This is a genomic window from Ruegeria sp. L12, from assembly GCF_056531745.1.
This window is the reverse complement of sequence record NZ_JBQFMH010000002.1, coordinates 53,821-166,610: the sequence shown is the minus strand read 5'-3', so window position 1 is coordinate 166,610 and position 112,790 is coordinate 53,821. Positions and strand designations below refer to the sequence as shown.

Annotated in this window: 113 protein-coding genes, 1 tRNA gene and 1 riboswitch (2 of these 115 only partly in view); of the genes, 51 read left to right on the top strand and 63 right to left on the bottom strand. The window is 60.3% G+C overall.

Annotation, left to right across the window (positions count from 1 at the left end):
- The 4 genes in view from ACR0K9_RS03785 to ACR0K9_RS03770 are tightly spaced (at most 13 nt apart) and all read left to right on the top strand, a layout consistent with a single transcriptional unit that may run on beyond the window.
- On the top strand, positions 1–474 hold the end of the coding sequence (locus ACR0K9_RS03785; RefSeq protein ID WP_480820890.1) for a formate dehydrogenase subunit gamma. Its footprint begins 729 nt before the window's first position; 474 of the gene's 1,203 nt are visible here — the last part of the coding sequence; its start codon lies off the left edge, out of view; the stop codon is at positions 472–474.
- Positions 475–1,737 (top strand): c-type cytochrome, encoded by a 1,263-nt coding sequence (locus ACR0K9_RS03780; RefSeq protein WP_480820888.1) that lies wholly within the window; start codon positions 475–477, stop codon positions 1,735–1,737.
- A 13-nt stretch (positions 1,738–1,750) separates the two neighbouring features.
- Positions 1,751–1,876 (top strand): hypothetical protein, encoded by a 126-nt coding sequence (locus tag ACR0K9_RS03775; RefSeq protein WP_480532897.1) that lies wholly within the window; start codon positions 1,751–1,753, stop codon positions 1,874–1,876.
- Positions 1,877–2,749 carry a substrate-binding domain-containing protein gene (locus ACR0K9_RS03770; protein WP_480820886.1) on the top strand — a complete coding sequence of 291 codons (873 nt, stop codon included), beginning with the start codon at positions 1,877–1,879 and terminating at the stop codon, positions 2,747–2,749.
- Between the two features lie 39 nt (positions 2,750–2,788).
- On the opposite strand, the gene ACR0K9_RS03765 is transcribed toward ACR0K9_RS03770, so the two are convergent.
- The 10 genes from ACR0K9_RS03765 to ACR0K9_RS03720 all read right to left on the bottom strand — a co-directional run bounded on the left by ACR0K9_RS03765 (position 2,789) and on the right by ACR0K9_RS03720 (position 12,121).
- Complete coding sequence (locus ACR0K9_RS03765; RefSeq protein ID WP_480820884.1) at positions 2,789–3,601, bottom strand: ABC transporter substrate-binding protein; 813 nt, start codon at positions 3,599–3,601, stop codon at positions 2,789–2,791.
- Positions 3,602–3,623: 22 nt separating this feature from the next.
- Positions 3,624–4,358 carry an ATP-binding cassette domain-containing protein gene (locus tag ACR0K9_RS03760; protein WP_480820882.1) on the bottom strand — a complete coding sequence of 245 codons (735 nt, stop codon included), beginning with the start codon at positions 4,356–4,358 and terminating at the stop codon, positions 3,624–3,626.
- Entirely contained in the window at positions 4,351–5,064 is a 714-nt protein-coding gene (locus ACR0K9_RS03755; protein ID WP_480820880.1) for an ABC transporter permease, read from the bottom strand. The genes ACR0K9_RS03760 and ACR0K9_RS03755 overlap by 8 nt, the downstream gene beginning before the upstream one ends.
- Before the next feature lie 158 nt (positions 5,065–5,222).
- Complete coding sequence (locus tag ACR0K9_RS03750) at positions 5,223–6,212, bottom strand: ABC transporter substrate-binding protein (RefSeq protein WP_480532907.1); 990 nt, start codon at positions 6,210–6,212, stop codon at positions 5,223–5,225.
- A 45-nt stretch (positions 6,213–6,257) separates the two neighbouring features.
- On the bottom strand, positions 6,258–7,112 hold the full coding sequence (locus tag ACR0K9_RS03745; protein ID WP_480820878.1) for an ABC transporter permease: 855 nt from the start codon (positions 7,110–7,112) through the stop codon (positions 6,258–6,260).
- On the bottom strand, positions 7,109–8,041 hold the full coding sequence (locus tag ACR0K9_RS03740; protein ID WP_480820876.1) for an ABC transporter permease: 933 nt from the start codon (positions 8,039–8,041) through the stop codon (positions 7,109–7,111). Before ACR0K9_RS03740 ends, ACR0K9_RS03745 begins: the two co-directional genes overlap by 4 nt.
- Positions 8,038–8,481, bottom strand: coding sequence for a GNAT family N-acetyltransferase (locus ACR0K9_RS03735; protein WP_480820874.1), 444 nt, complete (start codon positions 8,479–8,481; stop codon positions 8,038–8,040). Before ACR0K9_RS03735 ends, ACR0K9_RS03740 begins: the two co-directional genes overlap by 4 nt.
- Positions 8,471–9,268, bottom strand: coding sequence for an ABC transporter ATP-binding protein (locus tag ACR0K9_RS03730; RefSeq protein WP_480820872.1), 798 nt, complete (start codon positions 9,266–9,268; stop codon positions 8,471–8,473). The genes ACR0K9_RS03735 and ACR0K9_RS03730 overlap by 11 nt, the downstream gene beginning before the upstream one ends.
- Before the next feature lie 55 nt (positions 9,269–9,323).
- Complete coding sequence (gene hydA / locus ACR0K9_RS03725; RefSeq protein WP_480820871.1) at positions 9,324–10,778, bottom strand: dihydropyrimidinase; 1,455 nt, start codon at positions 10,776–10,778, stop codon at positions 9,324–9,326.
- A 92-nt stretch (positions 10,779–10,870) separates the two neighbouring features.
- Positions 10,871–12,121, bottom strand: coding sequence for a Zn-dependent hydrolase (locus ACR0K9_RS03720; RefSeq protein ID WP_480532919.1), 1,251 nt, complete (start codon positions 12,119–12,121; stop codon positions 10,871–10,873).
- Between the two features lie 172 nt (positions 12,122–12,293).
- On the opposite strand from ACR0K9_RS03720, the gene ACR0K9_RS03715 reads away from it, so the two are divergent.
- Positions 12,294–12,902: a TetR family transcriptional regulator C-terminal domain-containing protein gene (locus ACR0K9_RS03715; protein WP_480820869.1), complete on the top strand. Its 609-nt coding sequence runs from the start codon at positions 12,294–12,296 to the stop codon at positions 12,900–12,902.
- A gap of 47 nt (positions 12,903–12,949) precedes the next feature.
- On the opposite strand, the gene preA is transcribed toward ACR0K9_RS03715, so the two are convergent.
- From preA to ACR0K9_RS03700, 3 genes are all read right to left on the bottom strand, one after another.
- Positions 12,950–14,254, bottom strand: a complete 1,305-nt coding sequence (preA, locus tag ACR0K9_RS03710; protein ID WP_480820867.1) for an NAD-dependent dihydropyrimidine dehydrogenase subunit PreA — start codon at positions 14,252–14,254, stop codon at positions 12,950–12,952.
- A 69-nt stretch (positions 14,255–14,323) separates the two neighbouring features.
- On the bottom strand, positions 14,324–15,658 hold the full coding sequence (locus ACR0K9_RS03705; protein WP_480820865.1) for an NAD(P)-dependent oxidoreductase: 1,335 nt from the start codon (positions 15,656–15,658) through the stop codon (positions 14,324–14,326).
- A 158-nt stretch (positions 15,659–15,816) separates the two neighbouring features.
- On the bottom strand, positions 15,817–16,449 hold the full coding sequence (locus ACR0K9_RS03700) for a cupin domain-containing protein (protein ID WP_480532927.1): 633 nt from the start codon (positions 16,447–16,449) through the stop codon (positions 15,817–15,819).
- A 153-nt stretch (positions 16,450–16,602) separates the two neighbouring features.
- On the opposite strand from ACR0K9_RS03700, the gene ACR0K9_RS03695 reads away from it, so the two are divergent.
- From ACR0K9_RS03695 to ACR0K9_RS03685, 3 genes are all read left to right on the top strand, one after another.
- Complete coding sequence (locus ACR0K9_RS03695; RefSeq protein WP_480820863.1) at positions 16,603–17,598, top strand: hypothetical protein; 996 nt, start codon at positions 16,603–16,605, stop codon at positions 17,596–17,598.
- Between the two features lie 72 nt (positions 17,599–17,670).
- Positions 17,671–18,963 carry an O-acetylhomoserine aminocarboxypropyltransferase/cysteine synthase family protein gene (locus ACR0K9_RS03690; RefSeq protein ID WP_480820861.1) on the top strand — a complete coding sequence of 431 codons (1,293 nt, stop codon included), beginning with the start codon at positions 17,671–17,673 and terminating at the stop codon, positions 18,961–18,963.
- A gap of 3 nt (positions 18,964–18,966) precedes the next feature.
- The gene (locus tag ACR0K9_RS03685) at positions 18,967–19,674 is read left to right on the top strand and encodes a GNAT family N-acetyltransferase (protein ID WP_480820859.1); all 708 of its coding nucleotides are present in this window, start codon (positions 18,967–18,969) and stop codon (positions 19,672–19,674) included.
- 2 nt (positions 19,675–19,676) lie between these two features.
- On the opposite strand, the gene ACR0K9_RS03680 is transcribed toward ACR0K9_RS03685, so the two are convergent.
- A complete protein-coding gene (locus ACR0K9_RS03680) occupies positions 19,677–20,372 on the bottom strand; it encodes an SIMPL domain-containing protein (RefSeq protein ID WP_480532935.1) in 696 nt (231 codons plus the stop codon).
- 164 nt (positions 20,373–20,536) lie between these two features.
- Here ACR0K9_RS03680 and ACR0K9_RS03675 point away from each other — a divergent pair, with 164 nt between their 5' ends.
- The gene (locus tag ACR0K9_RS03675) at positions 20,537–22,537 is read left to right on the top strand and encodes a hypothetical protein (protein ID WP_480820857.1); all 2,001 of its coding nucleotides are present in this window, start codon (positions 20,537–20,539) and stop codon (positions 22,535–22,537) included.
- A 54-nt stretch (positions 22,538–22,591) separates the two neighbouring features.
- Here ACR0K9_RS03675 and hppD read toward each other — a convergent pair whose 3' ends face one another.
- Positions 22,592–23,689: a 4-hydroxyphenylpyruvate dioxygenase gene (gene hppD / locus ACR0K9_RS03670; protein WP_480820855.1), complete on the bottom strand. Its 1,098-nt coding sequence runs from the start codon at positions 23,687–23,689 to the stop codon at positions 22,592–22,594.
- 147 nt (positions 23,690–23,836) lie between these two features.
- Here hppD and ACR0K9_RS03665 point away from each other — a divergent pair, with 147 nt between their 5' ends.
- Both ACR0K9_RS03665 and ACR0K9_RS03660 read left to right on the top strand, forming a co-directional pair.
- On the top strand, positions 23,837–24,292 hold the full coding sequence (locus tag ACR0K9_RS03665) for an Lrp/AsnC family transcriptional regulator (RefSeq protein WP_480533142.1): 456 nt from the start codon (positions 23,837–23,839) through the stop codon (positions 24,290–24,292).
- 20 nt (positions 24,293–24,312) lie between these two features.
- Positions 24,313–26,196, top strand: a complete 1,884-nt coding sequence (locus tag ACR0K9_RS03660) for a monovalent cation:proton antiporter-2 (CPA2) family protein (RefSeq protein WP_480820853.1) — start codon at positions 24,313–24,315, stop codon at positions 26,194–26,196.
- Positions 26,197–26,227: 31 nt separating this feature from the next.
- Here the strand turns inward: ACR0K9_RS03660 and cobT are convergent, their stop codons facing one another.
- On the bottom strand, positions 26,228–27,238 hold the full coding sequence (gene cobT / locus ACR0K9_RS03655) for a nicotinate-nucleotide--dimethylbenzimidazole phosphoribosyltransferase (RefSeq protein WP_480820851.1): 1,011 nt from the start codon (positions 27,236–27,238) through the stop codon (positions 26,228–26,230).
- Between the two features lie 79 nt (positions 27,239–27,317).
- Here cobT and cobS point away from each other — a divergent pair, with 79 nt between their 5' ends.
- Positions 27,318–28,082 (top strand): adenosylcobinamide-GDP ribazoletransferase, encoded by a 765-nt coding sequence (gene cobS, locus ACR0K9_RS03650; RefSeq protein WP_480820849.1) that lies wholly within the window; start codon positions 27,318–27,320, stop codon positions 28,080–28,082.
- On the opposite strand, the gene ACR0K9_RS03645 is transcribed toward cobS, so the two are convergent.
- From ACR0K9_RS03645 to ACR0K9_RS03620, 6 genes are all read right to left on the bottom strand, one after another.
- On the bottom strand, positions 28,079–28,840 hold the full coding sequence (locus ACR0K9_RS03645) for an ion channel (protein ID WP_480821377.1): 762 nt from the start codon (positions 28,838–28,840) through the stop codon (positions 28,079–28,081). The two genes, cobS and ACR0K9_RS03645, sit on opposite strands and share 4 nt — an antisense overlap.
- 121 nt (positions 28,841–28,961) lie before the next feature.
- Positions 28,962–29,471, bottom strand: a complete 510-nt coding sequence (locus ACR0K9_RS03640) for a CarD family transcriptional regulator (RefSeq protein WP_170792284.1) — start codon at positions 29,469–29,471, stop codon at positions 28,962–28,964.
- Positions 29,472–29,756: 285 nt separating this feature from the next.
- The gene (gene fdxA / locus ACR0K9_RS03635) at positions 29,757–30,095 is read right to left on the bottom strand and encodes a ferredoxin FdxA (protein ID WP_010439399.1); all 339 of its coding nucleotides are present in this window, start codon (positions 30,093–30,095) and stop codon (positions 29,757–29,759) included.
- Between the two features lie 65 nt (positions 30,096–30,160).
- Positions 30,161–30,526 carry an RNA-binding S4 domain-containing protein gene (locus tag ACR0K9_RS03630; RefSeq protein ID WP_480820847.1) on the bottom strand — a complete coding sequence of 122 codons (366 nt, stop codon included), beginning with the start codon at positions 30,524–30,526 and terminating at the stop codon, positions 30,161–30,163.
- A 6-nt stretch (positions 30,527–30,532) separates the two neighbouring features.
- A complete protein-coding gene (locus tag ACR0K9_RS03625; protein ID WP_480820845.1) occupies positions 30,533–33,340 on the bottom strand; it encodes a helicase-related protein in 2,808 nt (935 codons plus the stop codon).
- A gap of 23 nt (positions 33,341–33,363) precedes the next feature.
- The gene (locus tag ACR0K9_RS03620; RefSeq protein ID WP_480820843.1) at positions 33,364–33,972 is read right to left on the bottom strand and encodes a tetratricopeptide repeat protein; all 609 of its coding nucleotides are present in this window, start codon (positions 33,970–33,972) and stop codon (positions 33,364–33,366) included.
- 30 nt (positions 33,973–34,002) lie between these two features.
- On the opposite strand from ACR0K9_RS03620, the gene ACR0K9_RS03615 reads away from it, so the two are divergent.
- The 3 genes from ACR0K9_RS03615 to ACR0K9_RS03605 all read left to right on the top strand — a co-directional run bounded on the left by ACR0K9_RS03615 (position 34,003) and on the right by ACR0K9_RS03605 (position 37,164).
- A complete protein-coding gene (locus tag ACR0K9_RS03615) occupies positions 34,003–34,293 on the top strand; it encodes an SCP2 sterol-binding domain-containing protein (RefSeq protein ID WP_480820841.1) in 291 nt (96 codons plus the stop codon).
- Positions 34,293–35,264, top strand: coding sequence for an alpha/beta fold hydrolase (locus ACR0K9_RS03610; protein ID WP_480820839.1), 972 nt, complete (start codon positions 34,293–34,295; stop codon positions 35,262–35,264). Before ACR0K9_RS03615 ends, ACR0K9_RS03610 begins: the two co-directional genes overlap by 1 nt.
- Before the next feature lie 79 nt (positions 35,265–35,343).
- Positions 35,344–37,164, top strand: a complete 1,821-nt coding sequence (locus ACR0K9_RS03605) for a M3 family oligoendopeptidase (protein WP_480820837.1) — start codon at positions 35,344–35,346, stop codon at positions 37,162–37,164.
- Positions 37,165–37,192: 28 nt separating this feature from the next.
- Here the strand turns inward: ACR0K9_RS03605 and ACR0K9_RS03600 are convergent, their stop codons facing one another.
- The 5 genes from ACR0K9_RS03600 to ACR0K9_RS03580 form a co-directional block, all read right to left on the bottom strand.
- Complete coding sequence (locus tag ACR0K9_RS03600) at positions 37,193–38,089, bottom strand: DMT family transporter (RefSeq protein WP_480820835.1); 897 nt, start codon at positions 38,087–38,089, stop codon at positions 37,193–37,195.
- Between the two features lie 15 nt (positions 38,090–38,104).
- Entirely contained in the window at positions 38,105–38,374 is a 270-nt protein-coding gene (locus ACR0K9_RS03595) for a DksA/TraR family C4-type zinc finger protein (RefSeq protein ID WP_480532961.1), read from the bottom strand.
- A gap of 56 nt (positions 38,375–38,430) precedes the next feature.
- Complete coding sequence (locus ACR0K9_RS03590; RefSeq protein ID WP_480820833.1) at positions 38,431–39,405, bottom strand: Gfo/Idh/MocA family protein; 975 nt, start codon at positions 39,403–39,405, stop codon at positions 38,431–38,433.
- Positions 39,406–39,554: 149 nt separating this feature from the next.
- Positions 39,555–40,451 carry an RNA polymerase sigma factor RpoH gene (gene rpoH, locus ACR0K9_RS03585; RefSeq protein WP_480532965.1) on the bottom strand — a complete coding sequence of 299 codons (897 nt, stop codon included), beginning with the start codon at positions 40,449–40,451 and terminating at the stop codon, positions 39,555–39,557.
- 147 nt (positions 40,452–40,598) lie between these two features.
- Complete coding sequence (locus tag ACR0K9_RS03580) at positions 40,599–41,633, bottom strand: RluA family pseudouridine synthase (RefSeq protein ID WP_480820831.1); 1,035 nt, start codon at positions 41,631–41,633, stop codon at positions 40,599–40,601.
- Here ACR0K9_RS03580 and ACR0K9_RS03575 point away from each other — a divergent pair.
- Entirely contained in the window at positions 41,632–41,934 is a 303-nt protein-coding gene (locus tag ACR0K9_RS03575; RefSeq protein ID WP_480820829.1) for a DUF6476 family protein, read from the top strand. The two genes, ACR0K9_RS03580 and ACR0K9_RS03575, sit on opposite strands and share 2 nt — an antisense overlap.
- Here ACR0K9_RS03575 and nagA read toward each other — a convergent pair.
- The 4 genes from nagA to ACR0K9_RS03555 are packed head-to-tail and all read right to left on the bottom strand — an operon-like array spanning position 41,931 to position 45,720.
- Positions 41,931–43,052 carry an N-acetylglucosamine-6-phosphate deacetylase gene (gene nagA / locus ACR0K9_RS03570; protein ID WP_480820828.1) on the bottom strand — a complete coding sequence of 374 codons (1,122 nt, stop codon included), beginning with the start codon at positions 43,050–43,052 and terminating at the stop codon, positions 41,931–41,933. The two genes, ACR0K9_RS03575 and nagA, sit on opposite strands and share 4 nt — an antisense overlap.
- On the bottom strand, positions 43,049–44,077 hold the full coding sequence (locus tag ACR0K9_RS03565) for an SIS domain-containing protein (protein WP_480820826.1): 1,029 nt from the start codon (positions 44,075–44,077) through the stop codon (positions 43,049–43,051). The genes nagA and ACR0K9_RS03565 overlap by 4 nt, the downstream gene beginning before the upstream one ends.
- Before the next feature lie 13 nt (positions 44,078–44,090).
- The gene (locus ACR0K9_RS03560) at positions 44,091–44,846 is read right to left on the bottom strand and encodes a GntR family transcriptional regulator (RefSeq protein ID WP_480532978.1); all 756 of its coding nucleotides are present in this window, start codon (positions 44,844–44,846) and stop codon (positions 44,091–44,093) included.
- Positions 44,833–45,720: a glucosamine kinase nucleotide-binding domain-containing protein gene (locus tag ACR0K9_RS03555; RefSeq protein WP_480820824.1), complete on the bottom strand. Its 888-nt coding sequence runs from the start codon at positions 45,718–45,720 to the stop codon at positions 44,833–44,835. The genes ACR0K9_RS03560 and ACR0K9_RS03555 overlap by 14 nt, the downstream gene beginning before the upstream one ends.
- 147 nt (positions 45,721–45,867) lie before the next feature.
- On the opposite strand from ACR0K9_RS03555, the gene ACR0K9_RS03550 reads away from it, so the two are divergent.
- From ACR0K9_RS03550 to ACR0K9_RS03525, 6 genes are all read left to right on the top strand, one after another.
- Positions 45,868–46,791 carry an N-acetylmuramic acid 6-phosphate etherase gene (locus ACR0K9_RS03550; protein WP_480820822.1) on the top strand — a complete coding sequence of 308 codons (924 nt, stop codon included), beginning with the start codon at positions 45,868–45,870 and terminating at the stop codon, positions 46,789–46,791.
- Complete coding sequence (locus ACR0K9_RS03545) at positions 46,788–48,038, top strand: ABC transporter substrate-binding protein (protein WP_480820820.1); 1,251 nt, start codon at positions 46,788–46,790, stop codon at positions 48,036–48,038. Before ACR0K9_RS03550 ends, ACR0K9_RS03545 begins: the two co-directional genes overlap by 4 nt.
- A 67-nt stretch (positions 48,039–48,105) precedes the next feature.
- A complete protein-coding gene (locus tag ACR0K9_RS03540) occupies positions 48,106–49,020 on the top strand; it encodes a carbohydrate ABC transporter permease (RefSeq protein WP_480820818.1) in 915 nt (304 codons plus the stop codon).
- Positions 49,021–49,030: 10 nt separating this feature from the next.
- Positions 49,031–49,870 carry a carbohydrate ABC transporter permease gene (locus ACR0K9_RS03535; RefSeq protein WP_480532986.1) on the top strand — a complete coding sequence of 280 codons (840 nt, stop codon included), beginning with the start codon at positions 49,031–49,033 and terminating at the stop codon, positions 49,868–49,870.
- Complete coding sequence (locus ACR0K9_RS03530; RefSeq protein WP_480820816.1) at positions 49,867–50,901, top strand: Gfo/Idh/MocA family protein; 1,035 nt, start codon at positions 49,867–49,869, stop codon at positions 50,899–50,901. Before ACR0K9_RS03535 ends, ACR0K9_RS03530 begins: the two co-directional genes overlap by 4 nt.
- Positions 50,898–51,893: an ABC transporter ATP-binding protein gene (locus tag ACR0K9_RS03525; RefSeq protein WP_480820814.1), complete on the top strand. Its 996-nt coding sequence runs from the start codon at positions 50,898–50,900 to the stop codon at positions 51,891–51,893. The genes ACR0K9_RS03530 and ACR0K9_RS03525 overlap by 4 nt, the downstream gene beginning before the upstream one ends.
- Positions 51,894–51,969: 76 nt before the next feature.
- Here the strand turns inward: ACR0K9_RS03525 and ACR0K9_RS03520 are convergent, their stop codons facing one another.
- From ACR0K9_RS03520 to ACR0K9_RS03510, 3 genes are all read right to left on the bottom strand, one after another.
- Positions 51,970–53,034, bottom strand: a complete 1,065-nt coding sequence (locus ACR0K9_RS03520) for a DegT/DnrJ/EryC1/StrS family aminotransferase (RefSeq protein ID WP_480820812.1) — start codon at positions 53,032–53,034, stop codon at positions 51,970–51,972.
- A 163-nt stretch (positions 53,035–53,197) separates the two neighbouring features.
- The gene (locus ACR0K9_RS03515; protein WP_480820810.1) at positions 53,198–54,259 is read right to left on the bottom strand and encodes a hypothetical protein; all 1,062 of its coding nucleotides are present in this window, start codon (positions 54,257–54,259) and stop codon (positions 53,198–53,200) included.
- A 220-nt stretch (positions 54,260–54,479) separates the two neighbouring features.
- Positions 54,480–54,566 (bottom strand) — tRNA-Leu (locus tag ACR0K9_RS03510).
- 129 nt (positions 54,567–54,695) lie between these two features.
- Here ACR0K9_RS03510 and ACR0K9_RS03505 point away from each other — a divergent pair.
- Positions 54,696–55,355: a DsbA family oxidoreductase gene (locus tag ACR0K9_RS03505; protein WP_480820808.1), complete on the top strand. Its 660-nt coding sequence runs from the start codon at positions 54,696–54,698 to the stop codon at positions 55,353–55,355.
- A 39-nt stretch (positions 55,356–55,394) separates the two neighbouring features.
- Entirely contained in the window at positions 55,395–56,051 is a 657-nt protein-coding gene (lipB, locus tag ACR0K9_RS03500; RefSeq protein WP_480820806.1) for a lipoyl(octanoyl) transferase LipB, read from the top strand.
- 396 nt (positions 56,052–56,447) lie between these two features.
- Here the strand turns inward: lipB and ACR0K9_RS03495 are convergent, their stop codons facing one another.
- Entirely contained in the window at positions 56,448–56,873 is a 426-nt protein-coding gene (locus ACR0K9_RS03495) for an HIT family protein (RefSeq protein ID WP_480820804.1), read from the bottom strand.
- A 280-nt stretch (positions 56,874–57,153) separates the two neighbouring features.
- Here ACR0K9_RS03495 and ctaD point away from each other — a divergent pair, with 280 nt between their 5' ends.
- From ctaD to ACR0K9_RS03480, 3 genes are all read left to right on the top strand, one after another.
- On the top strand, positions 57,154–58,812 hold the full coding sequence (gene ctaD, locus ACR0K9_RS03490) for a cytochrome c oxidase subunit I (protein ID WP_480533004.1): 1,659 nt from the start codon (positions 57,154–57,156) through the stop codon (positions 58,810–58,812).
- A gap of 147 nt (positions 58,813–58,959) precedes the next feature.
- Complete coding sequence (locus tag ACR0K9_RS03485) at positions 58,960–59,559, top strand: DsbA family protein (RefSeq protein WP_480820802.1); 600 nt, start codon at positions 58,960–58,962, stop codon at positions 59,557–59,559.
- A gap of 46 nt (positions 59,560–59,605) precedes the next feature.
- Entirely contained in the window at positions 59,606–60,091 is a 486-nt protein-coding gene (locus ACR0K9_RS03480) for a DUF2244 domain-containing protein (protein ID WP_480820800.1), read from the top strand.
- Here the strand turns inward: ACR0K9_RS03480 and ACR0K9_RS03475 are convergent, their stop codons facing one another.
- On the bottom strand, positions 60,092–60,574 hold the full coding sequence (locus ACR0K9_RS03475; protein WP_480470127.1) for a GatB/YqeY domain-containing protein: 483 nt from the start codon (positions 60,572–60,574) through the stop codon (positions 60,092–60,094).
- Positions 60,575–60,757: 183 nt separating this feature from the next.
- Between ACR0K9_RS03475 and carA the strand changes: the two genes are divergently transcribed.
- Positions 60,758–61,924, top strand: coding sequence for a glutamine-hydrolyzing carbamoyl-phosphate synthase small subunit (gene carA / locus ACR0K9_RS03470; RefSeq protein WP_480820798.1), 1,167 nt, complete (start codon positions 60,758–60,760; stop codon positions 61,922–61,924).
- An 80-nt stretch (positions 61,925–62,004) separates the two neighbouring features.
- Positions 62,005–63,915: a glycosyltransferase family 2 protein gene (locus ACR0K9_RS03465; protein ID WP_480820796.1), complete on the top strand. Its 1,911-nt coding sequence runs from the start codon at positions 62,005–62,007 to the stop codon at positions 63,913–63,915.
- Here ACR0K9_RS03465 and ACR0K9_RS03460 read toward each other — a convergent pair.
- Complete coding sequence (locus ACR0K9_RS03460; protein ID WP_480533014.1) at positions 63,872–64,519, bottom strand: GntR family transcriptional regulator; 648 nt, start codon at positions 64,517–64,519, stop codon at positions 63,872–63,874. The two genes, ACR0K9_RS03465 and ACR0K9_RS03460, sit on opposite strands and share 44 nt — an antisense overlap.
- 100 nt (positions 64,520–64,619) lie before the next feature.
- On the opposite strand from ACR0K9_RS03460, the gene ACR0K9_RS03455 reads away from it, so the two are divergent.
- The 3 genes from ACR0K9_RS03455 to ACR0K9_RS03445 all read left to right on the top strand — a co-directional run bounded on the left by ACR0K9_RS03455 (position 64,620) and on the right by ACR0K9_RS03445 (position 66,869).
- Positions 64,620–65,264: a pyrimidine 5'-nucleotidase gene (locus ACR0K9_RS03455; protein WP_480820794.1), complete on the top strand. Its 645-nt coding sequence runs from the start codon at positions 64,620–64,622 to the stop codon at positions 65,262–65,264.
- An 87-nt stretch (positions 65,265–65,351) separates the two neighbouring features.
- Entirely contained in the window at positions 65,352–65,600 is a 249-nt protein-coding gene (locus ACR0K9_RS03450; protein ID WP_480533018.1) for a hypothetical protein, read from the top strand.
- A gap of 72 nt (positions 65,601–65,672) precedes the next feature.
- Positions 65,673–66,869, top strand: coding sequence for a UbiH/UbiF family hydroxylase (locus ACR0K9_RS03445; protein ID WP_480820792.1), 1,197 nt, complete (start codon positions 65,673–65,675; stop codon positions 66,867–66,869).
- Between the two features lie 11 nt (positions 66,870–66,880).
- Here ACR0K9_RS03445 and ACR0K9_RS03440 read toward each other — a convergent pair whose 3' ends face one another.
- On the bottom strand, positions 66,881–68,008 hold the full coding sequence (locus tag ACR0K9_RS03440; RefSeq protein WP_480820790.1) for an aminotransferase class V-fold PLP-dependent enzyme: 1,128 nt from the start codon (positions 68,006–68,008) through the stop codon (positions 66,881–66,883).
- A 232-nt stretch (positions 68,009–68,240) separates the two neighbouring features.
- Here ACR0K9_RS03440 and ACR0K9_RS03435 point away from each other — a divergent pair, with 232 nt between their 5' ends.
- Positions 68,241–68,942, top strand: coding sequence for a GntR family transcriptional regulator (locus tag ACR0K9_RS03435; RefSeq protein ID WP_480820788.1), 702 nt, complete (start codon positions 68,241–68,243; stop codon positions 68,940–68,942).
- 6 nt (positions 68,943–68,948) lie between these two features.
- Here ACR0K9_RS03435 and ACR0K9_RS03430 read toward each other — a convergent pair whose 3' ends face one another.
- On the bottom strand, positions 68,949–69,407 hold the full coding sequence (locus tag ACR0K9_RS03430; RefSeq protein WP_170689676.1) for an Lrp/AsnC family transcriptional regulator: 459 nt from the start codon (positions 69,405–69,407) through the stop codon (positions 68,949–68,951).
- Positions 69,404–69,859: an Lrp/AsnC family transcriptional regulator gene (locus ACR0K9_RS03425; protein WP_480820786.1), complete on the bottom strand. Its 456-nt coding sequence runs from the start codon at positions 69,857–69,859 to the stop codon at positions 69,404–69,406. The genes ACR0K9_RS03430 and ACR0K9_RS03425 overlap by 4 nt, the downstream gene beginning before the upstream one ends.
- A gap of 131 nt (positions 69,860–69,990) precedes the next feature.
- Here ACR0K9_RS03425 and ilvC point away from each other — a divergent pair, with 131 nt between their 5' ends.
- Positions 69,991–71,013, top strand: a complete 1,023-nt coding sequence (gene ilvC, locus ACR0K9_RS03420) for a ketol-acid reductoisomerase (RefSeq protein ID WP_480533030.1) — start codon at positions 69,991–69,993, stop codon at positions 71,011–71,013.
- A gap of 46 nt (positions 71,014–71,059) precedes the next feature.
- On the opposite strand, the gene ACR0K9_RS03415 is transcribed toward ilvC, so the two are convergent.
- Both ACR0K9_RS03415 and ACR0K9_RS03410 read right to left on the bottom strand, forming a co-directional pair.
- Positions 71,060–71,512 (bottom strand): SRPBCC domain-containing protein, encoded by a 453-nt coding sequence (locus tag ACR0K9_RS03415; RefSeq protein ID WP_480820784.1) that lies wholly within the window; start codon positions 71,510–71,512, stop codon positions 71,060–71,062.
- Positions 71,509–71,820, bottom strand: coding sequence for an ArsR/SmtB family transcription factor (locus tag ACR0K9_RS03410; protein WP_480820782.1), 312 nt, complete (start codon positions 71,818–71,820; stop codon positions 71,509–71,511). Before ACR0K9_RS03410 ends, ACR0K9_RS03415 begins: the two co-directional genes overlap by 4 nt.
- 78 nt (positions 71,821–71,898) lie before the next feature.
- On the opposite strand from ACR0K9_RS03410, the gene ACR0K9_RS03405 reads away from it, so the two are divergent.
- A complete protein-coding gene (locus tag ACR0K9_RS03405; protein WP_480533036.1) occupies positions 71,899–72,801 on the top strand; it encodes a DMT family transporter in 903 nt (300 codons plus the stop codon).
- Here the strand turns inward: ACR0K9_RS03405 and glmM are convergent.
- The 8 genes from glmM to ACR0K9_RS03365 all read right to left on the bottom strand — a co-directional run bounded on the left by glmM (position 72,798) and on the right by ACR0K9_RS03365 (position 83,660).
- Positions 72,798–74,141, bottom strand: a complete 1,344-nt coding sequence (glmM, locus tag ACR0K9_RS03400; RefSeq protein ID WP_480533038.1) for a phosphoglucosamine mutase — start codon at positions 74,139–74,141, stop codon at positions 72,798–72,800. The genes ACR0K9_RS03405 and glmM overlap by 4 nt on opposite strands.
- A 34-nt stretch (positions 74,142–74,175) precedes the next feature.
- Positions 74,176–75,174: a dihydropteroate synthase gene (folP, locus tag ACR0K9_RS03395; protein ID WP_480820780.1), complete on the bottom strand. Its 999-nt coding sequence runs from the start codon at positions 75,172–75,174 to the stop codon at positions 74,176–74,178.
- Positions 75,171–76,091, bottom strand: a complete 921-nt coding sequence (locus ACR0K9_RS03390; protein WP_480820778.1) for a dihydroneopterin aldolase — start codon at positions 76,089–76,091, stop codon at positions 75,171–75,173. Before ACR0K9_RS03390 ends, folP begins: the two co-directional genes overlap by 4 nt.
- 139 nt (positions 76,092–76,230) lie before the next feature.
- Positions 76,231–76,869: a cell wall hydrolase gene (locus tag ACR0K9_RS03385; protein ID WP_480820776.1), complete on the bottom strand. Its 639-nt coding sequence runs from the start codon at positions 76,867–76,869 to the stop codon at positions 76,231–76,233.
- Between the two features lie 186 nt (positions 76,870–77,055).
- A complete protein-coding gene (locus ACR0K9_RS03380; protein WP_480820774.1) occupies positions 77,056–79,641 on the bottom strand; it encodes a putative PEP-binding protein in 2,586 nt (861 codons plus the stop codon).
- Between the two features lie 12 nt (positions 79,642–79,653).
- Complete coding sequence (glyS, locus tag ACR0K9_RS03375) at positions 79,654–81,915, bottom strand: glycine--tRNA ligase subunit beta (RefSeq protein WP_480820772.1); 2,262 nt, start codon at positions 81,913–81,915, stop codon at positions 79,654–79,656.
- A 9-nt stretch (positions 81,916–81,924) separates the two neighbouring features.
- A complete protein-coding gene (gltS, locus tag ACR0K9_RS03370) occupies positions 81,925–83,133 on the bottom strand; it encodes a sodium/glutamate symporter (RefSeq protein ID WP_480820770.1) in 1,209 nt (402 codons plus the stop codon).
- A gap of 5 nt (positions 83,134–83,138) precedes the next feature.
- Positions 83,139–83,660 carry a DUF6446 family protein gene (locus ACR0K9_RS03365; protein WP_480820768.1) on the bottom strand — a complete coding sequence of 174 codons (522 nt, stop codon included), beginning with the start codon at positions 83,658–83,660 and terminating at the stop codon, positions 83,139–83,141.
- 78 nt (positions 83,661–83,738) lie between these two features.
- Between ACR0K9_RS03365 and ACR0K9_RS03360 the strand changes: the two genes are divergently transcribed.
- Positions 83,739–84,371 carry a MarC family protein gene (locus tag ACR0K9_RS03360; RefSeq protein WP_480820766.1) on the top strand — a complete coding sequence of 211 codons (633 nt, stop codon included), beginning with the start codon at positions 83,739–83,741 and terminating at the stop codon, positions 84,369–84,371.
- Between the two features lie 14 nt (positions 84,372–84,385).
- Here the strand turns inward: ACR0K9_RS03360 and ACR0K9_RS03355 are convergent, their stop codons facing one another.
- Positions 84,386–85,309: a glycine--tRNA ligase subunit alpha gene (locus ACR0K9_RS03355; protein WP_480820764.1), complete on the bottom strand. Its 924-nt coding sequence runs from the start codon at positions 85,307–85,309 to the stop codon at positions 84,386–84,388.
- A 195-nt stretch (positions 85,310–85,504) separates the two neighbouring features.
- On the opposite strand from ACR0K9_RS03355, the gene ACR0K9_RS03350 reads away from it, so the two are divergent.
- Positions 85,505–87,244 (top strand): serine protease, encoded by a 1,740-nt coding sequence (locus ACR0K9_RS03350; RefSeq protein WP_480820762.1) that lies wholly within the window; start codon positions 85,505–85,507, stop codon positions 87,242–87,244.
- A gap of 79 nt (positions 87,245–87,323) precedes the next feature.
- Here ACR0K9_RS03350 and ACR0K9_RS03345 read toward each other — a convergent pair whose 3' ends face one another.
- From ACR0K9_RS03345 to metZ, 4 genes are all read right to left on the bottom strand, one after another.
- Complete coding sequence (locus ACR0K9_RS03345) at positions 87,324–88,772, bottom strand: TrkH family potassium uptake protein (protein WP_480820760.1); 1,449 nt, start codon at positions 88,770–88,772, stop codon at positions 87,324–87,326.
- Between the two features lie 51 nt (positions 88,773–88,823).
- A complete protein-coding gene (locus tag ACR0K9_RS03340) occupies positions 88,824–89,522 on the bottom strand; it encodes a hypothetical protein (protein ID WP_480820758.1) in 699 nt (232 codons plus the stop codon).
- A 282-nt stretch (positions 89,523–89,804) separates the two neighbouring features.
- Positions 89,805–90,908, bottom strand: coding sequence for a GTP cyclohydrolase FolE2 (folE2, locus tag ACR0K9_RS03335; protein WP_480820756.1), 1,104 nt, complete (start codon positions 90,906–90,908; stop codon positions 89,805–89,807).
- A gap of 181 nt (positions 90,909–91,089) precedes the next feature.
- Entirely contained in the window at positions 91,090–92,280 is a 1,191-nt protein-coding gene (metZ, locus tag ACR0K9_RS03330) for an O-succinylhomoserine sulfhydrylase (RefSeq protein WP_480820754.1), read from the bottom strand.
- A gap of 63 nt (positions 92,281–92,343) precedes the next feature.
- Positions 92,344–92,421, bottom strand: a riboswitch (SAM riboswitch).
- 129 nt (positions 92,422–92,550) lie between these two features.
- Between metZ and ACR0K9_RS03325 the strand changes: the two genes are divergently transcribed.
- The 4 genes from ACR0K9_RS03325 to ACR0K9_RS03310 all read left to right on the top strand — a co-directional run bounded on the left by ACR0K9_RS03325 (position 92,551) and on the right by ACR0K9_RS03310 (position 95,506).
- Positions 92,551–93,240: a glutathione S-transferase N-terminal domain-containing protein gene (locus ACR0K9_RS03325; RefSeq protein WP_480820752.1), complete on the top strand. Its 690-nt coding sequence runs from the start codon at positions 92,551–92,553 to the stop codon at positions 93,238–93,240.
- A gap of 113 nt (positions 93,241–93,353) precedes the next feature.
- The gene (locus tag ACR0K9_RS03320; RefSeq protein ID WP_480820750.1) at positions 93,354–94,187 is read left to right on the top strand and encodes a TPM domain-containing protein; all 834 of its coding nucleotides are present in this window, start codon (positions 93,354–93,356) and stop codon (positions 94,185–94,187) included.
- Between the two features lie 183 nt (positions 94,188–94,370).
- Positions 94,371–94,694, top strand: coding sequence for a 2Fe-2S iron-sulfur cluster-binding protein (locus ACR0K9_RS03315; protein WP_480533068.1), 324 nt, complete (start codon positions 94,371–94,373; stop codon positions 94,692–94,694).
- Positions 94,694–95,506, top strand: coding sequence for an FG-GAP repeat domain-containing protein (locus ACR0K9_RS03310; RefSeq protein WP_480820748.1), 813 nt, complete (start codon positions 94,694–94,696; stop codon positions 95,504–95,506). Before ACR0K9_RS03315 ends, ACR0K9_RS03310 begins: the two co-directional genes overlap by 1 nt.
- A gap of 96 nt (positions 95,507–95,602) precedes the next feature.
- On the opposite strand, the gene purD is transcribed toward ACR0K9_RS03310, so the two are convergent.
- A complete protein-coding gene (purD, locus tag ACR0K9_RS03305; RefSeq protein WP_480820746.1) occupies positions 95,603–96,865 on the bottom strand; it encodes a phosphoribosylamine--glycine ligase in 1,263 nt (420 codons plus the stop codon).
- Positions 96,866–96,940: 75 nt separating this feature from the next.
- Between purD and xseA the strand changes: the two genes are divergently transcribed.
- Positions 96,941–98,431 carry an exodeoxyribonuclease VII large subunit gene (xseA, locus tag ACR0K9_RS03300; protein WP_480820744.1) on the top strand — a complete coding sequence of 497 codons (1,491 nt, stop codon included), beginning with the start codon at positions 96,941–96,943 and terminating at the stop codon, positions 98,429–98,431.
- 3 nt (positions 98,432–98,434) lie between these two features.
- Positions 98,435–99,082 (top strand): glutathione S-transferase family protein, encoded by a 648-nt coding sequence (locus tag ACR0K9_RS03295; protein ID WP_480820742.1) that lies wholly within the window; start codon positions 98,435–98,437, stop codon positions 99,080–99,082.
- Positions 99,083–99,084: 2 nt separating this feature from the next.
- On the opposite strand, the gene ACR0K9_RS03290 is transcribed toward ACR0K9_RS03295, so the two are convergent.
- Entirely contained in the window at positions 99,085–99,480 is a 396-nt protein-coding gene (locus ACR0K9_RS03290; protein WP_480533078.1) for a hypothetical protein, read from the bottom strand.
- Between the two features lie 124 nt (positions 99,481–99,604).
- Between ACR0K9_RS03290 and ACR0K9_RS03285 the strand changes: the two genes are divergently transcribed.
- From ACR0K9_RS03285 to ACR0K9_RS03265, 5 genes are all read left to right on the top strand, one after another.
- Positions 99,605–100,273: a lysoplasmalogenase gene (locus ACR0K9_RS03285; RefSeq protein ID WP_480820740.1), complete on the top strand. Its 669-nt coding sequence runs from the start codon at positions 99,605–99,607 to the stop codon at positions 100,271–100,273.
- Positions 100,274–100,302: 29 nt separating this feature from the next.
- Entirely contained in the window at positions 100,303–101,439 is a 1,137-nt protein-coding gene (gene ftsY, locus ACR0K9_RS03280; protein WP_480820738.1) for a signal recognition particle-docking protein FtsY, read from the top strand.
- Between the two features lie 87 nt (positions 101,440–101,526).
- Positions 101,527–102,429: an EamA family transporter gene (locus ACR0K9_RS03275; RefSeq protein ID WP_480820736.1), complete on the top strand. Its 903-nt coding sequence runs from the start codon at positions 101,527–101,529 to the stop codon at positions 102,427–102,429.
- Positions 102,430–102,445: 16 nt separating this feature from the next.
- Positions 102,446–103,051 (top strand): inner membrane-spanning protein YciB, encoded by a 606-nt coding sequence (locus tag ACR0K9_RS03270; RefSeq protein ID WP_480533086.1) that lies wholly within the window; start codon positions 102,446–102,448, stop codon positions 103,049–103,051.
- 107 nt (positions 103,052–103,158) lie between these two features.
- Positions 103,159–103,827, top strand: coding sequence for a Crp/Fnr family transcriptional regulator (locus ACR0K9_RS03265; RefSeq protein ID WP_480820734.1), 669 nt, complete (start codon positions 103,159–103,161; stop codon positions 103,825–103,827).
- 230 nt (positions 103,828–104,057) lie between these two features.
- Here the strand turns inward: ACR0K9_RS03265 and ACR0K9_RS03260 are convergent, their stop codons facing one another.
- From ACR0K9_RS03260 to rpiA, 6 genes are all read right to left on the bottom strand, one after another.
- On the bottom strand, positions 104,058–105,524 hold the full coding sequence (locus tag ACR0K9_RS03260) for a DegQ family serine endoprotease (protein ID WP_480821375.1): 1,467 nt from the start codon (positions 105,522–105,524) through the stop codon (positions 104,058–104,060).
- Positions 105,525–105,678: 154 nt separating this feature from the next.
- The gene (locus ACR0K9_RS03255; protein WP_480533090.1) at positions 105,679–105,873 is read right to left on the bottom strand and encodes a DUF2065 domain-containing protein; all 195 of its coding nucleotides are present in this window, start codon (positions 105,871–105,873) and stop codon (positions 105,679–105,681) included.
- Entirely contained in the window at positions 105,873–106,769 is an 897-nt protein-coding gene (gene hflC / locus ACR0K9_RS03250; RefSeq protein WP_480820732.1) for a protease modulator HflC, read from the bottom strand. Before hflC ends, ACR0K9_RS03255 begins: the two co-directional genes overlap by 1 nt.
- Positions 106,769–107,911 carry an FtsH protease activity modulator HflK gene (gene hflK, locus ACR0K9_RS03245; RefSeq protein ID WP_480820730.1) on the bottom strand — a complete coding sequence of 381 codons (1,143 nt, stop codon included), beginning with the start codon at positions 107,909–107,911 and terminating at the stop codon, positions 106,769–106,771. Before hflK ends, hflC begins: the two co-directional genes overlap by 1 nt.
- Positions 107,912–107,982: 71 nt before the next feature.
- Entirely contained in the window at positions 107,983–109,341 is a 1,359-nt protein-coding gene (gor, locus tag ACR0K9_RS03240) for a glutathione-disulfide reductase (RefSeq protein WP_480820728.1), read from the bottom strand.
- 129 nt (positions 109,342–109,470) lie between these two features.
- On the bottom strand, positions 109,471–110,256 hold the full coding sequence (rpiA, locus tag ACR0K9_RS03235) for a ribose-5-phosphate isomerase RpiA (protein WP_480820726.1): 786 nt from the start codon (positions 110,254–110,256) through the stop codon (positions 109,471–109,473).
- 164 nt (positions 110,257–110,420) lie between these two features.
- Between rpiA and ACR0K9_RS03230 the strand changes: the two genes are divergently transcribed.
- The 3 genes in view from ACR0K9_RS03230 to ACR0K9_RS03220 are tightly spaced (at most 21 nt apart) and all read left to right on the top strand, a layout consistent with a single transcriptional unit that may run on beyond the window.
- Positions 110,421–111,122 carry a glutathione S-transferase family protein gene (locus tag ACR0K9_RS03230; RefSeq protein WP_480820724.1) on the top strand — a complete coding sequence of 234 codons (702 nt, stop codon included), beginning with the start codon at positions 110,421–110,423 and terminating at the stop codon, positions 111,120–111,122.
- A gap of 1 nt (position 111,123) precedes the next feature.
- Positions 111,124–112,497 (top strand): L-serine ammonia-lyase, encoded by a 1,374-nt coding sequence (locus tag ACR0K9_RS03225; protein WP_480820722.1) that lies wholly within the window; start codon positions 111,124–111,126, stop codon positions 112,495–112,497.
- A 21-nt stretch (positions 112,498–112,518) separates the two neighbouring features.
- Positions 112,519–112,790, top strand: partial view of a GFA family protein gene (locus ACR0K9_RS03220; protein WP_480820720.1) — the 5' portion only. 145 nt of this gene lie beyond the right edge of the window; only the first 272 of its 417 coding nucleotides appear in the window; its start codon is at positions 112,519–112,521; its stop codon lies beyond the right edge, outside the window.

Below are 112,790 nucleotides of genomic sequence, written 5' to 3'. Positions count from 1 at the left end.
CTGAAATGGCTGGCCGCTGGCGGCGGTCTGTTCACCAAGAACAGCCACCCGCCCGCCAAGAAGTTCAACGCCGGTCAAAAAGTGATCTTCTGGGCCTGCATCCTGCTGGGCGTCTCGATCAGCCTGTCGGGCCTGTCGCTGCTCTTCCCGTTTGAACTGCCGATGTTTGCCAAGACCTTCCAGATCGCCAACGCCACCGGCATTCCGCAGATGCTGGGCCTGAACCTGCCGGTACAGATGTCCCCGCAGGAAGAAATGCAGTATGCCCAAGTCTGGCACGTCATGATCGCCTATGTCTTCATCGCCATCATCATCGCCCATATCTATCTGGGCTCGGTCGGCATGGAGGGCGCGTTCGACGCCATGGGTACCGGTGAGGTCGAAGAGCAATGGGCGCGCGAGCATCATTCGCTGTGGCTGGAAGAGGTCCAGGAAAAAGAGGCCAGCAAGGCAGCGGCCTCGCCTGCTGAATAGATGCGCTGGCTGGTTCTGGCGCTTACCCTGATCCCCCTGCCCGCCTGGTCCGAGTTCTTTACGCTCAAGGGGCATGGCGGACCGATCATGGGGATCGCGACCGCCCCGGACGGGCGCATCGCGACGGCCAGTTTCGACAATTCGGTTGGTCTGTGGACCGGGCAAAACCCCGAATGGCTGGAGGGGCACGAGGCGGCGGTGAACTCGGTCGCTTTCAACGGCACCGCGATCTATTCCGCCGGGGATGATTTCACCCTGCGCCGCTGGCCCGGAGGTGACGTGGTCGGGCGCCACAAGGGCAAGATCGTCGGCATCGCAGCCTCGAAAACCCATGTGGCGACCGCCAGTTGGGACGGCACCATCGGGCTGTGGCCAGTGGACGGGTCAGAGCCGACTATGCTTGGCCCTACCGGCAGCGGTGTAAACGCTGTGGTCTTTACCCCTGATGGCGAACAGCTTTATTCGGCGGGTGTTGATGGCACGCTGCGCCTATGGGATGTCGCCAGCGGTCAGGAAATAGATCGCCTGATTGAGCATGGCTTTGGCATCAACGAGCTGATCCTGAACGCACAGGACGGTTGGATCGCCTATGGTGCCGTTGATGGTGTGACCCGCATTCTGAACCTGACCACCGGAGAAGAACGTGACTTTACCCTCGACCGGCGTCCCATCCTCGCCCTGACGCTCAGCCCTGATCGCAAGCTTCTGGCCGTGGGCGATGGCGAGGGCTATATCATGGTCATCGACACGGACGAATGGCGCATCGCACAGGATTTCCGCGCCACCCTGCGCGGCCCGGTCTGGGCACTGGCTTTTTCGTCGGACGGGCAGAACATCCACGCGGGCGGCATTGACGAGGCGATGTACAGTTGGCCGATCTCTTCGCTGGGCGATCAGGAGCAGATGGCCGCTGCCGAGCCGAGCTTTCTGAAAAACCCCGACGAGATGAGCAATGGAGAGCGGCAATTCGCGCGGAAATGTTCGATCTGTCACAGCCTGACCCCGGATGGCGAACGACGCGCGGGTCCCACCCTCTACGATATCTTCGGGCGACCGGCGGGCACACTGCCCGGCTATTTATATTCGGACACGCTGCAAGACTCTGATATCATTTGGAATGAAGAGACCATAAATGCTCTTTTCGACGAGGGTCCGGATCACTACATTCCGGGGTCAAAGATGCCGATGCAACGGATCACGCAGCCCCAGGACCGGATCGACCTGATCGCGTTCCTGCGCCGCGCCACCGCTGCGCAGGACTGAACCGGAGGAGACCATGAAAGCCTTTCTGACCGCCATCGCCGCGATGGTCGTGATCACCGTCGCCGCCCCCTATACTCTGGAACAGATCGGATTCAGCGCGGCCGAAACGACGTCCGGTTCGGCTGTGCGCCTCGACTGAATGTCACAATACCTGACCACCCGCGAACTGGCGGACCTGCTGCGCATTGGCGAGCGGAAGGCCTATGATCTGGCCTCCTCGGGCGAGATTCCCTGCGTGCGCGCCATGGGAAAGCTGTTGTTCCCCAAGGCCGAAATCATTGCCTGGCTGAACGCCTCACGTTCTGGTCCGCATGTGGCTGAACCGCCCCTGCCCCCGATCGTTGCCGGCAGCCATGATCCGCTGCTGGATTGGGCTCTGCGCGAAAGCGGCTCCCAGCTTGCGACTTACTATGACGGCTCCTTCGACGGGCTCAGCCGTCTAGCCGACCGCAGTGCACAGGCCGCAGCCCTGCATATTCACGAACCGGACGGTTTCAACACGCAGGCCTTGCGCGACTCGGTCGGCGACGCACCTGTGATCCTTTATCAGATCGCACACCGCCAACGCGGCTTGCTGCTGGCCCCTGGCACCTCAGGCATCGCGGGATTTAGCGATCTGAAAGGCCGACGCATCATCCTGCGTCAGAACAGCGCCGCCAGCCAACATCTGTTCGATGCACAACTGCGCGCACACGAGTTGAGCCGCGACGACCTGAACCCCCTACCCATCTGCGCCCGTACCGAGGAAGAGCTGGCCACCGCCCTGCGCGACGGCAAGGCCGAGGCCGGTTTCGGACTCGGGGCACTCGCGCGGCCTTATGGCCTGAGCTTTGTACCCACCCATTCCGAACGTCTGGACCTCGCCATCTGGCGTCGCGCATTCTTTGAACCGCCGATGCAGACCCTGATCCAGTTCCTGCAATCCGGGCGCTTCGCCGAACGCGCCGCCGAATTGGGAGGCTACGACCTCACAGATCTGGGGCAGATCCACCACAACGGTGCCAGCGGCTGAACCTTCATCTTTTCCCAAATACTCTCGCCGAAGGCGAAACTACTGCGCGTTGGGAAAGAACAACTGCTCGCCCTCCAGCGCATAGGACGCAATCGCGGCTTGTCCGTCGGGGCCGGTCAGCCAGTCGATAAACCTCTGGCCGGCGGCGGCGCGAACGCCGGGGTGCTTTTCGGGGTTCACAAGGATCACCCCATATTGGTTGAACAGACGCGGATCACCTTCGACCAACACATCAAGATTGCCCCGGTTCCCAAAGGACATCCACGTCGCCCGGTCGGTCAGCACATAAGCATCCATGCCGCTGGCCACGTTCAGCGTTGCCCCCATGCCCGAGCCCGTCTCGCGATACCAATCGCCCGAGGCTTCGGTCGGGTCGATCCCCGTCGCCCCCCAATGACGCATCTCGGCCTTGTGGGTACCGCTGTCATCCCCGCGCGAGGCAAAGGGCATCTCGGCCTCGGCCACCGCGGTCAGCGCGGCAACGATGTCGTCCCCCCCGGCAACCCCGGCCGGATCAGATGTCGGGCCGACCAGTACAAAGTCGTTATACATGACATCCAACCGCTCAACGCCCCAGCCATCAGCCACAAACTGCTCTTCCGCAGGTTTGGAATGCACCAGCAGCACGTCGCCATCCCCGTTCACCGCATTCCGGATCGCCTGCCCGGTGCCTACGGCAACAACACGCACATCGATGCCGGTTTCAGCCTCAAACCCCGGCAGGATATAATCCAGCAGACCCGAGTTCTGCGTCGAGGTGGTGGATTGCACCACAATGAATGGCTCCTCAGCCGCAGCTGAAACGGTCAGCCCAAGCGTAACCACCGATGCCAGAACAAATTTCCGGATCATTCCAAACTCCATCTTTCTCAAATCAGGTTACCAGCCCGCCAGCCAGATAGCGGCGCGAGTCGGCGCTGAGCGGCGCCTCAAGCACCTGCTGTGCGGGCCCGTGTTCAACCACCTGCCCGCCCTGCATCATCACGATATCCGCAGCCAGCCGACGGGCCTGTCCGATATCGTGCGTCACCATCACAATGCGCACCCCACGCGTCGAGGCGCGCAGCACCATCCGTTCGATCTTCTGCGTTGCACTCGGGTCCAGCGCGCTGGTGGGTTCGTCCAGAAACAGCGTCTCGGGTTTCAGCGCAAGGGCACGCAGGATCGCCAGACGCTGCGCCTCACCCCCCGAAAGCGAACGGGCAGACTGGCGCGCCTTGCCTTCAAGGCCGCCTTCGCCCAGCAATTCTGCGATACGCTGCTTGCGTAGCGCACGGGGCATGGCCTGGCGTTTCAGCACGAAATCGAGATTGGCCGCAACCGAACGCCGCAACAGAACCGGGCTTTGAAACACCATGGCCTGACGGGCCTTTTGTGCAGCACCCAGAGGCTGCCCATCCTGACAGGCGCGCCCGCGGTCCGGCGTGATCAACCCGTGCAGGCAGCGCAACAGAAGGCTCTTCCCAGCACCATTCGGCCCCAGAATGACGGTCGGTCCCGGCCCATCAAGACAAAGCTGCGGCACATCGAGAAGTACCTTGCCCTTGCGACTGATATGTAGATCACGCACTTCGATCATACCCGGTATCTCGGCCACCACATCACGCATGGCGCAACCCCTCCTGCTCGGCCCGCAGGGTCAGGGCGCTGACCATTGCGTTTACCGCAACGGCAATCCCGATCAGGATCGCACCCAACGCCAAGGCCAGCGCCAGATTGCCCTTCGAGGTCTCAAGCGCAATCGTCGTGGTCATCACCCGGGTCACATGGTTGATGTTGCCCCCCACGATGATCACCGCGCCAACTTCGGCAATGGCACGTCCGAATCCGGCCAACAAAGCCGTGACAAGCGCCAGACGCGCATCCCACAGCAGCACCGGAACCGACGCCAGACGGGAGACGCCCAAAGATCGCAATTGTTCGGAATATTCCTCGGCCAGCAACTCAACCACCTGCCGGGTCAGTGCGGCCACGATGGGCGTGACCAGAACAACCTGCGCGATGATCATGGCGGTTGGGGTGTAGAGCAGTTCCAGCACCCCGAATGGGCCCGAGCGCGACAGCATCAGATAAACCAGCAATCCGACAACAACCGGCGGAAACCCCATCAAGGCGTTCATGAGGATGATCAGAACCCGCCGCCCAGGAAACCGCGCGACGGCCAGCGCTGCACCAATTGGCATACCGATCGCTGCTGAAATCAACACCGCGAAGACCGAAACCCGCAGGGACAACAGCACAATCGCCCAGAGTTCCGCATCCCCTTTCAGGATCAGGCCCAAAGCATTGCTGAATTCTGACGCAAAACCCTGCATTTCATTCCTATATGACTGCATTTCCTCATGAAATGCACTAAATTACAGGGAAATACTAAGCGATCAATGAGCCAAGTACAGACACAAATCCGACATCCGCCATAAAAAACGCGACCCTAAAAAGGGCCGCGCTTGATGCTACGGAAATGTAGTCCGTCTTAGTTCAGAGCACCGTCCGTGATCTGGTGCGTCCATGCGCCCTCAGGCTGGGCGGTGATAACCGGATCGGACCCACCTGCCAGCAGCGTCGACACCGTACGTTCAAAATCTGCCGGATCCAGCGCGCCGTTCGATCCCGCCGTCAGCTTGGCAATCTCGCCCATCATGCGTTTTTGGTGTTCCTCGGTCTGCGCACCGGTTGCATCATTGTCGAGAACGATCAGAGCGGCCTCTTCCGGGTTCTCTTCGGCATATTTCCAGCCTTTCATCGAGGCGCGCACGAAACGCTGCATCTTGTCGACAAAAGCCGCATCGCTCAGCTTGTCTTCCAGCACATACAGGCCGTCCTCAAGCGTTGCGACACCCTGATCTTCGTATTTGAACGTCACCAGCTCATCCGGGCTGACGCCCGCATCGATGACCTGCCAGTATTCATTGTAGGTCATGGTGCTGATGCAATCAGCCTGTCGCTGCAGCAGAGGGTCGACGTTGAAGCCTTGCTTCAACACCTCGACGCCATTCTCGCTCTTGCCGCCGGTGTCGATGCCCAGGCTGCTCATCCAGCTCATGAACGGGAACTCGTTGCCGAAGAACCAGACGCCCAGAGTGCGGTTCTTCAGGTCTTCGGGAGCGGATATCCCGGCATCCTTCCAGCAGGTCAGCATCATGCCCGAGCTTTTGAAAGGCTGCGCGATATTGACCAGCGGCAATCCCTTTTCGCGTGCGGCCAGCGCAGCGGGCATCCATTCGACCGTCACATCTGCCCCGCCCCCTGCAATCACCTGTGTTGGCGCGATATCGGGTCCACCCGGCAGGATGGTCACATCCAGATCTTCTTCCTCGTAGAACCCTTTGTCCTGCGCCACGTAATAACCCGCAAACTGCGCCTGAGTGACCCATTTGAGCTGCAAGGTCACCTCATCCGCAGCCAGAGCGGCTGTGGCTGTCAGGCTGAAGGCGGCGACCGCCCCGCTGATTAGCTTCTTCATCTTCAAGTCTCCTAGTTGCTGTTGATGCCCCGTTTTCGAGGTCTGTTAATTCCTTTGTCGGCGCTGCGAGGGGTGCCAGAAGGTCACCAGTTTTTCGAGCCCCGCCACCAATGCATAGAACACTGTTCCGGCCAAAGCCGCCACGGCGATTTCAGCCCAGACAAGGTCAATGGACAGGCTGCCCACCCCGGTCGAGATACGGAACCCCATACCGCGCGTGGGGGAACCGAAATATTCGGCCACAATCGCGCCGATCAGCGCCAGCGTCGTGGCGATCTTGAGCCCGTTGAATATGAACGGCATCGCCGCAGGCAGGCGCAGCTTGATCAGCGTCTGCGTGTAGCTGGCGGCATATGTGCGCATAAGGTCGCGCTGCATGGCATCCGCCTCGCGCAGGCCCTGCACCGTATTCACGAGGATCGGGAAGAACACCATCACCACCACGACGGCCGCTTTGGATTGCCAGTCGAAGCCGAACCAACTGACCAGAATAGGCGCGATACCGACAATCGGAAGGGCCGCCACGAAATTGCCGATAGGCAACAGCCCCCTTGTCAGGAAAACGGACCGATCGATCAGTACAGCCGTCAGAAAGGCCGCAACGCTGCCGATGGCAAAGCCGGTGAAGGCCCCCTTGAACACGGTCTGCTTGAAATCCTGCCACAGGATAACCGTCGAGTTCGCGAACGTCTGCGCCACCATCGATGGCGGCGGCAGAATGACCGGCGAGACATTCAGGCCGCGCACCAGCCCCTCCCACAGGATCAACAACGTGACGCCGAACAACACGGGGACAAAAACGCGAATGCCCCTGGAGTCGCGATAGATCGAGCGCGCCAGCCAGGCATTCAACCACCAGGCCCCGGCCCAGAAGATCAGCGAAAAGATCACCCAGCTCATGCGCCCATCCCCATACGTTTCAGGGTGACCCGCTGCAGGATATCCAGCAATGTCACCAGAATGCCCGCCAGAATGGCCGCCGCAAACAAGGCGGCCCAGATAGCCAGCGGTGTGCCGAACTGATCCCCGATCAGGATACGGGCACCCAGACCAGAAATCGCACCCGTCGGAAGCTCACCCACGATGGTCCCGACCAACGCCGCCGCGATGCCGACCTTCAGCGAGGTGAACAGATAAGGCACCGATGACGGCAGGCGCAGCTTCAGAAACGCCTGCAACCCGGTCGCGTTATAGGTTTTCAGCAGATCCAACTGTGACACGGCGGGCGAACGCAGCCCTTTGACCATCCCGACCAGCACCGGGAAATAGCACAAATAGGCCGAGATGATCGCCTTGGGCACCCCGCGCCCTTCGATTCCCAGTTGTGAGCTCAGCACAATGATCATCGGAGCCAGCGCCACGATCGGCACGGTCTGGCTGATGATCGCCCAAGGCATCAGGCTCATGTCCACGACCCGGGAATAGACAATCGCCACGGCCCCCAGGATGCCGACCGCAGTGCCCAGCAAAAACCCCCAGAGGGTCGATTGCAGCGTGATCCAGCCGTGGTAGATCAGCGACCGTTTCGACATCGCCCGACCTCTCATGGCCATCTCACCGGTGGTCTTCCACAACTCCTGCCCCACCTGAACCGGCGTCGGCAAGCGCGGGCGATCCAGCCCATAGCAGCGCGTTATATGTGCGGGGTTCCGGACCATCAGTACCCAGACCGAGACTTGCTGACGGTCACGCGATGCCTCGGGCATCACGGTTTCCCCTGCCCGTTCCGCCTGATCCAGAGAGACACGCATATTCATCGGCGCGACCGCCAGATACCACAAAACGGCGATCGCACACAAAACGGTCATGACAGAGAGGAACTGCTTCATGCCCGCCACTCCATTCGATAGACCGGTACCGTATCCGGCAAGACCGGGGGTTCTTCGGCCGTGACCTCGAACCCTTCGCGGCGATAGAACCGTTGCGCGGGCTTGTTCGGCACATGCGTCGTCAGCCACAGAAAATCCCGGTTTTCCTTGGCCTTGTCGACAAACACCTTGCCAATGCCCTGCCCCGTTCGCCGACAATACAGCGCGCCGATCTTCTGCTCCTCGGGATCAACCGACATGTAGCAATCGACCGGATCACCCGCGACCCAGATCTCCCGGCTGTCAAACGCCTCACCGATCATCGCGGCCAACAGGTCAACCGGCAGTTCTTCGGACATCCATGCGGTTTCGGTGGCCCAGGCGTGGACCACTCCGGCGCAGGCCAACACATCGTCAGGCACAGCGCGGCGAATCCCGAGCGTTTGCGGATCAGTCGTCATAGGAATGCCCCGCTCGCAAGCCATCACGTACCCGATGCGCGACCTCGATGAATTCCGGCGTATCGCGAATGTCCAATGGCCGCTCTTTCGGCAACGGGCTGTCGATCACATCGGTGATCCGTCCGGGCCGGGGACTCATGACCACGATCTTCGTGCTCAGATACACCGCCTCGGGGATCGAATGCGTCACGAATCCGATCGTCTTCTCGGTCCGCGCCCAAAGGGCCAGAAGCTGTTCGTTCAGGTGATCGCGCACGATCTCGTCCAATGCACCGAACGGTTCATCCATCAGCAGGATATCGGCATCAAACGCCAACGCCCGCGCGATACTGGCCCGCTGCTGCATACCACCAGACAACTGCCATGGAAATTTCCCACCAAATCCTTCAAGATCAACAAGTTTCAGAACGTTCTTAACCTGCTCTTCCTGTTCCGCCGCCGAATAGCCCATGATCTCAAGCGGCAGTTTGATATTCTTGGCAATGGTCCGCCACGGATACAGTCCCGCGGCCTGAAAAACATAGCCATAGGCACGCTTGCGCCGCGCCTCGTCCGGGCTCATGCCGTTGACGGTCAGCGTTCCTCCGGTTGGGGTTTCCAGCGCCGCAATACAGCGCAAAAAGGTGGTCTTGCCGCAGCCCGAAGGGCCGATGAAGCTGACGAAATCTCCTTTGTCGATAGTCAGATTCACATCTTTCAGCGCATGAACCGGGCCATCATTGGTCTGAAAGGTCAGGTCAAGCTGCCTTGCCTCGATCACGGGCTGGGTCGTTCTTTCAGTAGTCATTCCATCGCCTTGAAAAGAGTGGATTGGAGCCGCCCAGGAAGGCGGCTCAGGCGCGTCACACGCCGGTCGCCGGAATACCTGTCCGCTCAACCGGGCGCGGTGCGGTCAGTTCTTTCCAGGTGCTCAGCGCCTTGTTCACGGTGGTATTGGCCTCGCGCGCGACAAACTCCCCATGACCTTCCTGCGTGCGGATTTCTCCATCATGCACCGCCACATGACCGCGCGTCAGGGTAAAGCGTGGCAGACCTTTGACTTCCTTGCCCTCAAACACGTTGTAATCGATCGAAGACTGCTGCGTGTCAGCACTGATCGTCTTGGTCTTTTCAGGGTCCCAAACCACAAGATCCGCATCCGCACCCACCAGAACCGCACCCTTTTTCGGGTAACAGTTCAATATCTTGGCGATATTAGTTGATGTCACCGCCACGAACTCATTCGGCGTCAACCGACCGGTGTTCACCCCATGCGTCCACAACATCGGCATCCGGTCTTCCAGCCCGCCGGTGCCGTTCGGGATCTTGGTGAAATCACCCACGCCATATCGCTTCTGCTCGGTCGTAAAGGCGCAATGATCCGTTGCCACGACGCTCAGAGACCCCGATTGCAGGCCATTCCACAAGCTGTCCTGATGCTGCTTGTTCCGGAACGGAGGGCTCATGACCCGCCGTGCCGCGTGATCCCAATCCTGGTTGAAATACTCGCTTTCATCCAAGGTCAGATGCTGGATCAGAGGTTCCCCCCAAACCCGTTTGCCCTGCATCTTGGCCCGTCGAATGGCCTCGTGCGCCTCTTCGCAAGATGTGTGAACCACGTAAAGCGGCACACCCGCCATATCCGCGATCATGATGGCGCGGTTGGTCGCCTCGCCTTCCACCTGCGGTGGACGGGAATAGGCATGCGCCTCGGGGCCCGAATTGCCCTCGGCCAGCAGCTTCGCGCTCAGCTCGGCCACCACGTCGCCATTCTCGGCATGCACCAGCGCGGTGCCGCCCAGCTCGGCCAGACGCTTGAACGAGGCGAACAATTCGTCATCATTCACCATCAACGCACCTTTATAAGCCATGAAATGCTTAAATGTGTTGATCCCGCGCGTCTCGATCACCGTCTTGATGTCATCGAACACCTGCTCGCCCCACCAGGTCACCGCCATGTGGAACGAGTAGTCGCAATTCGCCCGCGTCGATTTGTTGTCCCAGCGCTTCAACGCGTCCAGCAGGCTCTCGCCCGGATTGGGCAGCGCGAAATCCACCACCATCGTGGTTCCGCCGGCCAGTGCCGCGCGCGTGCCGCTTTCAAAATCGTCGCTGGAATAGGTGCCCATGAACGGCATCTCAAGATGGGTATGCGGATCGATCCCGCCCGGCATCACGTAACAGCCGGTCGCGTCCAATTCCTTGTCCCCTTTCAGGCCCATCCCGATTTCTGTGATCACCCCACCTTCGACCAACACATCCGCCTTGTAAGACAAATCGGCGGTCACGACGGTCCCGTTCTTGATAACAGTGCTCATTTTAATCTCCCTCATGCGGTCTGCGCCGCTTGCTTCATCTGGCTATAAATATCCCGGGGGAGTCGCCCTGCGGGCGACGGGGGCAGCGCCCTCTATCCCACGATCTCCGCGGTCTCGAGGACTGCATGAAACAGAACATCCGCCCCGGCAGCTGCCCACTCTTTGCTGATCTCCTCGGCCTCGTTATGGCTCAGCCCGTCGACACAGGGACACATCACCATCGCCGTTGGCGCCACCCGGTTGATCCAGCAGGCATCATGCCCCGCGCCCGAGATGATGTCGGTATGCGTATATCCCAGCCGCTCGGCCGCATTGCGCACGGCACTCACGCAGCCCTCGTCGAATTTGACCGGATCAAAGCCGCCGACCTTTTCGAACTCGATCTGAAGACCCATCTCATTGACGATATCTTCTGCCGCAACCCGCAGGCGATTTTCCATATCCGTGATCACGTCCAATTCAGGCGACCGGAAATCGACCGTGAACACCACTTTACCGGGGATCACATTGCGCGAATTCGGATAGACGTCGATATGCCCCGCCGCCCCAACTGCGTGTGGCGCATGAGACCACGCAATCTCATCGACCTTCTCAAGAATACGCGCCATCGCCAGCCCGGCATTCTTGCGCATCGGCATCGGGGTCGAGCCTGTATGCGCGTCCTTGCCGGTCACCGTTACCTGCGTCCAACTCAGCCCCTGACCATGGGTGACAACACCGATATCCTTGCCCTCGGCCTCCAGGATCGGCCCCTGTTCGATATGCAGTTCGAAAAAAGCGTGCATCTTGCGCGCACCGACCTCTTCATCGCCGCGCCATCCGATGCGCTGCAATTCGTCGCCAAACTTTTTGCCCTCGGCATCTTCACGGTCATAGGCCCAGTCCTGCGTGTGCATCCCGGCAAACACGCCCGAAGACAGCATCGCCGGGGCATAGCGCGTGCCCTCCTCATTGGTCCAGTTGGTCGCAACAATCGGATGTTTGGTCTTGATCCCAAGATCATTCAACGTGCGAATGATCTCCAACCCGCCCAGAACACCCAGAACGCCGTCATACTTCCCGCCTGTGGGCTGCGTATCCAGATGCGAACCCACATAGACCGGCAGCGCCTCGGGGTCAGTGCCTTCGCGGCGGGCAAACATGTTACCCATCTGATCCAGCCCCATTGAACAGCCCGCCTCTTCACACCACCGCTGAAACAGGGCGCGGCCTTCGGCATCTTCGTCGGTCAGGGTCTGGCGGTTGTTACCACCCGCAATTCCGGGGCCGATCTTCGCCATCTCCATCAGGCTGTCCCACAACCTGTCGCCATTTATCCTGAGATTTTGCGCCGGAGCTGCCATTGTACTGTTCCCTGTTGCTTGCGATTGAACTCGCTATTTGGTGTCTTGATTTGACCATATGGTCAAACTCAGGCTATCACGGGGACTACACCAGTCAAGAAATTGCGTGGCGCAGTCCGAATTTTTAGCATAATCATCGCCCGTTTGACGAAGAATGAGACGACCTGAAAACATGCCGAAAGATCGCGCACCGACCCGAATTCAGAAAAAGAACCGCGCTGCCATTCTGGACGCCGCGCTGAACGTGTTTTCATCCCATGGTTTCCGGGGCGCGACGGTTGATCAGATCGCGTCCGAGGCCGGTCTGAGCAAGCCGAACCTGCTCTATTATTTCCCCTCGAAAGAGGCGATTCACACCGCTCTTCTGTCCGGGCTGCTTGAAATCTGGCTGGCACCGCTGCATGCGCTGGATGAAGACGGCGATCCGATGGAAGAAATCCTGGCCTATATCCATCGCAAACTGCAGATGAGCCGCGAGTTGCCCCGCGAAAGTCGCCTGTTTGCCAACGAGCTGGTGCAAGGCGCGCCCCGCATTCACGCGGCATTGTCCGAAGACCTCAAGGCGCTGGTCGATGAAAAATCCGCGATTCTGACCCGTTGGATGGATCAGGGCAAAATCGCGCGGGTGCATCCTTATCATCTGATGTTCTCGATCTGGGCATTGACGCAGCACTATGCCGATTTCGATGTTCAGGTCCGCGCCATTCTCTGCGACGAAGATCCGTTTGAAGGGGCTGAACCCTTTGTCGACCTGCTCTATCGCAAGCTGCTGACACCCTGAAAAAAGGGGCCGCAAAAGCGACCCCTTCCTGATGTGCAATCTTCCGATCATTCGGCCGCCTTGGCCATCGGGTTGTTCGGATGCGTGGTCCAGTTGGCATAGTCCGGCTGAACCTCGCGCCCGGTGCGCGGATCAACCTCGCCCGCAGCCATCGGCACCATCGAGATGCAGTCCTCGACCGGGCAAACATCGACGCAGAGGTTGCAGGCCACGCATTCCTCATCGATCACTTCGAACACCCGGTCGGCCGACATCGAGATCGCCTGATGGCTGGTATCTTCACAAGCGGCATAGCAACGCCCGCATTTGATGCACTGGTCCTGATCAATCTTGGCCTTGGCGATGTAGTTCAGGTTCAGATACTGCCAGTCGGTGACATTCGGCACCGCGCGACCGATCACCTGATCGATGCTGGTATAGCCCTTCTCGTCCATCCATTCCGACAGACCTGCGGTCAGTTCATCGATGATCTTGAACCCATAGGTCATCGCCGCCGTACAGACCTGCACATTACCGCAACCCAGCGAGATGAATTCCGCCGCGTCGCGCCATGTGGTCACCCCGCCGATACCCGAGATCGGCATACCATGCGTCGCTTCGGCCCGGGCAATTTCGGACACCATCGACAGGGCGATAGGTTTCACCGCCGGGCCGCAATAGCCACCATGACTGCCCTTGCCATCGATCGAAGGCTCGGGGCTGAACGTGTCCAGGTTGACGCTGGTGATCGAGTTGATCGTGTTGATCAACGATACCGCATCCGCACCGCCATTCCGGGCCGCTGTCGCCGGTTTGCGGATATCGGTGATGTTCGGCGTCAGCTTCACGATGACCGGACGGTCGTAATACTGCTTGCACCAGCGGGTCACCATCTCGATATATTCCGGCACCTGCCCCACGGCAGAGCCCATACCCCGTTCGCTCATCCCATGCGGACAGCCGAAATTCAGCTCAATCCCGTCCGCGCCAGTTTCGGCCACGCGCGGCAGGATTGCTTTCCACGCCGCCTCCTCGCAGGGCACCATGATCGAGGCGATCAGGGCGCGGTCCGGGTAGTCGGCCTTGACCCGCGCCATCTCTTCAAGGTTCACCTCCAGCGGGCGGTCGGTGATCAGTTCGATGTTATTGAGGCCCAGCAGGCGCCGGTCCGCCCCGTAGATCGCGCCATAGCGCGGGCCGTTCACGTTGACGACCGGCGGTCCTTCGGCCCCCAGCGTCTTCCAAACGACACCGCCCCATCCGGCCTCAAAGGCGCGGCGGACATTGTATTCCTTGTCCGTGGGCGGCGCCGATGCCAGCCAATATGGATTCGGACTTGAAATTCCCAGAAAGTTTGTCGTCAAATCAGCCATTTATCCGGCCTCCCTGATGCGGTTTTGCATCTTCATCTTTTCACAAATACTCATGGCGCAACCGCTGGATCACGCGGTCAGGCTGGCATGGATATCCATCGCGGCATCCCGCCCCTCGGCCACGGCGGTCACGGTCAGGTCGTCGCCACCGGCGGCGCAGTCGCCCCCGGCCCAAACCCCGGCGACCGAAGTCCGCCCTGCACCGGTCACGGCGATTTTGTTGCCATCCAGCGCCAGCCCTTCGGGCGCGCCTTCCAGAGTCTGGCCAATCGCCTTGAGCACCTGATCGGCCGGGATACGCACCGTTTCACCGGTTCCGGACAGGCTGCCCCCTTCGCTTGAAGTATATTCCAATTCGATCTCAACCGCCGATCCGTTGCCGTGCACAGCCACGGGTTGAACATTTGTCAGAATGCGCACCCCGTGCGAGGCCGCCAGATCCTGTTCATACCGGCTTGCGCCCATCGCCTCGCGACCCCGGCGGTAAGCGATGGTCACCTGTTCCGCGCCCAGCAGCTTGGACTTCACCGCCGCATCGACGGCAGTCATGCCACCACCGATCACCACGACATTGCGCCCAACCGGCAGGTTCGCCAGATCATCAGCCTGCCGCACATCCGAGATAAAGTCGACCGCGTGGCGTACGCCATCCTTGTCGGATCCCTGCGCCCGCAGCGCATTCACACCGGCCAGACCGATGGACAGGAAGACCGCGTCGTAGTTTTCAGCCAAACCCTCCAAAGAGACGCCAGCGCCCAAGGCTGACCCCGTCTCAATGGTGATCCCGCCGATCTTCAACAGCCAGTCGACCTCGGCCTGTGCAAAATCATTGGTCGATTTATAGGCGGCGATGCCGTATTCGTTCAGACCGCCCGCCTTGGGTTTGCTTTCGTGGATGACCACGTCATGACCCAACATCGCCAGACGATGCGCACAGGCGAGCCCTGCCGGCCCCGCCCCAATCACTGCAACAGTTTTGCCCGTCGGCGCCGCACGATCGAAGGGATGTTCGCCGGCCGCCATCAACGTATCGGTCGCGTAACGCTGCAGCCGTCCGATCTCGACCGGTTTGCCCTCTGCGGTTTCCCGCACGCAGGCTTCCTCACACAAGGTTTCGGTCGGGCAGACACGGGCGCACATGCCACCCAGAATGTTCTGATCGAAGATCGTGCGCGCCGCGGCTTGCGGCTGACCGGCCTGGATCTGGCGCAAGAACAGCGGGATATCGATATCCGTGGGACAGGCCGTCACGCAGGGTGCGTCGTAACAGAAATAACAACGATCTGCTGCTACGGCGGCCTCATGCGGCGCGAGCGGCGGATGCAGATCGGAAAAATTGGATGCCAACTCATCGCTGGAAAGCCGCCCAGCAACGATGCCGGGTGCCATCTGGCCCTGTGCCATCACTCTACTCCCTGTAGATATGTTTGTTATACCCTTCAGCTTGCCACAATTTCATTTTTTATCAACTGGTAAATTTTATCATCTGGTCAAAAAATAAAAACCCGGACGTAAAGGCCCGGATTTCAAGAATAATTGCAGTCTTATCGATCCTCGCTGCGTCAGATCATCCCGTTCAGATGCCCGGATTTGATCCAGACGCGGGCTCCACCCTTGCCCGCAACGGCGGTCGAGCGTGATCCCGGCGGCAACCGTAGCCAGTCCCAGGTGCCGAAATCCTCGCCTGCTTCTGAGAAGCTGCCTTCGATCACAAAAACCTCAAGCCCCTTGCTGGCGTCCAACTCGACGATCTGGCTCGCGGCCCAGTTTTGCACCTGAACATCCTCGTGTGCATCCTTGAACAGGTCGATATCCCCGCCCCCGTTGATCGAACGGCGCACCTCGGTACGATCATCGGGATCGAACTGATGCAGTTTCACCAGGATCGTCGCCCCTTCGCTGGCCGAGGGCGTGTGGGATGAGGTCGGAGGATTGCGTACATAGCTGCCCACCGGGAAATCTCCGGTCTCGTCCTGAAATACGCCATCAAGCACAAGATACTCTTCGCCGCCGTCATGGGTATGCGCGGCAAAGGCACTGCCGGGGGCAAATCGCACGATGGTCGTTGCCCGCGCGACTTCCTCGCCGATACGGTCCAGCATCTTGCGCTCGACCCCTGCGGCTGGCGACGCCACCCATTCGGTCTGATCAAAGTGAACGGCGACCCGCTGGCTGAAATCCGCATTGACCCGCATCTGCATTCCTCCTGCTTTGCTGTCTCATTAGATGGGACCCGGAATCTGAATTTCAAACCGGGATGATTTTGGGGTTTTGACGCCCTCCACCGCTTGATGTACTTCCGGTTGAGGCAGAGGCCGAAAATCGGCTCGATCAGAAAGCGCAACCAGATGCAGGCAAGCCCGGCGACATTCAACATCCTCATCATCGGGCAGAATAACCGGCTGCAATATGAGGCGCTTTTGTTTGCGGCATCTCTGCGCCACAGCGCGCCCGGCTTTAAGGGGCGGCTGTTTGTCGGCGTACCGCAGCCCGGTCCGCTGTGGCCACAGAACCCCAGCATTCAGGACCCCGATGTGTTGGAAGCGCTGCAGCACCTGGGCGCCGAAATCCTGCCCTTCGAGTCACACACATTCGGCGCGAGCTATCCCAACGGCAACAAGATCGAAGCCCTGCTGGCGATGCCCGAGGGTGAGCCGTTTGTCTTCTTCGACAGCGACACGCTGATCACCGGAGAGCTGAGCGAGGTCCCCTTCGATTTCGAACGGCCCGGTGCCTCGCTTCGGGTCGAGGGGACGTGGCCGAAACCCACCCTCTATGGTCCCGGCCATGATGGTATCTGGCGCGCGCTCTATGACCGGTTCGGGCTGGATTTCGAAAGCTCGCTCGATCCCGGCCAGCCATCGGGATATTGGCGGCACTACCTGTATTTCAACGCAGGCTACTTCTTCTACAAATGTCCCCGCCTGTTTGGCGAACGCTTTCTGGATTACGCCCGCACAATCCGGGACGAGGAAATTCCCGAACTGACCGGGCAGGTTCTTGACCCCTGGCTGGATCAGATCGCCCTGCCTCTGGTCATCCATTCCCTCGGTGGCGGGCGCGACGCTCTGCCCGACGGTTTGCTGGATGGCTCGGTCAGCTGCCATTATCGCCTGTTTCCGATGCTCTATGCCCGCGAAAGCGATCACGTGGTCGAGGTGCTGGAAACTGTGGTGGCCCCGAACAAGATCAAAAAGGTGCTCAAAGGGTATGACCCGCTGAAGAAGCTGGTGATCCAGCGCAAGGGCGCCAAGATCCGCGCCCTGTTCGACCGGGAAAACCTGCCTGCGCGCGAACAGGTCATCCGCAAGACGATCAAGTCCAAGGGGCTGTGGTTGCGGTAATCACAAAGTTGTGCGCGCGGCGGCAATGTCCTAGAGATTCAGCAGGATAGATTCCAACTGGAGATTTCAAAGATGTCAGACGGCCCCACCTACGGTTTTGATACCCTGCAAATTCACGCCGGGGCCCGCCCCGATCCGGCGACCGGAGCACGCCAGACACCGATCTACCAGACTACGGCCTATGTGTTCCGCGATGCTGACCACGCCGCCGCGCTGTTCAATCTGCAGGAAGTGGGCTTTATCTATTCGCGCCTGACCAACCCGACCGTTGCGGTGCTGCAGGAACGTGTAGCCACGCTGGAAGGCGGCGTAGGCGCGGTTTGCTGTTCCTCGGGCCACGCGGCGCAGATCATGGCGCTGTTCCCGCTGATGGGTCCGGGCAGCAACGTGGTGGCCTCGACCCGTCTGTACGGTGGCACGGTCACGCAGTTCAGCCAGACCATCAAACGGTTCGGCTGGTCGGCCAAATTCGTGGACACCGACGATCTGGACGCGGTTAAAGACGCCATCGACGAAAACACCCGCGCGGTGTTCTGCGAATCTATCGCCAACCCCGGTGGTTATGTCACCGACATCCGCGCGCTGGCGGATGTGGCCGACGCGGCGGGCGTTCCGCTGATCGTCGACAACACCTCAGCTACGCCCTATCTGTGTCGCCCCATCGAACTGGGCGCAACGCTGGTGGTGCATTCGACAACCAAATATCTGACCGGCAATGGCACCGTCACCGGCGGCTGCATCGTGGATTCGGGCAAGTTCGACTGGTCCGCAAATGACAAGTTCCCATCGCTCAGCGCGCCGGAACCGGCCTATCACGGGCTGAAATTCCACGAAACCTTTGGACCGCTGGCCTTTACCTTCCACAGCATCGCCATCGGTCTGCGCGATCTGGGCATGACGATGAATCCGCAGGCGGCGCATTACACACTGATGGGGATCGAAACCCTGTCGCTGCGGATGGAACGCCACGTTGAAAACGCGCAGAAGATTGCTGCGTGGCTGGAGGCGGATGACCGGGTGGAATACGTGACCTATGCCGGGCTGCCCTCGTCGCCTTATTACGACCGGGTCAAGGCGCATTACCCGCGCGGCGCGGGTGCGCTGTTCACTTTTGCGGTCAAGGGCGGCTATGACGCCTGCATCAAGCTGGTCAACGCGCTGGAGATCTTCAGCCATGTGGCCAATCTGGGCGATGCGCGGTCGTTGATCATCCATTCGGCCTCGACCACGCACCGGCAACTGACGCCGGAACAGCAGGAAGCCGCAGGCGCCAGCCCCAACGTTGTTCGCCTGTCCATCGGGATCGAGGATGCGGACGATCTGATCGCCGATCTCGATCAGGCGCTGGCCAAGGCGAGCGCCTGACCCATGGCTGCGGGCTATCACACGAACGCGTTGGGACAGCGCATCGGCCTGCCGGTGACGGGCGATTTTCCACGCCCGACACCGCCCTATACGCCGATGCAGGGCCAGTTCTGTTCGGTCGAGCCCCTGGACGTAAACCGTCATGCGCCCGGATTGTTCCGGGCGTTTGCCCACGACACCGATGCACGTAACTGGACCTATCTGCCCTATGGGCCCTTCACCGCCGAGGCAGAGTTCTTTGACTGGGTACAGGCCACCTGCACCGGGGGCGATCCGATGTTCCATACGGTTCTCGACAGTGATGGCACGCCGGTCGGCATGGCCTCTTACCTGCGCGTCACCCCGTCGGCAGGATCGATCGAGGTGGGGCATATCCACTTTTCACCGCTATTGCAGCGCACGCCCATGGCGACCGAAACCATGTTCCTGATGATGCAACGCGTCTTCGACGAGCTGGGCTATCGCCGCTATGAGTGGAAATGTGACGCCCTGAATGCGCCCTCTCGTCAGGCGGCCGAGCGCTTGGGCTTCACCTTCGAGGGCATTTTCCGACAGGCCACCCACTACAAAGGGCGCAACCGCGACACCGCTTGGTATTCGATCCTCGACAGTGAGTGGCCGCGGATCAAATCGGCATTTCAGACGTGGCTATCGCCCGACAATTTTGATGGTGCGGGCCAGCAACGTCAATCGCTGCGGGCCCGGGTCTGAGGTTACTCGGATATCTCGAAATCCATCGAGATATTGACCGAAACCGAAATCTCGCCCCCTGCAACCGGGACGCCTCCGGCATCGGACATCGCCATTTCGCGCATCTGGGCCATCGGACGCACGCCGCCACCGTGATCGTTGATCGAGATCACCGGGCCAAGTGTGATCCCGGCAGCCTGCGCCAGTTGCTGCGCTTTGGCGGTCGCATCCGCAACCGCTTTGGCCCGCGCTTCGGCTTCAAGCGGTTTGGGCTCTTGCACACCAAAGCTCAGACCGCCGAAATCATTCGCGCCGTCCTTGATCACCGCGTCCATGATCTGCCCCAGCTTGTCCAGATCGCGCACCCGCACGAACACCCGGTTCGAAGCTGTAAATCCGGTGATCTTGGGCGGCTTATTGCTGGAATTGCTGCGCCCCGACCAGACAGGCGACAGCGACAGATCGCGGGTCTGCACATCGCGTGCCTCCAACCCCATCTCGTCAAGCCGTTTGAGAATCTGCGCCACCGCATCCGAAGTCGCCTGCATCGCCACCGAGGCCTGTGGGTCATGGTTCGTCACCCCCAGCGTAATCGTTGCCATATCGGGGGCAGACACGGTGGTTCCGGTGCCACTGACCGAGATGCGACGTTCTTCCGCATGGGCTGGCATCGCGGCGACGGCTGCGGTCATCGCAGCCAGAAAAGCAAGTGTCTTCAAGGTGATCCCTCCTGTTGACTTGCCTCCAAGATGGACATCACAGCCCATACACGGCAAGGGGGAAGCGCGCCTTTTTCTTTCCCTCGGCGGGTTCCTGCTCTAATCTCGGACGGCAGACATCCAAGCGTTTGCATTGAAGCTGACAATTATGGTTCATCCGGATTATGAAACCCGCCTTTGCGCTATCATTTTCTGAAAGCGGTATCGCCCTGCATCACCAGTCGGACGGAGACTGGTACTGCATCGGTATCGTTCCGTTGGATGCGCCCGATCATCAAGAGCAGATTCAGGCCCTGCGCGATCAGGGATTCGCGCTGGAAAACGATCTAAGCTGCAAGCTGATCATCCCCGCAGATCAGGTGCGGCTGCTGACGGTTGAAACCGATGGTCTGGACGGTGACGCTGCGGTGCAGAAGGTCGAAGAAGCACTGGCCGCTGCGACGCCCTATGAACTGTCAGAACTGGCCTATGTCACAGATGTCGATGGCCCTGAGACCCACGTCGCCGCCGTGGCGCAGCAGACACTGAATGAGGCAAGCGGATTTGCCACCGATCACGGTTTTATCCCCGAGGCATTCTGGCTGAGCGCAACCGGTCAAGACACGCTGAACGAGCCGTTCTTTGAGATACCCGTCGTGCAGAACGAAACGACCGTGGCCTCCCCGGTCCAAACGCCCGAGATTTCGCTCCCGGTGCCCGACCCTGAACAAAAGCCTGAGCCTGAGCCTGAACAACTGCCTGAGCCTGAGAGCGATGAGACGCCGCAAATCCCGGTGCATGCAATCGCGGATGAAGCCCCTGTTTTCGCGCCCGCCGCTAACGCCCTGCCCGCAGCCACAAAGCCAGGGATTGACCTGAAACGCTTTGCTCTTCCCGCGATAGCCGCGTCGGTTGTCGTCGGAATGCTGCTGGGCGTTTGGTCCTTCAACAGCTCAGAACCGGAAGTGGTCGAAGTGGCAGAGCCGCTGAATCCACAGCCGGAACCACAATCGGAAGTCGCGACCGAAGAGCCGCCGGAGCAAACTGCCGCAGCGGAGCCTGAAACCACTCAGCCAGAGGCCCCGGAAACTCAGGTCGCAAACCTGCCGCCCGAACCCGACGCATCAGCCACCGAAACAGAGGATGAGCCAGAGCTGTCCGCAACCGACACGGCCATCCTCGAAGCGTTGAAGGTCGCGCCGGAACCGGTTGAAGAGATTGCAGAACCTCTGGAAGACAGAACTGAATTTCATGCATTCACGGGCACGGCCCCGGCTGAACCTTCCGACCTTGGTGCAGCACCCCGGCAAATCGAAGATGACCTCTATTTGACCTCGGTCGACCGGTCGGACCTGTCGACCGACATTGTGGCTCTGCCATCGCTTGCCAGTCTGGACACGGACGAGCCCCCCGCCCAGATCACTTTGCCCGGTGAGGCCGGGCAGCGGTTTGAACTGGATGAGCGCGGCCTGGTAACGCCAAGCGCCGAAGGCACATTGAACCCAGCCGGGGTGATGGTTTATCTGGGCCGCCCACCGTCGGTGCCACCCGAGCCCCCGACCCGGTTTGAGACGGAACCGGTCGTGGTCGAAGTGGTTGACGAACGGCTCGCCGCCATCCGCCCGCGACCGCGCCCGGAAAACCTTGTCGACCAGTTCGAACGTCAGCAGCTTGGCGGACGGTCCCTGCAAGAGTTGGCTTCGGTCCGACCCAAGTTGCGACCCGAAACGCTGCAGGTGCCCCAGCAGGTTGACGAAACACCAACAGCACTGGCGGTTGTGCGCGTACCGCGTCCAAAAACCCGGCCTGCCAGCCTGACGGCACGGGCAACGCCCAAACCAAGCACGAACAGCGCCCCACTGGCGTCGACCGCAAACGTTGCCAGCAGTGAGGATGAGGTCGGTTCATTCCAGCCAAAGGCGGTGCAACCGAAAATCCCGACAACTGCTTCGGTCGCACGGCAGGCGACCATCGACAACGCAATCAACCTGCGCAAGCTCAACCTGATCGGTGTCTATGGCACCCCGGCCAACCGCCGCGCCTTGGTCCGACTGCCCAGCGGACGGTACAAAAAGCTGAAGGTCGGGGATCGCATCGATGGCGGCAATGTTGTTGCAATTGGCGACAGTGAATTGCGCTATCAGAAACGCGGCAAGAACGTCACGCTCAAGATGCCGCGCGGATAAAGACAAAGCGCCATGTCGGGCAGACACGGCGCTTTGAAGGTTTCAGTGGTGTGATCAGGCGGCCGAGATTTCACCTGATTCAATCTGCTCCCGCTCGATGGATTCAAACAGCGCTTTGAAGTTGCCTTCGCCAAACCCGTCATCGCCCTTGCGCTGAATGAACTCGAAGAAGATCGGGCCGATCACGGTTTTTGAGAATATCTGCAGCAGGATCTTGGTCTCGCCGCCATCGACAACGCCTTCGCCGTCGATCAGGATACCGTGTTTCATCATCCGGTGCTTGGGTTCGTCGTGGCCTGTCACGCGATCATAGGACATGTCATAATAGGCCTCGTTCGGGCCGGGCATGAACTTCAACCCTTTCTCGGCAATCGCGTCGGTCGAGCTGTAGATATCATCGCTGCCCACGGCGATATGCTGGATGCCCTCGCCCTTGTATTTCTTCAGGTAAGACACAATCTGCCCAGTTTCGCCCCGGTCTTCGTTGATCGGAATGCGGATGCGACCGCAGGGAGAGGTCAGCGCGCGGCTGTAAAGCCCGGTGAACTTGCCGTGAATGTCGAAAAAACGGATTTCACGGAAGTTGAACAGATCTCCGTAGAACTTGAACCACTTGTCCATGTTGCCCTTGAACACGTTGTGGGTCAGATGATCAAGGTAATAGAACCCGTCGCCGCGGGGTTTCGACTGCTCCAGCCACTCGAACTCTTCATTATAGGGCGAGGTGTCGTAATACTGATCGATGAAATAGATCAGCGAACCGCCAATGCCTTTGATGGCAGGGACATTCATAGTCTTGTCAGCACCGTCATAAGGCTCGGCCCCTTTGGCGATGGCGTGCTCATAGGCTTTCTGCGCATCCACGACGCGCCAACCCATCGCAGGGGCGCAGGGACCATGCTCGGCCACGAACCTGGCGGCAAAACTGTCGGGGTCCGCGTTCAGGATATAGGTGACATCGCCTTGCTGCCATAGCTCGACCTTAGGCGTATCGCGGTGATAACCGACATAGTCGAACCCCATCCGTGCAAACAGGTCACGCAGCTCCTGCGGCTCGGGATGGGCGAATTCGACAAACTCGAACCCGTCGGTGCCGGCGGGGTTTTCATCGCTGATCACGGATTTCGGGGCGTTGTGTGGGAAAGGACCCATGGCGCGTCTCCTCGGAAAACAGGAATTTCTTTGCTGATTCAAAAATACGCCTTAAACAACGCTGTTTCTGCGCGTTGTTTTCGTGTAACCTAAGAGGAAACGCGGATAACCCGCATGATTTGGGCAGAAACCGGAGATTCACCGCACATGCTGGATGCAACCGACACACGGCTGTTGTCAGCTTTGCAAAAAGATGCACACCTGACGGCGCATCAGCTGGGCGAGATGTTGAACCTGTCCGCCAGTCAGGCGGGCCGTCGCCGACAGCGGCTGGAGGCTGAAGGTTACATCACCGGATACACTGCGCGGCTTGATCCGCTGAAGCTGGGCCTGCAGGTGCAGGGGTTCATTCAGGTGCATCTGGGCACCCATGGCCCCGATCAATCTGCCAGTTTCGCCCGCATGGTCAACACCCGCCCCGAAATCAGCAGCGCCTGGACGATGACCGGAGAGGCAGATTACCTGCTTCACGTCTATTGTGACGACTTACCGGCACTCAACAGCTTGATTCATCAGGTGATCCTGCCGCATCCTGCGGTGGCACGGGTGCAAAGCCAGATCGTAATGGATCAGTTGAAACGCGACGCGCCGCTCCCGACCTGAGCGGTTTCAAGAGGACGATAATGAACGAGTTCCTTTATCAGGCATCGATCTATCTGGCAGCGGCGGTGATTGCCGTCCCGCTTTCAGCCCGTTTGGGGCTGGGCTCGGTGCTTGGCTATCTGGCCGCGGGCATCGCCATTGGCCCCATTCTGGGCCTTGTCGGCGCCGAGACCGAAAGCCTGCAGCACGTGGCCGAATTCGGCGTCGTGATGATGCTGTTCCTGATCGGTCTGGAACTGGAACCTCGCGCCCTGTGGGATATGCGGGACAAGCTTTTGGGTCTTGGAGGGCTACAAGTCGGCCTGTCAACCATCGCCATCGCAGCGGTGGCCTTCTATACCGGCCAACCTTGGTCAGTATCTCTGGCGGTTGGCCTCACGTTGTCGCTGTCTTCCACCGCGATCGTGCTGCAAACTTTGTCTGAGAAGGGGTTGATGCAGACCAATGGCGGGCGGGCCACCTTCTCGGTGCTTCTGACACAGGACATCGCGGTGATCCCGATACTGGCGCTTCTGCCACTTTTGGCCTTGCCTGCGAGTATCCACATCGAAGATGACGGATCCATCAGCCGTGGCGTAAGTGCCGCCAAGGACGCGGATTATCACGCCACGCTCTCGCTGGTCGAAGGTCTGCCCGGCTGGGCCGTTACGCTTGTCACCATCGGTGCGGTCGCCTTCGTGGTATTGGCAGGTATCTACCTGACCCGCCCGCTGTTCCGTTTCATCCATGCCACCCGCCTGCGCGAGATGTACACGGCGCTGGCGCTGATGATCGTGGTCGGCATCTCGTTCCTGATGACCCTGGTCGGCCTGTCGCCCGCTCTGGGCGCTTTTCTGGCCGGGGTGGTTCTGGCCAGTTCGGAATTCCGGCACGAAATGGAAAGCGACCTTGAGCCGTTCAAGGGGCTGTTGCTGGGCCTGTTTTTCATCACCGTCGGCGCCGGGATCGACGTGGGGTATTTCTTCGACGATCCGTTTGACCTGATCGGTCTGGCATTGCTGGTCATTCTGGCCAAGGGGATCATCCTGTTCATCGTCGGGCGGGCCTTCAAGCTGCGCGGGCGCGATCACTGGCTGTTCACTCTGGGGCTGGCGCAGGCCGGTGAGTTCGGCTTTGTCCTGCTGGCATTTTCAACGCAACAGAACGTGATCCCGCCGGGCCTGTCGCAGAAACTGTTGATGATCATCGCGCTGACCATGTTGATCACGCCACTTCTGTTCATCATCTACGACCTGCTTTTGCGCTTTGTCGGTGAAAGCAAACCGCAGGTCGAACCCGATCAGATCGACGAAAAAGGCCCTGTCATCATCGCCGGGATCGGTCGGTTCGGACAGATCGTCAATCGACTGGTGCAGGCCAGCGGGTTCAAGACGGTGGTTCTGGATCATGACATCGAAACCATCCAGTTGATGCGCCGCTTTGGGGTCAAAGGTTTTCTGGGCGATCCCACACGCCCCGAATTGTTGCGCGCGGCTGGCATCGAAAAGGCCGCCGTGCTGGTGGCCGCGATGGACGATTACAAACAGGTGACCCGGCTGGTCGGCTACGCCCGCCGTCAACGGCCCGACCTGCACATCATCGCACGCGCCCGCGACCGCACCCATGTCTATGAACTCTATCAGGCCGGAGCCAACGATATCGTGCGCGAGATGTTCGATGGATCGCTGCGCGCGGGCCGGTATGTTCTGGAGAATATCGGGCTCAGCGAATACGAAGCCGCGCAAGCCGAACAAACCTTCTATCACCATGATCGCAGTTCGGTCCGCCAATTGGCGGAACTGTGGATACCGGGCATGCCGACCGCCGAGAACAAGAAGTATATCGAGCGGGCGCAGGAACTGGAGAAAGATCTGGAAACGGCCCTGCTGGAGCTGGCCGAGGAGCACGCAAAGAAATCGGCCTGACCCGGGCCTCAGCCCCGGTCAGGCGCCTGGATTAACCGTCCGAGACTCCGGCCTCGGCAAAGGTCGCCATGCCGGAATGGCAGGCCACCGCGCTTTTCAGGATATTGATCGCCAGCGCCCCGCCTGAACCTTCGCCCAAGCGCAGGCCGAGGCTCAGCAATGGTTCCTTGCCCAGTTTGCCCAACATGGCCGCATGCGCGCCCTCGGCGCTTTGGTGACCCGCAACACTGTGGTCAAGCGCGGTATCGGAAATCTGCGCCAGACATGCTGCCGCTGCGGTGCAGATGAACCCGTCCAGAATGACCGGAATGCGCAGCACCCGCGCGGCGGCAATCGCCCCCGCCATGGCCGCAATCTCGCGCCCGCCCAGACAACGCAGGACATGCAGACCATCGCCTTGACCGTGCAGGGCAACGCCTTCGGCCACAACGCGGGTTTTATTGACCAGCCCCGCGTCATCCACACCGGTCCCACGTCCGGTCCAATCCGCCGCCTCTCCGCCAAAAAGCGCGCAGGCAATGGCCGCAGCTGGGGTGGTATTGCCGATCCCCATCTCGCCGACCACAAGCAGATCAGACTGCGGATCGACCGCTTGCCAGCCTGTGCGCAGGGCGCTCAGAAGCTCCTCTTCGCTCATCGCGGGGCCTTGGGTGAAATCCGCAGTGGGGCGTTCAAGCTCCAGCGCGTGCACGTCCATCTTCGCGCCTGCGGCCTTGGCCAATTGGTTGATCGCCGCACCGCCATGTTCGAAATTCATGACCATCTGCACCGTCACCTCGGGCGGGAAAGCCGAAACGCCCTGCGCAGTGACACCATGATTGCCCGCAAACACGATGACCTGAGGCGCATTGATCTGAGGCCGCGCATCCCCGCGCCAGCCCGCATACCAGATCGCCAGATCCTCAAGCCGACCCAACGCGCCGGGCGGCTTGGTCAGTTGGCCGTTGCGCTCGCCCGCGCCCTCCACGGCAGAGGGGTCCGGACCGGGCGCACCTGTCAGCGCATCGCGGAAACTGTTCAGATCATTGAGTTCAGGCAGCATTGAAAGCCTCGTTGCATCAGAGTGGTTGTGTGTGTTTAACCAATGCTGGCAAAGCAACAAGACCCTGAAAGGCCTGGGAGTGACCAAAAACGACACCGCCCCATTTTCTGCGTGGGATATCCCTCTGGCTCTGGTCCTGCTGACCCGCTTGCCCCTGCCGCGCTTGCCCGACGCGGCATTTGCCCGGCAGTCGCGCGCCGCATGGGCCTATCCCTTGGCGGGACTCGTTGTCGGAGCACTGGCCTGCGGGGTTGCCTGGATCGCGATCTGGGCGCAGTTGCCCCCGCTCGCGACCGCCGCTCTGCTGATCGCGGTGCTGATCACCGCGACCGGAGCGATGCATGAAGACGGGCTGGCCGACACTGCCGACGGGCTCTGGGGTGGTTTCACGCCTGAGCGTCGGTTGGAGATCATGAAGGACAGCCATATCGGCACCTATGGGGTACTGGCGCTGTTGCTTGTGCAACTGCTGCGGCTCAGCGCCGTCGTTGCGCTGATTGGCGCAGGTCTGCTGACGGGTGTTCTGGCCGCCTGCCTGTTTTCTCGCGCCATGATGCCGGCCTTGATGCGCGCCTTGCCCAATGCCCGCAAATCGGGATTGAGCCATTCGGTCGGCGCGCCGCCCCTGCCCGCTGTACTGGCTGGTATAGGTCTGGCTTTCATACTGTCCTTGGTGCTGCTGGGCGGATCAGCCATCGTGCCGATGCTCTGTGCCCTGATCTCCGTGGCCATCGTGGCGCGCGTCGCCAGGATCAAGATCGGTGGTCAGACCGGCGACATTCTGGGCGCCACTCAACAGATATCCGAGGTCGTATTCCTTTTGGCGCTGACCGTATCGCATTAAGATGCGCCCCCGGTTTCGATGCGCAATGTCGCGCCGCAATGTTTGCAATGCACTGCGTCCGGGTCGTGCCGGAACAGACCGCAGCTCGGGCATTTGTAACGCACCTTTTGCGGCATGAAGATCGCCTGGGCCAGACGCACGAACAGCGCCACACCGACCACCATGATGAAGACAGAGAACAGCTTGCCTGCTGGCGTAGTCAGCGTGATATCCCCGAACCCGGTTGTCGTCAGTGTCGCCATGGTGAAATAGAGCGCGTCGATATAAGGGTTTTGCGCGTCATCCGGGACAAAGAAGACCAGCACCGCGGTCGAGGTCGCAAATACAAACACCAAAAGGTTGGTCGCCGCGATCACCGCGTCCTCATGAGTGCGGAAAAACGGGCTGTCCCGACGCAAATCCCGCAGCAGGTGATAGGAATGTATCAGCCGTAAAGCGCGCAATATCCGCACGAATGCCAGGTTCCCGGTCAAAAATGGATCGAGCAACAGGGATGCGATCACCACAATGTCGGCCAGCGTGTAAATCTGGCGCAGCAATTTCCAGCGATCCTTGGCAATCCACAACCGGGCACAGAAATCCAGCAGGATGATCAGCCCAACCCCCAGGCTTGCAGCCGTAAGTCCCGGCCCGTGCGGAATGTTCGCGGTGGCGACAAAAAAGATGATCGAGGCGATGTCGAACAGGATCAGCCCATAACGGAACCAGACCGAAACAGGCTCGTGACTGATGTAGAGATACTTCACAGTCTGCTTCATCATGACCCCGTATCTTCCTGCAGTTACAGAAAAATACCCGACAAGTGACGCGATACCAAGCCGCGGCCACGAAAAAAGCCGCCCCAGTGACAGGGCGGCTTTGAAACGGTTGGTATGTTGATCAGGCGGCGCGCGAGGTCAGCACCTCATCCACCTGTTTGGCAGCAGAAATCTCATCCGCGCCCGATACGGCGGCCACTTCGCGGGTCAGACGCTCAAGCGCGGCTTCATAGAGCTGACGCTCGGAGTAGCTCTGCTCGCGCTGATCGTCGGTGCGGTGCAGGTCGCGGACCACCTCGGCGATCGAGATCAGGTCGCCCGAGTTGATTTTCTGTTCATATTCCTGCGCCCGGCGCGACCACATGGCGCGCTTCACCTTGGCCTTGCCCTTCAGCGTCTTCATCGCCTGGCTGATCACATCCGGCGAGCTGAGCGACCGCAAACCGGATTCGGTAACCTTGTTGGTCGGCACCCGCAGGGTCATCTTGTCCTTCTCAAAGGAGATCACGAACAGCTCAAGCGAGAACCCCGCGACCTCCTGTTCCTCGATCGATATGATCTGACCCACGCCATGGGCGGGATAGACAACATAATCGTTCGGGCGGAACTCAAGCTTCTTCGACTTCGACATTCAGATACATCCTTCGTTACAGACCGGGACATAAGACGACAAAAACACCCCAGCCGAGGTCCAATACGGCCCCGTCAGGCGGTTCTTTTGTCACAAAATCAGGACTCCAAAGTGATCATACTTACGGAGCACATCCCCATCACAGTCATCATTCAGGTATTGAGTATATCACAAAAATGCGACACCCAAAAGAGCATCCTCCGGCAAAGGAGGAAATCACGCATTATCTCAACAGGATAAGGCGTCAGCGGGCATCAATCCTGCGAAGCTTGTTCCCCGAATCGCTTAACCGCCCTCGCCCGGCGCTTCCGAGAAATACTTCTCCATCTTGCCTTCTTCGCCGTCGCGTTCCTCGGCCTCGGGCAATGGATCTTTCTTGGTGACGATCACCGGCCACATTTCCGAGTATTTCCGGTTAAACTCGACCCACTGCTCCATCCCCGGTTCGGTGTCGGGACGGATGGCGTCGGCAGGGCATTCGGGTTCGCACACGCCGCAATCGATGCATTCGTCGGGATGAATGACCAGCGTATTCTCGCCTTCGTAGAAACAATCCACCGGGCATACCTCGACGCAGTCGGTGTATTTGCAGCCAATGCAGTTTTCGGTGACGACATAGGTCATTGTTTGGTTCCCATTTACGCTTTGGCGCCTAGCTAATCCAGACAGGGACCATCTTCAAGGTCAGATCATCCCTTTGGGGTGCGAGAAAGATCAAGCGCGCGCCGTTCTTTCTTGGTCGGACGACCTTTTCCCTCAAAACCCGGGTTTTTGGGCGGTGCGTCCTGCTTTTCGGTCATATCAAAGTACAGCGTTTGCGCCTCAGGGGCCGGGCCCCTGCGTTCGCCCAGCTTTTCGATGCGAACGACTCTGACGATCCGCCCCTGCGGGAAGGTCAGAACATCTCCGGGGGCTACAGCCTGAGCTGGCTTCAGCACCCGGTTTCCGTTCAACCTGACATGGCCGCCGCTGACCTGTTTGACGGCCAGGCTGCGGGTCTTGAAGAACCGCGCCTGCCACAACCACTTATCGATCCGCAGCTTGGCCTGATCCATGACGGATCAGTTACCGTCCTTCAGACCCATCAGCGCAGCCGCGAACGGGTTGTCGGGATCGATGGCCTTTTCCTTTTTCGGAGGCCGCGACGAGAAGGATTTGGCGCCCTGCGGCTTGCCGCCCTTCTTGCCCTGCGGCTTGCGACCGTCCTGAGGCTTGCCGCGCGGTTTGCCCTTGCCCTGCCCCTGCTCGCGGCGTGGGCCACGTTTGGGCTGACGCTGACGGCCCCAGGTGAAGGTGTAGAACACCTCGGCTTCGGGTTCTTCCGCAGCGAGAGCCTCGGCTGCCGCCTCGGTGCTGTCGGTGGCCTCGGCTGGCGCCTCGGCGGGTGCGGCGACCTCTTCGGTCGGGGCTTCCGGCGCGGTAGTTTCTTCGGCGACAGGTTGCTCGGGCGCGTCTGTCGCAGTTTCGGGCGCGGTTTCGACCGGTGCCGGTTTGACCTTCTCACGCTCTCCACGTTCGGCCTTGTAACCCAGACCCTGCATCAGGTCGGCGAATTGCTCCAACGTCATGCCGGTGATCGAGAGCATGTCGGGCTTGGCCTCGAACCCGCCCCGGCTGTCCTCGGCGCGCAGCATATCGGCCAGACGTTCCAGCATGTCGATCCGGATCGAGCGTTCGCCCGCATCGCGGTAGCCGCACATGGTGTCATAACCCTGCGGTGCATCCTTGGCGACCGGCACAGTAACCAGACCCGGAGGCGGTGCCTCGGGAAATTCCTGCAAGCCGCTGGACAGCGCCCAGAGAACCAGGCGCAGGCGCGTCGGTGCGGGTTTCAGCAGCAGCGGCATGAAGATGGTGAACTGACCGAACCGGATGCCATGCTTGCGCAGCGCGCCGCGGGCGTCCTGATCCAGATCCTTGACTTCTTGCGCGACCTGCGCGCGGGGCAATACGCCCAGCGCCTCGACCATACGGAAGGCGAAACCTTTGGCCAGACCGGACAGTTCCTCATCCCGCGCCAGGTTCAGCAGCGGCTCGAACAGCGCGGCGACCTTGCGGTCGATGAAATGCTGCAACCGGCGCTGCACTTTCTGCTCGACATCCGGCCCTGCGGCCTCATCCACAAAAACCTCGACCATCGGCTTGAGCGGCTCTGCCCCGGCAACCAGTTTGCCGACGGCATATTCGCCCCACATCAGGCCACCCTGATCGGTGAAATCAATTTCGGTATCGGGCGCGTTGTAGAAGCGATCGGCACGCAGATGGAATTGCGGCGCGAGTGCCTGCAGCGAGGCCGATTTCAAAGCTTTCGCCTCGGTCCCCTGCGCAGCTTTGTCCGGCGAGAACCGGAACCCTTCCAGACGACCGACGAATTCGCCTTCGACGGTCACTTCACCCTTGTCATTTACTTCGGCCAAAAGGGCCTCCTTCTGTTTGAGCCGGCGCAGCAACACAGATGTGCGCCGGTCCACAAATCTCTGAGTCAAACGATCATGCAATGCGTCTGACAGCCTGTCTTCTACAATGCGCGTTTCCTCACGCCAATGCGATTCGTCACGCACCCAACCGTTTCGTTGCGCAACATATGTCCAGGTGCGAATATATGCCAACCTTTTGGACAATGCATCAATGTCACCATGGGTTTGGTCGATCCGGCGGATTTGCCGCGCCATGAAATCATCGGGGATGGAGCCGCGCTCGTGTAGGTGGCCATAGATCACCTCAAGCAGGCTGGCATGTTCGGCGTGGCTGATGCCGCGAAAATCGGGGATTCGGCACACATCCCACAGCAGACGGATGGATTGGCCGTCGCTGGCGCGGGCCTCGACTTCGGCCACTTGCGACAGCGATTTCAGCACATTCAAATCGTCGGCGGGGCGCGCCCTGATCAGGTGTTCGTCGTCCGGGCTGACCTCAAGCGATGCGATTAGCGCGTCAATTGAGCCGAAGCGAAGGGCGGCATTCCGCCAGTTGAGCTTTTTCATCGGCGTAAAGCGGCTGTCCATAATCGCCTGCGCCGTGCCTTCGTCCAGCGGCGGAGCCTCACCGGTGACGCCAAAGGTGCCGTCGGACATGCCGCGCCCGGCCCGGCCTGCGATCTGCGCCAGTTCGTTGGGGGCCAGAGGCCGCATCCGCCGCCCGTCAAATTTGGTCAGCGAAGAAAACGCCACATGGTTCACATCCAGATTCAGCCCCATGCCGATGGCATCGGTGGCAACCAGATAGTCGACCTCGCCATTCTGATACAGCTCCACCTGCGCGTTCCGCGTGCGCGGGCTGAGCGCCCCCATGACCACAGCCGCCCCACCCTTTTGACGGCGCAGCAATTCGGCGATGGCATAGACGTTATCCACTGAGAATCCGACGATGGCGCTGCGCGCGGGCATACGGCTGATCTTTTTTGAGCCGGAATAGACCAGTTGCGACATCCGCTCGCGCCGGGCGAACTGCGCCTCGGGCACCAGCGCGGCAATGGGGCCGCGCATGGTGTCGGAGCCCAGAAACAGCGTCTCATGCGTACCGCGCGCGCGCAGCAGGCGGTCGGTGAAGACATGGCCGCGTTCAGGATCGGCACAGAGCTGGATTTCGTCGATGGCGACGAAATCGGCGCCCATACCCTCGGGCATCGCCTCGACCGTGCAGACCCAGTACTGGGCACGCGGCGGCACGATGCGCTCCTCACCCGTGACCAATGCCACCACGGACGGCCCGCGAATTGCGATGATCTTGTCGTAAACTTCGCGCGCCAGCAGACGCAGCGGCAGACCGATGACACCGGTGCGATGCCCCAGCATGCGTTCAATCGCGTAATGGGTTTTACCTGTGTTGGTCGGGCCGAGTACGGCCACTATTCGGGAAGACCCGCTCACCTTTGCCCCCTGCGCCCTGAGACTTACAGCGCCTTGCCTTCAACTTGAGGCTTCAGCCGATTCACGGCATTGGTTACTTCTTCGTGATGGGGATGTATAGCCAACGCCCGCGAATAGGCCTCAAGCGCCTGTTCGGGCTTGTCCACGATCTCGAATATCAGACCCAGACCATAAATGGCCTCGTAATTGTTCGGGTTAAGGGTCAGCGCGTGTTCGAGGTCGGCCGCAGCCATGCCAAATCGGTCGATGCCGAAGAAAGCCGAAGCGCGCACATGCCAGCCTTCGGCAAATTCCGGCGCGTGATCCGTCAGTGCTGTCAGATGATCCAGGGCGGCATCGACATCGCCATCCTCCAGCGCCTCTCGCCCCCGCTCCAGCAGCAGATCCGCCGAGGCCGATCCCGACTGCGACCACAGCGCCTGCAACTGCCGGTCCAGACCGATGGCCTGCTCGGGCGTCGATTGCGCGAGTTGCTGCAACAGCACCGTTTCGTCCCGCGAATCCGCCTGCTGCGCGGCGCAAGTGGTGGAAAACGTGACTATGACGGCAAGTGCCGCGACGGTACGTTTGAGATTGGTGATTGCAATACCCATAACAATGGTCAGTGTAGCGTAGCGACCGGGGATGTCCATTCACGGCGCATGAACAAAATGAGGAAGACCATGAGCGATATTCTGGAAAAAGCCGCGGCGGCATTGAATGAAAAACTGACTGGCGGCGATTTCGACGCGTCAGCCAAATTTGCCATCGCCGATCTGGGCGCTATCGTTCTGGACGCAAACGGCGCGCGGGTCAGCGATGATGAGGCCGATGTGACCCTCAGCGCCGATGCGGATACGTTCGAGCAGATCCTCAGCGGCGACCTGAACCCCACGGGTGCGTTCATGTCCGGCAAGCTGAGCGTTGACGGAGATATGGGTATCGCCATGAAACTTGCCTCGGTACTGGCCTGATGGACTTCTCGCCGGCCCCCTTGTTCGAAGACGTGGCCGGCGGCCCTGCCGGTGGTGCAGCCCATTGGCTGACCACGCAAGACGGCAAACGCATTCGGGTGGCACATTGGCGCCCCGAAAACGATGCACGCGGCACGGTGATGCTGTTTCCCGGCCGCACGGAATATGTCGAAAAATACGGCGATACGGCCAAAGAGTTTGCAAATCGTGGCTTTGCCAGCCTGTCGGTCGACTGGCGTGGTCAAGGTCTTGCAGACCGTCTGCTGGAGGATCCGCGGATCGGTCATGTTGGTCAGTTTACCGATTACCAGCATGATGTGCGGTCCACTCTGGAGCTTGCCGATAAACTGAATTTGCCCAAACCCTGGTACGTGATTGGCCATTCGATGGGCGGGGCCATCGCGTTGCGCGCTATCCTTGAAGGTGCTGATTTTGCGGCCTGCGCCTTCACCGGGCCGATGTGGGGAATTTATTTTTCTCCGATCATGAAACCGCTCAGCCAATTGACCGCCTATTGGGGGCCGCGTCTGGGGCTGGGAGAGAAAACACCGCCCACGACCTCATTGGAAAGCTATGTGGCCTCGCAGCCCTTTGAAGGCAATGTGCTGACCCGTGATCCCGCGATGTATCAAATGATGCGGGATCAGTTGGCGGCGCATCCTGAACTGGCCTTGGGCGCGCCATCCACGATCTGGCTGCGCGAGGCGCTGGATGAATGCGCCTGGCTGATGGAACAGACCGCGCCTGACACCCCGGCGCTGACGTTTCTGGGCAGCCACGAACAGATCGTGGATCGCAAGGCGATCCGGGCACGCATGGCGAACTGGCCCAGCGGGATACTTGTCGAAATTCCAGACGGCGAACACGAGGTTCTGATGGAAGCGCCCGAGGTGCGCGGCCCCGTCTTGGACCAACTGGCCTCTCATTTTCTGGCAGCCAACGCAAAACCCAGGCCCGAGCCCTGTCATTAAGGTCTGGGTCGACGGGCTGCTTGTGATCCGGGCGCGCCGCGCCTAAATGTTTGCAAACGCAGTTTATTCGAGGTGACCCATGCGCGACCTTCCCTTCCCCGTCCGTGACGCAAATGCAGGCGGAGGCGCCGATGATCTGGGCAACCTGCCGGAATGGGATCTGACGGATCTGTATATGTCCGAGGATGCCGCGGAACTGTCCCGCGATCTGGACTGGCTGGAAAAGGAATGTGCCGCCTTTGCCTCGGATTACGAGGGTAAGCTGGCTGATCTTGACGCTGCAGGCCTGCTGACTTGCGTGCATCGCAACGAAAAGATCAACGCCATCGCGGGCCGCATCATGTCATTTGCAGGGTTGCGCTATTACCAGCTGACCACCGATGCAGATCGCGCCAAGTTCCTGTCGGACATGCAGGAAAAGATCACCGTTTTCACCACCCCGCTGGTATTCTTCACGCTTGAGATCAACCGCATCGAAGATGACGTGCTGAAGGCGCATTTCGATGCCAATGCCGATTTTGCACGGTACGAGCCGGTCTTCCGCCGCATTCGTGCGATGAAGCCTTATCAGCTGTCGGATGAGCTTGAGAAATTCCTGCATGATCTGGGTGTTGTCGGCGACGCCTGGGAACGCCTGTTCGACGAAACCATCGCGGGCCTTACCTTTACCGTCGATGGCGAAGAGCTGAATATCGAAGGTACTCTGAACCTGCTGACGGAACAGGACCGCGCCAAACGCGAGGCCGCCGCGCGAGAGCTGGCTACGGTTTTCCAAAACAATATCAAAACCTTCGCGCGCGTTCATAACACACAAGCCAAGGAAAAAGAGATCGTCGATCGCTGGCGCAAAATGCCAACTGCCCAAACCGGTCGTCACCTGTCGAATGACGTCGAACCCGAAGTCGTCGAGGCTCTGCGCGAGGCTGTCGTGGCCGCCTATCCCAAGCTCAGCCACCGCTATTATGAGCTGAAACGCAAATGGCTGGGGCTGGACGTGATGCAGGTCTGGGACCGCAACGCGCCGCTACCGATGGAAGACACCCGCATTGTCGGCTGGGATGAGGCCGAAAAGACGGTGATGGACGCCTACAACGCCTTCGACCCCCGCATGGGTGAAATCGCTTCCCCGTTCTTTTCTAAAGGCTGGATCGACGCGGCGGTGAAGCCCGGAAAGGCACCCGGCGCCTTTGCCCACCCCACCGTCACCGAGGTTCATCCCTATGTGATGCTCAACTATCTGGGCAAACCGCGCGATGTGATGACGCTGGCGCATGAGCTTGGTCATGGCGTGCATCAAGTGCTGGCCGCCGATCAGGGAGAGATGCTGTCCTCCACCCCTCTGACGCTGGCCGAAACTGCCAGCGTGTTTGGCGAGATGCTGACCTTCCGCAAGATGCTGGATCAGGCCGAGACCCCCGAACAGCGCAAGGTGCTGCTGGCGGGCAAGGTCGAGGATATGATCAACACGGTGGTCCGCCAGATCGCCTTCTACGATTTTGAATGCAAGCTCCACGCTGCCCGCCGCGAGGGCGAACTGACCCCGGACGATATCAACGCCCTTTGGATGAGCGTTCAGGCCGAAAGCCTTGGCCCCGCATTCGAATTCATGGACGGGTATGAGACCTTCTGGGCCTATATCCCCCACTTCGTCCATTCGCCCTTCTACGTCTACGCCTACGCCTTCGGCGACGGCCTCGTGAATGCGCTGTATTCGGTTTACGAAAGCGGCGCCGAGGGGTTCGAGGACAAGTATTTCGAGATGCTGCGCGCCGGTGGTTCCAAACACCACAAGGAACTGCTGGCCCCGTTCGGTCTGGACGCCAGCGACCCGGAATTCTGGGACAAGGGTCTGTCGATGATTTCAGGCTTCATTGACGAACTGGAAGCGATGGAAAGCTGATGCAGCGAGGCAGCCGGATCAGGCTGCCTCATTTTCCCTTGGCAGGCTTCATCGACGTCATGAAGATGGCCGCCACAATCAAGACCGCCCCAACAATGGCCAGCGATGTGATCGTTGCTCCCAGAAACAGCGCGGAATTCACAAATGTGAACACCACCGAGGCGGCAAACATCAGGGTTGCAGTCAGTGTCGAGACCCGGGCTGCAGCCTCATACCAAAGGTAGTAGGCCAGCGCCGTTGGCAACACGCCCAACAGGATCAGGAATACCACATCGTTTGCCGAGGGCATCTGCAGAGAAAACGCCGCCAGAGGCATCAGCAGAACACCGGCGCACAAGAATATCCCGAACAGAAAGTTCAGCCGTTCAACCGTTGTTTCCGACGATTGCATAGCCCGGCTGCTGGAGATCAGAAACACAGCCCAGCTCAGCCCTGCGCCAATCTCCATCAAGTCGCCCAACAGAGGGTCCCCTCCGCCTTCAAAATCCCGGTAAACGGTGAGAAATACACCGAATATGGCCAAGGCCGTCGCCAGAACCTCGGTGCGGCCGACAGGGGTATCGGCAAAGAAATAGAGGAATATCAACACGAAGAACGGGGCGGTATTTTCAAGCACCATCGCATTTGCGGCACCTGTGTGTTCCAGACCGATATGGAAGAGAATGTAGTTCACCACCGTTGACAACACTGCCAGCCGGAAATTCCAGTCGCCAAACCGGATCGAAACCCCCGCGCCCATCAGGCGCAACATGCAATACATGGCAAGGGCCGCGATAAACAGCCGCGACACGGCAATCTGCAACCCACCCAGATCGCTGGTCAGATATCTTACGATTACGCTGTGCGTGCCCCACAAAAACGCAGCAAGAAAGCCAAGAACCAACCCATTGTGCAGCAACGATGATTTCTGCGATTGATCCTGCACCGGCGGCTCCGCGCGTTACTTCAACTGGCTATCCTTCGATCCGCGCCGATTTATCCCACCACGGGCCTTGAAACTGCTGTCACGCTCCTGCTGGCAGTCCAGGCATAGCTTGACGCCCGGCAGTGCAGCGCGGCGTTTCTCGGGGATCGGTTCTTCGCATTCGGCGCAATGGGTCAGGCTTTCGCCGACAGGGCGCTTTTGCGCCTGCATCCGCGCCAGTTCGTCGGATATCGACGCTTCGATCTGTTCGCTTACCGCGCCGTCGCGCGCCCAACCGCCCGCCATGGAACCCTCCTGATCCGGTCAGAGCAGAATAATCGAGACGCCCCGTCCGTGGCAAGTTACAGCGATATGGCGCTGTCAAAGACCTGATCGATCACCTCTTGTGTGCCGCGTGCGAATTCAAGCGGACAGGGATATTCGGCCCCGTCCCGCACCGTCCGGCAGAATGCCTCGACCTGCAGCTTATAGTGATCATCACCGGGAAAACGGGCCACCTGAACCTCAAGCCCTGGGCGATGCAATTCGACCCGCGCTTCACCAAAGACCCGCGCATTGAAGGGCGCGGTCAGGCGGATCACACCGCCTTCGCCATGAAACTCCATCTCTTGATGTGGGTGCATCCGGGTCGAGACATAGGCCGAATAGGTAAAACCCGGAAACTGCGCGCGAATTTCGGTGAAAACGTCAACATCGTTCTCCCACCGGATCGCACCGCTGACAACGGTCGGCTCTTGCCCGGTGGCATATCGCGTGCTGCCGATCACGTAGACGCCAATGTCGCGCAACCCGCCCCCACCGGTTTCCGGTCGGTTGCGAATGTTATGCGTATCGGCACGGTTGTCGTAGCTGAAGACGCCGGTCACATGCACAAGCTTGCCGATTACCCCGTCCGAGATTAGCTTGCGGGCCAACTGCCATTGTGGGTGATGCACGATCATATAGGCCTCGGCCGCCAGCAACCCGGTCTGATCCCGCTTGGCGATCAACTGGTCGAACTCCCCGGCCCGCATCGTCATCGGTTTTTCGCACAGCACATGCTTGCCTGCATCCAGTGCCCTAAGGCTCCATTCAACGTGCAGATGATTGGGCAACGGGATGTAGACCGCGTCGATGCCGGGATCGGCCAGCAGGTCATCGTAGCTTTGATAAACGCGGAGATCGGGGCAAAAATGCTGGAACGGTTCGGCCTTGGAAGGGTCGGATGTCGCCAGCCCGGCAAGGCGCGCGCCGTCGGCGGCGTGGATGGCAGGGCCCATCTGTTGACGGGCGAATTTCGAGGCCCCCAGAATGCCCCACTGAATCGGCTTTTGCATGAATGCCCCCTCGCCCATACTTCGTTAGCGCTATCGTATCCTTATCAGCACAGATCCACTCTGTCATGCCCATCGGTATTGATCTGGCGCAGGAAAAACCGGCCTGACAAGTATCAGACCGGTATTCAGAGTTCGGCAGAGCGGACGGATCAAACCGAGCCCAGCATGCCCTTCTCTCGCGCCAGTTCACGCATTTTTTTCTGCAGTTTCTCAAACGCGCGCACTTCGATCTGGCGAATACGCTCGCGGCTGACATTGTACTGCGTGCTGAGTTCCTCAAGCGTGACCGGCTGATCCATCAACCGGCGTTGGGTCAGAATGTCCTTTTCCCGATCATTCAGCACATCCAGCGCAGCGGCGAGCAACTCGCGCCGGGCCTCAAGCTCATCGCGCGCCTCATAATCACCAGCCTGGTCGGCATCCTCGTCCTCCAACCAGTCCTGCCATTGCATGGTGCCTTCGCCTTCGGACCCGACGGTCGCGTTCAGCGAGGCATCGCCCCCGGACATCCGGCGGTTCATGCTGATCACTTCATCCTCGGTCACGCCGAGGTCTTCCGCAATTCTGGCGACGTTTTCAGGTCGAAGATCGCCCTCTTCCAGCGCTCCAATGCGAGCCTTGGCCTTGCGCAGATTGAAGAACAACTTCTTCTGCGCCGAGGTCGTGCCCAGCTTCACCATCGACCACGACCGCAGGACATATTCCTGGATCGAGGCGCGAATCCACCACATGGCATAGGTCGCCAGACGGAAGCCCTTTTCGGGGTCGAACTTTTTGACCGCCTGCATCAGGCCCACATTGGCCTCGGAAATCACCTCGGCCTGCGGCAGGCCATAGCCGCGATACCCCATGGCGATCTTGGCCGCCAGACGCAGGTGCGACGTGACCATCTTATGCGCAGCCTCGGTATCCTGTTCCTCGACCCAGCGCTTGGCCAGCATATATTCTTCCTCCGGCTCCAGCAGGGGAAACTTGCGAATCTCCTGCATATAGCGGTTCAGACCACCCTCGGGTGTCGGTGCCGGAAGATTTGAGTAATTTGCCATTTATTTCTGCCCCTTGGACAAATGTTTAAGCCCTTAACATGGGATATGGGTACCAGACCCGATACATTCAAGAGGATCAGTTACCAGTCTGAAATTAACCTGATGTAAAGAAAAGCTAAAATTGGCCAAATCACAAGCCTTTGCGTTTTATGTCACTGGCTCCCGCAACGCGGTAAGCAGGTCTTCCATATCCGTGGGCAGCGGCGCCTCAAAGCGCAGCATCTGACCCGAGACCGGGTGTTCAAAGCCCAAAACGGCAGCATGCAGCGCCTGCCGCGGGAAGATCCGTACGGCCTCGGCGGCCTCGGGCGCAAAGGCGCGTGCGGCCAGTTTGCGTTTGCCGCCATAGACAGGATCGCCGACCAGGCTGTGCCCCGCATGGGCCATGTGGACCCGGATTTGGTGGGTACGGCCGGTCTCAAGCCAGCACTCGATCAACGAGATGCCTCCGGGCGCGCCAAAAACCTCAACGATCCGCGCCCGCGTCACAGCGTGGCGGCCACCGTGAAACAGCACGGCCTGCTTTTGCCGGTCGGTTTTGTGCCGCGCCAGTTGCGTGGTCAGGCGCATGATGTTGCCCGGCTCAAAACTGACACCTTTTATCCCCCGCAAGCGGGGATCATTGGCATCGGGCACACCATAGCAAACGGCCCTGTAATAGCGTTCGACGCTATGCGCCTCGAACTGAGAAGCCAGCCCGTGATGCGCAGCGTCCGATTTGGCCACCACCAGCAGGCCGCTGGTTTCCTTGTCGATCCGGTGCACGATACCCGGACGTTTGACGCCCCCCACACCCGAGAGATCATCGCCGCAGTGATGCAGCAGCGCATTGACCAGCGTCCCGTTCGGAGAGCCCGGCGCAGGATGCACCACCATCCCCGCAGGCTTGTTGATCACAATCAGGTCGTGATCCTCATAGACGACATCCAGCGGGATATCCTCGGGGCCGATATGGCTGTCTTCGGCCTCGGCCACGGTAATCCCAACCTGCGCACCCTCGGCAATCCGGGCCTTGGGGTCATTGACAATCGCACCATTGACCGTCACCGCGCCATCGCCGATCAGGCGGGTCAGCCGGGTGCGCGACAGGTTCTCTTCCGCTGGCACATCCCGCGCAAGCGCCTTATCAAGGCGGGGCGGCGGAGCGGCCGCAATGTGAAACTCTATCAGGCGGGTGCCCATGACTGTCCCTTCCGAACCTCAGGAACCGCAGGAAACACCGCAGCTGCGACTGCTGCGGCGCATGGTCATGCTGTTGACCGCGGTAATGATTGGCGGGGTTCTAGTGACATTCGCCCTGATTGTCATCCGCCTATCGGACCGCACCCCGACCCTGCCGGATCAGATCGAATTGCCCGATGGCGCACGCGCACAGGCCCTGACCATCGGCAGCAACTGGTATGCGGTTGTGACCGACGACAATCGCATCCTGATCTTCGACAAGACGACCGGAAAACAGCGTCAGGAAATTGCGCTGGATTAGACCGGGCGCGCTTTGCTCAGGTCCGGGGTGATCCGAATTGTGTCTCCGAGCGTCATGGGTGTGGGATCAGCGTTGATCAACCGGGCGGGAATGCTCGTGGCCGCAGCCAATGCATCGGCCAAGGGAACACCCACCTCTTGCGTCAGCACCCTGACCGCTGTGGTCAGGTCAAGATCGGCCCCGGCCAGTGTGCCATCCTGCAGCGTCAACCTGCCCTGCTCTCGCCGGATAAGCCGCCCTTCCAATCGGAATTCCTGCAGATCAGTGCCTGCGACGGCCATCGCGTCGCTGACAAGGAAAATCTGACCGGGGCCGCGTTTGGCTGCAAAAGCGGTGCGCATTGATTCAGGATGGACGTGCACGGTATCCGCGATCAAACCGGACGAAAGGTCTCCGCTGGACAAGACCGCGCCAACCAGACCGGGTTCACGGCTGCCAAACTGGCTCATCGCATTGAACAGATGTGTCGCGCAGCGCGCGCCAGCCTTTACATAGGTCATACAAACGTCGAACGGCGCATCGGTGTGGCCAAGTGAGACGATCACACCGGCCCGTGTCAGAGCCTCAACCTGATCAACCGTCACATTTTCGGGCGCCAGAGTGATCATAAGGGCGGGCAACGCGCGGGCCGCCGCCAGATACTGGTCAAGGTCGCGATCTTGCATCGGGCGGATCAGGGCACCATCATGCGCCCCCTTTCGCTTGACCGACAGATGCGGCCCTTCAAGGTGCAGGCCCACAATGCCGGGAACCCCACGCTGGGCAGCCTCGGTCGCGGCCTCAATGGCGGCGGTGGTTTTTTCGGGCGTGTCGGTGATCAGCGTCGGCAGGATCGACACCGCCCCCAAACCGCGATGCGCCTCCGCGATCCGCTGCAGGGTTGCGACCGAGGGATCATCGTTGAACATCACCCCGCCCCCGCCGTTCACTTGCAGATCGACGTAACCGGGGCTGAGGATATCGCCGGAAAGGTCCTCGATCTCGGTGTCAGACGGCAGATCGGTCCTCGGCACAATTGCATCGAGCACACCATCGACGAACCGTGCGGCGTGGTCGGCAAACAGGGCCTCTCCGTCAAAGATCGGGCCACCCGCGAAGGTGATGGTTGACGCGCTCATACCGTTTCCGTCACTTTGCGCAGGTGGCGCGGGGTGTCGGGATTGATGCCGCGACCCGTGGCGACGGTTTCGACCATGCCGTAGAAAGACGCGATCGAGGCAACGGGGTCGGTCATCCAATGCGCTGTCCGGACATGCGGTAACGAGATCGCGTCCTTCACGCGGTCGGTCGTTGCAAAGACCTTCGCGCCCTTGGCGGCCAGAGCGTCGGCAACCTCGGCAATATTGGCCTCGGCCGCGTCGCCCGAGGAAATCGCGAGCACCGGAAAGCCCTGGTCCACGATGGAGACCGGCCCGTGCAGCACCTCGGCGGACGAATAGCTTTCGGCGTGAATCTGGCAGGTCTCTTTGAATTTCAGCGCGGCCTCGTTCGAAATGGCCCAGGATGTCCCACGCCCCAACGTATACAGCGACTGGCCGTTGATCGCCTCGACCACACTGCCCCAATCACAGGTGATGGCTTGCGCCAGATCTTCGGGCAGCTTTCGGATCGCCGACAGCAATGCACCATCGCCCTTGACCTCGGCCAGCAGCCACAGCCCTGCAACCAGCGAAGTGACGAAGGTCTTGGTCGCCGCCACGCTCAGTTCCGGCCCCGCATGGATGGGCAGCGCGGCCGAGGCCACACCTGCCAGCGCCGATTCCGTGTTGTTTGTAATCGCAACCGAATAGGCTCCGCCCTGCGTCAGCGATTGGGTCAAGCGCACGATATCGGGGCTTTGGCCAGATTGCGAAACCGAGACACACAGCGCGCCGGGGCAGCGCATATCTACACCATAGATCGATTTGACGCTTGGGCCGACCGAAGCCATAGGCAGCCCCAGCAACAGTTCCGAAGCGTATTTCAGATAACTGCAGGCATGATCGGATGAACCCCGTGCAACCGAGATCAGAAAACTTGGATCATGCGCCCGGACCGCTTTCGCAGCCTGTTCGATTGTCTCTGCACCATTGGTCAAAAGACGATCAACCGCGTGCGGTATCTCGTTGATTTCATGACGCATTTGCGTGTTTGAAGTGGACATTGCACGCGGCCTTTCAGTTTGACAGACGCAGCTCTGCCACGAAATCGTAGGCATCGCCGTGATAGATGGATCGGGTGAGTTCCGCGACACGCCCGCTTTCCAGATAGGACGTGCGCTGAATGCGCAGCCCGGCGGTACCTTCGGCAACCTCCAGCAGGCGCGCCTCGGGGGCTTCCAGGTTGATGGCCGAAATTTTCTGGATCGCGCGCACCGGGCGATGGCCCGATTGCTCCAGAAACGCATAGAGCGATCCTGTGACCTCGGTCGGGTTGGGCAGGATGTCCAGCGGCAGCGCCGCGCGTTCCAACGCCATCGGGCGCCCTCCGGCGGCGCGCAAACGGTGGATGCGGGCGACCTGATCATTGGCCGACAGGCCCAGCGCCAGCATCTCATCCGGCGACGGCAGGAAAATCCCCCGCTCCAGCCAGGTTGAGGTCGTCTCGAACCCGCGCCGCTCCATGTCCTCGGTGAACGAGGTGAGGTGCGACAGCGACTGCTCGACCCTCGTGACCGGTTCCCGTACGAATGAACCCGAGCCCTGCCGCTGTTCAATCGTGCCCTTGCGCACCAGTTCCTGAATGGCCTTGCGCACGGTGACACGGGACAAGTCGGTGATTTCTGCGATCTCACGCTCGGGCGGAAGCGAGCTGTTGGGCGGCAGGATGCCTTCCGCGATCCCCTGCTCAAGCCGTTGACGCAACTGCACATAACGCGGACCGGCGGTCTGTCCCAACCAACCTTCGGGCCTCAGGAAATCAGCAACGCTCATGTTCGATCTCCTCCTTGAAGGCGTGGGCCAGCGCGATTGCACCCGATAGCGGGTCACCTGATGGCTGTCTCAAGTCCCGCCGCATGGGGTCTGGCAGATAGGCGGCATAATGCGGCCCGATTCCCCCGGTCAGACAGATCCGAAGACCCGGTGCCCAGCCCATCTTTTCCATCCGATCCCGCAGATATTCCGCGCTCGCCTGCATGATTGACGCCGCATGCTCATCCCCCTGCCCGGCAAGATGTGTAACGACAGGCGCCAGAGCGCCGAATTCAGTCGGGGACAGGACGGAGGCGGCTTCGACGATGCCAGCCGTCCCGTTGAACCGAGACAAAAGCTGCGCCGTCAGTTCGGACGATGCACACAGCCCATCGGCACAGTCCAACACGCGGGACAATGCCTGCCGGCCGACCCATTGGGCCGAGGCCTGATCCCCCAGAGCCGGCCCCCAGCCCCCGGCAAAACGCGCGCGCCCATCGCGCTGCGCCGCCAGGAATGACCCGGTGCCGCAATGGGCCACAAACCCGTCATCCGGCCCCAACGCCCCGCGCAGGGCCGACGGCCTGTCATCCTCGATCCGCACATGCGCAAATGGCAGCGCCTGTGCAAGGCGATCCGCAATGACCGGCCCGGTGATCCCTGCCAGCCCCAGATAGGCGGGCACCTTGGCAATTTGAATCTGGTCAATACCGGCCTGACCTCGAACGGCAGTAAGGCCCCGCATCAGTTCGGCGCAGGCGGCTTCAAAATCAGTCGACACATTCGCCGCTCCGACTTCGACCTGCCAGACCCGCCCACCAGTAGACAACGCAAGGCGACACCGCGTGCCACCCCCATCGACTGCCAGAGCAAGTGTATCGGAAGAAAGAGTCATGAAAATACCTTTACAATACCTTTTTCACATTTAGAAGACCCAAATGAAACCAAATCTGCAATTATTCCTCAAATACAGCGCGAAAAATAAAATGGTAGACTAATGGTATCTAAAAGGTATGATACTAAGACACCGGGGGAGAATCACTTGAGCACACCAGTGACAGAACAGCTGCATCAGGATGCGATCGGACTCGACGCACGCCCGCTGGCGGAAGTTGCCGCGCTTCTGGCTCAATCCCAGGCCTCCGCCGCCTCTGCGCCTTTGACCGCTGCGGAACCAATCTGCGCCGGAGCGTTAACCATGGCCGAAACAATCCGGGCAGGTGGCATTCTGCGTTACCTGGCTGCGGGCTCTTCCGGTCTGATGGCTGCAGCGGACGCGCTGGAGCTTGGCGGTACATTCTCGATCCCCGCTGACCAAATCCGTATTCACATGGCTGGCGGCCTGCCTTCCGGTGTGGAAATGCCCGGAGGTGTCGAGGATATCTCGGCCACCCTAACGGATGAACTTGCCGATCTGTCCACCAAGGATACGCTGATCGCCGTCTCGGCCAGCGGGACAACCCCCTACACCATCGCAGCCGCCCGGATCGCACGCGACAAGGGCGCTACTGTCATCGGAATCGCCAACAACGCGGAAACCGAGCTTCTGCAATTGTCGGATCACGCCATCCATTTGCCAACGCCGCCCGAACTGGTTTCCGGATCGACCCGGATGGGGGCAGGCACGGCGCAGAAAATCGCGCTGAACATGCTTTCGACCCTGATGGCCCTGGAACTGGGGCATATTCAGGACGGCATGATGATCAACCTGCGCGCAGATAATGACAAGCTGCGCGCTCGCGCCAACGGAATCGTGTGTCAATTGACGGGTGTCCGCCCCGAACTGGCCGCATCGGCGCTGACGGCAGCGGATGGCAACTTAAAGTGCGCGGCCCTGCTGGCGGCGGGCGCTGCGACACGGGACGCAGCGCAGGCGATGCTGCGCGACACCAATGATCACCTCCGCCCTGCGCTGGAGCGACTTAAGCAAAACCAAGAAACCATCAACCTGGGAGACACCAAATGAAACGCAAAGTTCTGAGCCTTGCCTTAATGAGCACGGCGCTGGTCACAAGCGCCTATGCGCAAGAGGCCACGCTGACCATCGAAAGCTGGCGTAACGACGATCTGGCCTTGTGGCAGGAAAAGATCATTCCGGCGTTCGAGGCCGAGCACCCCGGCATCAAAGTGATCTTCTCACCCTCCGCTCCGGCTGAATACAACGCCGTGCTGAACTCGAAACTCGAGGCCGGATCGGCTGGTGATCTGATCACCTGCCGCCCGTTTGATGCTTCGCTGGCGCTGTATGAAGGCGGACATCTGACCGATCTGTCCGATCTGGAGGCGATGGGCAATTTCTCGGACGTTGCGAAATCAGCATGGCAGACAGATGACGGATCGGCCAGCTTCTGCGTACCGATGGCGTCGGTGATCCACGGCTTTATCTATAATAAGGACGCCTTCAACGAGTTGGGCATCGAAGCCCCCACCACCGAAGCGGAGTTTTTTGCCGCGTTGGACAAGATCAAAGAAGACGGCACCTATATCCCGATGGCGATGGGCACCAATGATCAGTGGGAAGCCGCGACAATGGGCTATAACAACATCGGCCCGAACTATTGGAAGGGTGAAGAAGGCCGTCAGGCACTGATCAAGGGCGAGCAAAAGCTGACCGATCCTCAGTGGGTTGCGCCATATGCGACCCTCGCCAAGTGGGCCGACTATCTCGGTGACGGGTATGAGGCACAGACCTATCCCGACAGCCAGAATCTGTTCACGCTGGGCCGCGCCGCGGTTTATCCGGCAGGTAGCTGGGAGATTTCGGGTTTCAATACACAGGCCGATTTCGAAATGGGCGCATTCAAGCCGCCAGTCCAGAACGCGGGCGACACCTGCTATATCTCGGATCACACCGATATCGGCATCGGTATGAACGCCGCGAGCGAAAATCAGGAAGCTGCACGCACCTTCCTGGCCTGGGTTGCCAGCCCCGAATTCGCCAGCATCTTTGGCAATGCCCTGCCCGGCTTCTTCCCGCTCTCCAGCACTCCGGTTGAATTGGAAGACCCATTGGCCAAGGAAATCGTCGGCTGGCGTGAGGAATGCGAAAGCACGATCCGCTCGACCTACCAGATCCTGTCGCGCGGCACGCCGAACCTGGAAAACGAGACCTGGGGTGCATCCGTTGCAGCCATCAAGGGTGCCGAGACACCCGAAGCGCTGGGTCAGCAACTGCAAGACGGTCTGGCCAGCTGGTACGCACCGCATCAGTAACACCCAGGCCACTCACACCGGACGCGGCCACCGCGTCGCGTCCGAACCTTTTTCCCCGGAGATTCCCATGCAGACCCGCCGCATACGCTGGCACATTGCCGTTTTCCTCGCCCCTGCGGTGTTGGTCTATACGGCGGTGATGATCTTCCCCTTGTTCAACACTCTGCGCCTCGCACTGTTCACCGAGGTCGATCAGATACGTATCTACGTGGGCCTGCAGAATTTCCGCACCCTATTCTTCGATCCGATCTGGTCCGAGCAGTTCTGGAACGCTTTGGGCAACAACTTCTGGTTCTTCCTGATCCACATGCTGGTGCAGAACCCGATTGGCATCGCACTCGCTGCACTACTTTCGCATCCCCGCCTGCGGTTTGCAGCGCTCTACCGGTCCGCGATTTTCATTCCGACCATTCTGAGCTTTGTCATTGTCGGATTCGCGTGGAAATTAATCTTGTCCCCGCTTTGGGGCATTGCACCTTCGATGCTGGACGCAGTTGGTCTTAAGTCTCTGTTTGCACCATGGCTGGGCAAGGAAGAATACGCGCTGACGACACTGGCACTTGTCTCGGTCTGGCAATTCGTCGGCATCCCGATGATGTTGATCTATGCCGCCCTGCTGTCGATCCCCGAAGAGATCCTTGAGGCCGGAGAAATAGACGGCATCACCGGAGCCTCGGCATTCTGGAAGATCAAACTGCCGTTGATCATTCCTTCAATCGGAATCATCTCAATCCTGACTTTTGTAGGCAATTTCAACGCATTCGACCTGATCTACGTCTCGCAAGGCGCGCTGGCAGGGCCGGATTTCTCAACTGATATTCTGGGCACCTTCATGTACCGCACCTTCTTTGGCTTCCAGCTGCAACTGGGCGACCCGCATATGGGCTCCGCCATCGCTGGCGCCATGTTTGCCATCATCCTTGTGGGTGTCTGTATCTACCTCTTCGGCATCCAGACCCGGATGCGCCGGTATCAGCTGTGAGGATCGCCGGATGAACAAAGCACGCCATAACCCGCTGAACACGGCCGCCATGCATGGGGCGCTGATCCTCTACACATTGATCGCCCTCTTCCCGGTCTTCGTGATCATCATCAACAGCTTCAAAACGCGCCGCTCGATTTTCCGCGAGCCACTCGCCCTGCCCGATTCCGAAAGCTTCTCGCTGATCGGCTACCAGACGGTGATGAAACAAGGGGATTTCTTCCTCTACTTCCAGAACTCGCTGATCGTGACCGTGGTATCGCTGGCTTTTGTTCTGTTGTTCGGCGCAATGGCTGCTTTTGCGCTGAGCGAGTACAAGTTCAAGGGCAATACCCTGATGGGCCTCTATCTGGCGCTTGGGATCATGATCCCGATCCGCATCGGCACCGTTGCAATACTTGAGATGATGGTCGCAACCGGGTTGGTGAACACCCTCTGGGCCCTGATCCTTGTCTATACCGCTCAAGGTCTGCCGCTGGCTGTGTTCATCCTGTCCGAGTTCATGCGGCAGGTTTCGGACGATCTGAAAAACGCAGGTCGCGTCGACGGGTTGTCAGAATACACGATCTTCTTCCGATTGGTCCTGCCGCTGGTCCGCCCGGCCATGGCGACGGTCGCTGTGTTCAACATGATCCCGATCTGGAACGACCTCTGGTTCCCGCTGATCCTCGCCCCGTCAGAAGAGACCAAAACCCTGACGCTGGGCAGCCAGGTTTTCATTGGCCAGTTCGTTACCGACTGGAACGCGGTTCTGTCGGCGCTCAGCATGGCGATCCTGCCGGTGCTGGTGCTCTACGTCATCTTCTCGCGTCAACTTATCCGGGGCATCACATCAGGAGCTGTCAAATGACTCGTGTTCTGATCGCCGGCCTCGGCAATATGGGCCTGAGCCACGCCTTGGCCCATCACAATCACCCGGACGCGCAGATTGTCGGGCTGGTAAACCGCTCTGGCCGTGTGGATCATCCTGATCTGTCGATATATCCGGCCTATTCCGATTTTCACGCTGCTCTGGCAGAGACGAACCCCGATCTGGTGGTGGTTGCCACCTATTCCGACAGCCACGCCGATTTCGCCTGCGCGACAATGGAAGCCGGGGCACATGTGTTCGTGGAAAAACCACTGGCAACCACCGTGGCCGATGCCAAGCGCGTTATTGCGAAAGCTATCGAGACCAACCGCAAATTGGTGATCGGCTACATCCTGCGGCATCACCCCTCATGGATGCGCCTGATCTCCGAGGCGCGCGGTCTTGGCGGGCCGTATGTGTTCCGCCTGAACCTCAACCAGCAAAGCAGCGGGGCCGAGTGGGAAACGCACAAGGCGCTGATGCAGACCACCTCTCCCATCGTCGATTGCGGCGTCCATTATGTCGACGTGATGTGCCAGATCACGGACTCAGACCCCGTGCGCGTCCACGGCATGGGCCTGCGCCTGAGCGACGAGATCGCCGAAGACATGTACAATTACGGCCAATTTCAGGTGGTCTTCGAAGATGGCTCGGTCGGCTGGTACGAGGCCGGTTGGGGTCCAATGATGTCCGAGACTGCGTTCTTCGTAAAAGACATCGTTTCGCCCAATGGCTCGGTCTCGATCACCGATGGCAATAAGGGCGCATCGGCGGATATTGACGGCCACACCAAGGTCGGTGGCCTTCTGATCCATCGCACCGAAGGTGATACTCAAATCGATATGCCCGACGAGCCCGGCCATCAGGAGCTCTGCGATGCTGAGCAAGCCTATATGCTGCGCGCCATCGCCGAGGATATCGACCTGACCCGCCACATGAACGACGCCGTGCAATCGCTGGCCATCTGTCTGGCCGCAGACGAAAGCATCCGCACCGGCCAACCCATTTCGCTGAAAGAGGCAAACACATGACCGCCCTGACGCTTACGAACGTGAACAAATCCTTCGGCTCCGTCGAGGTTCTCAAGGATATCAATATTGAGGTGGAAGATGGCGAATTCGTCGTCTTCGTTGGGCCATCGGGCTGCGGCAAGTCCACCCTTCTGCGCGTGATCGCCGGTTTGGAAGACGTGACTTCGGGCGAAGTGCGCATTGGCGGCGAACTGATGAACCTCACCCCTCCGTCGAAGCGCGGCATCGCGATGGTGTTCCAGAGCTATGCGCTCTACCCCCATCTAAACGTGCGCAAGAACATGTCGCTGGCGCTGAAACAGGAAGGTCAGAGCAAACAGGTCATCGAGGAACGCGTCGCCAAGGCCAGCAGGATGCTGAACCTTGAGCCCTATATCGACCGGTACCCTTCGGAACTTTCCGGCGGCCAACGCCAGCGCGTCGCCATCGGCCGCGCCATCGTTCGCGAACCCAAACTGTTCCTGTTTGACGAGCCGCTGTCCAATCTGGACGCCGCCCTGCGCATGAACACAAGGTTGGAAATCGCCAATTTGCACCAGCAGCTTGATGCCTCGATGATCTACGTCACCCACGACCAGACCGAGGCGATGACGCTGGCCGACAAGATTGTCGTCCTGCGCGACGGGCGCGTTGAACAGGTCGGCAGCCCGATGGAGCTGTATAACAACCCTGCCAACCAGTTCGTCGCGGGGTTCCTCGGAGCGCCGTCGATGAATTTCTTTCCGGCCAGCCTGTTAGGTGAAGGCGCAGACACCACCGTCGGCATCCGCCCGGAAGACCTGTTCCTGTCCGATGATGGCCCGATCACCGCGCATGTCACCCATGTTGAACACCTTGGCGGCGACACCAATGTAATCGCCAGAACGCAGGATCACCAGATCACCGCGCGCCTGTTCGGCCAACATAGCGTCACAACAGGTCAGACTGTCCGCATGGGCTATTCCTCGGACCGCACCTACCGCTTTGATCCCGGTGGCGCGCGGATGACATGAGGAGACCCGGTGGGCGGCGTCGAGCCTGTGTACCAGAAAGAGCCGACGAACCTTTGACGAAAGCGTTACGCCGTCCTCATCCGCTGGCAAGCGTTGCTATTTCCAACCCTCCCAAAACCAGGCGGATGTCTTCGCGGATTTCCTCGTCGGATATTCGCGCAACGTCCTTGTGGCAGGGTATGTTGACGACCCGGCTGAAAATATCCATCGCGCGCGGCAGAGGCGCTGCAGGCACATAATATTTCTGCAAGGTCAGATAACGCGCATGCAGCAACCGTTCATAGGGCACCTCGCAAGGCGCGAGAAAGGGAATACTGGTCAGCGGAATTGTACCGACCGGAGCGCTTAGTGGTTTCAGTCCCAGATCGGTTGCAATTGCGATGACCCGATCACGTTGTTCCAGCGATGGCGGCCCCCAGCGATCAACGCCTTCGATCCGATCGATCAGGAAAGCACAGGCCACGTCTGAAATCTTGCTGTTTCCGACCCAATATGGGCCATCGCGCAGATCCAGCCCATAGCTGATCAGTTCAACAAGATGTTCCGCCTGATCCCGGGGCAGGATCGCCAGACCGCCCTCACCCAGTCCGTAGGGTTTGGTATGATGCAGGCTGATGGCCTGCCAGGGAACGTCCGGAAGGCTTGTATGAAAGCCCGACGCATTGTCCATCAAAAGCCGCTTACCGGCTCGCTGCGCAAAGGCCACGTAATCCGAGAAATCGCTGTGCAGACCAAACGGATTGGTCACAATAATTCCATCATAGCTGACCGGATCCAGAGCCTCGAGCGCCTGCAGGTCCAAACGCCCGGTTTCATCACAATCGATAAACAGGACATCGTTGAACCGTCCCCGCCCCAGATTTTGAAACGTATAGGCAGAGGCCACCCACTTCAGCGGGCGGCCCGCACGGCAGGATTGCAGGGCAGCCAGCGCCTCAAGCGCCATGCCCCCATTGGTCATCGGCACAATATCCCAGGTTTCAGGCAAGCCGACATGTTCGACACACAGCGCCCGCAGCGCGTGATAGAGCGGTCCTTGATTGGCCCACTTGCTTTGACCGACGCATTGCCCAAGCAATTCGGCCACGCGATCCATATCTGGCTGCTTTTCTTCTACGAATTGAACCTTGTGACCCTGCATCCTGTCATGCCACCTCTGGGGAACACTTCAACCCTATTCCGATCGCCGTAGGCATGCGTAGAAAAATTATGTGATGCGCCACTATGGTAGAGAAAGCGGGCATAATTGCATCGCTACCCCACATACTGTTCACCTCTTCAAAACAATTCGCCTAAAGGCCAATTCAACTCAACACGACACTTACCGCACGCATAAAATTATGAACGAATCCCCCAACCGGTTCCGGGGCGATCTGATTGATACCTATCAGCAGGCAGAAACACAGAACCAGCACATAGGTAATCTTGTGCACCGGCGCGCTCAGCCCTGCCCGCGTTTCGGCGAGGATCAACAGCAGGAAGGTCATGACAAAGACCTGCATCGACAGCCAGCGGCTCCAGTCCGTTGCTATCGGGTAGAGCACGAAAGGCGTCCCCGCGCAGAACAGGAACACAGCCCATTCAAAACGCCCCTTCAAAACCCGGCGTGCTGCCCAGAGACCCGGCAGCAACAGCAGCACAGTCATCAGGATGACGACCGCTATATTGACGCGATCCAGAACAATGACCTTGACTGCCGAGGTCGTGCCGTCAAATCCGTCAACCAACCATGGGAAAATCCCGATACACAAACTATCGGACAGCCCCGCCGCCACCAGACGCGCGCACATGGCATCGGTATCGGGCACACTGACATAAATGACCGAGAACACCGCCGCCGCAAACGTGATCAGCCACAGTGCCAGTACAGGAAAGACCACCCTGTCACGCCCACAGCGCAGGTATAGCGCCGCGCTCAATCCCGGGGCCAAGACCAGATTACCTTCGTGAAAGAAGACGGAAACACCGTAGATAACGACGGCTGCCACGACACCCAACTGGCCGCTTGTCCGGGCAAACAGCAGCGGCAGAAACGCCACCAGTCCCAACAGTTCTTTGCGATATGCAGAGGTGGTGTCATTGACCCAGAACAGCACCAGCGCTGGGCTGAGCAACAGGATCACCACCATGTCCGGCATCTTCAGTTGCAGCGCCTTGATCAGAAGAACCGCAATCAACAGCAACGTCAAAGCGGCCTGAACCGCACTGACCAGCCACAGGGCACTGACCCCCGATAGCTGCGACAGATACAGAAAGAACTCGCCCGAGATACCTCGGCGCACAATCCCGCTGGAATAGTTCACCAACCAGTCCGCGTGCTGAAATCCGCCGCCGCCCGACTTGGTCAGATAAACGAGACGCCGCAACAAAAGCAGCACCGAGCAAAGAAAAACAAAACAAACCAAAAGCGCGTTAAAGCGCCTGACACTCGTCAACATATCACTCACACCCTAAAAAATCAGATCACTCCAATACAAATATTCATCTGGGAGTGAGCTTAGGGCGCATCTGAAATGTTCTCAAGCGTGCCTGGTCGGCACAATTGATCGGTCATATGTGAGAGCGAGTAGACCTGTCAGGCTTGTTTGGTGCGGTCGAGAAGACTCGAACTTCCACGGGTGTTACCCCACAGCGACCTCAACGCTGCGCGTCTACCAATTCCGCCACGACCGCACTGCCAATGACTTGGTAGAGGGGCGTATAGACGCTGAATCGCACGATGTGAAGAGGCAAAACGCGGTGGATTGAAATCGCCTGTGCTGGCCATATCTTAGCGCAATACGAACCAGCCCGGAGCCACCCATGTCCTCGCCTGATCATCGCCCGACCTTACAGATTGATGTCGTCTCGGACGTGGTCTGCCCGTGGTGTATCGTGGGCTTTCGTCAACTCGATGCTGCGCTGAAGCAGGAGAATGTACTGGCCCGCCTGCGTTGGCATCCGTTCGAACTGAACCCGACAATGGGACCAGAGGGGCAGAACCTGCGCGAGCATATCGCCGAAAAATATGGCTCGACCCCGGAACAAAGCCAGCAGGCGCGGGATCGGCTGACCGCCTTGGGGGCTGAGCTTGGGTTCACCTTCAATTTCACCGATGACAGCCGCATCGTGAATACCTTTGCCGCGCATCAGTTGCTGGACTGGGCGGAAACGCAGGGACGGCAGCATCCGCTGAAACTGGCCTTATTCGAGACCTATTTCACCAATCAGCAGGATGTCTCCGACCCGGAGGTGTTGCTGGGGGCGGTCGAACTTGCTGGGCTGGACCCGGAAACGGCGCGCACGGCGCTCGTTTCAGGCGCGCATGTTCAGCCGGTGCGTGAGAAACAGCAATTCTGGACCAGCCGGGACATCTCGGGCGTGCCGTCGATGGTGTTCGGCGGGAAATATCTGCTGACCGGTGCGCAGGGCACCGACACTTACGCGCAGGTTCTGCAACGCTGCCTGGCCGAGGCTGCCTGACCCCTTCCCCCTGCCCCGCGGACGGTCTAAGGAACTGCCATGGAATGGAAGACCACTGACGGGCTGATCAATTACGAAGACGCCACGGCGTTCATGGAGGCGCGCGTTGCCGCAATTGCGGCAGGCGAGGCGGACGAGTGTATTTGGCTACTGGAGCATCCGCCGCTTTACACCGCCGGAACATCCGCGAAGCGTGAAGACCTGACAGACCCGGACCGCTTTCCGGTTTATGAAAGCAAACGTGGCGGTCAATACACCTATCACGGGCCGGGTCAGCGCGTGGTTTATGTCATGCTGGACGTGGGAAAACGCGGCCACGACGTGCGCCGCTTCGTTCAACAGCTTGAAGAATGGGTGATCGCAGCCCTCGCCGAATTCAACGTCACCGGCGAAATTCGCGATGGCCGTGTGGGTGTCTGGGTTCAGCGACAGGACAAGCCGCTGACAATGAGCGGTCAGACCGCCGAGGACAAGATCGCGGCCATCGGGATCCGCCTGCGGAAGTGGATCAGTTTTCACGGCATCTCGATCAATGTTGAGCCCGACTTGTCCCATTTCTCTGGTATCGTTCCCTGCGGCATTCAGGAACACGGGGTGACGTCTCTGGTCGATCTGGGGTTGCCGGTGACGATGGATGACGTCGATGTGGCCCTCAAAAAGACCTTCAATGAAGTCTTCGTTGCCGAAGGTGTCTGACGAATAAGTGATTCCACGTACTCGAGGCGACCAGATCAAAAGTCCGAAACAACAATGCCCGGAATCCCGTCATTCTGTTTCTCAAACCATACAGCCGTTTCCTTTGAATCGCCCCAATTCGCCTTAAATTCAGGGATTCTTCACATCCCCTCCTTACAAACGCCATCTAACCACATAGTATAGAGTTACCGTTCATGAGTGAGTGGTGTGTTAACCGGTGATCACGGGGCTGCTCCCGCGAAATCCGAGAAGTGCTTGGTTACGAGTCTGCCGTTCCGACCCCATATCGGAACGGCAATTCTCATTTTGGGGTATCTGTTTTTCGGAACAGCCGGACAAAGGCAGGCCCGCACGGCGTTTCCCGTTTGCTTGGAACTTGATCGCTGGCGGAACCCGTCAGGTTCGGGCCAATGCGGCGCGAATCTTGTCAGCATGCTCGGCGATCTGGTCGAAATCTCCCATCTTGCCCGGCGGACGCATCGAGACACCTTCGTGACGTGGCAAGACGTGGACATGCAGGTGAAACACCTCCTGCCCGCCTGCGGCTTCGTTGAACTGCTGAATGGTGACACCGTCGGCATCAAAGGCAGCTTTGACAGCATGCGCCATCTTCTGCACCGTCGCCATAACCGCAATCAGTTGTTCAGCCGAGGCATCCAGCATGTTGCGGCAGGGAGTTTTCGGAATGACCAGCAGGTGGCCGTCCGACCGGGGCATGATATCCATCAGAGCGACCGTATCATCGTCTTCATACACACGGTTCGACGGGATTTCCCCGCGCAGGATCTTGGCAAAGACGTTTTCGGGATCATAAGCGGTCATCTCGGGCCTCCGGTGTTGAACTTTGCTGTTGTTCTGAGCCGCCGCCAGATGCGGGTCAAGCGGGTTTCCCTCCAGCCTCACTTGAAATCACGGATGGAACTCCCAAATCACTCGTATCCAAGGTCTGTTTGTCGGGCAGCAATGCCAGCCCGCGACAATTATTCTTGATCCAGATCAAACTCGACCATTGAAGGTCGCCCCTTCGCAATCTAAAACCAGCAGGAATCCCGCGCGTTGGAGAGGTCCGGCTGCGCGGTGTAGTTGCAACAGGAGGCACCTAATGGCAGACGCAGCCATTCATGGTCACGACCATGAAGACCAGCGCACATTCTTCCAGCGCTGGTTCATGTCGACCAACCACAAGGACATCGGGATTCTTTACCTGATCTTCTCGGCACTTGCCGGTCTGATCTCGGTTCTGATGACCGTTTACATGCGGCTCGAGCTGATGCACCCCGGTGTTCAGTACATGTGCCTCGAAGGCTTCATGGCCGATCCTTGTACCCCTAACGGACATCTGTGGAACGTGATGATCACCTATCACGGTGTTCTGATGATGTTCTTCGTGGTCATCCCCGCGCTGTTTGGCGGATTTGGCAACTATTTCATGCCGTTGCAGATCGGCGCGCCGGATATGGCGTTCCCGCGGATGAACAACCTGTCCTTCTGGCTGTATGTTGCCGGCACCTCGCTGGGCGTCGCCTCTCTGCTGAGCCCCGGTGGTAACGACCAGCTTGGTTCGGGCGTCGGATGGGTCCTCTACCCACCGCTGTCGACGACCGAGGGCGGCATGTCCATGGACCTTGCGATCTTCGCCGTACACGTATCGGGCGCCTCCTCGATCCTCGGCGCGATCAACATGATCACCACCTTCCTGAACATGCGTGCGCCGGGCATGACCCTGTTCAAGGTGCCGCTGTTCAGCTGGTCGATCTTCGTCACCTCGTGGCTGATTCTGCTGTCGCTGCCGGTTCTGGCGGGCGCTATCACCATGCTGCTGATGGACCGCAACTTCGGTTTCACCTTCTTTGATCCGGCCGGCGGTGGCGATCCGATCCTGTATCAGCACATCCTGTGGTTCTTCGGCCACCCGGAAGTGTATATCGTGATCCTGCCCGGTTTCGGCATCATCAGCCACGTGATCGCGACCTTCTCGCGCAAGCCGATCTTCGGTTACCTGCCGATGGTCTGGGCGATTATCGCAATCGGTGTTCTGGGCTTCGTCGTTTGGGCGCACCACATGTACACCGTCGGCATGTCGCTGCGTCAGCAGGCCTACTTCATGCTGGCCACGATGGTCATCGCGGTTCCAACAGGGGTTAAGGTCTTCTCGTGGATCGCGACCATGTGGGGCGGTTCCATCGAGTTCAAGACGCCGATGCTGTTTGCCTTCGGCTTCCTGTTCCTGTTCACCGTTGGTGGTGTGACCGGCGTTGTGCTGTCGCAGGCGGGTGTGGACCGTGCCTATCACGACACCTACTACGTGGTTGCGCATTTCCACTATGTGATGAGCCTAGGTGCCGTCTTTGCGATCTTTGCAGGGATCTACTTCTACTTCGCCAAGATGACCGGTCGCCAATACTCAGAATTCTGGGGCAAGGTTCACTTCTGGCTGTTCTTCATCGGCGCCAACCTGACCTTCTTCCCGCAGCACTTCCTGGGCCGTCAGGGCATGCCGCGCCGTTACATCGACTACCCCGAGGCATTCGCCCAGTGGAACTTTGTTTCGTCGATTGGCGCCTTCATCTCCTTCGCCTCGTTCCTGCTGTTCTTCGGTATCGTGATCTACGCCCTGACACGTGGCGCGCGTGAAACCCGGAACAACTACTGGAACGAATACGCGGATACGCTGGAATGGACCCTGCCTTCGCCGCCGCCCGAGCACACGTTCGAGCAGCTGCCCAAGCAGGAAGATTGGGACAAGGGCCACGCGCACTGATCCCGACCTGAGAGACAAGAAAACCCCGCCCATCGAGGCGGGGTTTTTCGTTCCGGAGCGGCTTGGACAGGCTGGGCAGTCGCCAGAACAGCAAAAATAGGCTATTCTGGTTCGCGCGATGTATCCGGCCAACCGGAGGGGTTTGCGATGCCCGAGATCGACTTTTGGTACTCAATCGGCAGCACCTACAGCTTCCTGACCATCAAACGGCTGGACGACTGGTGCGCGGAACATGATGCCACCGTGAAATGGCGTCCGTTCAACGTGCGCACTGTCATGTCCGAACAGCAAAACATCCCTTTCGCCGGTAAGCCGGTCAAATCCGCCTATATGTGGCGCGATATCGAACGTCGGGCGGCCAAGTATCACATCCACGCCAACCTGCCTGCCCCCTACCCGGTCTCAGACCTTGCGCTGACCAATCAGGTTGCCCTGCTGGGCATGACCGAAGGCTGGGGCAAGACGTATACCCAGGTACTCTACGGTATCTGGTTCGAAGAGGGGATCGAGGCGGGATCTGAAACCGCCATCACCGAAGCCCTGCATCGCACCCAACAAGACCCGCGCCTGGCCCTTGCCCGCGCCCGCAGTCCGGACATGGTTGAGGCACTGGAGGCCGAGACCAACACCGCACTTCGTCTGGGTGTGTTCGGCGCGCCCAGCTTTGTCGTACGTGATGAGGTGTTCTGGGGTGATGACCGTCTGGACGACGCGCTGTCATGGGCGCGCGTCGGGCACGTGATCTGACAGTTTTGGGCTTCGACTTTGTCGTTTGCTGAGCTAGGTTCCGGCCATGCCTTATCGATGGACTCAAACCTCGGATTCCAGACAAGAGTTGCGCCTGTGGCCGCACAACTCCCTTCCCCCGCGCGGCGCCATGATCGTCATCCTGTCAGTGTTCCTGTTCGGGCTGATTCCGCTGCTGGCGATGCTGGGCTCTGTCGTCCTGTGGGGCTTGCTGCCCTTCCTGCTGCTGACGGTTCTGGGCCTCTGGCTGGCGATCCAGACAAACTATCGCGCACGCAGCGTGTTCGAGGTGCTGACGCTGGACAAGACGCAGGCGCGCCTTGTGCATCACCACCCGCAGAGGGGTGATCAGGAATGGTCCTGCAATCGTTACTGGGCCCGCCCCGAGATGCATACCAGCGGCGGACCTGTGCCGCATTACGTGACATTGATCGGTGATGGGCGCGAGGTTGAAATCGGCGCGTTCCTGTCCGAGGATGAGCGGATCGCGCTTTACGATGATCTGAATCGGAAACTGCGCGAACCCGCGTGATCAGCCGCCGTTCGAGGCGGCGCACAGATGATCCTTGACCATCGGCCCGACCTTGCCGAAATCCATCTGGCCGGTATAGCGCGTTTTCAGCTCGCCCATCACTTTGCCCATATCGCGGATCGACCCCGCGCCCGTGGCCGTGATGGCGGTTTGAATCGCTTTGCTGACCTCATCGTCGTCCAGCTGCTTGGGCAGGAACTCCTCGATCACCTCAACCTCGCGCAGTTCACGCTCGGCCAGGTCCAGACGTCCGCCTTCTTCATAGGCACGCGCGCTTTCCTTGCGCTGCTTGGTCATTTTCCCAAGGATTTCAAGCACCTCGGCATCGCCACAACCTTTCGCCTCTTCATTGTCCGAGGCGCGTGAGGCGATGTCACGATCCTTGATCGCGGCGTTGATCAGACGCAGCGTCGACAGACGCTCGGCCGCTTTGTCTTTCATTGCTTGCTTCAGGGCGGCATTCACCCGTGATCGCATATCCATATGGTCTGTCCATCCCCATGGCAAAGGAACCCCGACCATATCGAAACAAAAAGGCAGGCACAACAGGGGACCAATGCATCTAACTTATTGATTTTCAACAATAGCCCAAAATTTGAACAGGCTTGACCAAAGCGTACAACCCCCTTAGGTATGCGCCGGTTTACCTTGCAGGAGAGTCGCGCCATGGCCCAGAACGCCCCGTCAAAGCCCACCGCATGTCTGGCATTGGCCGACGGAACGCTGTTCTACGGAATTGGCTTCGGCGCAACCGGCCAGACCGTGGCCGAGCTGTGCTTCAACACCGCCATGACCGGCTACCAAGAGATCATGACCGACCCCTCTTACGCGGGCCAGATCGTCACCTTCACCTTCCCGCATATCGGCAATGTCGGCGTGAACCCCGAGGATGACGAAACCGGCGATCCGGTGGCCGCAGGCATGGTGGTCAAATGGGACCCGACCGAGCCGTCCAACTGGCGCTCGGCCGAAGAACTGAAAGGCTGGCTGGCCCGTCGCGGGCGCATCGCAATCGGTGGCGTCGACACCCGCCGCCTGACCCGCGCCATTCGTCAGCAAGGCGCGCCACACGTAGCGCTGGCCCACGACCCCGAGGGCAATTTCGATATCGAGGCGCTGGTCGCTGCGGCACGTGGATTTGCCGGGCTGGAAGGCATGGATCTGGCCAAGGATGTCACCTGCGTCCAAAGCTATCGCTGGGACGAGATGCGCTGGGCCTGGCCGGACGGCTACACACGGCAGGAAGCGCCTCAGCACAAGGTCGTCGCGCTCGACTTCGGCGCCAAACGCAACATTCTGCGCTGCCTGGCCTCGGCCGGGTGCGACGTGACTGTCCTGCCTGCCACCGCAACGGCGGCCGAGGTTCTGGCGCATAACCCTGACGGTGTGTTCCTGTCCAACGGCCCCGGCGACCCGGCGGCAACTGGCGAATATGCGGTGCCGATGATCAAAGAGGTTCTGGACACCACCGACCTGCCTGTTTTCGGCATTTGTTTGGGTCACCAGATGCTGGCGCTGGCACTGGGTGGACAGACCGTCAAGATGAACCACGGCCACCATGGCGCCAACCACCCGGTCAAGGATCTGGACACCGGCAAGGTCGAGATCACCTCGATGAACCACGGCTTTGCCGTTGATGCGCAGACCTTGCCCGATGGCGTGGTGGAAACCCACCGCTCGCTGTTTGACGGATCGAACTGCGGCATCCGCATGACGGACCGCCCGGTCTATTCGGTGCAGTACCACCCCGAGGCGTCGCCCGGCCCACAGGACAGTTTCTACCTGTTCGAACGCTTCGCTGCAGCCATGGCGGACCAAAAAGCACAAGCTTAATACGGAATTCAACAACGTTAACCGCGCGTTAACCCTGTTCAAGCAACCCTGCCGAGCGTGACTTTCGGCAGGGTTTTCTTATGGTTGAACTGAATCTCCAGCGTCAGACCTTAGCGCGGCCTGTGCCCGGCCCGCATTCGCGTAAACCGCTTGGAACCTGTCTGCTTGATCAGGGTGTCATCACCTCGGACCAACTGGCGCAGGCTTTGCGGTTGCAGGCGCGCCAGAATGCGCCCTTGGGGGAAATACTGGTCGGGGAAGGCTGGGCCAGTCGGGCTCAGGTACTCTCGGCCCTTTCCGAACAAACCGGCCTGCAGATCGCCGACCTTGATCAGATTCCGCCACCCCCAGAGCTGTGTGCGCTGAAACCGATTGAGTTCTGGCTGGAGCATAATGTGCTGCCCTGGATGCGGGTTGGTCCTATCCTGTTGGTTGCCACTGCCCGGCCCGACGGTTTCCCTGCCATCATCGAGGCCCTGCAGGATACCGGCCAAACCATCGTCCCGGTTCTGGCCGGGACCGAGCAAATCGACGCCGCCATCGCCCGTCACTATGGACAGCCGCTGGCCGAAGCCGCCGAGACCCGTGTGGACGCGCGGCAAAGCTGCCGCAACTGGTCTGCCAAGGCGCGGATGGGTCCGGTTGCAGTCGCTTTGTTGCTCGTGGTCCTGTTCGCTCTCTTTCCCGTCTCTGGCCTCAGCCTTCTTCTGGGCGCGACCTTGCTGACACTGGTCCTGTTCCTGATCCTCAGGCTTTCCGGTCTGATCGCCTATCTATGGCTCGGAAAAACGCGGAAAGAGCCGGACACAGAACAACCGGTCCGCCTGCCCTGTGTCTCGATCCTTGTCCCGCTATACAAAGAGCGTGAGATTGCGGACGTCCTGATCGCCCGTCTGCGCCGCCTAACCTATCCCAAAGCGCTGCTCGACGTCATTCTGGTGCTGGAAGAACAGGACGACGTAACCAAAGAGGCGCTGAAGCAGATCGAGTTGCCAAGTTGGATGCGCGCTATTGTGGTTCCGCAACGCGGTAAGCTGACCACAAAGCCCCGCGCGATGAACTATGCGCTGGATTTTTGCCGGGGAGACATTCTGGGCGTCTGGGATGCCGAAGACGCGCCGGCGGCGAACCAGATCGAAACGGTCGTCCGTCAATTCTCCGCAGCGCCCGAGGATGTGGTCTGTCTGCAGGGCATTCTGGACTATTACAATCCCCGCACCAATTGGCGGTCGCGGTGTTTCACTATCGAATACAGCGGTTGGTTCCGCGTGATTCTGAAAGGCATTGCCCGGCTGGGTCTGGTCGTGCCACTGGGCGGTACGACATTCTATTTCCGCCGCGACAAGCTTCTGGAACTGGGCGGCTGGGACGCCCATAACGTCACCGAAGATGCCGATCTGGGCGTGCGCCTGTGCCGCGCCGGATATCGGACCGAAATCGTGAACACCGCCACCTATGAAGAGGCCAATTTCCGCGCCTGGCCCTGGGTCAAACAACGCTCGCGCTGGCTCAAGGGGTTCATGGTGACTTACCTGGTGCATATGCGCGCGCCCCGACAGCTGCTGCGCGATCTGGGGGTGTCGAAGTTTCTGGGGATGCAGGCCTTTTTTCTGGGAACGTTGGGGCAGTTCCTGTTGGCCCCGGTGCTGTGGCTGTTCTGGCTCGCCTTTTTCGGCCTGCCGCACCCGTTCCAACCTATTCTGACACCCGGTTTCCTGACCGCTTGTGTCTATCTGTTCCTGGCAGCCGAAGCCGCCAACATTCTGGTGGGCATGCTGGGCGTCATCGCCGGAAACCGCAAGTTTCTGCTGCCATGGGTGCCGACGATGGTACTGTATTACCCGCTGGGTGTACTGGCGGCGTATAAAGGTCTGTGGGAACTGGCAGTCAACCCGTTCTTCTGGGACAAAACCCAGCACGGACACGCGGCCGAGGAATCCGACGCGGCTATTTCTCGCGCTGGATCGCATCCTGTTTCAGCCGGGTCATGAACGCGACCGAGATATGGTCCTGCAACGCCTTCGCGGCAGCATCCTCATCACGCGCAGCGATGGCCTTGATGATCCCGTCATGTTCGTTCTGGGCGATCTCATCCCGCCCCTCCGCCGCCAGCGACGTGGTCGCCATCAGCGCCATGGTCCGGTGCACCAGATCCAGTTGCTGCACCAGATAACGGTTGTGCGAGGCCAGATGGATCTGTTCATGAAACCGCCGGTTGGCCCGCGACAGCGCCGAGGGATCGCCCAGCAGCTTATTGTCGGCAATTACCATCTCCTGCAACACGCGGATTTCCTCTTCGGTGGCGTGCTTGGCTGCCAGCCGCGCGGCCAGCCCCTCCAACTCGCGCCGCACCACGTACAGCTCGGCCATCTGGTTGTGGTCCAGCGATGCTACGATCAGGGATCGCCCGTCCCGCTCGAGCAGCGATTGCGTCTCAAGCCGCTGCAGAGCCTCGCGGATCGGGGTGCGCGATACGCCGAAACGCTCGGCCAGTTCGCTTTCCACCAGCCGGTCACCGGGTTTGTAGACCCCCACATCAATCGCTTCGAGGATCAGACTGTAGGCATCCTTGTTGGACTGTTTGGAATGGGGCATCGGCTGTTTTCTCTCCTCGTTCGGCCCTGTCTATCCGCCACACGCCCCCCCAATCAAGTGCAGCATTGAAAACCGCAGCCTACCGCCCTAAACCCAAAGCATGGTGAAACCGGCCTTTGCTCATGTCACCCAATGGGTGTTCGACCTCGACAATACATTGTACCCGCCGCATATGCGCCTGTTCGATCAGATCGAGGTGCTGATGACGGATTACGTGGTGCAGGCCATCGGCGTCGACCGGCCCGAGGCCGACCGGCTGCGCTCGCATTATTGGCGGCAATACGGCACCACGCTGGCGGGCCTGATGGCCGAGCATGATCTGGACCCCGATCCCTATCTGCACGCCGTGCATCAGGTGGACATGAGCCATATGGAGCCCGATGCCGCGCTGGCCGACCATATCCGCGCCCTGCCCGGGCGGCGCATTGTCTATACCAACGGGTCAGCGCCTTATGCCGAACGGGTTTTGGCCGCGCGCGGGTTGGATGGCCTGTTCGATGCGATTTACGGAGTTGAGCATGCGGGCTATCGCCCCAAGCCGCAAAAAGCCGCGTTCGAGACGATCTTCGCACGCGACGGCATTAAGGCCCAAACGGCTGCGATGTTCGAGGATGATCCGCGCAATCTGGCCGCCCCGCATGAGATGGGAATGCGTACCGTGCACGTCGCACCCGACCCGCACGAGGCTGATCACATTCATCACCACACCGACGATCTGACGGGCTTTCTGGGCCGCCTGCGATAGGCTGTCACACTGCGACGATCTGTGCGTTTCGTAGGTGCAGCATAATCTCCATATGCACCCCAGCGACGAACAGAATCGGAGACCCCAATGACCGCGCTCGATATCCATGCGCGCCCGCCCATCTGGCAGCGCCTCTTGTTTGCAGTGCCCCTGTTTGGCTGGATGGCCCGCGATGTGTCCAATGCTCAGGCCGAGGACCTGTATTATACCGCCGCGGCCATCATCAGCATGTGGGGCTGTTCAATCATGCTGTTCGGAGTTCCCGGCCTTTACATACCTGCCTTGATGATGGTGCCTGTGATGTTCCTGATCCTGCTTCTGATCTCGCGGGGCTAGGACACGAGACAGGATGTCACTTGGCACCTGCCACGGAACGGCACTAGGGTCTGCGGCAACGGAGAACTGCCCATGACTGATAGCTGTGACATCCTGATTTCCGGCGGCGGCATTGCCGGCCTGACCGCCGCCGCCGCGTTTGGCGCCGCCGGGTTCGACGTGATCTGCGTCGACCCCACCCCGCCGATCACCGAACGCGACGTAGACGGCTCGGACCTGCGCACCACTGCGTTCCTGCAGCCTGCACATGGGTTGCTGGAACAATGCGGCCTCTGGGCCCGGCTGGACGCCCATGCCGCGCCCTTGCAGATCATGCGCATCGTGGATGCAGGCGGCGATGTGCCCGAACCCCGCGTGGTGCGCGACTTCAACGCCGCCGATATCTCGGACCAGCCGTTCGGGTGGAACCTGCCCAACTGGCTGTTGCGGCGTGAAATAGTGGAGCGGCTGACCGAGCTGCCCAATGTCGATTTCCGCCCCGGCACCGGTACTGTCAGCCTGTTCACCCGCACCGCCGAGGCCCGCGTGGGCCTGAGTGACGGAACTCGCGTTCGCTGCAAACTGGTAATCGCCGCAGATGGGCGCAGCTCGCCGATGCGCGAGTCCGCCGGGATTAACGTCCACACCACGCGCTATGGTCAGAAGGCGTTGGCCTTTGCGGTCACCCATCCGATCCCGCATGAAAATGTCTCGACCGAGATTCACCGCTCGGGCGGACCGTTCACCCTGGTCCCCCTGCCCGACTGGCAGGGTCAGCCGTCATCGGCGATTGTCTGGATGGAACGCGGACCGCGCGCCGTCGAACTGCTGAACCTTGAACCCGAGGCTTTTGAGGCAGCGATGACAGAACGCTCCTGCGGCTTGTTCGGGCCGCTGAAGCTGGCCTCGCGCCGGACGATCTGGCCGATCATCAGCCAGTCGGCGGACCGGTTGTCGGGCGAACGCATCGCGCTGATGGCCGAGGCCGCCCATGTGGTGCCCCCTATCGGCGCGCAAGGCTTGAACATGTCGCTGGGTGATCTGCGCAGCCTGCTGGAACTGGCGCAAGCCCGCCCCGAAGGCTTGGGCGATGCGCAGATGCTGGAGGCCTATCACAAGGCCCGCCACACCGAGATCGAGCTGCGCGTCAAAGGCATCGACCTGCTCAACCGCGCCTCGATGATCGAGGCGCGATCGCTGCGCGATGCGCGGGCGATGGGGTTGAATGCGCTCTATTCCCTGCCGCCCGTGCGCAAGACGCTGATGCAGATGGGTCTCGGCGTGCGCTGAGACCCTGTTGATTAAAGCACCTGATCCAGCACCCGTTTCAGGCGCCCAATCGTGCCGTCCACATCATAAAGCTTGTCGAGCCCGAACAGGCCCAGACGGAAAGTGCTGAACCCTTCGGGCTCATCACATTGCAGCGGCACACCAGCGGCGATCTGCATACCGAGGGCGGCAAATTTCTTGCCGTTCTGCACCTCGGGGTCGGTGGTATAACTGACCACCACGCCGGGGGCACCAAACCCGTCAGCGGCAACCGACATGACGCCCTTGCCTTTCAGATAGGCCCGCACGCCATCCCCCAGCGCCCATTGCGCCGCCCTCAGCTTCTCGAACCCGTACTCCCGCGTTTCGGCCATGGTATCCCGGAAAGCGCGCAGCGAATCCGTGGGCATGGTCGCGTGATAGGCGTGACCGCCATTCTCATACGCCTGCATGATCTGGCGCCATTTCTTCAGATCAATGGCAAAACTGTCCGAGCTGGTCTGCTCCAGTCGCGCCTCGGCCCGTTCGGACAACATGACCAGACCGGCGCAGGGCGTCGCGCTCCAGCCCTTTTGCGGGGCTGAGATCAGAACGTCGACACCGGTCGCCTTCATATCGATCCACGCGCAGCCAGAGGCGATGCAGTCCAGCACCATCAACGCCCCCACCTCATGCGCCGCAGCGGCCATCGCCGTCACATAGTCATCGGGCAGAATCACTCCGGCAGATGTCTCAACATGCGGGGCAAAGACGATATCCGGACGCTTCTCGCGGATTGCCTCCACAACCTCATCAATCGGAGCCGGGGCAAAGGGCGACGGGCTGGCATTCCCCGTCTCACGCGCCTTCAGAACCGTCGCCTGAGCGGTCAGCGCACCAGACTCGATAATCTGGCTCCAGCGATAGGAGAACCACCCGTTGCGGACCACCAGCACATTGGCATCGCGGGCGAACTGGCGCGCTACGGCCTCCATCCCATAGGTGCCACCGCCGGGAATGACGGCCACACCGTCAGCGTTATAGACCTCGCGCAGCATTCCCGAGATATCGCGCATCACCTGCTGAAAGCTGGCCGACATATGGTTGAGCGAACGATCCGTGAAGACCACCGAGAATTCTTCGAGGCCATCCGGATCAACAGTTTCCAGCAATGCAGGCATGACATGTCCTTTTTAGTTGTTCCCTCTACTTCTGCCCTGTCTCGCGGGCCCGGTAAAGCACCAAACCCGCGCCTCGCTTGACCTGAGGTCAATTGCAACCTTAAGTTTTATTTTGAGATTTTACGTGCAACAATTGCCAGAAATGACGCCAATTAGAGTCAGCCTCTCTTTACACCCTTAGGTGTTTCTGAACAGATACATTCACTTAGAACAAGAATGGATTAAATACCTCGTGACTGCGCAAAAACGGATTAGTTTCCAAGTCGTCCGGGACGAAGTTAAACGTCGGATTGAATCCCGCATCTGGCCTCAGGGCTCACTTCTGCCCACCGAAACCCAACTTGCGGAAGAGTTCAACTGTGCCCGTGCCACCGTAAACCGGGCGTTGCGCGAACTGGCCGATCAGGGTTTTGTCGAACGCAAACGAAAAAGCGGAACGCGGGTCAAGAAAGAGCCTCGCAAACAGGCCAAGCTTGAGATTTCGCTGGCTCGTCAGGCGGTCGAGAATCAGAACTCGGTCTATCGTTATGCTCTGGTCGAACGGAATGTGGTGCACAGCCCCGGTTGGCTGACCTCGCAACTGAATGTCGAACCCGACGCGCGGGTTCTGCACGTGATCTGCATGCATTATGCCGACAACCGCCCCTTTCAACTGGAAGAACGCTGGATCAACATCGAAGCCGTGCCTGATGTTGAGCATGCCGATCTCAACGCGAGCGGCCCACATGAATGGCTGCTGAACACCGCGCCTTTCACCGAGGCCGAGATCGCCTTTTGCGCAATCTCGGCCGACAATCGTCTGGCCGACTTCATGGGAACAACCACAGGCACTTCGATGATTCAACTGGAACGGACGACGTGGAAAGACGGGTTGCCGATGACTTTCGCGCGCATGACCCATCATCCGGGCTTCCGCATTCACACCAAATACTGACCAGAATCAGCCAATCGGCCCCGGCAGGCGTTCCTCGCTCAGCAAGACATTGGCCTCGACCTCACCGGCCCCCGGTAAGGTCATCACCCGCCGCCGCAGGACCCGCTCGAAATCGGCCAGATCCCGTGCCACGACGCGCAGGCGGTAATCATAAAGCCCCAGGACATGCTCGACGGTCTGCACCTCGGGGATGGCGCTGACAGCGCGCTCGAAATCCTCAAGGCTGACCTGCCCCTTGCGCGCCAGCTTGACGCCCAGAAAGACGGTCACGCCGAATCCCAGCGCCTCAGCATTCAGGCGCAGCCGCCGCCCCTTGATCACGCCCGCCTCTTCCAACCGGCGAATCCGCCGCCAGGTCGCGGGCTGTGACAAGCCAAACCGACGCCCGAGCGCACCGGCACTTTGGGTCGCGTCCTGAACCAACGCGCGCAGGATCTTGCGATCAATCTCGTCCAGTTCGATCATACTGGCAGCACCTCGTCCCGCTTGACCCGCGCGATATGCATCAGCGCCTCGATATCGGCGATATGCGGCAGGGTCAGAATGCGGTCGCGATAAACCTGCTGATAATGCGCCATATCCCGCGCCAGCACCGACAGGCGCACATCGACCCGGCCGAGGAAGGTCTGGATCTCGATCACCTCCGCCACCTCCCGCGCCGCTGCGGTGAACTCATCGAAGGCCCGCGCCTGCGTCTTGTCCAATGTGATCCGCAACGACACCTCGACCGCATAGCCCAACGCGGCCCAGTCGATCACCGCTTCCTGTCCTTCGATAATCCCCGACGCCTGCATCTTTTCGATCCGCCGCCAGCAGACGCCCGCGCTGATGCGGCAACGCTCAGCCAGTTCCGCCGTTGTCAGGCTGGGCTCGGCCTGAAAATGACGCAGGATGCGCCGGTCGATATCGTCAAGCATGATTTTTTCGCTTACTCGCTGATCCGAGAATTATTCTTCATCTTTTTCCCAAATACTCAATCCTAACCCTATAGCCAATACCAAATACTCGGGATAAAAGCGCAGCAATCGAAACTGAAAGGACCAGCGACATGCGCGTCTATTACGATCGCGATTGCGACATCAACCTGATCAAAGACAAAAAAGTGGCCATCCTGGGCTATGGCAGCCAAGGTCACGCCCATGCGCTGAACCTGCGCGACTCGGGCGCCAAGAACCTGGTCGTCGCCCTGCGCGAAGGTTCGCCCTCGGCCAAGAAAGCCGAAGGCGAAGGCCTGAAGGTCATGGAAATCTCGGAAGCGGCTGCATGGTGCGACGTCATCATGTTCACCATGCCCGATGAACTGCAGGCCGAGACCTACAAGAAATACGTGCATGACAACATCAAGCCTGGTGCAGCAATCGCGTTCGCCCACGGCCTGAACGTGCATTTCGGCCTGATCGAGCCGAAAGAGGGCGTCGACGTCATCATGATGGCCCCCAAAGGCCCCGGCCACACCGTGCGCGGCGAATACACCAAAGGCGGCGGCGTGCCCTGCCTGGTGGCGGTTCACAGCGACGCGACCGGCAAAGCACTGGAAATCGGCCTGTCCTACTGCTCGGCCATCGGCGGCGGTCGTTCCGGCATCATCGAAACCAACTTCCGCGAAGAATGCGAAACCGACCTGTTCGGTGAGCAGGCCGTTCTGTGCGGCGGTCTGGTCGAACTGATCCGCTGCGGCTTTGAAACTCTGGTCGAAGCAGGTTACGCGCCGGAAATGGCCTATTTCGAGTGTCTGCACGAAGTGAAACTGATCGTTGACCTGATCTATGAAGGCGGCATCGCCAACATGGATTACTCGATCTCGAACACCGCCGAGTACGGCCAGTACGTCACCGGCCCGCGTATCCTGAAATACGACGAGACCAAAGCACGCATGAAAGAGGTCTTGAACGACATCCAGCAGGGTAAATTCGTTCGTGACTTCATGCTGGAAAACGCCGTTGGCCAGCCGACCATCAAAGCGTCGCGCCGCGCCAATGACGAGCACATGATCGAGGAAACCGGCGCCAAGCTGCGTGGCATGATGCCCTGGATCTCGGCCGGTAAAATGGTCGACAAAGAAAAGAACTAAGACTGGCCTTTGTCAGCGAAAGGGCGGCCCCGGTGGCCGCCCTTTTTTATTCAACCGCATTTGCGTAGCATTCGCCCAGAACAAAATCCCAGCCTTTGTCATAGTTGGCGCGCTTGTCTGCTGCCTCGGTCGCCCAGACCTCCCACCCGGAATGGATCAGCGTTACCTTGGTCTTGCCGCCGTCCTGCGCCTCAAACAGCACCTCAACCCGCGTCGGTTTTTCCGTGTTCGTGCCGGGGTGCCACGTGAAGGCCAGCCGCTTACCCTCTTCGAAAACCAGAACCTCGCCCCAATCGGCGCGCGCGCCGTCGAACATGGTCTCATAGATCGCACCGCCGACCCGAGGTTCGATCACCACCGCAAGGGCCGGTTTGCCTTCGATGGCAGACACGGCGTGCCCGTCCAATGGCCACCATTTCGCAATCCGGTTCACGAAAATGTCGAAGGCACGCGTAGCGTCGGCGTTTACTATTACGGCTTTGACGATCGGATCAGTCACGGGCCCTCTCCCTCTGAATTCACTTCATCCGCAAATCGGCTCATGACATCCGTCCAATATTGGTCGAGCCACGAGCGAAGCGCATCCAACCCATCCGGACACGCAGCATAGATCCGCCGCGTACCTTGCGCGCGGCACATCACCAGCCCTGCATCCGACAGCACCTTCAAGTGCTGCGACACCGCGGGACGGCTGACCGGTAATTCGGCGGCGATCTCGCCCACGGATCGGGGCGTGTGTGCGACCGCTTCAAACACCTGCCTGCGGGTTGTGTCGCCTAACGCTGTCAGAGCCTTTTCGTAAGTCATTACTTACGGTAAGTCATTACTAACGGAATGTCAATTTCGCCTCGTGACATGTTCACTTACGCGGGATAAGGGGGTGGAATGGTTGAACAACCCTCAACACGAGACTGGAGCGGCGTCTTCATTCTGGGCCTCATTTGGGGCGCAACATTCATGGTCGTGGCCATGGCGCTGGAAGGCTACGGCCCCATTACGGTTGCCACCTCGCGCACCACGTTGGGCGCGGTGACCTTGCTGGTGCTGATGCGGTTGACGGGCCGTCGCGTGCCCGCGTTGACTCCTGCATTGGGTGTTTCGATCATCCTGATCGGTCTGCTGTCCACCGCCGTTCCCTTCATGCTGCTCAGCTGGGGGCAACAGTTCGTCCCCTCGGCCTTCGCGGGGCTGTCCATGGCGGCGATCCCGCTGATGGTTTTGCCGCTGGCACATTTTTTTTCGGATGAGCCCCTGAACCTGCGCCGCCTGATCGGGGTTTGCCTCGGGTTCACTGGTGCGCTGGTCCTGATCGGGCCGGGCCTAGCGCAATTGGGTCAAGGGACCGAGCCTCTGGCGCAACTGGCGTGCATTTGCGCCGCCCTGTGCTACGCCAGTTCATCGGTCATGACGCGCCGTTGCCCACCAATTGATCCGCTGGTCCTTGCAGCTCTGACGCTGGTCGTGGGGGCCTCTCTTCTGGTGCCAATCATGCTGCTGACCGAGGGGCTGCCGACCTGGCAAGGCCCCCGCCCGACCGTGGCGCTGATCGTGCTGGGCCTGTTGCCCACTGCCTTTGCCACCCTGCTGCGGGTCTCGATCACACGCAGCGCCGGATCGGTCTTTCTGACGCTGGTAAACTATCAGGTGCCGATCTGGTCGATGGTCTTTGGCGCCTGGATCCTGTCCGAAGCACTGCCGCTGCGTTTTTTCATAGCGCTTGCGCTGATTCTGGCCGGCATGGCCCTCAGCCAATGGTTCAGCCTGCGTAAGATGCTGATCGGGTATTAGCCCGCGACCGCCTCGACCTCGGCGACGATTCCGTCAACCACCTGATTGAGCAGAGCAGCGTCTTCGCATTCCGCCATCACCCGGATCAGAGGCTCCGTGCCCGACTTGCGGATCAGCAAACGCCCCTGCCCGTTCAACCGCGCTTCGGCCTCGGATATGGCCGTCTTGACGTTGGCAGCCTCCAGCGGGGTCTGCCCGGCGGTAAATCGCACATTCTTTAGCAATTGCGGAACCGTTTCGAACTGGCGCGACAGCTCCGAGGCTTTCCTTTCGGACAGCACCATCTCGGCCAGAAAATGCAGGCCGGCCATCAATCCATCGCCGGTGGTAGCATAGTCGCTCATCACGATATGGCCGGATTGTTCGCCGCCCAGATTGAAACCACCCTCGCGCATCCGTTCTACCACGTATCGGTCACCGACTGCGGTGCGTTCCAGACGCAGGCCCTGCCCCTGCAGATGGCGTTCAAGACCCAGATTGGACATCACCGTCGCCACCAGGGTGCCGCCCTTCAGCTGCTCTGCCCGCGACCAGGCCCCGGCAAGCAAAGCCATCAACTGATCGCCGTCTGCCACCTTGCCAGTCTCGTCAATCACAACGACGCGGTCGGCATCGCCATCCAGACAGATGCCGACATCCGCGCCATGCGCGACAACGGCTTCCGCTGCGACGCGCGGTTTGGTGGAACCGCAGTCAAGGTTGATATTCTTGCCGTCCGGCGCAATGCCGATGGGGATGACATCTGCACCCAACTCCCACAACACTTCGGGCGCGGTGCGGTGCGCGGCACCATTGGCGCAATCGATCACAACCTTCAACCCATCCAGCCGCACATCGCGCGGCAGCGAGGATTTGACCCGCTCGCCATAGCGGAACCGGGCGTCATCGACCCTGCGCGCTCGGCCAATATTCTGCGCCTGTGCCGGGCGCACGCCCTCTTCGATCAGACGCTCGATTTCCAGTTCGGCCTGATCGGACAGTTTGAAACCGTCAGGCCCGAAGAACTTAATCCCATTGTCCTCAGCCGGGTTGTGACTGGCCGAAATCATCACGCCCAGATCCGCCCGCATCGACCGGGTCATCAGTCCGACCGCCGGAGTCGGCACCGGTCCCAGCAGCAACACGTTCATCCCGGTCGAGGTCAGCCCCGCCGTCAGCGCGTTTTCCAGCATGTACCCCGACAGCCGCGTATCCTTGCCGATGACAACCCGGTGCACGCCCGAGGCATCCCGGCGGAAATATCGGCCCACGGCGGCCCCTATGCGCAAGGCCATCTCTGCTGTCATCGGATGCGTGTTAGCGGTGCCCCGCACCCCGTCGGTTCCGAACAGCTTGCGCATATGTCATTACTCCTGAAAATTCCTGGTGCCCGGATTACCGGACGGTGGCCCACAGACGCAAGGCCTGAGCGGTCTCGGCCACGTCGTGAACGCGTATAACTTGCACGCCCTGAGACAATCCTGCCAGAGCAACCGCGATTGATCCCGGCGCACGGGCATCTTTGCGCGGCTCTTTGCCGATCTCGCCGATGATCCCCTTGCGCGACACGCCCAGCAGGATCGGACAGCCGAGCCCATGGAACAGGCTGAGATTGCGCAACAGCGTCAGATTGTGATCGGTGGTTTTGCCAAACCCGATGCCCGGATCGACCAGGATCAGATCCCGGCTGAGGCCAAGACCTTCCAGATGTGCGATCTGCGCTTCAAGAAAGTCATACACGTCCAGAAGCACGTCGTCATATTGCGGATCATCCTGCATCGTCGCCGGATCACCTTGCATGTGCATCACACAGACTGGCGCGCCAATGCGTGCGCAAAACGGAGCAAGCTGCGGATCGAAGGTAAAGCCCGACACATCATTGATCAGCCCCGCGCCTGCAGCGTGCGCCGCCCTTGCGACGCTGGCCTTGCGCGTGTCGATCGAGATCAGCGCATCGGTTTCAGCCCGGATTGCTGCGATCAGGGGCTCGGTGCGGGCGATCTCTTCCTCAGCGGGTACGAAATCGGCGCCGGGGCGGGTGGATTCTCCGCCGATGTCCAGAATGCTGGCCCCGTAACCCACCATCTCGGCAGCGGCTGCGCGGGCCGCGTCAACCGAGTTGTGCAAACCCCCGTCCGAGAAGCTGTCGGGCGTGGCATTCAGAATGCCCATGATCTGCGGCTGCGCCATGTCCAGCCCGGCAATGGGCGCGCGTGGACGGGTGAGATACTCCATGTATGTATCTGGAATATCTTTGATTTCCACAATCTGTGGGGTTTTGCCCCGCTGCAGCATTTCGGCCTGCGTAAACCACAGCGGCTGACCTGCCAGCGACGCGGCGCCTGACGGGCGCACAGGCCCGTGCTGAACAAGCGGACGGTAATAGACAGTCACAACTGCGCCTGATCCACCGGAACGGCACGCAGTGGTGTTTTGGGGGCTTCGGGCAAATCGCCGCCAATCACCAACATCTCGCTGGCCTCGAAGGTCGCGGCGAACCAGGCCGCCAATGCGACCGCGTCAGACGGTGCCGCCGAGGGGCCATCCACCGCATCCAGCACGATCTTGGAGGGGGCCCAGACGCAAATCTGGCCGTTTTTCATCGCCCAATCCAGTTCGGTCCGGGTGGAAACGACAACACAGCGATGATCCCGCGCTGCCAGAACCCAGGCGTTCTGCTCGATGGCCAGCAGGTCGATCCGGCGCTGGGTCATCGCGTGGCCGGTCTGCGGTACATCCAGATTCGCGGCCCCGACGCACAGGATCAGCGGGCGCTGCCGGTTCTCAAGCTGGTCAATCCAGCCGGTCAGATTGCCCGACACAATCGCTTCGTTCGACAGGAAAACCAGCCGGGGATGAGGCCGCTCTTCTTCGGTCACATCATGATGCATCGCATCTTTGCCGCGCACGATCTCGACCCCAAGCGCACCGGGCCCACGATCCAATTTTTCAATGCGAACAAAGGCCCTTACAGCCTGAGGCTCAAGCAGAATACGTTCCGCCACGCGGTCGGCCAACGTCTCCAGCAGGTTCAGCCGTTCGGCCGCCAGTTCGAACGCAATGGCTTCGGTCACCCGGTCATAGGACAGGATGCGATCCACATCATCGTCGATGGGATCTGTCAGCGGGCGTACCTCGACCACAATGTTGAAACAGATGCGCTGGGTGGTGCCGCGCTCGGCCTGAAAGGCCCCGATCTCGACCTCGACGATATGGTCCCGCAACGAGATACGATCCAGCGGCCCGCGTGAAGCGGTCGCTTCGGACCGTTCAGACGGATGCGCGAACGCAAGGCGAATTTCAGAGCTCATCTGATGGACCTTCTCGGACTTGGTGGACTGATCAACCCAATTTACGTGATGAGCGGGCATATAGCACCGCAGCAAACGCCATTCCAGCCATCGAATGCGGCGTCAGGCGATCCCGGCAAGGGACCACCTGCGCCAACATTCACTTGCTCGCGGTCCGATAATTGTGCCTGTAGAAAATATGTACGCCGATCCGGGCCGTTTCTTTGTAAACCCGTGCCCAGGACGGGCGCACCGCTTTGGTGTGATAATGCGTCGCCCCCGAGGTCATCTCTTCGGCGACCCCGTCAATTGCGGCGCGGGCCACTTTGGACACGCGCTCGTAGGCGCGTTTTTCGTGGATAACTTCTTTCTGGCCGTCGCAGGTATAGGTGAACTGGCACTGATACCGCTTTCCGGTGCCCTGCTTGATCACTCCACACAGTGTATCCGGGAAACGTCCGCTTTCGACACGGTTCAGGATCACCTCGGCTACCGCGAACTGGCCGCGCACGCTTTCACCGCGCGCCTCGAAATACAGCGCCTCGGCCAGACAGCGGAAATTTTCATCTCCGGTCGCCTTGGGCTGCTTGTCCAGCCAATCCTTGGTATAGGAAACTTCAATCTTTTCCGGCGCCTGGCGCGGCTGGAACAGCTTCAGGTAGTCGCGGAAACTCTGTCCTGGCAACTCGTTACGGGCAACCAGTTGATCAGATGTATCGACGCGCGCTTTCTCAGCGTACGCCAAACTTGGCAGCAAGGCTGCGGCCCCCACGGCAACAGCCAATATGTAGCGTCTCATCAGATAACCTCGCACAGGCACATACGCGCCTAACCCTCCCCCGGCGGGCGCGACGAGGCTAATACCCTACCAAGGGGCAGACGTCCAGTATTCTTAAGAAGGCAAGAAAAAAACCGCTCACGCCGCCAATATTCATCGACAGCGGAACGTTTCCTACGCCACTATTTCTAGGTAGGAGACAGTTAGTCAACCCCCAAGTTTGGACGAAATCGCCAGTTGAGCGGCAGACAGCCGAGCGACGGGCACCCGGAAGGGTGAGCAGGACACATAGTCAAACCCAAGCGCCCGGCAGATGGCGATTGATTCGGGATTGCCACCATGCTCACCGCAGACAGAAAGTGTAACGTCTGGTTGAGCTTGACGCCCGCGTTCAGCCCCAAGTTTCAGCAATTCGCCCACCCCGTCCGCATCCAGAACGTGAAATGGATCTTCGCCAAACACGCCTAGGCGGACATATGCCGACATGAACCGACCCGCATCATCGCGGGACAAACCATAGGTCATCTGGGTCAGGTCATTGGTCCCGAAACTCAAAAAAGCCGTATGTGGCGCGATCTCATCCGCGCGCAGACAGGCCCGGGGCGTTTCGACCATTACGCCCAGACGATACTCCAGCTCCTGTCCGCGTTCCGAAGCCACCTCGGCCGCGACCGCATCGATCCGCGCCTTGACCAGTTCCACCTCGCGATTGGCCGAGACCAGCGGGATCATCACCTCCGGCACCACCGGATCGCCGTCCTTCGAGGCCTCCAGCGTCGCCTCGAAGATCGCGCGCGCCTGCATGTCGTAGATTTCTGGCACGGTCACACCCAGCCGGACACCACGCAGCCCCAGCATGGGGTTGTATTCGCTCATGGCCGCCACCCGGCGTTCGACATCCGAGACCGGAATGTCCAGCGCCTCGGCCACTTCGCGCTGACCGCTGCGGGTCGTTGGCAGGAACTCGTGCAACGGCGGGTCGAACAGGCGGATACAGACCGGCTGCCCCTCCATGATGCGGAACAGTTGTACGAAATCCTGCCGTTGCATCGGTAGCAGACGTTCCAGCACCGCAGCACGACCCGAGGGCGTCTGCGCAAAGATCATCTCGCGCATCACGGTCAGACGACCGGGATCAAAGAACATGTGCTCGGTCCGGCACAGGCCGATGCCCTCGGCCTGAAAATTCCGCGCGGTCTGCGCGTCGGCGGGCGTATCGGCATTGGCGCGGATGGCGATGTCACGCTCGGCGTCGGCCCAACCCATCAGCGTCTGAAAACAATCGTCCAAAGCGGCTTCGAGCATTGCGGGCTCTCCGGCCAGCACCTGCCCCGAGGTTCCGTCGATGGTCAGAACATCCCCGGTCTTGAACACACGCCCGTCCGGGGCCGTCAGTTGCCGTTTCTTGGTCTGGAACCGCATCTCGGACGCGCCAACGATACAAGGCAGACCCAGGCCCCGACCAATCACCGCGGCGTGGCTGGTGATGCCGCCCTTTTCCGTCAGCACCGCGACAGCGGCGTGCATGCCGCGCACATCCTCGGGCGAGGTTTCGCGGCGCACCAGAATACACGGCTCGCCCCGCGCCGCGCTGGCCTGCGCCTCGGCTGCGGTAAACACGATCCGGCCCGTTGCTGCACCGGGGCTGGCCGGGATACCATTGGCCAGCACGTCACGTTCAGCTTCGGGGTGGACCTGTCGGTGCAGAAGTTCGTTCAGCGAATGCGGGTCGATCCGCATCACCGCCTCTTGCTGCGGGATGATCCCGTCTTCGGCCAGCCGCACCGCGATCCGCATTCCCGCACGCGAACCGCGCTGTACCCGTACGCCGTCCAGAATATGCACGTCGCCATTCTGAACCACAAACTCGACCTGCATCTCTTCGCGCAGCTTTTCCCGCATCAGCGCGGCGTGCGCCTTGAGATCGGCAAAGGCCTCGGGCGCCACATCCTCAAGCGATTGCCCGCGCTCATCTTTTTCCAGATAGAGCGCCGAGACCCCCTCACCCAGCGCATCGCGTCCCTGGCTCTGGCTCAGATAGCGGCCGGTGATCTGGGGCATCCCCGTCGCCGGGTCGATCAACTGCAACACGCCCGAGCCGCATTCGCCCTGCCCGACGCCCGGGATCATCTCTTGTATGACCAACCCCAGCCCGGCATCTGCCGGCGCGCCCTTGGCCTGCCGCAACAGCCGGGCCGAAGTTCCATCCCACGCCCGCGCCATCGACCGCAGTACGCCGATCAGCTGCTCGCCCCGGTCCTGAGGGAACGCCTCGTCGGTTTCATCCTCATAGGCGCGCAAGGACAGGCTCAGCCCTTCGCGCCCATCCGCTTCGATATCGTCAAAAACATCCGGGTCCAGACGCGCCACATGGAGGGCATAGCTTTGCACGAACCGCCGATAAAGCGCCGCTGCCGCGTCACGCCCCATATCCGAAGACAAGTCCAGATAGCGCGCATCGTTCATACCGATGTTCAGAACCGCCCCCGGACCGCCCCAGTCGGGGTCCTCGGAACTGGGCCGTACACACAACAGCGCCTCGGCGTCGAATTGTTCCAGGATGGCGGCGAGATCGGGCACCTGCCCTTCGGCGATTTGCTGCACCGCGTCAAAGGACAGCGCCACGGTACGCGGCACCGGCATATCCAGCCGGACCAGCCGTTGCAGGCATTTCGCCCGTCCGCCATGGGTATTGGCGGCAACGGGCGCTTTCGATGTGATAAGCGTGGTATGCGGATTATTCTGCACTGCGGCACCTTTTGGTTTCACCGCAGCATAAGCCCCTGCGCCCATGGCGCAAGGGCGTTATCCTTCGATCCAGGTCAGATCAGCCACGCTGGAGCAGACCTTGCGGATCTGGCTCAGCAGGTTCAGACGGTTGCGGCGCAGGATGTCATTGTCGGTGTTGACCTGCACATCCTCAAAGAACGCATCCACCGGCGCGCGCAGAGCGGCCATGGCGGTCATCGCCGTGGGGAAATCCTCAGCCTTCAACGCGGAATCGATCTTGGCCTCTGCCGCATCAAGCGCTGCAAACAGCGCTTTTTCGCTGTCGGTCTCGGCGAATTTCACATCTGCGCCATAGGAGTATTCGACTCCATCCTTCTCTTCTGCCTGCGACAGGATGTTGTTGGCCCGCTTGAACCCCTGCACGAGGTTCTCTCCATCCTCTGTCGCAATCACCGCATTCAGCGCACGCGCACGTTTGACCAGCAGGTTGAGGTCGTCATTCCCCTCCATCGCGATGCAGGCGTCGATGATGTCGTGACGGATGCCCTCGTCTCGGAGGAAAACTTTGAGACGGTCGTGGAAGAAGGAGAGGAGGCTGGAAGAAGCTCCGTCAATCTTGGCCGATACGACACTGAGCGTAGAGCCGTCTTTCACGTCTGGCTCGAACGGACAATCATCGCTTTCGGAGATTTTCTTCACCACAGATTTGAAAGCTGCTCCAAAAACACCGTGCTGTGCAATCTCTTCCAGAGTGCTTTCGAGCGTGAACAAATCTTGTTCATCTCCACTTTCACGTAGTCCCGCAAGTTCGAGTTGCAACAACTGTCGGTCTACCACCCTGCTGAGGCGTAGACGCAAATCGTTCTCCAAAACCAACCGAATGACTCCCAATGCAGCACGGCGCAGGGCAAACGGGTCCTTCGATCCTGTCGGCGTTTCATCAATTGCCCAGAACCCGGTCAGCGTATCCAGCTTATCCGCGAACGCCACGGTCACCGACAACGGCGCGGTCGGCACGTCATCCGACGGCCCCAGCGGCGAGTAATGTTCCTGCGCCACGGCGGCGACGGCGGCGTCCTCGCCTGCCGCTTCGATATAATAACGCCCCATAAGCCCCTGAAGTTCGGGGAATTCATAGACCATCTCGGAGTTCAGATCAGCCTTGGCCAGTCGCGCAGCTTTCTCGGCCTGATCCGCATCCGCTCCAACAACCGGAGCCAGTTCGCGGGCCAGTGCTGCGATGCGGTCGATCCGTTCCGCCTGAGTGCCCAGCTTGTTGTGGAAAGTCACATTCTCCAGCGCGCGGGTCCATTGGGCGATGTCCGACTTGGCGACACGCAGGTCATTCTCCCAAAAGAATTTCGCATCGGCCAAACGAGCCGAGAGCACCTTTTGGTTCCCCGCAAGAATGGTCGCGCCATTGTCGGCGGTTTCCCGGTTGGCGACGGTGATGAAGCGTTCGATCCGGCCCGTTTTGGGGTTCTTCACGGAAAAGAACTTCTGATGTTCTTTCATCGAGGTCTGCAGCACCTCGGGCGGCAGTTCCAGAAACTCCTCGTCGATCTGCCCCATCAGCACTACGGGCCATTCGACCAGACCGGCCACCTCGGCCAGCAGACCCTTGTCGTCAACCACTTCCAAACCGGCGGCAAAGGCCATGTTCTGGGCGTCATTCCAGATATGCTCGGCGCGCTCTTCGGGCGACAGTACCACAAAGGCACGCTTCAGCTTGGCGGCATAATCCTCGAACGAGGTGACAGAAAACCGGTTCGGAGCCATGAAACGGTGCCCCTCGGTGGTGTCGCCGGATGTGATGCCTTCGACCTCAAGCGGCACAACCTGCGCGCCTGCCTCATCACTCAGGATGCACAGGATCGAATGCAGAGGCCGCACCCACCGCATCGACCCACTGCCCCACCGCATCGACTTGGGCCACGGGAAGTTGCGGATTGTGGCGTCCAGCACCTCGGCGATGATCTCAGCCGCCGGGCGCCCTGCCTTTTCGATGGTGGCGAAATAGACCGCGCCTTTGGGCGTTTCACGCTCTTCCAACTGATCGCGGGTCAGACCTACGCCACGTAGAAAGCCTTCGATAGCCTTGTCCGGCGCACCGACCTTTGGCCCTTTGCGTTCCTCGCGGATGGTGGGGCTTTCTGCCAATAACCCTTCGACGGCCAGCGTCAGGCGGCGCGGCGTGGTCAGGGCGGCGGCGTGGGCGTAGGTCAGACCAGCCTCGACCAGACCGTCGGTGATCCGCTTTTTCAGGTCTTCCCCGGCGCGGGCTTGCATGCGCGCGGGGATCTCTTCGGAAAACAGTTCGATCAGCAGGTCGGGCATAGTCGGTCCTTAGAAATTCACAATCGCCTGAATGACGATGGCATTGGCGATATCCACGAAGAAGGCGGATACAAGGGGCAGCACGATAAAGGCAATAGGCGATGGGCCATATCGCTTGGTCACGGCGGTCATATTTGCAATCGCGGTCGGGGTTGCGCCCAAAGCGAAGCCGCCAAAACCGGCGGCCAGCACGGCAGCGCGGTAATTCGCACCCATCAGCGGGAACAGAACCCACAGCACGAACACCACCGCGAACAGGGTCTGGGCAGTCATGATCACAGCTATCGCCAGACCAAGCTCGGCAATGGTCCACAGTTGCAGGCTCATCAGCGACATCGCCAGAAATGCCCCCAGCGCAAATTCCGAGATCAGCGCCAGCGACGGCGTGCGCGCAACTGGCTTTGCGTTTGGTGCCAGCATGGCGCGCAGGTTGGCGATCACGATGCCCATGATCAGGCAAGGCACAAACAGCGGCAGTTTCAGCCCTGCGGCGCTGATGGCCTCGCTCAGGACCGCCCCTGAAATGATCGCAAGGTTGAGATACAGCAAAACCCGCATGACCGTCAGATGATCGATTTTGGACTTCGGCGCATCCTCGTTGGGCAGACCGACCGTATGTTCTTCGTCGGGCCTGTCGGGGCTGAGCTTGCGCCCTTCGATCAACAGCCGCGCAATCGGCCCCCCGACCAGAGCGGCCAGCACAAGGCCCAAGGTGGCAACCGCCACGCCGAGCTCGGTCGCGCCATTCAGCCCGGTGGCGGCAGAAACCTCGGGTGCCCAGGCGATGGCAGTACCATGACCACCGATCAGCGCGGCAGAGCCAAACAGGACACCCGCCTGCGCCGGATAGCCGAACAGAACCGCCCCTGCGGCACCGATCACATTCTGCGCGACGATGGTCAAAAGTGTCAAAATCAGAAGCAACAGCAATGGTTTGCCGCCCGCAATCAAATCCGATAGCCGGGCGTTCAGCCCGATGCCTGCGAAAAACAGCACCAGCAGGAAATCCCGCGCAGTCAGGCCAAAGGACAATTCTATACCAAAGGCCAGATACAACATCAGGACGACCAGCGAGGCCAGCAGCCCTCCGGTCACCGGCTCTGGAATGTTGAAGCTGCGCAGCGTGGCGACACGGGCATTGATCTCGGCCCCCAGCAAATAGACCGCAAAGCCCAGCGTGGCGGTCATGAAATCCGGGATATCAACGACCGACGTCATCTATGTTACTCCTGCGGTCTGGGCGGGCATTCCTCGCCCACTACCGTGCCGTCATAGGCTTTCTCACCGCAATTGTTCAACGCGTGCCAGGCATAGCCCTTGCCGTCCTGCGTGACGGCCACAATGCGGTCTACGCCATAATGGATGTTCTTCGCGCCCATAAAGGCCCGCGCCTGCCCCGATTTCAGCGCATCCGCCAGCGCGATAGCGTCGTAGCAATCGAACCATCCCGGCGCGGTCAGCGGCTCAGGGCTATCTACCGCGACGAAACCCGCCATCTGTTCCGGCGTCAAATCGGTTTCAAAACAGGCCCGGTACCGGATCGGAGAGCTGTCAGCATCAATCGCCTGAAACGCGGAATAGCTGATTGGTTCCGGTGTATCGGACCCTGCCGCCAGCAGCACGACATCTTCACCCGGCTTTGGCTCAACTTCATAGTAGAACCCATAAACCTGCAGATAATACATGCTTCCGCCCGCCAGCAGGGCAGAAAACAGAAGGATCAACGCCAGAAGCTTTCCGGTCATTGTTTACGCAGCCTCTTTTATGTTCCGGGAAAATCGTTCAGGTTTCATATCGTTACGGGCAGATATAAGGCGAATAACATGGAAACCACCGTTGCCGTCGGATTTTTCGGAGCGCTGTTTGCGATCATGAACCCAATCACCAACCTGCCGGTATTTCTGAGCGTCACCCAGGACCTGCCCGCCGCCGATCAGCGCAAAGTCGCGCTGAAAACGGCGCTTTATTGTCTGATCCTCGGAGGCGCTTTTGCCTCGGTCGGCAGCCAGACATTGGGCCTGTTTGGTATCAGCGTCGACCATCTGCGTGTCGCGGGTGGTCTGGTCGTGCTGATGATCGGCCTGAACATGCTGAACGGCAACGAAAGCAGCTCGCATCACGGCACTGACGGGGAAAAGCAATCCTACCCCGCGCCCGAAACGGTCGCGTTCTATCCGCTGGCGTTTCCCATTCTTGTCGGCCCCGGCACGATCACGACGCTGATCCTCTATGCTCATCACATCAAAACTCCGGTCGAAGCCATTGCTTATGCAGGAGTATTCCTGATCGTCGTCGCCCTGCTTCTGGTCACATTCTGGAACGCAGCCTGGCTGGCCGAACGGCTGTCGGCCAACGCGCGCGTGATCATGAGCCGGTTCATGGGCATGATCCTGTCGGCCATCGCCATCAGCATGATCGCAGACGGCCTGAAGGCGCTGTTGCCCGGTCTGGCCTAGGCGCGGCATCAGACCTAGTACCCGGCCGCCTCGGTCTGCACGAACGCATCGGCGCATTGCTTGGCCAGCGCCCGGACCCGGCCGATATAGGCCTGCCGTTCGGTGACCGATATCACCCCGCGCGCGTCCAGCAGGTTGAAGATGTGGCTGGCCTTGATGCACTGGTCATACGCGGGATGCGCCATGATGATGCGCTTGCCGGTTTTTGGGTCGTCATGCTCCTGCGCCAGAATGGTGGCGCATTCGGCCTCAGCCTCTTCGAAGTGACGCAGCAGAACCTCGGTATTGGCCACGTCGAAATTCCAACGGGCGTATTCTTCCTCGGTTTGCTTGAAGATGTCGCCATAGGTCAAAGGACTCGGCGACTGAGGATCGTTGAACGGCATGTCCATCACGTGGTCGATGCCCAGCACATACATCGCCAGACGCTCCAGCCCATAGGTCAGCTCACCCGAAACCGGCGCGCAGTCATGGCCGCCGACCTGCTGGAAATAGGTGAACTGGCTGACCTCCATGCCATCGCACCAGACTTCCCAGCCCAGACCCCAGGCGCCCAGTGTGGGGCTTTCCCAGTCATCCTCGACAAACCGGATATCGTGCAGGTCCATGTCGACGCCAATGGCCTGCAGCGATCCCAGATATAGCTCCTGCAAATCCGGCGGGCTGGGTTTGATCAGCACCTGATACTGATAGTAGTGCTGCAACCGGTTCGGATTCTCACCATAGCGCCCGTCAGTCGGACGGCGCGAGGGCTGCACATAGGCCGCCGCCCACGCCTTGGACCCCAAGGCGCGCAAGGTGGTCGCCGGATGGAATGTCCCTGCGCCGACCTCCATGTCATAGGGCTGCAGGATGGCACAGCCTTTTGACGCCCAATAGGTCTGAAGCCGCAGGATAATCTCCTGAAATGAACGTGGTGCGCTGTTGGGTTCGGTCATGACATTTCCCTTGGACGCCCAAGCGCCCGGTTCCGGTGGGTTCGGCCCTTCCTATGCAAGGTGCCCGTGGGCGTCAACGGCCCTCTGTCACTGCGCAGCCACACCCAGAATTCCCCGTATTCCGGGCATGGCAATCCGTCGGCGATTCCGCGTAATCTGCGCCAAAGTGAAAACACTGCATAACACGGGCAGACAATGACACGCATATTTACGGTTATTACATTCTTTTTCCTCTTCGGCCTGCGCGCCGCTTTCGCCCAGCAGGACGCTGGCGTCTGGGTCCAGATCGAGGCGCAGCCCTCGCTGCGCGAGGCGCAGGAACGGGCGCAGTCCTATGCGAACAGCCTGCCCGACGTGAACGGGTTTCGCCTGAATTCCGGCTGGTATGCCATTGTTATCGGGCCCTATTTGCGCGACGACGCCGAGCAGGTTCTGCGCGTCTACCGGGCGGAACGTCAGATCCCTTCCGACAGTTTCATCGCCTTTTCCAACGCCTTGGGACAACAGTTCTGGCCCATCGGCGCCAACATCCTGAACCGAGGCGTGGTCACGCCCCCGGTCCAGCCCGACCCCCAGCCCGAGCAGCCTCAGGCGGGTCTGACCCTGCAAGACGCGGATGAGACACGCGCTCAGGCACTGCAAGGCGAACGCCTGCTGAGCGCGCAGGAACGTCGCGACCTGCAAACCGCGCTGCAGGCGGCCGGGTTCTACAACTCGACCATCGACGGCGCGTTCGGTCAGGGCACCCGGCGGTCGATGGCTGACTGGCAGCGATTCAACGGGTTCGATGCGACCGGCGTCCTGACCACGCAGCAGCGCAAAACCCTGATGGATGACTACAACGCGCCGCTGCTCAGCGCCGGGATGGCGCGGTATTCCGACCCGCAGGCCGGGATCGAGATGGATATGCCGCTGGGCGTTCTGGCCTTCGACCGCTACGAGGCCCCGTTTGCGCATTTCAAACCCACCTCCGATCTGGAGACCAAGGCGCTGTTGATCTCACAGGAAGGCTCTCCGGCAACTCTGCGCGCACTGTATCAGGTGATGCAATCGCTTGAGATCGTCCCGCTCGATGGTGAACGCGCCCTGCGCGGCAACAGCTTCACCATCGAAGGGCGCGGCAAAGGCATGGTTTCGTTCACCCAAGCGGCGTTGAAAGACGGCAAGATCAAGGGTTTCACTCTGGTCTGGCCCGACGGCGATGACGCCCGCCGCGCTCGGGTTCTGGCCGCGATGCGCGCCAGCTTCACCACCAATGATGCGGTCCTGGACGCCGGTGCCGGGGCGGATGCCGAACAGCGCATCGATCTGATGTCGGGCCTGCAGATTCGCAAACCCCGCCTGTCGCGGTCGGGCTTCTTTGCCGATACCAATGGAACGGTGCTGACCGTCACCGAGGCCGCCGAAAACTGCACCCGCATCACCCTGGACGGCGATCAGGAGGTTCAGGTTGCGTGGCAGGACGCCGATCTGGGTGTGGCCGTTCTGCGACCGAGCCAGAATTTGGCTCCGATCAGCGTTGCCGAATTCCGTCCCGATCAGCCACGCATTCAGTCACAGGTCGCCGTTTCCGGCTTTTCCTACGAAGGCGCGCTAGGTGCCCCAACCCTGACCTTTGGCGAGATCGCCGATATCCGCGGCCTGAACGGCGAAGCCGGCGTCAATCGCCTCGCATTGGCGGCTCAGCCAGGAGACGCGGGCGGGCCGGTCTTTGACGACAGCGGCAGCGTCGTGGGCATGCTGCTGCCCACCCCGTCCGACGGGCGCACCCTGCCCGGTTCGGTCAGCCTTGCCGCCAATGTGGACCGCCTGACCGAGGTTCTGACCAAGGCAGGCATCTCGGGACAGCCTGCGCAAGCCACGGCCCGAATCTCACCCAATGAGCTGAGCCGCCGCGCCAACGGGATGACCGTTCTGGTTCACTGCTGGGACTGAACTCTCAAGACCAACAAAATGGCGCTGCATCCGGGTGTGGCGCCTTTTTTGTGGGGCTGCGGGAGAAAGGGCGCAGGCACTACCCGCGCCAGAACTGAACCGTGAAAATGGCGTAGACGGCCAGCAGCTCCAGCCGCCCCACCAGCATACCGATGATCAACAGCCACTTGGCGCTGTCGTTCAGACCGGCGAAATTCCCTGCCGGGCCGATCTGGTCACCTAGCCCTGGCCCCACATTGGCCAGCGCCGTTGCGGCCCCCGACACCGATGTGATGAAATCCAGCCCGGTCAGCGCCAGCGCCCAGGACAGCACCCCCAACGACAGCACGAAGAACATGAAGAAACTCATAACCGAGGTCAGAACGTCCCGGCCAATCGCCCGCCCGTCATAGCGCGGCATGAACACCCCATGGGGAGAGCGGATGCGGCGGATCTGGGTTTTGATCGACGCAAACAGCAACTGATAGCGGAACACCTTGATCGAACACGCGGTCGAGCCCGCGCAGCCGCCGATCAGCCCGATCAGGAAAAACAGCATGATCGGGAAACTGCCCCAGCCCATATAGTCGACGCTCGCATACCCGGTGCCCGAGATGATCGATGTGATGTTGAACAGCGACTCGCGGAACGCCTGCTCCCAATGATGCGGAAAGACCGAGGTCAGGAACACCGACATGATCACCACCAGAACCGCGATGGTCGCCAGAAACGCCCTGATCTGGCTGTCTTTCCACAGCGAGCTTGTGTGGCCGTTGGCCAGTTGTACATAGCGCACGAAAGGCAGCGCCGCGAGGATCATGAAGACGGCGGCGGCATATTCCGTCGGCCCCGAAAAGCGCGCGAATGAGCTGTCGTAATTCGAAAACCCACCGGTGGCGATCGTGGTCATGGAATGTACGACCGCATCGAAGAAGTTCATGCCGAACCCGGCATAGACCAATGCGCAGACTACGGTAAGAAACACGTAGATCAGCGAAATCTGCCCCGCAATCTCCTGCGCGCGGGGCAGGATTTTCCCCATTGTCTCAAACCCTTCCGAGCGGAAGATCTGCATGCCGCCAACGCGCAGTTCAGGCAGGAACACCATGGCGACGACGATGATGCCGATACCGCCCAACCATTGCAGTACACCACGCCACAGCAGCAGGCCCTGAGGCAACTCATCCAGGCCCGAGATCACGGTCGAACCGGTGGTGGTCAGGCCCGACATCGCTTCGAAATAGGCATCGACAAAGCGCAGTTCGGTCTCGCCGAACAGAAACGGGATGGCGCCGAATACGGGCAGCGCCACCCAGACACCCGAGGTCAGCAAAAAGGTCTGACGAATGGTCAGCCCCTCGCCCACTCCGTTCGAGCAGCTCATCGCAAGAACACTGCCGGTCAACAACGTAATGACCGCGCTTTCAAGGAAAACGTGCCACTCGCCCCGCCCTTCGATCATGTCGGCAAGCATCGGCAGCAGCATGGTCGCCCCAAGAATGGCGACCAGCAGGCCAATCACATATCCGACCGGGCGAAGATCCATCATGACGGGCAGCGTTGGCGCGCCAGCCCGACGGTGTCAAGCAGATGATCCGCGTTACGTGTCGGATTTCGCGCTCGTGGTCGGCATCGCAGGCGGTTTCGACGGCGCGCGGGTGCGGCGTGCGGCAGGCGCGACCAGCTCTGCCGCTTCAGCGACGGCGGGTTTCTGAGGCACTGCCTTTACCGGCGCGGGTTTAGCCGTAACCGGATTGGCCGCTGCGGGTTTGGCAGCGGCAGGCTTGGCCGGTGCTGACTGCGCCGCTTTTGCGGTTGGCTTGGGCGTGGTCGCAGGCTTTGGCGCAGGCTTGGCAGCCACTGTGGACTTCATCGCGGCAACGGCCTTGGCCTCGGTCGAAACGGGTTTGGCGGCAGTCTTCGCCGGGGCCACCTTTGCCGCAGGTTTCGCTGCCGGAGCGGGTTTGGCGACCACAGACTTCGTCTTCGGAGCCACTTTCGCCTTCGGTGCAGCCTTGGGTTTCGCAGCAACCTTGGGTTTGGCAACCGCCTTCGGCTTCGCAGCCGCATTTGGCTTGGCAACCGGTTTCGCGGGCGCCGCCGCCTGTTTGCGCGGTGCTGCCTGGCGCGCTGCCAAGGCCGATGCCTGGCTCGCGGTCATCCCCTGCAGGGGGACCATCGGAAATTCAAACGCCGCGCGGGTCATGATCTGCATGACCTCCATCTGGCTGGCTATGGCGTATCCGGCCACACGAATGGCCGCTGCCTGAAACTCAAGCGGTTGAGAAATCGGGTTCATTTTAAGTCTCTCCTCATAGAACCGAGGCAGATGGAAGTAGAGTAACGCGCCCTGCCCGCCCGATTTGTTCGGTCGGGTTTGTTGTTTCGCAGTCCAAGGCGTCGCACGTCCCGGCTTCCTTTCGGGCTGCACTCCCCTTGAAATTGCGGGCGTGCAGCAGCTGCACTCGGGCGCAGTCTAACGCGAATCAGGAAGCGGATGCAGCATTTCTTGCTGCATTGCGGCAATAAAGCGCCAATGCGGAATTTTTGATCACTATTCCAGAAGTTTACGCGGGGTCAATCAGCCAACATGGAACAGCGTGGTGAACAAACGCGGGTCCAGACTGGCGGAATCAAAGGTCGAGCCCTCGGTCAGAATCGACACCGCATCATGGCTGTGCAGGCTCTCCTGATGGCTTGCGATCACACGGAAATCGCCGACGTGATGATCGGCCCGCAGCTCGGCGCAGAACAAACGCGCGGCGTCCTCGACAAAGATCGGATTGGCCGCGTTCAGTTCGGCAAAGGCCTGTTCATCCTCGCGCTTGACCATCACCTGCGTCTCGGTTGGCACCGCCCGGCGGCACAGCGCAATCAGATCCTCGAACCACAGACAGTCGGCATTGCGATCCACCACGACAGAGATTCGCGCCACCGAGCGCTGCGAATGCGGCGTCGCCAGTTGCCCGCGCGTGGCGCGCGCATGTTCGCTCAGTTCCAGCGAACAGGGGCAGGTCGAGGAATAGACATAGTCCAGATGCATGATCTTCAGACGCTCGCCGCCGCGTTCGACCAGTTCCATGGCGATGTCATAATACTGATAGCCCGACAGGCCCGAGCGCAGGCTTTCGATCCGGTCCGGATAGGAAAACCGCATCTGAATCCGCGCATCCAGACTGTCCAGATCGGACATATAGTCGTTCAGCGCCGCCTCCATCACCTCGAAACTGAAGGTGCGCTCGGCATGTTTGTAGAAGGACCGCATGATCCGGGACATGTTGATGCCCTTCTTCTCGGCCTCCAGGCTGACAGATCCGGTCACCGAGGTCTCAAGCGTCAGGTCCGCACCGTCCTTGCGATGGAACCGGATGGGCAGGCGGAAATTCGAGATGCCGACATGCTGAATCTGCTGCTTTGACCCCCGGATCAGGCTGGACGGGCCGTTTTGCAGATCCGGCAAGGTCGCCTTATAGACCGCATCAGCCTCGAACCCTTCGGGATACTCGCGCGACAGGGCCGGATAATTCGTCGGCAAAAGACCGGGAACAAGCTGCGCCACCGCCGGATCAAGCTGGCTGATTTCGGCAGCCGAGGCGTTTTTCGCCCATTCGCGCAGCAGCTTCAGCGCCGCAGCGGCCTGATCTTGATCAGGTGTTTCGTTGATATCGCGCGGATGAATGTTCATTGGCACGGATCCCTTGCTAGGCCGACGTTTATATACGACCGAGGTTTAATTACCAGTCCGGAACGATACGCGCGCAATAGCATCCCGGATGGGAATCAGTGGCAAAAAACCGTCATTTTTCGACTGAAAACGCCGGATCAGGCGGATCAATACCGCCTGATCATGGATTAGGGCCGTGTCTTCAGGCCTGCGACGCCGCCAGCGCGCGCTCGATATCCGCCAGCAGATCGCCCGCGTCCTCAAGGCCCACGGACAGGCGGATCAGGCCCGGCGTGATGCCAAGCTCATCGCGCTGCTCTTCGCTCAGGCGTTGGTGCGTGGTTGTGGCGGGATGTGTCGCAATCGACTTGGCGTCGCCAAGGTTGTTCGAGATCACCGGGATCGTCAGCGCATTGAGGAACGCAAACGCAGCCGCCTTGCCACCTTTGATGTCCAGCGACAGAACCGTACCGCCCTTGCCGCCCAACTGATCCTGCACCAGCGCGTTCTGAGCATGGGTCTTCAGACCGGGATACAGCGTCCGCTCCAGCGCCGGATGCCCCTCCAGCGCTTCGGCAATCTGCTGCGCGCTGTCGGCCTGCGCATTCACACGCAGCGCCATGGTCTCAAGCCCCTTGACCATGATCCAGGCACTGAACGGGCTGAGCGCGCCGCCAGTGTGCTTCATATAAGGTTCAACTGTGCCGCGAATGAACTCTTTCGTGCCGATGATGACACCGCCCAGCGCCCGGCCCTGACCGTCGATATGCTTGGTCGCGGAATAGACAACCACATCCGCGCCCTGCGCGATGGCGCGCGAAAAGACGGGCGTGGAAAATACGTTATCCACGATCACCAGCGCGCCCACCTCATGCGCCAGCAGCGCGACAGAAGTGATGTCGATCACCTCAAGCGTCGGATTGGACATGGATTCGAAGAAAACTGCCTTGGTGTCGGGCCGGATCGCTGCCTTCCACTGGTCCAGATCGGTGCCGTCCACGAACGTGACCTCGACGCCATAACGGGTCAGGATGTTCTCGACGATATACAGACAGGACCCGAACAGCGCCTTGGCTGAAACGATATGATCCCCCGCCTGCAGCATCGAAGTCAGCGCGCCATTGACCGCCGCCATGCCCGAAGCGGTCGCAAACGCATCCTCGCCCCCTTCCAGCGCCGCGATGCGCTGTTCGAACATCGACACGGTGGGGTTGCCATAACGGGCATAGATGAATTCATCCGGGCCGCTCTCGATAAACCGGGCTTCGGCTTGTTCAGCGTTCTCGTAAACGAATCCCTGGGTCAGAAAGATCGCCTCGCTGACCTCGTTATACTGACTGCGACGGATGCCGCCATGGACAGCTTGGGTGCGCTTGTTCCAGCTCTCGCTCATCTCAATCCTTTCAGCCTCGCTTAGTGAGGCAAACAAAAAACCCCAGACGCGGCCAAGCGAAAGGGGTCTTTCATCCTGACCTTTTAGCGGTGTTGTTTAGCGTGGCCCGCAATCCGGTAACAAATCGCCACGTATTGGGCATGCGTTTACGCCGCGTCCCGCATTTGGTCAAGGCCCGGAAGATATCGGTCACGCTTTCGTAACACAGCCGCGCGGCCCCTTGCCGAAACGCCGGAAACCCTCATGATCCCTGCAACCTGAGGAGATATCATGATTGATCTGTATTTCTGGCCCACGCCCAACGGCTGGAAAGTGTCCATCGCTTTGGAAGAGATGGAGCTGCCCTATGACACTCACCTGATCAACATCGGCAAGGGCGATCAGTTCGACCCCGAGTTTCTGAAGATATCCCCCAACAACCGCATGCCGGCCATCGTCGATCCGGACGGTCCCGGCGGCGCGCCCGTCTCGGTTTTCGAAAGTGGCGCGATTCTGATGTACCTCGCCCGCAAGACCGGTCGGTTCTACGGCGAAACAGAACGTGACCGTATCGCGGTCGAGGAATGGCTGATGTGGCAGATGGGCGGCGTCGGCCCGATGGCCGGTCAGGCGCACCACTTCCTGAAATACGCCCCGCAACTGGACCCGCCACAAGACCTGCCTTACCCGCAAGACCGCTACCGCACCGAAGTCGGGCGTCTTTACGGAGTTCTGGATCGCCGTCTGGCCGAGAACGAATATGTTGCCGGAGACTTCTATTCCATCGCCGACATGTCAATCTGGGGCTGGGCCAGCCTGTGGGAAGGCCAGCAACAGGTGCTGGAGGACAAACCGCATTTCACCCGCTGGCTGGACATGATGAGCGCCCGTCCCGGCGTTCAGGCGGGCCGCGCATTGCATGCCGAATTGCGCGGAGATCATCGGGACAAGCAGTCGCAGGGGGTTTTGTTCGGGCGCTAGTCGCTACCAAAATCCACTATCGGTATTCGAAACACCACTTTCAACAGTCGGGCCATATCCCGGTTGCTATTGTTTCGCTCGGTGATACCCTTCCGAAAAACACGCGGGCAGCCATGAGAATTATTTTCGTCTTATTAGTGGTTTGGGCCAATACTGCATTTGGGCAAACTTATCCCGACTATCAAAGCACGACCGTCAACGACTTTGCCAATTTGCTCAGCCCGTCGGACGAGGAGGCGCTAGCTGAGCAACTAGATGGGCTCAAACGCGAGACAGGGGTCGAAATGACCATCCTGACATTGCGCACTCAAGACGACTATGCCGACGGTCTGACTCTCGAACAATTTGCCACCGGGCTTTTCGACCACTGGGGGATCGGCGACGCTTCTCGAAACGATGGTGTGCTTGTGATGGTCTTGCGGGATGACCGGGCTATGCGAATCGAGCTTGGCGCCGCCTATGGGCGCGACTGGGATCACGCCGCGGAACGCATTGTTGACACGCAATTCCTCCCGGCCTTCAAAGCAAACAATTATGCAATCGGGATCAAGGTCGGCACCACGGCTATCATAGATCAGATCATACAGCCTTTTCGCACTGGAGAGGCCGCACCCGCCAAGAAAACAAATGATGATCCAGGTCTCTGGATATTTGGCCTCTTTGCCATGATGATTTTGATGCTCAAAGGCCGCAATTTCATAAGTGATGGTCTGGTACGATTTCGAACCTGCCCAAAATGTGGGAACCGCAGTCTGCGCCAGAGGCGACGCATCACACTCTCCGCAAGTACAACTAGGGCCGGTTCGGGCATTCGCCGGATCGAATGCCTAAAATGCGATTACGCTGAAGAAACCAGCTACTATATCCCTCAGGTTTCCAAAAGCTCAGGCGGGGGAGGTTTCGGCGGCGGTCGATCTGGCGGCGGGGGCGCATCCGGGCGCTGGTAGCACACATCAGGCAAATTCGTTTTCTCAGTGTCTCCCTGCAATCGCGTGGCCAGACACGTACACTAGGCCTTGCCAAGGCCGCAAATTTCCAAACGCGACAGTCCAAGTCGCAATTCCCACTAGAAACACCTAACTCCCTTCACTAAGAAAGCTCTCGAACATCGCAAAAGGAAGACGCACGCAATGGCAAAGATCACCTATGTCGAGCACAGCGGTACCGAACATACAGTCGACGTCGCCAACGGGCTGACCGTTATGGAAGGCGCCCGCGACAACAACATCCCCGGCATCGAGGCCGATTGCGGCGGCGCTTGTGCCTGCTCTACCTGCCACGTCTACATCCATCCCGACTGGGTCGAGAAAATCCCGGCCAAGGACGACATGGAAGAAGACATGCTGGACTTCGCCTACGAGCCCGACCCGGCCCGTTCGCGCCTGACCTGCCAGATCAAGGTCTCAGACGCGCTGGACGGTCTGGTCGTACAGATGCCGGAAAAACAGATCTGATGCACTCCAAAGCGCCGCGTCTGCCCGCCCGCCTGTGGCAAAGTGGGACACGCGGCGCACTTGCGGCACTGTGCTTGTGGATAGCTGGGGCTAGCGTTGCCTCGGGTGCCGACACGATCACATCGGCTCACTTCAGTGATCCAACCACACGCTATGCGCACGGCGTGCTGGGCGACGACATCGAATACGGCTCGCTCGTAATTACAGTCAACAATTCTGCCGTGGCAAAGGATAATTACACCGGTCGGGTCGAACAGATAATCGAACCCTTCTCCAAACAGTCTGTCATCACAATAAGCCTGCCTGACGACCGTGTATTCGAAGATCTCGAACCACGACTTGTCGACATCGATCAAAACGGGACAACCGAAGTTATCGTTGTTGAATCACAACAAGATACCGGCGCACAACTGGCCATCTACGACGCGCGCGGCGTCAAAATCGCCGCCACCCCACATATCGGCACCCGCAACCGCTGGCTCGCCCCAATCGGAGCCGCCGATCTCGACGGCGACGGCCATGTCGAGATCGCCTATATCGACCGCCCGCACCTCGCCAAAACCCTGCGCATCTGGCGCTACGAAAACCGAGACCTCACCGAAATCGCCACAATCCCCGGCCTGACCAATCACAAGATCGGAGAGGATTTCATCTCAGGCGGCATACGCAAATGCGGCAAGCGCTCGGCCCTCGTCCTCGCAAGCGCCGACTGGTCCCGCGTTATCGGTGTTTTCTACAAAGACGGCTGGCAAACCACTGATCTCGGCCCACTCAGGCACCGCAAGGATCTCAGCGCAGCTCTGACCTGCTGATCCGCTCTTCATCTGGCCAAAAATATCCCGGGGAGCGCGAGGGGCAGCGCCCCTCGTACCCCAAAAAATAGAGACGGGCGCAGCCCGGCAATCAGATCACAGCGCCCGCCAACCGATGTCGCGCCGATAAAACCCTTCGGGCCAATCGACGCCCTCCACCATCGCATAGGCCCGATCCCGCGCCGCCTGCAACGTTTCCCCACGCGCGGTAACGTTCAGGACACGGCCACCCGAGGCTACAACTTGCCCGTCCACCGCCTTGGTCCCGGCGTGAAATACCATGTTGCTGCTGTCTTCCGGCAACGCATCCAGCCCAGAAATGACCGATCCCTTCTCATAGGAGCCCGGATACCCGTTCGCGGCGATCACAATGGTCATCGCATGATCGTCTGCCCAGTTCACGCGGGTCTCGCTCAACCGACCTTCGGCGGCGGCATGCATCAGGTCCATGGCCTGCGCACCCAACCGCATCATCAGCACCTGACATTCCGGATCGCCAAAGCGCACGTTGTATTCCACCAGCCTCGGTTGACCCTCCTTGATCATCAGACCGGCATACAGCACCCCCTGAAACGGCATGCCGCGCCGTTTCATTTCGGTCATGGTCGGACGGATGATCTCGTCCATGGCCCGCGCCTCAATCTCGGCGCTCAGCACCGGGGCTGGAGAGTACGCGCCCATGCCACCGGTGTTCAGCCCGGTATCGCCCTCGCCCACGCGCTTGTGGTCCTGCGCGGTGCCGATGGACAGGATGTCTTCGCCGTCACACAGCACGAACAAGGACGCTTCTTCGCCCTCCATGAACTCTTCGATCACCACTTCGGCGCCGGCACCACCAAAGGCACCGCCGAACATGTCATCGATGGCCTCCAGCGCGGTCTGTTCGTCCATGGCGACGATCACGCCCTTACCTGCGGCCAAGCCATCGGCCTTGACCACAATGGGTGCCCCCTGCTCGCGGATATATGCCTTGGCCGGGTCAGCCTCGGTAAACCGTGCATAGGCCGCGGTCGGCGCGTTGGCGGCGTCGCAGATTTCCTTGGTGAAGCTTTTTGAAGCTTCAAGTTGCGCAGCGGCGGCGGAAGGCCCAAAGACCAGCACACCCGCCTCGCGCAGACGATCCGCAACACCCGCCGCCAGCGGTGCCTCAGGGCCAACGATCACGAAATCAATCGCGTTTTCCTCGGCAAAGCTGACCACCGCCCCGCCATTTTCAATATCGAACGCGGCGCAATCTGCGATCTGCGCGATCCCGGCATTGCCCGGCGCCACGATCAGACGGTCGCATTTGGGGTTTTGCATCACCGCCCAGGCCAGACTGTGTTCGCGCCCCCCGCTGCCGAGAATAAGGATGTTCATGACTGCTCTCCGATCTGCTTGGCCTCGCCTTCGCGGCGTTCTAAGCTGGGCAGGCATTTGACACAAGGCGCTGAAATGTCCGACCTGCTAGACGACCCCATTCCCGGCCAGAATACACCCGAATACACCGTCTCGGACATATCCGGAGAGGTTAAGCGCATGCTGGAAGGCACCTTTGGCCGAATCCGCGTCCGCGGCGAAGTTGGCCGCGTGTTCAAAGCCCGCTCGGGGCATTTGTATTACGACATCAAGGATGATCGGAACGTGCTGGCCTGCACCACGTGGAAAGGCCAGATCTCCGGATTGTCCGTGGTTCCCGAAGAGGGGCTCGAAGTCGTCGTCACCGGTCGCCTCACCGCCTTCGGGGCGCAATCGAAATACAACCTGAACGTCGATGAGGTCGCCGTCGCCGGACAAGGCGCGCTGATGGCGCTGTTGGAAAAGCGCAAGAAACAGCTCGAATCCGAAGGCTTGTTCGCTCTCGAGCGCAAGAAACCCCTACCCTACCTGCCGCAGATCATCGGGGTCGTCACCTCGCCTTCTGGCGCGGTGATCCGCGACATCCTGCACCGCCTGCGCGACCGCTTTCCCCGCAAGGTGCTGATTTGGCCCGTCGCCGTCCAAGGCGCGAATTGCGCCCCCGAAGTCACCCGCGCCATCGAAGGCTTCAACCAGCTCACCCCGGGCGGAGCCCTTCCCCGCCCCGACCTAATCATCGTCGCGCGCGGGGGCGGTTCGATCGAAGACCTCTGGGGCTTCAACGAAGAGGTCGTGGCCCGCGCCGCCGCCGCCTCGACCATCCCGTTGATTTCGGCCGTGGGGCATGAGACCGATACGACCCTGATCGACTATGTCTCGGACCGACGCGCCCCGACCCCCACCGCCGCCGCCGAACTGGCGGTGCCCGTGCGCATGGAACTGCTGGCCTGGACCAATGAACAAGGTGCCCGTCTGTCCCGTGCCGCCACCGACGCCGTACAGCGGCGCAGCCAACGCCTGCGCGACCTCTCTCGCGCCCTGCCGCGCGCCGAGACATTGCTAGACACGCCACGCCAACGGCTCGATCAGGTGGCCGAGCGTTTGCCCAACGCCCTGATCCGGGGTGTTCAGAACCGCCGGGTCAAACTGTTGGACACCTCGGCGCATCTGCGCCCCTCGACCCTGCGTGGACTGGTCGAAACCCGCCGCGACCGCTGGCGCAACCTGTCATCGCGCCTGTCCCTGCGTCCAATTCAACGCGAGTTGGAGACCCGCCGTGAGACGCTGAACCGCCTGTCCGAACGTCTGAACACCGCCCAGACCACCCGCCTGGACCGCCTGCGCCAACAATTGGACGCCACCGACCGTTTGCGCGAAACACTCAGCTACAAGGCGACGTTGGACCGTGGTTATGCCGTTGTTCGTGCCGGGGATCAGGTTCTGACCCGCAAGGCGCAGGCCGAGCAGCATACAACCCTCGAGATCGAATTCGCCGACGGCACGCTCAGCACTGGTCAGAGCGGCACTATCAAATCCAAGCAGCGCCCGCCCAAGCCACCCACACCGGATCAAGGGTCCCTGTTCTGACCGATGCTGACGATCTGGGGCCGCAAAACATCTTCGAACGTGCAGGCGCTGATGTGGTGCGTTGGCGAATTGGAACTGGAATACCAACGCCATGATGTCGGCCACAGATTCGGCGGGCTGGACAGCCCCGAATTCGGCAAGCTCAATCCGAACCGGACCATCCCGGTGCTTCAGGATGGCGACACCTCTCCCCTGTGGGAGACGGGGGCCATTCTGCGCTATCTCGCATCCCGATATGGCGATGACGGGTTCTGGCCTTCGGATCTCGTGCAACGTGCTGAGATCGACAGATGGGCCGAATGGGCAAAGATCAACGTCGCGATGGGTTTCACCGTGCCGGTCTTCTGGCAGGTCGCACGCACCGCTCCGGCCCTGCGCGACGATGCCCGGATTGCACAGGCGGTTTCGTCTCTGGACTCCCGGCTGGCCATCGCGGATGCGCAGCTGTCCCGAACCGAGTATCTGGCAGGCCCGACCCTGACGCTGGCCGATATCCAGCTAGGTCACATTCTGTTCCGGTATTACGATATCGATATCAGGCGCGCAGCGCTCCCTGCCTTACGCCGCTACTACGAGGCATTGACCCGCAGGCCCGCGTTTCAGCGTCACGTCATGATCAGCTATGACGAGCTAAAACTCGCAGGCCCCTGATCTCAGACCCCGATCTCCGGCCCATAGCAAAGCATCTCTTCGCCAATGTCTTCAGCCTCATAAAGCTCGGTTGCCGTCGGGTCCCCTTCGAACTGCGCAATCAACCCACCCCCGGATTCGGTAAAGACCCAGCATTGCGGGTCCGGCCGGTCTTCGTACAGGAAACAGATCTGACCGTCGCGCTCGTACCAGACTCCTTCCTTGCAATCACCATCCAGAAACGACCAGATGACGCGGCGGTTGGACAGATACCGTTCGACCCCATAGGCCTGACCGTCAAACCCGTAAAACAAGGTTTTTCCACGGGTATAGGCATCAAACTCCGCCCCCGACAAAGGCGATTGCGCCGCAGCAATCTGCGCCCCAAGCGCCAGCAGAATCATCGACAATCTGATCATGCCCACATTCTGTCAGATGCCGCCCGCCTGCGCCATTCACCCTTTCGCGCGGCCTCCGCCACGTCACATCTTGATGCATCCCCGAAACCATGGCGACATGCGCGTAAACCCACGGGGACAAATGATGCCGACACTCCTGTTCTGGGCCGCAGCCGCCTGCGCGCTGGCCTACATGCCCCTCACCGCCCGTGCCGCCGGGGGGCTGCGCACCCTGCTGAAAACCGCTTCTGTCGCGCTGCTGGCCCTCGTCGCAGGGCTCACGGTCGCGCCCTGGCTGCTGATCCTTGCGCTCGCGCTCTGCGCTATCGGCGATGCCCTGCTGTCACGCGAAACCGAGACCACTTTCATGGCCGGGATCGCCGCCTTTGCTGCAGGGCACCTGGCCTATATCGCGCTGTTTCTGACCCATCCGGCCAGCGACCCGGGCCTGATCCTGACCCAACCGGCGATCTTCTGGTCCCTGCTTGTACTGGGCATCATCATGGCCACCCTGCTCACCCCCCGCGCAGGCGCGCTCAAAGGTCCCGTCCTCGGCTATATCCCGATCATCCTCGGCATGGGCATTGCGGTTCTGACCCTGCCCGAGGCAAGCGCATTACGCTGGGCCCTGCCCGCTGCGCTGGCCTTCATCGCCTCGGACCTGATCCTAGCGACCGAGAAATTCCTGCTGCCCGCCGATCACCCAGCCCTCAGGCTGACACCCTATATGGTCTGGCCGCTTTACTGGGGGGCGCAGGCCGGGTTCCTGATCGCCTTCATTGGACCCTTTGCAACTGCCGCAATTCCGCATTAGGTGGGGGGAACACCTGCGGAGACCAAGACATGGCGTTTTTCTCAAAGCTCAAGGACAAGCTGTTCAAATCCTCCTCGCGCCTCGAACAGGGGCTGGACGCGATTGTCGAGGATGGCGGCGAGGAAACAACGCCCGACCCGGTGATCCCCGAGCCGCAGCCCGAACCGCAACCGGTGCCCGAAGTTCCATCCCCGGCGCCAGAGCCTCAACCGGTCGAACCGCCCGCACCGATCCCTGCCGATCCCACACCAGCACCGCCGCCGCCCGAGGTTCCCGAATCCAAGGGGCTGCTGGGCCGCCTGTTCAGCCGCAGCGACACCCAAGCCGTTGTCCGCCGCACGCTGGATGACGACATGCTGGAACAGCTCGAAGAGCTTCTGATCACCTCCGACATGGGCGTCGACACCGCCCTGCGCGTTACCTCCAACATGGCCGAGGGGCGCTTTGGCCGCAAACTCTCGACCCAGGAAATCAAACAACTGCTGGCGCAAGAGGTGGCCCGTGTGATGGAGCCTGTGGCCAAACCGATGCCGATCTACCCTAAGCGCCCACAGGTGGTGCTGGTCGTGGGCGTCAACGGCTCGGGCAAGACCACCACCATCGGCAAGCTGGCCAGCCAGTTCAAAGCGGCGGGCAAGAAAGTTGTCATCGCCGCCGGAGACACCTTCCGCGCCGCTGCCGTCGAACAACTGCAGGTCTGGGGCGACCGTGCAGGCGTGCCCGTCCTGACGGCCCCCGAAGGTTCTGATCCCGCCTCGCTGGCCTTCGACGCCCTGACCAAGGCGCAAAACGAAGGCGCCGATCTACTGATGATCGACACCGCAGGCCGCCTGCAAAACCGCGCCGACCTGATGGAGGAGCTGGCCAAGATCGTCCGCGTCATCCGCAAGGTCGACGATACCGCCCCGCACAACACGCTGCTGGTGCTGGATGCCACCACCGGCCAGAACGCGCTCAGCCAGGTGGAAACCTTCCGCAAACTGGCCGATGTCTCGGGCCTCGTGATGACCAAGCTGGACGGCACCGCCAAGGGCGGCGTCCTCGTGGCGCTCGCCGACAAGTTCGGCCTTCCGATCCATGCCATTGGCGTAGGCGAACAGATCGACGACCTCGCCCCCTTCGATCCGGAAGAATTCGCCGCCGCTCTGACCGGCCTGCAAACCTGATCCGCCCTTCATCTGGCCATAAATATCCTCGGGGGGTGTGGGGGGCAGACAGCCCCCCACCCTCTCCGCCCAAGCGAAAGCCCTGATTTGAGCGACTGGCTGATCTCATTAGAAGGCACCGAAGCAGGCCACCAGTTGGCCCTTGGTCTGGCGCTGATGGCCGCCTTCCTGCATGCCGTTTTCGGTGCGCTGCAAAAAGGCCGCCATGATCCGTGGATGTCACGCGGCGCGATCGATGCCAGCTACTGCCTTATGGCAGCGCCTTTTGCCTTCTTCGTCGTGCCATGGCCCGAACCCTATATGTGGCCAATCTTCGCAACCGTCTGGGTGATCCATATCGGCTACAAGGTCCTGCAAGCCGCCGCTTATACCAAAGGGTCCTACACAGTCGTCTACCCGGTGGTGCGCGGGACCGGTCCCCTTTTTACCGTCATCGGGGCCTATCTTCTGTTCGGAGAAACCTTCTCCTCAATCCAATGGCTCGGCGTTGCCACTCTGCTGGCAGGCATCTTCGGCCTCGCCGCCTATAATCTGCGCTATCTCGAAACCAATCGCGAGACGCTGGGCATCGCTCTCGCTCTGGCGTTTGCCACCGGCCTCTTCGTGGCGCTGTACACCACCTATGACGCCTACGGCATCCGCGCCACAGCCGACCCGTTCACCTTCCTCGCGTGGTTCTTCATGATCGACGGGGCCGCGATGCCGATCTATGCCGCGCTCAGATACCGGGCCATGATCCACCGCCCGGCCCTCGGCCCGCTGATGCTGCGTGGCCTTGCCGGTGGGATCATTGCCCCGCTGTCCTTCGGCGCCATCATGCTCGCCACCCGCCTCGACAAGGTCGGAGAGGCCGCGGTCTTGCGCGAAACTTCCACCGTCTTTGCCGCTCTCATCGGTTGGCTGGTGCTGAAAGAAACCGTCGGCCCCAGACGCATCGCGCTGATGGCATTGATTGCACTCGGCGCCGTAATAGTTGAAATGGGCGGGTAAGCAGCAGGTCGGAATCATGGCAGAGAAAAAAGACATCAACCCATTCCTGAAACAGGTGCTGGAGCTTGGCCCGCCGCTGGCTTTCTTCCTCATCTACCTGCGCCTGCGTGATGACAATTTCGTGATCGGCGGCATTGAATATTCGGGCTTCATCGTCGCCACGATCCTGTTTGTGCCATTGATGCTGGCCGCGATGGGCATCCTCTGGTACCTCACGGGCAAGCTCAGCCGGATGCAGATTTTCACCGCGTTCATGGTGATTTTCTTCGGCGGCCTCACCGCATGGTTCAATGACGAGCGGTTTTTCAAGATGAAAACCACGCTGGTCTACGGCTTCTTTTCCCTCATCCTCGGCATCGGCCTACTGCAGCGAAAATCCTACCTGGCTTACGTTCTGGACGAGATGCTGCCCATGCAGCACGAAGGCTGGATGATCCTGACCCGCCGCCTCTGCGCCTGTTTCGCGGTGCTTGCGGTGGCTAATGAGCTGGTCTGGCGCACGCTGTCGACCGACCTCTGGGTCAAGATCGAAACCTTTGGATTTCCCATCGCGCTGATGGGCTTTCTGATGCTGCAATTCAGCATGTTGCAACGCTATATGGACGATCCGGATCAGCAATAGCGGACCACCAAACATCAGGAAAACCCGATAAAACAGCTTGGCTTGGGCGCGAAGCTGTGGAAAGTTGAACAGACTCGCACCACTCACCACCGGAGACTTCCGCCCGAATGATGGCATTTCCCAATAGTGGATTCCTGTCCGAAGCTTCAGAAGAGCTGCGCAAGATGCTGGCCTCACTGGCTTCCGAGGTGACACTCGACAGCGGCGATGTACTGTTCGAACAAGGCGATCCGGGTGACGCGCTTTTTGCAATCCTGTCGGGCACGCTTGAAGTGTCCTTCCTGGCCATGAGCGGGCGCAAGCTGTCGCTCAGGCTGATGCGCCCGGGCGAAGTGTTTGGCGAGATTGCGCTGTTCGACAGCGGCCCCCGGACCGCCACGGTGACCGCTGCAGACCCCGCCAAGGTTCTGCGGGTCCGACACAAGGATGTAATGGATCAGATCCGGAAGAACCCCGATCTGGCGGTTGACCTGATCCGCCTTGCCGGTGTGCGCATGCGCTGGATGGGCGATCAGCTGAACGAACAGGTCTTTTTGCCGATGCCGATCCGGCTGGCGCGCAAGCTGCTGCATCTGGCTGGTCAGCAGGACACGCCGAGTGCCCGCATCACCCTGTCGCAAAGCGAACTGGCCGAATTCGTCGGCGCCACGCGCGAGGCGGTGTCAAAAACCATCTCGACGTGGAAGCGCGACAACGTGGTCGAAGCCTCGCGCGGGGGGCTGCAGATTCACGATCTCGACGCCCTGCGGCAACTGGCCGAATCCGATTTAATCTAAATTTTCGGCACAGATGTGATCCGCTTCACATACGAGCCTAAAAGATTGCCCTAAGGTCAATCCTGTTACCGTAGGAGGTCGGTTTTATCATCCCCGATATCTGTCCACCGATCTCTCCCTGTACCAGAGCCATATGCCATCCCCGGCATATGGCTTTCTTCTTAACAAACCATGAAAAAAGGCCGGGATCGTGACCCCGGCCTGTTTATCCGATCTGTTCGCTTAAGCCGTTATTCCAGGCTCAGCGCCACAAATCTGGGTTCTCCGCCACGGCGGACCAGCAACAGCAGCGATTTGCGTCCTGCCTCGCGCGCCTCATCCATCCGCGCTTCAAGATCCGCAATCGAGGTTACCGCTTGTTGCCCGGCTTCAGTGATCAGATCACCGGCGCGCAGCCCCTTCTCAAAGGCTTCCGAGGATTCGTCGACATTTGTCACCAGCAGACCTTTGGCATCGGCATCCAAACCCAGTTCCTCGCGCTGGTTGTCACCCAGCGGTGCAATAGTCAGGCCCAGAACATCCTTGTCCTCTTCCGTCGGTGCCTCAGACTCGGGCTCTCCGCCCTCGTCGACACGCTCGGCGTCCTCACGACGGCCCAGCGTCACCAGTACGGTCTGGGTGCCGCCATCGCGGTGCACAACCACGCGCACCGATTTGCCCACCGTGGTTTCACCCACCTGACGGACCAAGGCGCGCGTATCCTCGACCTCGACACCATCAAAGCTGATGATCACGTCGCCGGCCAGCAGGCCAGCCTCTTTCGCCGGACCTTCCGGCACATCGCTGATCAGCGCGCCGCCGGGTTTGTCCAGCCCCATCGCCTCGGCCATGTCCTCGGTCACGTCCTGAATGCGCACGCCCAGCCAGCCGCGGCGGGTCTCGCCAAATTCGCGCAGTTGATCGACCACCTTGATCACCACGTTCGACGCCATCGAGAACCCGATCCCGATCGAGCCGCCATTGGGCGACAGAATCGCGGTGTTCACACCGACCACCTGACCATCCATATTGAACAGCGGCCCGCCCGAGTTGCCCCGGTTGATCGCCGCATCTGTCTGGATGTAGTCGTCATAAGACCCGCTCAGCGCCCGGTTCCGGGCCGAGACGATTCCGGCGGACACCGAAAAGCCCTGTCCCAGCGGGTTGCCCATCGCGATCACCCAATCGCCGACGCGCATGGTGTCGCTGTCGCCGAACTGGACATATTTCAGCGGCCCTTCGGCCTCGACTTTCAGCAGCGCGATGTCGGTCTTTTCATCCGTACCGATCACCTTGGCGGGTAGTTCCTCGGCGGGTTGACCGTCGCCGGGGAAAAACTCGATCAGAATTTCATCCGCTTCCGCGATGACATGGTTGTTGGTGACGATAAAACCGTCTTCCGAGATCACAAACCCCGATCCCAGCGCATTGCTGCGGCGCGGGCGGTTTTCGCCGTTGCCGCCATTGCGATCCTGAAACTCGCGGAAGAAATCCTCGAACGGGGAACCCTCGGGTACAATCCCCTGCGGGCCGGTCTGCCCTTCGATCAGGGTCGAGGTGGTGATGTTCACCACCGCCGGGCTGATCTTTTCGGCCAGCGGCGCAAGACTGTCGCGCGCCTGCGCGGCCAGGGTCTGCGCCAGAACCAGCACCATCCCCAGAAAGGCCAGCCACATCAGCCGCACCATAACACCAACATCGTCCCGCCGGACGGACATACTGCGCGCTTTCGCCTGCACTTGGGGTTCTCCTTGTCGAACATATTTCAGCGGGAACTAGCCTGCGCCCCGCCCTCGACAACCAATGTAGTCAGTTTGTCCAAGCCCGCAACTCGGGAACGGGGGGAAATCACCGGCAAGTGAGAACCTTGACTTAAAACCCGACCTGATAGGCACCCCATAGCAGGATAAAACCGCTGACGACGCAGAGCAGCCCCAGCAGCCGCCGTGCCTGTTCCGGCAACGCCCTCAGCGCCTCAAGCATACGTTCAATAAGCGAAGGGGCCAGCGCATAGGCCAGCCCCTCGACAATCAGCACCAGCCCAAAGGCCAGAAGGATCATACCCATTATTCAGAAGCCGCAGCCGCTGGTGCTCGCCGACCAGTCGGCGAGGCAAGATAGTTGAAGAACTCGGAATCCGGGCTCAGGATCAATGAGCTGTTGCTGCCTTGCAGGGCATTCTCGTAAGCGGTCAGCGAGCGGTAGAATTCAAAGAATTCCGGATCGGCACCATAAGCTTCGGCGAAGATCGCGTTGCGTTCGGCATCGGCCTCACCACGAATGATCTCGGCCTCGCGGTTGGCGTCCGAGACCAGCTCGACTACGGTCCGGTCGGCCTGCGCGCGCACACGCTGCGCAGCTTCGTTACCTCGGGCGCGCTCGTCGGTTGCCTCACGTTCCCGTTCGGCCTTCATCCGGTCGAATGTGGCCTCAAGGTTCGCCTGCGGCAGGTCGGTCGCCTTCAAGCGCACGTCGATCACGCTGACGCCCAGTGCGCGGGCTTCGGCGATGGCGCTGTTGCGAATGCGCAGCATCAGCGCCGCACGATCCGAACTCAGGATATCGCGCGAGGATACCGAACCCAGGACCTCACGCGTTTCTGCGCGCAGGATGCGGTCCAGACGATCCTCGGCCACCGGGATGCCACCGACACCAACGGCCTGACGGAACTGCTCCAGATCGGAAATCCGATAGCGGGCGAAGGCGTCAACCACCAGTCGGCGATCGTCCAGAGGCGTCACTTCCAGCGGTTGTACGTCAATCGATAGGATCCGGTCGTCATAGCGGACAACTTCCTGAATCAGCGGGATCTTGAACGCAAGACCGGGCTCTTCTTTCACCGCAACGACGCGGCCAAACTGCAGAACCAGCGCGCGTTCACGCTCGTCCACGATGAAAATCGAGGACAAAACACCGACAATCGCAATCACGATGACCGGCAGAATGAATGTTGCTTTACGCATCAGTTGTTCCCCTCGGTCTGACTACGGCGCAGTTCGTTCAGCGGCAGATATGGCACGACGCCTTGCCCTGATCCGGTCGAGTTTTCATCCAGAATGATCTTGTCCACGTCACCCAGAACCTGCTCCATCCGTTCCAGATACAGACGCTTGCGGGTCACGTCCGGTGCTTTGGAATATTCCTCGAGAACGGCACTGAAACGGCTGGCCTCACCCTGGGCGCTGTTGATCTGCTGGGCGCGATAGGCCTCGGCCTCTTCCAGCACCTGCGCGGCTTCACCGCGCGCTTCCGCCAGAACCCGGTTGGCATAGGCATCCGCCACGTTCTGCAGGCGGTCACGCTCCTGCGCGGCGGCCTGAACGTCGCGGAAGGCGGCGATCACGTCCTGCGGCGGGTCAGCCTTGTCAAAGTTCACACGGACGATGTTCACGCCCGAATCGTAGCTGTCCATCGTCAGCTGAATCAGCTCCTGCAGACGTTCGGCGATGATACCACGATCCCGGTTCAGGATCGGGGCCAGTTCGCTTTGCGCGATGATCTCGCGCATGGCCGATTCTGACACGGCGCGGATCGTCTGACGTGGGTCGCGCAGATTGAACAGGTACTTGGCCGGGTCATTGATGTTCCAGACGACCTGATAGTCGATATCGACCACATTTTCGTCACCGGTCAGCATCAGACCATCGTCGCTGCCACGCGCGCCGCCCATGTCTTCGTTCTGTTCGCGGGTGACCGGGATAACTTCGGCGGTCACAAACGGCCACGGGGCAAAGTTCAGACCAGGATTACCGACAGCCGAGAACTCACCCAGAAACAGCTCAACCGACTGTTCTTCGGGCTTGACGGTGTAGAAGCTGGCCAGCCCCCACAGCACCGCCGCAGCCACGATCCCGATGGCAACCGTGCCTTTGGTGAACGCCGGACCACCGCCGCCACCCTGACCGCTGCCACCACGGCCACCGCCGCCGCGACCGCCCATCAGGACGCGCAGCTGCTCCTGGCCTTTTTTCATCAGCTCGTCGATCTCGGGGATCTGCGGGCCATCGCCTTCGGGGGGCTTGCGCCCGTCCCCGTTGTTACCCCGATTTCCTCCGCCACCGGATGAGCCTCCGCCCCCCCAGGGGCCGCCGCTGTTGCCCGCCATATGTGTGTTTTCCTTGTATTGGACCGTGTGATCACGGCTTCCCTTGTAACGTGTGTGCGCGCGGTTGCAAATCAAGCCGTGCGTACAGGTTGCCGCATTGTCACCAGTTCCTCGGCCATCACCGGGTGAACTGCAACCGTGCGATCGAAATCTTCCTTTGTCGCGCCCATTTTTACGGCAATACCAGCCAGCTGGATCATCTCACCCGCCCCGGGCGCAACAATGTGGCACCCGAGCACCTTGCGCGTCGCCTGCGACACGATCAGCTTCATCAGCACACGCTGCGTACCGCCCGCAAACGCTTTCTGCATCGGCTTGAACGAGGTCGCATAGACCTCGATCGGTTCCTGCGCGGCGGCCTCTTCCTCGCTCAGACCTACGGTGCCCATCTCGGGCTGGGTGAAGATCGCGGTCGGGATCAGCTCGTGATCCACCGGCGTCGGGTTGCCTTTGAACACGGTCTCGACAAAGGCCATGCCCTCACGGATCGCCACCGGGGTCAGGTTGACACGGTCGGTCACGTCGCCAATGGCGTAGATCGAGGGCACGCCGGTTTGGCTGTACTTATCCACGACGATCTCACCCTTGCGGCCGCGTTCGACACCTAAGGCTTCCAGCCCCAGATCATCCGCATTCGGCGCGCGTCCCGTGGCATACATCACCACGTCAAACGACTGCTCGGACCCGTTGGTGGCCTTGACCCGGATCTTGTCGCCGTCCTTGGCCATTTCCAGCACATTGGTGCCCAGATGCACATCAATACCGTTCTGGCACATCTCTTCGCTGATCAGCCCGCGCGCTTCATCGTCAAAGCCCCGCAGGATCTGCGCGCCGCGATAGAACTGAGTCGTCTTGACCCCCAGCCCGTTCATGATCCCGGCAAATTCACAGGCAATATAGCCGCCGCCGACGATCAGGATGCTTTCGGGCAGCTTCTCCAGATGGAAAATCTCGTTCGACGTAATCGCCAGTTCCGAGCCCGGAAACTCGGGCACGACCGGGCGGCCACCAGTGGCGATCAGGATATGCTTGGCCGTCTTGCGGGTACCATCGGCCAGCTCGACCGTATGCGGATCAACCACGCGGGCGCGCTGGTCAAAGCTTTCGACGCCATTGTTTTTCAGGATGTTACGATAGATGCCTTCCAGCCGGTCCAGCTCGGCAACCAGCTTGCCGTGGAACGTATCCCAGTTGAACGCACCGGGCTGAATATCCCAACCGTATTCCTGCGCATCGCCGACCATCCCGGAAAACTCGCTGGCAAAAACCATCAGCTTCTTGGGCACGCAGCCCCGGATCACGCAGGTCCCGCCATAGCGGTCCTCTTCCGCCAGCGCCACCTTGGCCCCGTTTTCACCCGCCGCCACACGCGCCGCGCGAACCCCGCCCGAGCCGCCTCCGATGACGAACAGATCATAGTCAAAGCTCATAGGTGCGTTCCTTCTTTATTCCGCATGGCCAAAAGGCCTTGGTTATCTGGGCCTGAATTCCCGGCTGCCAACCCCCGGCCAACAGATATTTGGGTTTTCTTTCAACGCCCATGGATCATCTACCCGGACTTAATCCGCCAGATCCGAAAACAGATTGTCCCCGTCGTCGCCCAGCATATCGGTCTGAACCGTACCCTCGTTGAGGTTGCGCAGCTCCACCCGGCCATTGCCATAGCCAACCACGACCTTGTCACAGATATCGATGAACAACCCGTTTTCGACCACGCCGGGGATCTGGTTCAGCACCAAGGCCAGCTGCCGGGCATTGCCGATACGTTTGAGGTGCAGATCCAGAATGTGGTTGCCCTCATCCGTAACCTTCGGCGCCTCTGTGCTCATGCGCAGGGTGACCGTGGTGCCCAGCACATCCAGCGAATCCAGCGTCTCTTCGATCAGGGTGCGGGTGGTCTGCCAGCCAAACGGGATCACCTCGACCGGCAGAGGGAACGCGCCCAGCGTTTCCACCTCTTTGCCCGCATCGGCGATCACCACCATCTGGTCGCTGGCCGTGGCCACGATTTTCTCCTGCAGCAAGGCTGCCCCGCCGCCCTTGATCAGATTGAACTCGCCATCGAACTCATCCGCACCATCGATGGTCAGGTCCAGCCACCCGGCCTGATCCAGCGAAATGACCTCGATTCCCGCCTCGCGCGCCAGTTGCGCCGTCGCGGTCGAGGTCGGCACCCCTCGGAACTTCAACCCATCCTGACGCACGCGCTCCCCCAAACGGCGCACCAGCCACGCTGCGGTCGAGCCTGTCCCCAGCCCCACGCGCATGCCGTCTTCCACCAAATCCGCTGCGCGATAGGCCGCAACAAATTTGGCTTTGTCGATCGGCGACAAATCATTGCTCATTCTTCACCCCCAGGCATTCTGCTCGCCTTATACGGAATGCCCCCCTCAACTGCGAGAGGCAAATCGTCCGCAACCCTGCAGACATATGTCCGAAATACGCCTTTCCGATAGGAAACGTCGCAATCGGCGCTGTATAAGGGTGACGTGCGACGTAGATAGAGGACATGAAGACGCCGTACCGCCTGCATTATGCCCCCGACAACGCCTCGCTGGTGATCCGGCTGGTGTTGGAAGAGATGGGCCTGCCCTATGAAACCGTTCTGGTCGATCGCCGCCAGAACGCGCAGGACAGTGCGGCCTATCGGGCGCTGAACCCCAACGGGCTGATCCCGGTGCTCGAAACGCCCCATGGGCCGGTATTCGAGACCGCCGCCATTCTGCTGTGGCTGGCGGATACGCACGAGCACCTCGCCCCGACCGCCAAGAGCCCGGAACGCGCCGCGTTTCTGAAATGGCTGTTCTTTGCATCGAACACCCTGCACGCCGATCTGCGCATCCTGTTCTATGCGGAAAAATACATCGACCCCGATCAGGCCGATACTCTGCGGACCGGAATGCGCCCGCGGCTGCGCACTCATCTGCAAAACCTGGATGCGGTGGCAGCGCAAGCCCCGGACTGGCTGCGCGCCGACCAGCCTTCGGTTCTGACATACTATCTGGCCTGCATGATGCGCTGGATGGCGCTCTATCCCGCGCAGGCCGATCGCAGCTGGTACCAACTGGCTGACACGCCCTATCTGCACCGCATCCTGGTCAAGCTTGAAACCCGCCCCGCCACCCGAACCGCAATCGCGGCCGAAGGTCTTGGAGCGACCCCGTTCACCTCACCCATACACGCCACACCTCCAGAAGGCTCAGCTACCTGACATGTTTCTCTCTGTCTTCGATATGTTCAAAGTGGGCATCGGCCCGTCCTCGTCACACACAATGGGGCCAATGGTTGCCGCCGCGCGCTTTCTGGACATGATGCGCGCCTCGCCCTTCGAATTCGCCGGCCTGCGCGGGTCCTTGCACGGATCACTGGCCTTTACCGGCGTTGGCCACGCCACCGACCGGGCCACCATTCTGGGTCTGGCCGGGTTCGTGCCGGACACCTATGACAACACCAAGGCCGAGGCCGCGCTGGCCGCGATTGCGGAAACGCATACGGTCACGCCCGACGGGCTGCCCACCCTGAAATTCGATCCCAAGGCCGATCTGATCTTTGACTACGACCACAACCTGCCCGGCCATGCCAATGGCATGATCCTGATGGCCACCGATGCGCAGGGCGACGTGATCCTGCGGCAGGTGTTCTATTCCATCGGCGGCGGCTTTGTTCTGACCGAAGAGGAACTGGCCGAAGGCAAAGCCACCGACGAAGGCGCGCCTGTGCCCTTCCCGTTCAAATCAGCCGCCGAGATGCTTGAGATGGCGAAATCCAGCGGCAAATCCATTGCCGAGATGAAACGCGCCAACGAAATCGCGCGCGGCTGTGCCGAAAGCTTCGCCAAGGGTTCGGCCCGTCTGTGGCAGGTGATGAACGATTGTATCGAGCGCGGCCTGACCACTGATGGCATCCTGCCCGGTGGCCTGAATGTGCGCCGCCGCGCAAAGGGCATTCACGACGCGCTGCTGGCCGAGCGCGGCATGAACCTGAACCCACCGCACACGATCAACGACTGGATGAGCGTTTACGCCATGGCCGTGAACGAGGAAAACGCCGCCGGTGGGCAGGTCGTCACCGCCCCAACCAATGGTGCTGCTGGCGTGCTGCCTTCGGTTCTGCGCTATTATCTCGACCATGTTCCGGGCGCATCTGAAAGCCATATTGAAGACTTCCTCTTAACCGCCGCAGCCATTGGTGGCCTGGTCAAGTTCAACGCCTCAATCTCGGGCGCTGAGGCAGGTTGTCAGGCCGAGGTCGGCAGCGCCTCAGCCATGGCGGCAGCAGGCATGTGCGCCGTTATGGGCGGCACGCCCGAGCAGGTCGAGAACGCAGCCGAGATTGCGCTGGAACATCATCTGGGCATGACCTGCGATCCAGTCGCGGGTCTTGTTCAGGTGCCCTGTATCGAGCGCAACGGGTTGGGCGCGATCAAAGCCGTCTCGGCGGCGTCGTTGGCGCTGCGCGGCGACGGGAAGCACTTCATGCCTCTGGACGCGGCCATTGAAACCATGCGCCAGACTGGCGAGGACATGCACGAGAAATACAAGGAAACATCTCTGGGCGGTTTGGCCGTGAACGTTCCGAACTGCTGAGGTCATAACGGAGGGGACATCATGCGTGGACATTGTTTGTGCGGCAGGATTGCGTATCAGGTCGATCCCCCCATCCTGTCCTGCGTGTCTTGCCATTGCGACAGCTGCCGCCGCCAATGCGCTGCGCCGATGACCACTTATTTCGCCATCCGCGATGGCAATTGGCGCTGGACAGGCGAAGAACCGAAACGCTTCAATTCCTCTCCGGGAGTCGAGCGCAGCTTCTGCCCCCATTGCGGCACGCCGATCTCGTTCCGCTCGGCCAAGATGTCGGATGTGCTGCACCTCTATGT

Bases quoted from the DNA above. Each gene is read 5' to 3' on its own strand.
- ACR0K9_RS03780 (WP_480820888.1), top strand. From the start codon at position 475: ATGCGCTGGCTGGTTCTGGCGCTTACCCTGATCCCCCTGCCCGCCTGG.
- ACR0K9_RS03775 (WP_480532897.1), top strand. From the start codon at position 1,751: ATGAAAGCCTTTCTGACCGCCATCGCCGCGATGGTCGTGATCACCGTC.
- ACR0K9_RS03770 (WP_480820886.1), top strand. From the start codon at position 1,877: ATGTCACAATACCTGACCACCCGCGAACTGGCGGACCTGCTGCGCATT.
- ACR0K9_RS03765 (WP_480820884.1), bottom strand. From the start codon at position 3,601: ATGATCCGGAAATTTGTTCTGGCATCGGTGGTTACGCTTGGGCTGACC.
- ACR0K9_RS03760 (WP_480820882.1), bottom strand. From the start codon at position 4,358: ATGCGTGATGTGGTGGCCGAGATACCGGGTATGATCGAAGTGCGTGAT.
- ACR0K9_RS03755 (WP_480820880.1), bottom strand. From the start codon at position 5,064: ATGCAGGGTTTTGCGTCAGAATTCAGCAATGCTTTGGGCCTGATCCTG.
- ACR0K9_RS03750 (WP_480532907.1), bottom strand. From the start codon at position 6,212: ATGAAGAAGCTAATCAGCGGGGCGGTCGCCGCCTTCAGCCTGACAGCC.
- ACR0K9_RS03745 (WP_480820878.1), bottom strand. From the start codon at position 7,112: ATGAGCTGGGTGATCTTTTCGCTGATCTTCTGGGCCGGGGCCTGGTGG.
- ACR0K9_RS03740 (WP_480820876.1), bottom strand. From the start codon at position 8,041: ATGAAGCAGTTCCTCTCTGTCATGACCGTTTTGTGTGCGATCGCCGTT.
- ACR0K9_RS03735 (WP_480820874.1), bottom strand. From the start codon at position 8,481: ATGACGACTGATCCGCAAACGCTCGGGATTCGCCGCGCTGTGCCTGAC.
- ACR0K9_RS03730 (WP_480820872.1), bottom strand. From the start codon at position 9,268: ATGACTACTGAAAGAACGACCCAGCCCGTGATCGAGGCAAGGCAGCTT.
- hydA (WP_480820871.1), bottom strand. From the start codon at position 10,778: ATGAGCACTGTTATCAAGAACGGGACCGTCGTGACCGCCGATTTGTCT.
- ACR0K9_RS03720 (WP_480532919.1), bottom strand. From the start codon at position 12,121: ATGGCAGCTCCGGCGCAAAATCTCAGGATAAATGGCGACAGGTTGTGG.
- ACR0K9_RS03715 (WP_480820869.1), top strand. From the start codon at position 12,294: ATGCCGAAAGATCGCGCACCGACCCGAATTCAGAAAAAGAACCGCGCT.
- preA (WP_480820867.1), bottom strand. From the start codon at position 14,254: ATGGCTGATTTGACGACAAACTTTCTGGGAATTTCAAGTCCGAATCCA.
- ACR0K9_RS03705 (WP_480820865.1), bottom strand. From the start codon at position 15,658: ATGGCACAGGGCCAGATGGCACCCGGCATCGTTGCTGGGCGGCTTTCC.
- ACR0K9_RS03700 (WP_480532927.1), bottom strand. From the start codon at position 16,449: ATGCGGGTCAATGCGGATTTCAGCCAGCGGGTCGCCGTTCACTTTGAT.
- ACR0K9_RS03695 (WP_480820863.1), top strand. From the start codon at position 16,603: ATGCAGGCAAGCCCGGCGACATTCAACATCCTCATCATCGGGCAGAAT.
- ACR0K9_RS03690 (WP_480820861.1), top strand. From the start codon at position 17,671: ATGTCAGACGGCCCCACCTACGGTTTTGATACCCTGCAAATTCACGCC.
- ACR0K9_RS03685 (WP_480820859.1), top strand. From the start codon at position 18,967: ATGGCTGCGGGCTATCACACGAACGCGTTGGGACAGCGCATCGGCCTG.
- ACR0K9_RS03675 (WP_480820857.1), top strand. From the start codon at position 20,537: ATGAAACCCGCCTTTGCGCTATCATTTTCTGAAAGCGGTATCGCCCTG.
- hppD (WP_480820855.1), bottom strand. From the start codon at position 23,689: ATGGGTCCTTTCCCACACAACGCCCCGAAATCCGTGATCAGCGATGAA.
- ACR0K9_RS03665 (WP_480533142.1), top strand. From the start codon at position 23,837: ATGCTGGATGCAACCGACACACGGCTGTTGTCAGCTTTGCAAAAAGAT.
- ACR0K9_RS03660 (WP_480820853.1), top strand. From the start codon at position 24,313: ATGAACGAGTTCCTTTATCAGGCATCGATCTATCTGGCAGCGGCGGTG.
- cobT (WP_480820851.1), bottom strand. From the start codon at position 27,238: ATGCTGCCTGAACTCAATGATCTGAACAGTTTCCGCGATGCGCTGACA.
- ACR0K9_RS03645 (WP_480821377.1), bottom strand. From the start codon at position 28,840: ATGAAGCAGACTGTGAAGTATCTCTACATCAGTCACGAGCCTGTTTCG.
- ACR0K9_RS03640 (WP_170792284.1), bottom strand. From the start codon at position 29,471: ATGTCGAAGTCGAAGAAGCTTGAGTTCCGCCCGAACGATTATGTTGTC.
- fdxA (WP_010439399.1), bottom strand. From the start codon at position 30,095: ATGACCTATGTCGTCACCGAAAACTGCATTGGCTGCAAATACACCGAC.
- ACR0K9_RS03630 (WP_480820847.1), bottom strand. From the start codon at position 30,526: ATGGATCAGGCCAAGCTGCGGATCGATAAGTGGTTGTGGCAGGCGCGG.
- ACR0K9_RS03620 (WP_480820843.1), bottom strand. From the start codon at position 33,972: ATGGACATCCCCGGTCGCTACGCTACACTGACCATTGTTATGGGTATT.
- ACR0K9_RS03615 (WP_480820841.1), top strand. From the start codon at position 34,003: ATGAGCGATATTCTGGAAAAAGCCGCGGCGGCATTGAATGAAAAACTG.
- ACR0K9_RS03610 (WP_480820839.1), top strand. From the start codon at position 34,293: ATGGACTTCTCGCCGGCCCCCTTGTTCGAAGACGTGGCCGGCGGCCCT.
- ACR0K9_RS03605 (WP_480820837.1), top strand. From the start codon at position 35,344: ATGCGCGACCTTCCCTTCCCCGTCCGTGACGCAAATGCAGGCGGAGGC.
- ACR0K9_RS03595 (WP_480532961.1), bottom strand. From the start codon at position 38,374: ATGGCGGGCGGTTGGGCGCGCGACGGCGCGGTAAGCGAACAGATCGAA.
- ACR0K9_RS03590 (WP_480820833.1), bottom strand. From the start codon at position 39,405: ATGCAAAAGCCGATTCAGTGGGGCATTCTGGGGGCCTCGAAATTCGCC.
- rpoH (WP_480532965.1), bottom strand. From the start codon at position 40,451: ATGGCAAATTACTCAAATCTTCCGGCACCGACACCCGAGGGTGGTCTG.
- ACR0K9_RS03575 (WP_480820829.1), top strand. From the start codon at position 41,632: ATGACTGTCCCTTCCGAACCTCAGGAACCGCAGGAAACACCGCAGCTG.
- ACR0K9_RS03580 (WP_480820831.1), bottom strand. From the start codon at position 41,633: ATGGGCACCCGCCTGATAGAGTTTCACATTGCGGCCGCTCCGCCGCCC.
- nagA (WP_480820828.1), bottom strand. From the start codon at position 43,052: ATGAGCGCGTCAACCATCACCTTCGCGGGTGGCCCGATCTTTGACGGA.
- ACR0K9_RS03565 (WP_480820826.1), bottom strand. From the start codon at position 44,077: ATGTCCACTTCAAACACGCAAATGCGTCATGAAATCAACGAGATACCG.
- ACR0K9_RS03560 (WP_480532978.1), bottom strand. From the start codon at position 44,846: ATGAGCGTTGCTGATTTCCTGAGGCCCGAAGGTTGGTTGGGACAGACC.
- ACR0K9_RS03555 (WP_480820824.1), bottom strand. From the start codon at position 45,720: ATGACTCTTTCTTCCGATACACTTGCTCTGGCAGTCGATGGGGGTGGC.
- ACR0K9_RS03545 (WP_480820820.1), top strand. From the start codon at position 46,788: ATGAAACGCAAAGTTCTGAGCCTTGCCTTAATGAGCACGGCGCTGGTC.
- ACR0K9_RS03540 (WP_480820818.1), top strand. From the start codon at position 48,106: ATGCAGACCCGCCGCATACGCTGGCACATTGCCGTTTTCCTCGCCCCT.
- ACR0K9_RS03535 (WP_480532986.1), top strand. From the start codon at position 49,031: ATGAACAAAGCACGCCATAACCCGCTGAACACGGCCGCCATGCATGGG.
- ACR0K9_RS03530 (WP_480820816.1), top strand. From the start codon at position 49,867: ATGACTCGTGTTCTGATCGCCGGCCTCGGCAATATGGGCCTGAGCCAC.
- ACR0K9_RS03525 (WP_480820814.1), top strand. From the start codon at position 50,898: ATGACCGCCCTGACGCTTACGAACGTGAACAAATCCTTCGGCTCCGTC.
- ACR0K9_RS03520 (WP_480820812.1), bottom strand. From the start codon at position 53,034: ATGCAGGGTCACAAGGTTCAATTCGTAGAAGAAAAGCAGCCAGATATG.
- ACR0K9_RS03505 (WP_480820808.1), top strand. From the start codon at position 54,696: ATGTCCTCGCCTGATCATCGCCCGACCTTACAGATTGATGTCGTCTCG.
- lipB (WP_480820806.1), top strand. From the start codon at position 55,395: ATGGAATGGAAGACCACTGACGGGCTGATCAATTACGAAGACGCCACG.
- ACR0K9_RS03495 (WP_480820804.1), bottom strand. From the start codon at position 56,873: ATGACCGCTTATGATCCCGAAAACGTCTTTGCCAAGATCCTGCGCGGG.
- ctaD (WP_480533004.1), top strand. From the start codon at position 57,154: ATGGCAGACGCAGCCATTCATGGTCACGACCATGAAGACCAGCGCACA.
- ACR0K9_RS03485 (WP_480820802.1), top strand. From the start codon at position 58,960: ATGCCCGAGATCGACTTTTGGTACTCAATCGGCAGCACCTACAGCTTC.
- ACR0K9_RS03480 (WP_480820800.1), top strand. From the start codon at position 59,606: ATGCCTTATCGATGGACTCAAACCTCGGATTCCAGACAAGAGTTGCGC.
- ACR0K9_RS03475 (WP_480470127.1), bottom strand. From the start codon at position 60,574: ATGGATATGCGATCACGGGTGAATGCCGCCCTGAAGCAAGCAATGAAA.
- carA (WP_480820798.1), top strand. From the start codon at position 60,758: ATGGCCCAGAACGCCCCGTCAAAGCCCACCGCATGTCTGGCATTGGCC.
- ACR0K9_RS03465 (WP_480820796.1), top strand. From the start codon at position 62,005: ATGGTTGAACTGAATCTCCAGCGTCAGACCTTAGCGCGGCCTGTGCCC.
- ACR0K9_RS03460 (WP_480533014.1), bottom strand. From the start codon at position 64,519: ATGCCCCATTCCAAACAGTCCAACAAGGATGCCTACAGTCTGATCCTC.
- ACR0K9_RS03455 (WP_480820794.1), top strand. From the start codon at position 64,620: ATGGTGAAACCGGCCTTTGCTCATGTCACCCAATGGGTGTTCGACCTC.
- ACR0K9_RS03450 (WP_480533018.1), top strand. From the start codon at position 65,352: ATGACCGCGCTCGATATCCATGCGCGCCCGCCCATCTGGCAGCGCCTC.
- ACR0K9_RS03445 (WP_480820792.1), top strand. From the start codon at position 65,673: ATGACTGATAGCTGTGACATCCTGATTTCCGGCGGCGGCATTGCCGGC.
- ACR0K9_RS03440 (WP_480820790.1), bottom strand. From the start codon at position 68,008: ATGCCTGCATTGCTGGAAACTGTTGATCCGGATGGCCTCGAAGAATTC.
- ACR0K9_RS03430 (WP_170689676.1), bottom strand. From the start codon at position 69,407: ATGATCGAACTGGACGAGATTGATCGCAAGATCCTGCGCGCGTTGGTT.
- ACR0K9_RS03425 (WP_480820786.1), bottom strand. From the start codon at position 69,859: ATGCTTGACGATATCGACCGGCGCATCCTGCGTCATTTTCAGGCCGAG.
- ilvC (WP_480533030.1), top strand. From the start codon at position 69,991: ATGCGCGTCTATTACGATCGCGATTGCGACATCAACCTGATCAAAGAC.
- ACR0K9_RS03410 (WP_480820782.1), bottom strand. From the start codon at position 71,820: ATGACTTACGAAAAGGCTCTGACAGCGTTAGGCGACACAACCCGCAGG.
- ACR0K9_RS03405 (WP_480533036.1), top strand. From the start codon at position 71,899: ATGGTTGAACAACCCTCAACACGAGACTGGAGCGGCGTCTTCATTCTG.
- glmM (WP_480533038.1), bottom strand. From the start codon at position 74,141: ATGCGCAAGCTGTTCGGAACCGACGGGGTGCGGGGCACCGCTAACACG.
- ACR0K9_RS03390 (WP_480820778.1), bottom strand. From the start codon at position 76,091: ATGAGCTCTGAAATTCGCCTTGCGTTCGCGCATCCGTCTGAACGGTCC.
- ACR0K9_RS03385 (WP_480820776.1), bottom strand. From the start codon at position 76,869: ATGAGACGCTACATATTGGCTGTTGCCGTGGGGGCCGCAGCCTTGCTG.
- ACR0K9_RS03380 (WP_480820774.1), bottom strand. From the start codon at position 79,641: ATGGGCGCAGGGGCTTATGCTGCGGTGAAACCAAAAGGTGCCGCAGTG.
- glyS (WP_480820772.1), bottom strand. From the start codon at position 81,915: ATGCCCGACCTGCTGATCGAACTGTTTTCCGAAGAGATCCCCGCGCGC.
- gltS (WP_480820770.1), bottom strand. From the start codon at position 83,133: ATGACGTCGGTCGTTGATATCCCGGATTTCATGACCGCCACGCTGGGC.
- ACR0K9_RS03365 (WP_480820768.1), bottom strand. From the start codon at position 83,660: ATGACCGGAAAGCTTCTGGCGTTGATCCTTCTGTTTTCTGCCCTGCTG.
- ACR0K9_RS03360 (WP_480820766.1), top strand. From the start codon at position 83,739: ATGGAAACCACCGTTGCCGTCGGATTTTTCGGAGCGCTGTTTGCGATC.
- ACR0K9_RS03355 (WP_480820764.1), bottom strand. From the start codon at position 85,309: ATGACCGAACCCAACAGCGCACCACGTTCATTTCAGGAGATTATCCTG.
- ACR0K9_RS03350 (WP_480820762.1), top strand. From the start codon at position 85,505: ATGACACGCATATTTACGGTTATTACATTCTTTTTCCTCTTCGGCCTG.
- ACR0K9_RS03345 (WP_480820760.1), bottom strand. From the start codon at position 88,772: ATGATGGATCTTCGCCCGGTCGGATATGTGATTGGCCTGCTGGTCGCC.
- ACR0K9_RS03340 (WP_480820758.1), bottom strand. From the start codon at position 89,522: ATGAACCCGATTTCTCAACCGCTTGAGTTTCAGGCAGCGGCCATTCGT.
- folE2 (WP_480820756.1), bottom strand. From the start codon at position 90,908: ATGAACATTCATCCGCGCGATATCAACGAAACACCTGATCAAGATCAG.
- metZ (WP_480820754.1), bottom strand. From the start codon at position 92,280: ATGAGCGAGAGCTGGAACAAGCGCACCCAAGCTGTCCATGGCGGCATC.
- ACR0K9_RS03325 (WP_480820752.1), top strand. From the start codon at position 92,551: ATGATTGATCTGTATTTCTGGCCCACGCCCAACGGCTGGAAAGTGTCC.
- ACR0K9_RS03320 (WP_480820750.1), top strand. From the start codon at position 93,354: ATGAGAATTATTTTCGTCTTATTAGTGGTTTGGGCCAATACTGCATTT.
- ACR0K9_RS03315 (WP_480533068.1), top strand. From the start codon at position 94,371: ATGGCAAAGATCACCTATGTCGAGCACAGCGGTACCGAACATACAGTC.
- ACR0K9_RS03310 (WP_480820748.1), top strand. From the start codon at position 94,694: ATGCACTCCAAAGCGCCGCGTCTGCCCGCCCGCCTGTGGCAAAGTGGG.
- purD (WP_480820746.1), bottom strand. From the start codon at position 96,865: ATGAACATCCTTATTCTCGGCAGCGGGGGGCGCGAACACAGTCTGGCC.
- xseA (WP_480820744.1), top strand. From the start codon at position 96,941: ATGTCCGACCTGCTAGACGACCCCATTCCCGGCCAGAATACACCCGAA.
- ACR0K9_RS03295 (WP_480820742.1), top strand. From the start codon at position 98,435: ATGCTGACGATCTGGGGCCGCAAAACATCTTCGAACGTGCAGGCGCTG.
- ACR0K9_RS03290 (WP_480533078.1), bottom strand. From the start codon at position 99,480: ATGATCAGATTGTCGATGATTCTGCTGGCGCTTGGGGCGCAGATTGCT.
- ACR0K9_RS03285 (WP_480820740.1), top strand. From the start codon at position 99,605: ATGCCGACACTCCTGTTCTGGGCCGCAGCCGCCTGCGCGCTGGCCTAC.
- ftsY (WP_480820738.1), top strand. From the start codon at position 100,303: ATGGCGTTTTTCTCAAAGCTCAAGGACAAGCTGTTCAAATCCTCCTCG.
- ACR0K9_RS03270 (WP_480533086.1), top strand. From the start codon at position 102,446: ATGGCAGAGAAAAAAGACATCAACCCATTCCTGAAACAGGTGCTGGAG.
- ACR0K9_RS03265 (WP_480820734.1), top strand. From the start codon at position 103,159: ATGATGGCATTTCCCAATAGTGGATTCCTGTCCGAAGCTTCAGAAGAG.
- ACR0K9_RS03260 (WP_480821375.1), bottom strand. From the start codon at position 105,524: ATGTCCGTCCGGCGGGACGATGTTGGTGTTATGGTGCGGCTGATGTGG.
- ACR0K9_RS03255 (WP_480533090.1), bottom strand. From the start codon at position 105,873: ATGGGTATGATCCTTCTGGCCTTTGGGCTGGTGCTGATTGTCGAGGGG.
- hflC (WP_480820732.1), bottom strand. From the start codon at position 106,769: ATGCGTAAAGCAACATTCATTCTGCCGGTCATCGTGATTGCGATTGTC.
- hflK (WP_480820730.1), bottom strand. From the start codon at position 107,911: ATGGCGGGCAACAGCGGCGGCCCCTGGGGGGGCGGAGGCTCATCCGGT.
- gor (WP_480820728.1), bottom strand. From the start codon at position 109,341: ATGAGCTTTGACTATGATCTGTTCGTCATCGGAGGCGGCTCGGGCGGG.
- rpiA (WP_480820726.1), bottom strand. From the start codon at position 110,256: ATGAGCAATGATTTGTCGCCGATCGACAAAGCCAAATTTGTTGCGGCC.
- ACR0K9_RS03230 (WP_480820724.1), top strand. From the start codon at position 110,421: ATGAAGACGCCGTACCGCCTGCATTATGCCCCCGACAACGCCTCGCTG.
- ACR0K9_RS03225 (WP_480820722.1), top strand. From the start codon at position 111,124: ATGTTTCTCTCTGTCTTCGATATGTTCAAAGTGGGCATCGGCCCGTCC.